87 protein-coding genes, 2 pseudogenes and 1 riboswitch (1 of these 90 running past the window's edge) are annotated in these 115343 nt (G+C 73.2%); of the genes and pseudogenes, 44 read left to right on the top strand and 45 right to left on the bottom strand.

The genetic code is table 11. The features are described from left to right. Positions 1-249: pseudogene (locus SM450_RS23120) on the bottom strand (alpha-galactosidase); the annotation flags it as partial. A gap of 680 nt (positions 250-929) precedes the next feature. On the opposite strand from SM450_RS23120, the gene araB reads away from it, so the two are divergent. The 9 genes from araB (at position 930) to SM450_RS23165 (ending at position 13115) form a co-directional block, all read left to right on the top strand. Further along, positions 930-2609, top strand: coding sequence for a ribulokinase (gene araB, locus SM450_RS23125; protein WP_474621857.1), 1680 nt, complete (start codon positions 930-932; stop codon positions 2607-2609). After that, positions 2606-3277 carry an L-ribulose-5-phosphate 4-epimerase gene (locus SM450_RS23130; protein ID WP_474621858.1) on the top strand — a complete coding sequence of 224 codons (672 nt, stop codon included), beginning with the start codon at positions 2606-2608 and terminating at the stop codon, positions 3275-3277. Before araB ends, SM450_RS23130 begins: the two co-directional genes overlap by 4 nt. A 94-nt stretch (positions 3278-3371) precedes the next feature. Further along, positions 3372-4370 carry an ABC transporter substrate-binding protein gene (locus SM450_RS23135; RefSeq protein WP_474621859.1) on the top strand — a complete coding sequence of 333 codons (999 nt, stop codon included), beginning with the start codon at positions 3372-3374 and terminating at the stop codon, positions 4368-4370. Between the two features lie 73 nt (positions 4371-4443). After that, entirely contained in the window at positions 4444-5985 is a 1542-nt protein-coding gene (locus tag SM450_RS23140) for a sugar ABC transporter ATP-binding protein (protein ID WP_474621860.1), read from the top strand. After that, positions 5982-7055, top strand: a complete 1074-nt coding sequence (locus SM450_RS23145; protein ID WP_474621861.1) for an ABC transporter permease — start codon at positions 5982-5984, stop codon at positions 7053-7055. Before SM450_RS23140 ends, SM450_RS23145 begins: the two co-directional genes overlap by 4 nt. Further along, positions 7052-8044, top strand: a complete 993-nt coding sequence (yjfF, locus tag SM450_RS23150; protein ID WP_474621862.1) for a galactofuranose ABC transporter, permease protein YjfF — start codon at positions 7052-7054, stop codon at positions 8042-8044. Before SM450_RS23145 ends, yjfF begins: the two co-directional genes overlap by 4 nt. 26 nt (positions 8045-8070) lie before the next feature. Continuing rightward, positions 8071-9573 (top strand): L-arabinose isomerase, encoded by a 1503-nt coding sequence (gene araA / locus SM450_RS23155; protein WP_474621863.1) that lies wholly within the window; start codon positions 8071-8073, stop codon positions 9571-9573. Between the two features lie 232 nt (positions 9574-9805). Next, positions 9806-11866, top strand: coding sequence for an RICIN domain-containing protein (locus SM450_RS23160; RefSeq protein ID WP_474621864.1), 2061 nt, complete (start codon positions 9806-9808; stop codon positions 11864-11866). Between the two features lie 259 nt (positions 11867-12125). Beyond that, entirely contained in the window at positions 12126-13115 is a 990-nt protein-coding gene (locus tag SM450_RS23165) for a LacI family DNA-binding transcriptional regulator (protein WP_474621865.1), read from the top strand. Positions 13116-13856: 741 nt separating this feature from the next. Here the strand turns inward: SM450_RS23165 and SM450_RS23170 are convergent. After that, positions 13857-16613 carry a beta-L-arabinofuranosidase domain-containing protein gene (locus tag SM450_RS23170; protein WP_474621866.1) on the bottom strand — a complete coding sequence of 919 codons (2757 nt, stop codon included), beginning with the start codon at positions 16611-16613 and terminating at the stop codon, positions 13857-13859. 85 nt (positions 16614-16698) lie between these two features. Continuing rightward, positions 16699-18174, bottom strand: a complete 1476-nt coding sequence (locus SM450_RS23175; protein ID WP_474621867.1) for an arabinofuranosidase catalytic domain-containing protein — start codon at positions 18172-18174, stop codon at positions 16699-16701. 246 nt (positions 18175-18420) lie between these two features. Here SM450_RS23175 and SM450_RS23180 point away from each other — a divergent pair, with 246 nt between their 5' ends. Then, entirely contained in the window at positions 18421-19647 is a 1227-nt protein-coding gene (locus tag SM450_RS23180) for a sensor histidine kinase (protein ID WP_474621868.1), read from the top strand. Continuing rightward, complete coding sequence (locus SM450_RS23185) at positions 19635-20297, top strand: response regulator (RefSeq protein WP_474621869.1); 663 nt, start codon at positions 19635-19637, stop codon at positions 20295-20297. The genes SM450_RS23180 and SM450_RS23185 overlap by 13 nt, the downstream gene beginning before the upstream one ends. A gap of 69 nt (positions 20298-20366) precedes the next feature. Here SM450_RS23185 and SM450_RS23190 read toward each other — a convergent pair whose 3' ends face one another. Further along, the gene (locus tag SM450_RS23190) at positions 20367-21209 is read right to left on the bottom strand and encodes a hypothetical protein (RefSeq protein WP_474621870.1); all 843 of its coding nucleotides are present in this window, start codon (positions 21207-21209) and stop codon (positions 20367-20369) included. Positions 21210-21556: 347 nt separating this feature from the next. Between SM450_RS23190 and SM450_RS23195 the strand changes: the two genes are divergently transcribed. The 5 genes from SM450_RS23195 (at position 21557) to SM450_RS23215 (ending at position 29044) form a co-directional block, all read left to right on the top strand. Continuing rightward, a complete protein-coding gene (locus tag SM450_RS23195) occupies positions 21557-23194 on the top strand; it encodes a cellulose-binding domain-containing protein (protein ID WP_474621871.1) in 1638 nt (545 codons plus the stop codon). Positions 23195-24159: 965 nt separating this feature from the next. After that, entirely contained in the window at positions 24160-24960 is an 801-nt protein-coding gene (locus tag SM450_RS23200) for an ABC transporter ATP-binding protein (RefSeq protein WP_474621957.1), read from the top strand. A gap of 17 nt (positions 24961-24977) precedes the next feature. After that, positions 24978-25964 (top strand): ABC transporter substrate-binding protein, encoded by a 987-nt coding sequence (locus SM450_RS23205; protein ID WP_474621872.1) that lies wholly within the window; start codon positions 24978-24980, stop codon positions 25962-25964. Between the two features lie 5 nt (positions 25965-25969). Next, positions 25970-28069, top strand: a complete 2100-nt coding sequence (locus SM450_RS23210) for an iron ABC transporter permease (RefSeq protein WP_474621873.1) — start codon at positions 25970-25972, stop codon at positions 28067-28069. Between the two features lie 18 nt (positions 28070-28087). After that, positions 28088-29044 (top strand): siderophore-interacting protein, encoded by a 957-nt coding sequence (locus SM450_RS23215; RefSeq protein ID WP_474621874.1) that lies wholly within the window; start codon positions 28088-28090, stop codon positions 29042-29044. 96 nt (positions 29045-29140) lie between these two features. Here SM450_RS23215 and SM450_RS23220 read toward each other — a convergent pair whose 3' ends face one another. The 10 genes from SM450_RS23220 to SM450_RS23265 all read right to left on the bottom strand — a co-directional run bounded on the left by SM450_RS23220 (position 29141) and on the right by SM450_RS23265 (position 41859). Next, positions 29141-30286, bottom strand: a complete 1146-nt coding sequence (locus SM450_RS23220; RefSeq protein WP_474621875.1) for an alanine racemase — start codon at positions 30284-30286, stop codon at positions 29141-29143. Beyond that, entirely contained in the window at positions 30283-31878 is a 1596-nt protein-coding gene (locus SM450_RS23225) for an IucA/IucC family protein (protein ID WP_474621876.1), read from the bottom strand. The genes SM450_RS23220 and SM450_RS23225 overlap by 4 nt, the downstream gene beginning before the upstream one ends. Then, the gene (locus SM450_RS23230) at positions 31875-33494 is read right to left on the bottom strand and encodes an IucA/IucC family protein (RefSeq protein WP_474621877.1); all 1620 of its coding nucleotides are present in this window, start codon (positions 33492-33494) and stop codon (positions 31875-31877) included. Before SM450_RS23230 ends, SM450_RS23225 begins: the two co-directional genes overlap by 4 nt. Continuing rightward, positions 33494-34666 (bottom strand): ATP-grasp domain-containing protein, encoded by a 1173-nt coding sequence (locus SM450_RS23235; RefSeq protein ID WP_474621878.1) that lies wholly within the window; start codon positions 34664-34666, stop codon positions 33494-33496. Before SM450_RS23235 ends, SM450_RS23230 begins: the two co-directional genes overlap by 1 nt. Before the next feature lie 78 nt (positions 34667-34744). Then, positions 34745-36514: an IucA/IucC family protein gene (locus tag SM450_RS23240; RefSeq protein ID WP_474621879.1), complete on the bottom strand. Its 1770-nt coding sequence runs from the start codon at positions 36512-36514 to the stop codon at positions 34745-34747. After that, a complete protein-coding gene (locus SM450_RS23245; protein WP_474621880.1) occupies positions 36511-37080 on the bottom strand; it encodes a GNAT family N-acetyltransferase in 570 nt (189 codons plus the stop codon). The genes SM450_RS23240 and SM450_RS23245 overlap by 4 nt, the downstream gene beginning before the upstream one ends. Further along, positions 37077-38339: a lysine N(6)-hydroxylase/L-ornithine N(5)-oxygenase family protein gene (locus SM450_RS23250; RefSeq protein ID WP_474621881.1), complete on the bottom strand. Its 1263-nt coding sequence runs from the start codon at positions 38337-38339 to the stop codon at positions 37077-37079. The genes SM450_RS23245 and SM450_RS23250 overlap by 4 nt, the downstream gene beginning before the upstream one ends. Before the next feature lie 8 nt (positions 38340-38347). Then, positions 38348-39853: a pyridoxal phosphate-dependent decarboxylase family protein gene (locus SM450_RS23255; RefSeq protein ID WP_474621882.1), complete on the bottom strand. Its 1506-nt coding sequence runs from the start codon at positions 39851-39853 to the stop codon at positions 38348-38350. Positions 39854-39904: 51 nt separating this feature from the next. Beyond that, positions 39905-41149, bottom strand: coding sequence for an MFS transporter (locus SM450_RS23260; protein WP_474621883.1), 1245 nt, complete (start codon positions 41147-41149; stop codon positions 39905-39907). Next, positions 41149-41859 carry a siderophore-interacting protein gene (locus SM450_RS23265; protein ID WP_474621884.1) on the bottom strand — a complete coding sequence of 237 codons (711 nt, stop codon included), beginning with the start codon at positions 41857-41859 and terminating at the stop codon, positions 41149-41151. Before SM450_RS23265 ends, SM450_RS23260 begins: the two co-directional genes overlap by 1 nt. 88 nt (positions 41860-41947) lie before the next feature. Between SM450_RS23265 and SM450_RS23270 the strand changes: the two are divergent. The 3 genes and pseudogenes from SM450_RS23270 to SM450_RS23280 all read left to right on the top strand — a co-directional run. After that, a pseudogene (locus SM450_RS23270) lies at positions 41948-44194 on the top strand (penicillin acylase family protein); the annotation flags it as partial. A gap of 3 nt (positions 44195-44197) precedes the next feature. Further along, the gene (locus SM450_RS23275) at positions 44198-44740 is read left to right on the top strand and encodes a GNAT family N-acetyltransferase (RefSeq protein WP_474621958.1); all 543 of its coding nucleotides are present in this window, start codon (positions 44198-44200) and stop codon (positions 44738-44740) included. Positions 44741-45498: 758 nt separating this feature from the next. Beyond that, positions 45499-46728, top strand: a complete 1230-nt coding sequence (locus SM450_RS23280; protein WP_474621885.1) for an epoxide hydrolase family protein — start codon at positions 45499-45501, stop codon at positions 46726-46728. A gap of 57 nt (positions 46729-46785) precedes the next feature. Here the strand turns inward: SM450_RS23280 and SM450_RS23285 are convergent, their stop codons facing one another. The 4 genes from SM450_RS23285 to SM450_RS23300 all read right to left on the bottom strand — a co-directional run bounded on the left by SM450_RS23285 (position 46786) and on the right by SM450_RS23300 (position 51497). Further along, on the bottom strand, positions 46786-47676 hold the full coding sequence (locus SM450_RS23285; protein WP_474621886.1) for an SGNH/GDSL hydrolase family protein: 891 nt from the start codon (positions 47674-47676) through the stop codon (positions 46786-46788). A 113-nt stretch (positions 47677-47789) separates the two neighbouring features. Next, a complete protein-coding gene (locus SM450_RS23290; RefSeq protein ID WP_474621887.1) occupies positions 47790-50027 on the bottom strand; it encodes a ricin-type beta-trefoil lectin domain protein in 2238 nt (745 codons plus the stop codon). 178 nt (positions 50028-50205) lie between these two features. After that, complete coding sequence (locus tag SM450_RS23295) at positions 50206-51351, bottom strand: helix-turn-helix domain-containing protein (protein WP_474621888.1); 1146 nt, start codon at positions 51349-51351, stop codon at positions 50206-50208. Beyond that, positions 51348-51497 carry a hypothetical protein gene (locus tag SM450_RS23300; protein ID WP_281588632.1) on the bottom strand — a complete coding sequence of 50 codons (150 nt, stop codon included), beginning with the start codon at positions 51495-51497 and terminating at the stop codon, positions 51348-51350. The genes SM450_RS23295 and SM450_RS23300 overlap by 4 nt, the downstream gene beginning before the upstream one ends. A 158-nt stretch (positions 51498-51655) precedes the next feature. Between SM450_RS23300 and SM450_RS23305 the strand changes: the two genes are divergently transcribed. The 11 genes from SM450_RS23305 (at position 51656) to SM450_RS23355 (ending at position 64251) form a co-directional block, all read left to right on the top strand. Next, positions 51656-52504 (top strand): helix-turn-helix domain-containing protein, encoded by an 849-nt coding sequence (locus SM450_RS23305; protein WP_474621889.1) that lies wholly within the window; start codon positions 51656-51658, stop codon positions 52502-52504. Continuing rightward, a complete protein-coding gene (locus SM450_RS23310; protein ID WP_474621890.1) occupies positions 52494-52682 on the top strand; it encodes a DUF397 domain-containing protein in 189 nt (62 codons plus the stop codon). Before SM450_RS23305 ends, SM450_RS23310 begins: the two co-directional genes overlap by 11 nt. Before the next feature lie 842 nt (positions 52683-53524). Next, positions 53525-54688, top strand: a complete 1164-nt coding sequence (locus SM450_RS23315) for an ROK family protein (protein WP_474621891.1) — start codon at positions 53525-53527, stop codon at positions 54686-54688. 34 nt (positions 54689-54722) lie between these two features. Further along, entirely contained in the window at positions 54723-55772 is a 1050-nt protein-coding gene (locus SM450_RS23320; RefSeq protein WP_474621892.1) for an extracellular solute-binding protein, read from the top strand. A gap of 110 nt (positions 55773-55882) precedes the next feature. Then, positions 55883-56956 carry an ABC transporter ATP-binding protein gene (locus SM450_RS23325; RefSeq protein WP_474621893.1) on the top strand — a complete coding sequence of 358 codons (1074 nt, stop codon included), beginning with the start codon at positions 55883-55885 and terminating at the stop codon, positions 56954-56956. Further along, entirely contained in the window at positions 56953-58737 is a 1785-nt protein-coding gene (locus tag SM450_RS23330; protein ID WP_474621894.1) for an ABC transporter permease, read from the top strand. Before SM450_RS23325 ends, SM450_RS23330 begins: the two co-directional genes overlap by 4 nt. Beyond that, entirely contained in the window at positions 58725-59564 is an 840-nt protein-coding gene (locus SM450_RS23335) for a creatininase family protein (protein WP_474621895.1), read from the top strand. Before SM450_RS23330 ends, SM450_RS23335 begins: the two co-directional genes overlap by 13 nt. Continuing rightward, positions 59561-60532, top strand: a complete 972-nt coding sequence (locus SM450_RS23340; protein WP_474621896.1) for an amidohydrolase family protein — start codon at positions 59561-59563, stop codon at positions 60530-60532. Before SM450_RS23335 ends, SM450_RS23340 begins: the two co-directional genes overlap by 4 nt. Beyond that, positions 60529-61980 (top strand): lyase family protein, encoded by a 1452-nt coding sequence (locus SM450_RS23345; RefSeq protein WP_474621897.1) that lies wholly within the window; start codon positions 60529-60531, stop codon positions 61978-61980. Before SM450_RS23340 ends, SM450_RS23345 begins: the two co-directional genes overlap by 4 nt. Positions 61981-62035: 55 nt before the next feature. After that, positions 62036-62956: an ROK family protein gene (locus SM450_RS23350; protein WP_474621898.1), complete on the top strand. Its 921-nt coding sequence runs from the start codon at positions 62036-62038 to the stop codon at positions 62954-62956. 260 nt (positions 62957-63216) lie between these two features. Beyond that, positions 63217-64251, top strand: a complete 1035-nt coding sequence (locus SM450_RS23355) for a hypothetical protein (RefSeq protein ID WP_474621899.1) — start codon at positions 63217-63219, stop codon at positions 64249-64251. Positions 64252-64307: 56 nt separating this feature from the next. On the opposite strand, the gene SM450_RS23360 is transcribed toward SM450_RS23355, so the two are convergent. The 13 genes from SM450_RS23360 to SM450_RS23420 all read right to left on the bottom strand — a co-directional run bounded on the left by SM450_RS23360 (position 64308) and on the right by SM450_RS23420 (position 79225). Next, entirely contained in the window at positions 64308-66134 is a 1827-nt protein-coding gene (locus SM450_RS23360) for an AfsR/SARP family transcriptional regulator (RefSeq protein ID WP_474621900.1), read from the bottom strand. 99 nt (positions 66135-66233) lie between these two features. Continuing rightward, complete coding sequence (locus SM450_RS23365; protein WP_474621901.1) at positions 66234-67190, bottom strand: Gfo/Idh/MocA family protein; 957 nt, start codon at positions 67188-67190, stop codon at positions 66234-66236. Further along, entirely contained in the window at positions 67187-68023 is an 837-nt protein-coding gene (locus SM450_RS23370; protein ID WP_474621902.1) for an inositol monophosphatase family protein, read from the bottom strand. Before SM450_RS23370 ends, SM450_RS23365 begins: the two co-directional genes overlap by 4 nt. Then, complete coding sequence (locus SM450_RS23375; protein WP_474621903.1) at positions 68020-68553, bottom strand: flavin reductase family protein; 534 nt, start codon at positions 68551-68553, stop codon at positions 68020-68022. Before SM450_RS23375 ends, SM450_RS23370 begins: the two co-directional genes overlap by 4 nt. Further along, entirely contained in the window at positions 68550-70052 is a 1503-nt protein-coding gene (locus SM450_RS23380; RefSeq protein ID WP_474621904.1) for an amino acid adenylation domain-containing protein, read from the bottom strand. The genes SM450_RS23375 and SM450_RS23380 overlap by 4 nt, the downstream gene beginning before the upstream one ends. Before the next feature lie 55 nt (positions 70053-70107). Then, the gene (locus tag SM450_RS23385; protein WP_474621905.1) at positions 70108-71250 is read right to left on the bottom strand and encodes an acyl-CoA dehydrogenase family protein; all 1143 of its coding nucleotides are present in this window, start codon (positions 71248-71250) and stop codon (positions 70108-70110) included. Beyond that, positions 71243-72400: an acyl-CoA dehydrogenase family protein gene (locus tag SM450_RS23390; RefSeq protein ID WP_474621906.1), complete on the bottom strand. Its 1158-nt coding sequence runs from the start codon at positions 72398-72400 to the stop codon at positions 71243-71245. The genes SM450_RS23385 and SM450_RS23390 overlap by 8 nt, the downstream gene beginning before the upstream one ends. Further along, positions 72397-72651 (bottom strand): phosphopantetheine-binding protein, encoded by a 255-nt coding sequence (locus tag SM450_RS23395; protein WP_281588676.1) that lies wholly within the window; start codon positions 72649-72651, stop codon positions 72397-72399. The genes SM450_RS23390 and SM450_RS23395 overlap by 4 nt, the downstream gene beginning before the upstream one ends. Positions 72652-72655: 4 nt before the next feature. Next, positions 72656-73891, bottom strand: coding sequence for a type III PLP-dependent enzyme domain-containing protein (locus SM450_RS23400; RefSeq protein WP_474621907.1), 1236 nt, complete (start codon positions 73889-73891; stop codon positions 72656-72658). Then, positions 73884-75380: a class I adenylate-forming enzyme family protein gene (locus SM450_RS23405; protein WP_474621908.1), complete on the bottom strand. Its 1497-nt coding sequence runs from the start codon at positions 75378-75380 to the stop codon at positions 73884-73886. The genes SM450_RS23400 and SM450_RS23405 overlap by 8 nt, the downstream gene beginning before the upstream one ends. Further along, positions 75377-76618 carry an acyl carrier protein gene (locus tag SM450_RS23410; protein WP_474621909.1) on the bottom strand — a complete coding sequence of 414 codons (1242 nt, stop codon included), beginning with the start codon at positions 76616-76618 and terminating at the stop codon, positions 75377-75379. The genes SM450_RS23405 and SM450_RS23410 overlap by 4 nt, the downstream gene beginning before the upstream one ends. A 76-nt stretch (positions 76619-76694) precedes the next feature. Continuing rightward, positions 76695-77909, bottom strand: coding sequence for an inositol-3-phosphate synthase (locus SM450_RS23415; RefSeq protein ID WP_474621910.1), 1215 nt, complete (start codon positions 77907-77909; stop codon positions 76695-76697). A 41-nt stretch (positions 77910-77950) separates the two neighbouring features. Continuing rightward, on the bottom strand, positions 77951-79225 hold the full coding sequence (locus SM450_RS23420) for a DegT/DnrJ/EryC1/StrS family aminotransferase (protein ID WP_474621911.1): 1275 nt from the start codon (positions 79223-79225) through the stop codon (positions 77951-77953). 105 nt (positions 79226-79330) lie between these two features. Here SM450_RS23420 and SM450_RS23425 point away from each other — a divergent pair, with 105 nt between their 5' ends. From SM450_RS23425 to SM450_RS23440, 4 genes are all read left to right on the top strand, one after another. Continuing rightward, positions 79331-80446 (top strand): glycosyltransferase, encoded by a 1116-nt coding sequence (locus tag SM450_RS23425; RefSeq protein WP_474621912.1) that lies wholly within the window; start codon positions 79331-79333, stop codon positions 80444-80446. A 10-nt stretch (positions 80447-80456) separates the two neighbouring features. After that, positions 80457-81896 (top strand): condensation domain-containing protein, encoded by a 1440-nt coding sequence (locus SM450_RS23430; protein WP_474621913.1) that lies wholly within the window; start codon positions 80457-80459, stop codon positions 81894-81896. Between the two features lie 39 nt (positions 81897-81935). Continuing rightward, entirely contained in the window at positions 81936-83162 is a 1227-nt protein-coding gene (locus tag SM450_RS23435) for an MFS transporter (protein WP_474621914.1), read from the top strand. A 91-nt stretch (positions 83163-83253) separates the two neighbouring features. Further along, positions 83254-84015 (top strand): helix-turn-helix transcriptional regulator, encoded by a 762-nt coding sequence (locus tag SM450_RS23440; RefSeq protein WP_474621915.1) that lies wholly within the window; start codon positions 83254-83256, stop codon positions 84013-84015. Here the strand turns inward: SM450_RS23440 and SM450_RS23445 are convergent. The 4 genes from SM450_RS23445 to SM450_RS23460 all read right to left on the bottom strand — a co-directional run bounded on the left by SM450_RS23445 (position 84012) and on the right by SM450_RS23460 (position 90310). Continuing rightward, positions 84012-84539 (bottom strand): hypothetical protein, encoded by a 528-nt coding sequence (locus SM450_RS23445; protein WP_474621916.1) that lies wholly within the window; start codon positions 84537-84539, stop codon positions 84012-84014. The two genes, SM450_RS23440 and SM450_RS23445, sit on opposite strands and share 4 nt — an antisense overlap. Beyond that, the gene (locus tag SM450_RS23450; RefSeq protein WP_474621917.1) at positions 84533-86767 is read right to left on the bottom strand and encodes a hypothetical protein; all 2235 of its coding nucleotides are present in this window, start codon (positions 86765-86767) and stop codon (positions 84533-84535) included. The genes SM450_RS23445 and SM450_RS23450 overlap by 7 nt, the downstream gene beginning before the upstream one ends. A gap of 181 nt (positions 86768-86948) precedes the next feature. Beyond that, positions 86949-87926, bottom strand: coding sequence for a ribonucleotide-diphosphate reductase subunit beta (locus SM450_RS23455; RefSeq protein WP_474621959.1), 978 nt, complete (start codon positions 87924-87926; stop codon positions 86949-86951). Between the two features lie 38 nt (positions 87927-87964). Beyond that, the gene (locus SM450_RS23460; RefSeq protein ID WP_474621918.1) at positions 87965-90310 is read right to left on the bottom strand and encodes a ribonucleoside-diphosphate reductase subunit alpha; all 2346 of its coding nucleotides are present in this window, start codon (positions 90308-90310) and stop codon (positions 87965-87967) included. A 122-nt stretch (positions 90311-90432) separates the two neighbouring features. Beyond that, a riboswitch (cobalamin riboswitch) is annotated at positions 90433-90644 on the bottom strand. 217 nt (positions 90645-90861) lie between these two features. Here SM450_RS23460 and SM450_RS23465 point away from each other — a divergent pair. Beyond that, positions 90862-91668, top strand: a complete 807-nt coding sequence (locus SM450_RS23465) for a PrsW family intramembrane metalloprotease (protein WP_474621919.1) — start codon at positions 90862-90864, stop codon at positions 91666-91668. 14 nt (positions 91669-91682) lie between these two features. Here SM450_RS23465 and SM450_RS23470 read toward each other — a convergent pair whose 3' ends face one another. The 6 genes from SM450_RS23470 to SM450_RS23495 all read right to left on the bottom strand — a co-directional run bounded on the left by SM450_RS23470 (position 91683) and on the right by SM450_RS23495 (position 103597). After that, positions 91683-93146, bottom strand: coding sequence for a PepSY-associated TM helix domain-containing protein (locus SM450_RS23470; protein ID WP_474621920.1), 1464 nt, complete (start codon positions 93144-93146; stop codon positions 91683-91685). Between the two features lie 139 nt (positions 93147-93285). Beyond that, a complete protein-coding gene (locus SM450_RS23475; RefSeq protein WP_474621921.1) occupies positions 93286-95232 on the bottom strand; it encodes a bifunctional copper resistance protein CopD/cytochrome c oxidase assembly protein in 1947 nt (648 codons plus the stop codon). A gap of 266 nt (positions 95233-95498) precedes the next feature. Continuing rightward, complete coding sequence (locus SM450_RS23480; protein WP_474621960.1) at positions 95499-96140, bottom strand: copper resistance CopC family protein; 642 nt, start codon at positions 96138-96140, stop codon at positions 95499-95501. Between the two features lie 26 nt (positions 96141-96166). Then, on the bottom strand, positions 96167-97396 hold the full coding sequence (locus SM450_RS23485; protein ID WP_474621922.1) for a Dyp-type peroxidase: 1230 nt from the start codon (positions 97394-97396) through the stop codon (positions 96167-96169). After that, on the bottom strand, positions 97393-97980 hold the full coding sequence (locus SM450_RS23490) for a copper chaperone PCu(A)C (protein WP_474621923.1): 588 nt from the start codon (positions 97978-97980) through the stop codon (positions 97393-97395). Before SM450_RS23490 ends, SM450_RS23485 begins: the two co-directional genes overlap by 4 nt. An 82-nt stretch (positions 97981-98062) precedes the next feature. Next, positions 98063-103597, bottom strand: coding sequence for an ATP-binding protein (locus tag SM450_RS23495; protein WP_474621924.1), 5535 nt, complete (start codon positions 103595-103597; stop codon positions 98063-98065). Positions 103598-103983: 386 nt separating this feature from the next. Between SM450_RS23495 and SM450_RS23500 the strand changes: the two genes are divergently transcribed. The 3 genes from SM450_RS23500 to SM450_RS23510 all read left to right on the top strand — a co-directional run bounded on the left by SM450_RS23500 (position 103984) and on the right by SM450_RS23510 (position 105603). Then, on the top strand, positions 103984-104637 hold the full coding sequence (locus SM450_RS23500) for an SAM-dependent methyltransferase (RefSeq protein ID WP_474621925.1): 654 nt from the start codon (positions 103984-103986) through the stop codon (positions 104635-104637). Positions 104638-104717: 80 nt separating this feature from the next. After that, entirely contained in the window at positions 104718-105332 is a 615-nt protein-coding gene (locus SM450_RS23505) for a superoxide dismutase (RefSeq protein ID WP_474621926.1), read from the top strand. A gap of 4 nt (positions 105333-105336) precedes the next feature. Next, the gene (locus SM450_RS23510; protein WP_474621927.1) at positions 105337-105603 is read left to right on the top strand and encodes a superoxide dismutase; all 267 of its coding nucleotides are present in this window, start codon (positions 105337-105339) and stop codon (positions 105601-105603) included. A gap of 36 nt (positions 105604-105639) precedes the next feature. Here the strand turns inward: SM450_RS23510 and SM450_RS23515 are convergent, their stop codons facing one another. Together SM450_RS23515 and SM450_RS23520 are read right to left on the bottom strand one after the other, a co-directional pair. Beyond that, positions 105640-106845 carry a sugar efflux transporter gene (locus tag SM450_RS23515; protein ID WP_474621928.1) on the bottom strand — a complete coding sequence of 402 codons (1206 nt, stop codon included), beginning with the start codon at positions 106843-106845 and terminating at the stop codon, positions 105640-105642. A 114-nt stretch (positions 106846-106959) separates the two neighbouring features. Beyond that, positions 106960-108534 (bottom strand): FMN-binding glutamate synthase family protein, encoded by a 1575-nt coding sequence (locus tag SM450_RS23520; RefSeq protein WP_474621929.1) that lies wholly within the window; start codon positions 108532-108534, stop codon positions 106960-106962. Positions 108535-108596: 62 nt separating this feature from the next. Here SM450_RS23520 and SM450_RS23525 point away from each other — a divergent pair, with 62 nt between their 5' ends. The 4 genes from SM450_RS23525 to SM450_RS23540 all read left to right on the top strand — a co-directional run bounded on the left by SM450_RS23525 (position 108597) and on the right by SM450_RS23540 (position 111124). Continuing rightward, positions 108597-109178, top strand: coding sequence for an RNA polymerase sigma factor (locus SM450_RS23525; protein ID WP_474621930.1), 582 nt, complete (start codon positions 108597-108599; stop codon positions 109176-109178). Further along, positions 109171-109896: a hypothetical protein gene (locus tag SM450_RS23530; RefSeq protein ID WP_474621931.1), complete on the top strand. Its 726-nt coding sequence runs from the start codon at positions 109171-109173 to the stop codon at positions 109894-109896. The genes SM450_RS23525 and SM450_RS23530 overlap by 8 nt, the downstream gene beginning before the upstream one ends. Before the next feature lie 69 nt (positions 109897-109965). Further along, the gene (locus tag SM450_RS23535; protein ID WP_474621932.1) at positions 109966-110523 is read left to right on the top strand and encodes a hypothetical protein; all 558 of its coding nucleotides are present in this window, start codon (positions 109966-109968) and stop codon (positions 110521-110523) included. Between the two features lie 40 nt (positions 110524-110563). Beyond that, positions 110564-111124 (top strand): hypothetical protein, encoded by a 561-nt coding sequence (locus SM450_RS23540; RefSeq protein WP_474621933.1) that lies wholly within the window; start codon positions 110564-110566, stop codon positions 111122-111124. Between the two features lie 7 nt (positions 111125-111131). On the opposite strand, the gene SM450_RS23545 is transcribed toward SM450_RS23540, so the two are convergent. Then, entirely contained in the window at positions 111132-112325 is a 1194-nt protein-coding gene (locus SM450_RS23545) for an endo-1,4-beta-xylanase (RefSeq protein WP_474621934.1), read from the bottom strand. A 172-nt stretch (positions 112326-112497) separates the two neighbouring features. Here SM450_RS23545 and SM450_RS23550 point away from each other — a divergent pair, with 172 nt between their 5' ends. Next, the gene (locus SM450_RS23550; protein WP_474621935.1) at positions 112498-113991 is read left to right on the top strand and encodes an RICIN domain-containing protein; all 1494 of its coding nucleotides are present in this window, start codon (positions 112498-112500) and stop codon (positions 113989-113991) included. Between the two features lie 22 nt (positions 113992-114013). Here SM450_RS23550 and SM450_RS23555 read toward each other — a convergent pair whose 3' ends face one another. Then, positions 114014-115018: a LacI family DNA-binding transcriptional regulator gene (locus SM450_RS23555; protein ID WP_474621936.1), complete on the bottom strand. Its 1005-nt coding sequence runs from the start codon at positions 115016-115018 to the stop codon at positions 114014-114016. 176 nt (positions 115019-115194) lie between these two features. Between SM450_RS23555 and SM450_RS23560 the strand changes: the two genes are divergently transcribed. Continuing rightward, positions 115195-115343: the 5' end (the start) of an extracellular solute-binding protein gene (locus tag SM450_RS23560; RefSeq protein WP_474621937.1), read on the top strand. It continues 1120 nt past the right edge of the window; only the first 149 of its 1269 coding nucleotides appear in the window; the start codon lies at positions 115195-115197; its stop codon lies beyond the right edge, outside the window.

Here is a 115343-nt window from a genome sequence, read left to right on the forward strand (position 1 = left end):
CATCCAACAGTCATCCACCACCACATACTGATAACCAGCATCCCGCATCCCCGAACTGACCATCGCATCCGCCATCTGCCGGATCAACGTCTCATTGATGTTGCAACCAAACGTGTTCCAACTGTTCCACCCCATCGGCGGCGTACGCGCCGCACCGTTGGCGAGCGCCCGCGCCGGGTGCGGGGCGACCACCCCGTCGGTGACGGTGGCGGTGAGGGCGACCGCCGCCACCCCCAGGGCGGCAAGCATCCATCGTGTCCTTCTGCGCACAGGTCCTCCTCGGTTGACGGGCGCCGACGAGGCCGGCGTCCCTCAGGGAGCGACCGCCTGCCGCGGTCCGTGCCACGGGTCGTCGGTGGGTGGACACCGGGGAGGCCGTGGCCTCAAGGGGACCGGTGGACCGCCGGCAGCCGCTCTGCGGTGGTGGATTTCGGCGGTGGCCGGGACGCCGCCGGCCGCCGCCTCGCTGCATGCCGGTCGCGCCCACCCGGTGGTTGTCACGCCGGTGCAGTGATGCCGCGGATGTTATCGCTGACATCAAACTGTGTAAATAGTTGAGCGCGTCTCCGAGGGGTCACCGCCGCCGCCGCCGGACGCCCGGCCGGAAGGAAAAAGAGCCGTTGAGAGCCCCTCTGCCGGCTTGTCGAGCGCGAGCCGGGGCTCCGTGCCGGGGTGGGGGGCGGATGATCGACGAGCGGTGGTGGAAGGCATCGATTGTTCTCGTTAACACCGGGTCGCGCGGGCCCGGATCCGCCGACCGGCGGTCGCTCTCGTGGATCTCGCGCGAGGGCTGGGCGGGCCGGTACCCGCGCCGTCCGCGGTAGGTGTCGCACGACGACCGTTCCCGTTACGCAGCCGTTGCGTTCGGGTGTCTTGACGGATGTATATGTGAGCGCTAACACTAACTCCGTGACACGGGAGAGGTGCAAATGAGCGAGGTGGACGCGGCCGACCGGTACGTGATCGGGGTCGATTTCGGCACGCTGTCCGGGCGGGCGCTCGTGGTGCGGGTCCGCGACGGCGCCGAGCTCGGCACGGCGGTGCACGAATACCGGCGCGGGGTGATCGAGACGGCTCTGCCCGACGGCGGCCCGCCGCTGCCCCCGGACTGGGCCTTGCAGGATCCCGACGACTACCGTGACGTGCTGCGCGAGGCGGTGCCGGCCGCGTTGGCCGCCGCCGGCGTGGACCCGGCCCGGGTGATCGGGATCGGCACCGACTTCACCGCCTGCACCGTGCTGCCCACACTCGCCGACGGCACCCCGCTGTGCGAGGTGCCGGAGCTGCGCCACCGGCCGCACGCCTGGGTCAAGCTCTGGAAGCACCACGCCGCGCAGCCGCAGGCCGACCGGATCAACGCCCTGGCGCACGAGCGGGGCGAACCGTGGATCGGCCGCTACGGCGGCAAGATCTCCGCCGAGTGGCAGTTCGCCAAGGGGTTGCAGATCCTGGCCGAGGACCCCGAGGTCTACCGGCGGACCGAGCGCTTCATCGAGGCCGCCGACTGGATCGTGTGGGAGCTGTGCGGCGCGGAGACCCGCAACGCCTGCACCGCCGGCTACAAGGGCATCCGGCAGGACGGACAGTACCCGTCGCCGGACTACCTGGCCGCGCTCGACCCGGGTTTCACCGACTTCGTGACCAAGCTGGACGGCCCGCTGCTGCCGCTCGGCGACCGGGCCGGCACGCTCAGCGCCCGCGCCGCCGCCTGGACCGGGCTGCCCGAGGGCATCGCGGTCGCGGTCGGCAACGTCGACGCGCACGTCACCTCCGCCTCCGCCCAGGCGCTGCGCCCGGGCCGGCTGGTGGCGATCATGGGCACCTCCACCTGCCACGTGCTCAACGGCACCCACCCCGCCGAGGTCCCCGGGATGTGCGGCGTGGTCGACGGCGGCATCAGTCCCGGCGCCTGGGGCTACGAGGCCGGGCAGAGCGGCGTGGGCGACATCTTCGGCTGGTTCGTGCGGCACGCCGCCCCGGCCGGCCTGGACTCGCACGAGCGGCTCACCGAGCTGGCCGCCGCCCAGCCGGTCGGCGCGCACGGCCTGGTGGCGCTCGACTGGTGGAACGGCAACCGGTCGCTGCTCGTCAACCACGACCTCAGCGGGCTCGTCGTCGGGCTGACGCTCGCCACCCGGCCGGCGGACGTCTACCGCGCGCTGCTGGAGGCCACCGCCTACGGCACCCGGATGATCATCGAGGCGTTCGCCGAGGCGGGCGTGCCGGTCGACGACCTGGTGGTGGCCGGCGGGCTGACCTCCAACCGGCTGCTGATGCAGATCTACGCCGACGTCACGAACCGGCCGCTTGGCATCATCGGCTCGGCCCAGGGGCCGGCGCTCGGGTCCGCCATCCACGCCGCGGTCGCCGCCGGGGCGTATCCGACGGTGCACGAGGCGTCGGCGGTCATGGGCCGGGTGGACGAGGGCGTCTACCGGCCGATCCCGGACAACGTCCGGGCCTACGACGCGCTCTACGCCGAATACCGGGCGCTCCACGACCACTTCGGTCGCGGCGCGAACGACGTCATGCTGCGCCTGCGCGCGATCCGGAACGCGGCGGTCGACGCCGCGGCGCCGGCCGACCCGGCTCTGGAGGTTGTCGGATGAACCCCGAGATCGACGCGCTGCGCGATGCCGTCGCCCGCCTGCACCGCGAGCTGACCCGCTACAACCTGGTGGCCTGGACCGCCGGCAACGTCTCCGCACGGGTTCCCGGGCAGGACCTGATGGTGATCAAGCCCAGCGGGGTGGACTACGACGACCTGACCGCCGACACCATGGTGCTCTGCGACCTGAACGGCGTCGTGGTCGACGGCGGTGGCTCGCCGTCGAGCGACACCGCCGCGCACGCCTACGTCTACCGCGCGATGCCTGAGGTCGGCGGCGTCGTGCACACGCACAGCGGCTACGCCACCGCCTGGGCGGCCCGGGGCGAGGCGATCCCGTGCTGGCTGACCGCCCAGGCCGACGAGTTCGGCGGCGAGATCCCGGTCGGGCCGTTCGCGCTCATCGGCGGCGACGACATCGGCAAGGGCATCGTCAGCACGCTGTCCGGACACCGGTCGCCCGCGGTGCTCATGCGCAACCACGGCGTCTTCACCATCGGCAAGGACGCGCGCGCGGCGGTCAAGGCCGCGGTGATGTGCGAGGACGTCGCCCGCACCGCACACCTGGCCCGCGCGCTCGGGCAGCCGCTGCCGATCGCGCCGGCCGACATCGACTCGCTCCACGACCGCTACCAGAACGTGTACGGCCAACGCCCGCCCACCGGGTGACCCAGACCAGCACCACCCCTCATCCCACCACCACAACCGGTCGCCCCGGCCACGCCGGTCGCGCGCCCGGATCACCCCACCCACGAGGAGAACGATGCGAACCAGGAGTACGGCCCGTACGGTCGTCGCGGCCCTGACTGGCGTGCTGCTCGCCGCCAGCATGGTCGCCTGCGGCAACAGCGACACCGGCGGCGATTCCGACGGCGGCGGCAACGACAAGCTCGTCCTGGGCTTCTCCCAGGTCGGCGCGGAGAGCGGCTGGCGTACCGCCAACACCACCTCGATCAAGGAGTCTGCGGCCGAGGCCGGCATCGAGCTGAAGTTCGATGACGCGCAGGGGAAGCAGGAGAACCAGATCAAGGCGATCCGGAACTTCATCCAGCAGAAGGTCGACGTGATCGCCTTCTCGCCGAAGGTGGAGTCCGGCTGGGACACGGTGCTCAAGGAGGCCAAGGACGCGAAGATCCCGGTCATCCTGACCGACCGCGCCGTCGACTCGGCCGACAAGTCGCTCTACAAGACGTTCCTCGGCTCCGACTTCGTCAAGGAGGGCCGACTCGCCGGCGAGTGGCTGGTGGAGGAGAAGAAGTCCGCCACCGGCCCGGTCAACATCGTCGAGCTTCAGGGCACCACCGGCTCGGCGCCGGCCAACGACCGGAAGAAGGGCTTCGGCGAGGCCATCGCGGCCAACCCCAACCTCAAGATCATCGCTTCGCAGGACGGTGACTTCAGCCGGGCCGGCGGCAAGCAGGTGATGGAGCAGTTCCTCAAGGCCAACCCGAAGATCGATGTGCTCTTCGCGCACAACGACGACATGGGCCTGGGCGCGCTCGAGGCGATCACCGCGGCCGGCAAGGTGCCGGGCAAGGACATCACCATCATCACCGTCGACGCGGTGAAGGACGGCATGCAGGCCCTGGCGGACGGCAAGTTCAACTTCATCGCCGAGTGCAGCCCGCTGCTCGGCCCGCAGCTGATGGACCTCGCGAAGAAGGTCAAGGCCGGCGAGGAGGTGCCGGCCCGGATCGAGACGGAGGAGACCACCTTCACCCAGACGACGGCCAAGGAGGCCCTCCCCAACCGCAAGTACTGAGCCCACACCGGGGGTCGCCGTCACACCGACGGCGGCCCCCGTGCCACCACCGTTTCAGAAGAGGTCCGATGGCATGACGGGTGACCGTCCGGTCCTGACCATGACCGGAATCAGCAAGACCTTCCCCGGCGTCCGTGCACTGCACGACGTCGACTTCCGGCTGTTCCCGGGCGAGGTCCACGCCCTCATGGGCGAGAACGGCGCCGGCAAGTCCACCCTGATCAAGGTGTTGACAGGCGTCTACGACACCGACGCCGGCACCGTCACGCTCGCCGGCGACCAGGTGTCGTTCAGCGGGCCGATGCAGGCCGCCGCGGCCGGCGTGAGCACCGTCTACCAGGAGATCAACCTCTGCACGAACCTGTCGGTGGCGGAGAACATCTTCATCGGCCGGGAGCCCCGCCGGCTGGGCGCCGTGCACTGGAGCGAGATGCGTCGCCGGGCGAGGGCGCTCCTGGCCCGGCTCGACCTCGACCTCGACGTCGGCGCGCCGCTCGGGACATACTCCCTCGCCGTGCAGCAGATGGTCGCCATCGCCCGGGCGATCGACGTCCAGGCCCGGGTGCTCATCCTCGACGAACCGACCTCCAGCCTGGACGCCGGCGAGGTCGCCCAGTTGTTCCGGATCATGCGCCAGCTCCGGGACGAGGGGATCGCGATCCTGTTCGTCACCCACTTCCTCGACCAGGTCTACGGCATCGCCGACCGCATCACGGTGCTGCGCAACGGCACCCTGGTGGGGGAGTACCGCACCGAGGAGCTGCCACAGTTCAGCCTGGTGGAGAAGATGATCGGCCAGGAGCTGGACGTGCTGGAACGGCTTGAGGAGCAGCAGAAGCGCGCCACCGTCGAGGCGGACGGCAAGGCCCCGCTCGTGGACGCCGTCGAGCTGGGCCGCCGTGGCGCGGTCGCCCCGTTCAGCCTGCGCATCCACGCCGGTGAGGTGGTCGGCCTGGCCGGCCTGCTCGGCTCCGGCCGGACCGAGGTGGCCCGGCTGTTCTTCGGCGCCGACCGCCCCGACCACGGTCAGGTCCTCGTCGACGGCGGCCGGGCGCCCCTGCGTACCCCGATCCAGGCCATCGGCCAGGGGATCGGCTTCTGCTCGGAGAACCGCCGCGCGGAGGGCATCGTCCCGGAGCTGTCGGTCCGGGAGAACATGATCCTGGCCATGCAGGCCGCGCGTGGCTGGCTGCGGCCCATCCCCCGCCGGAGGCAGGACGAGCTGGTCCAGAAGTACGTCCAGGCGCTCAGCATCCGGCCGGCCAACCCGGAGCTGCCGGTGCGCAACCTCTCCGGCGGCAACCAGCAGAAGGTGTTGCTGGCGCGCTGGCTCATCACCGAGCCGCGCCTGCTCATCCTCGACGAACCCACCCGCGGCATCGACATCGGCGCCAAGGCCGAGATCCAGAAGCTGGTGGTGCAGCTCTCCGACGGCGGCATGGCGGTGTTGTTCATCTCCGCCGAACTGGAGGAGGTGCTGCGCCTGAGCCACCGGGTCGCGGTCATGCGCGACCGCGAGATGGTCGCCCAACTCGACAACGACAACTCGCTTGATGCCGACCGCGTCATGCGCACCATCGCCAGCGGAACCCCCCGGGAGGAGGTGAACCGATGAACACCGTCGCCGACCGCCTTCGACCGCTCACCGCGCACCGCCTGTTCTGGCCGGTCCTGGTGCTCGTGGTGATGATCGCCGCGAACACCGTCTACCGGCCCGGCTTCCTCGCCGTGGAGGTCAAGAGCGGCCACCTGTACGGCACGCCGATCGACATCCTCCGGTTGAGCGCGCCGCTGATCCTCGTCGCGCTCGGCATGACCCTGGTCATCGCCACCGGCGGCATCGACCTGTCCGTCGGCTCGCTCTGCGCCATCAGCGGCGCGATCGCCTGCCAGCAGATCAGCGAAGCGGCCGACCAGAACAGCATGTCCACCGTGTTCACCGCGCTGGCCCTGGCCTTCGGGGCCGCGCTCGTGCTCGGCGCGTGGAACGGCGTGCTTGTCTCCGCCATCGGCATCCAGCCCATCATCGCCACGCTGATCCTGATGGTGGCCGGCCGGGGCATCGCCCAGCTCATCACCGAGGGGCAGATCCTCACCATCAACTCCGAGCCCTACCGGGCCATCGGGGTCGGGCACGTCCTGACGCTGCCGCTGGCCATCCTGATCGCGCTCGCCGCGGCGCTGCTGGTGGCCGCGTTCACCAGGCGTACCGCGTTCGGGCTGATCGTCGAGTCGGTCGGCGGCAACGCCGAGGCCAGCCGGCTGGCCGGCATCCGGTCGCGCCGCGTGGTCTTCCTCGTCTACGTGGTGAGCGCCGCCTGCGCCGCGCTTGCCGGCTTCATGGTCACCGCGAACGTGTCGAGCGCCGACGGCAACGCCGCCGGGCTCTGGATCGAGCTGGACGCCATCCTCGCGGTGGTGATCGGCGGCACCTCGCTTGCCGGCGGCCGGTTCTCCCTCGGCGGCACCGTCCTCGGCGCGTTGATCATCCAGACCCTGACCACCACCGTGTACGCCATGAACATCTCGCCGCAGACGTCGCTGCTGTTCAAGGCCGTCGTCGTCATCGCCGTCTGCCTGATCCAGGCCCCGGCCTTCCGGGCCCGGTTCCGGCGCCGGCGTCGGCGCGGCGTCGAGCCCGGTCCGGCCACGCCGCAGCGGGAGAAGGAGCAGGTCCCGGCATGAGCAGCACGTCGTTGTCCACCGTCCGGTCCTGGCGGCCCAGCCTGCCCCGGCGGCACGTCCCGGTGCTGGCCACGCTCGCGTTGCTGCTGGTCATGTACGGCATCGGTGTGTCCCAATATCGTGCCTTCTCCAACGTCCAGGTGATTTTTAACGTCTTCATCGATAACGGTTTCGTTCTCGTGGTCGCCGTCGGGATGACGTTCGTGATCCTCACCGGCGGCATCGACCTGTCCGTCGGCTCGGTGGTCGCGATGACCACGATGGTGTCGGCCGCGCTGCTCCGCGACGGCATGCCGGCGGCCCTGGTGCTCGTCATCGCGCTGCTCATCGGCCCCACGCTGGGGTTCCTGATGGGCTGCGCGATCCACTTCTTCGAGATCCAGCCGTTCATCGTCACACTCGCCGGGATGTTCTTCGCCCGGGGCATGTGCACGTTCATCAGCGGCGCCTCGATCTCCATCACCGACGGCTTCTGGACCGGCATGTCCCAGGAGCGCATCGGCAATCCGGCCGGAAACTTCGTGTCGATAAGCGTGCTCATCGCGTTCGCGGTGGTGCTTGTCGCCGCGTACGTGCTTGCGTACACCCGGTTCGGCCGCAACGTGTACGCGGTCGGCGGCAACGCGCAGTCGGCGCTGCTGATGGGCCTGCCGGTCGGGCGGACCCGGATCGCCGTCTACACCATCAGCGGGCTCTGCTCGGCTATCGGCGGCCTCCTGCTGTCGTTCTACACCCTGTCCGGCGCGCCGCTGATCGGCATCGGCATGGAGCTGGACGTGATCGCCGCGGTGGTGATCGGCGGGACCGTGCTCACCGGCGGGTCCGGATACGTCTTCGGCACCGTCCTCGGGGTGCTGGTGCTTGGTGTCATCCAGACCCTGATCACGTTCGACGGCAGCCTCAACTCCTGGTGGACCAAGATCGTGATCGGCGGGCTGCTCTTCGCGTTCATCCTCCTCCAGCGCCTCATCGGCATCCGGTTCAAGTGACGGCAACTAGCGCGGAAGGCGACAACATGGCAACTCACCCCCAGCCCGAGGTCTGGTTCCTCACCGGAAGCCAGGGCCTCTACGGCGAGGACACGCTCCGGCAGGTCGCCGACCAGTCCCGGCAGATCGCCGCCCGGTTGGACGAGTCGCCGGACATCCCCGTCCGCGTGGTCTGGAAGCCGGTCCTGACCACCAGCACGGACATCCTGGCGGCCTGCCGGGACGCCGCCGTGCAGGGCGCGGTCGGGGTGATCGCCTGGATGCACACGTTCTCGCCGGCCAAGATGTGGATCTCCGGGCTGGACGCGTTGCAGACGCCGCTGCTGCACCTGCACACCCAGGCGAACGTGGCGCTGCCGTGGGACACCATCGACATGGACTTCATGAACCTGAACCAGGCCGCGCACGGCGACCGGGAGTTCGGGTACATCCAGACCCGCCTGGGGGTGGCCCGCAAGACCGTCGCCGGGCACGTCACCGACCCGCGGGTGGTGGGTCGGATCGGGGCCTGGGCCCGCGCGGCCATCGGCTGGTCGTCGGTGCGGACGCTGCGGCTGGCCCGCTTCGGCGACAACATGCGCGACGTCGCGGTGACCGAGGGGGACAAGGTCGAGGCGGAACTGCGGTTCGGCGTCTCGGTCAACACCTACGGCGTGAACGACCTGGTGGCGGCCGTCGACCAGGTCGCCGACGCGCAGGTGGACGACCTGGTCAAGGAGTACGACGACGCCTACCGGCTGGACGCCGCGCTGCGGCCCGGCGGCGACCGGCACGACTCGCTGCGGTACGCCGCGCGCCAGGAGATCGGCCTGCGCGCGTTCCTGGACGCCGGCGGCTTCCGGGCGTTCACCACGAACTTCGAGGATCTCGGCGGCCTGCGCCAGCTCCCCGGCATCGCGGTGCAGCGGCTGATGGCCGACGGGTACGGCTTCGGCGGCGAGGGGGACTGGAAGACCTCGGTCCTGGTGCGGACGCTGAAGGCGATGGCGGTCGGCGTCGAGGGCGGCACGTCCTTCATGGAGGACTACACCTACGACCTGACGTTCGGGCACGAGGTGGTCCTCGGCGCGCACATGCTCGAGGTGTGCCCGAGCATCGCCGCCGACGTGCCGACCGCGGAGATCCACCCGCTGAGCATCGGCGGGCGGGAGGACCCGGTCCGGCTCGTCTTCGACGCGGCGTCCGGCCCGGCCGTCGTGCTCGGCATGGCCGACATGGGGGAGCGGTTCCGGCTCGTGGCCAACGTGGTCGACGTGGTGCCGCCGCCGCAGCCGCTGCGCCGGCTGCCGGTGGCCCGGGCGGTATGGCGACCCCGCCCCGACCTGGCCGGCTCGGCGGAGGCGTGGATCACCGCGGGCGCGCCGCACCACACCGTGCTCTCCCAGGCGGTGGGCGTGGAGGAGCTGCGGGACCTGGCTGAGATGGCGCGTACCGAGTTGGCGGTCATCGACGGCGACACCGAGCCGCACCGGTTCGCCGACGAGTTGCGCTGGAACCAGGCGTACTACCGGCTCGCCCGCGGGTTCTAACCCCGGACCACCCGCCACGGGTGGCGTGCGCCGACGTTTCGCGTCGGCGCGCGCCACCCGTTCGTGTCGGGGACGTTACGGCTTGACGAACAGCATGTTATCGCTCACAGTCGATGTATCGGGATCGCCCGCACGTTCCCGGCGCCGTTCCGCGTGCAGCATGTGCCGCAGGTGCCGTGCATCAGGTTCCCCCCGGGCAGGGACCGCTGTTAACGATCACACAAGGAGGACCATGGTGGCGACAGGTCGGCTGTCCCGGCTCCTGGCGGGGTTGGTGGCGACGGTGGTCGGCGGGGTGCTGGTGGGGGCGGCCCCCGGGCCGGCCTCGGCGGCGACCGTGGACACCACCGCGAACTACGTGCTGGTGAACCGCAACAGCGGCAAGGCGTTGGACCTGTACAACCAGGCCACGAACGACGGGGCGCGGATCACCCAGTGGTCGCGCAACGACGGGGCCTGGCAGCAGTGGCAGTTCGTCGACTCCGGGGGCGGCTTCTACCGGCTGCGGTCGCGGCACTCCGGCAAGGTGCTGGACGTCACCGGCGCGTCCACGGCCAACGGCGCGGCCGTGGTGCAGTGGTCCGACCACAACGGGACCAACCAGCAGTTCCGGCTGGCCGACTCGGACGGCGGCTACGTGCGGCTGATCAACCGCAACTCGAACAAGACGGTGGAGGTGCAGAACGCCTCGACCGCCGACGGCGGCAACATCGTCCAGTACGACGACTGGAACGGCAGCAACCAACAGTGGCAACTGGTCCGCGTCGGTGACGGCGGCAACCCGGGCAACCCCGGCGGCAACTTCACCAATCCGGCGGTATGGCAGGACTTCGCCGACGTCGACATCATCCGGGTCGGCGACGTCTACTACATGTCCGCCTCGACCATGCACTACTCGCCCGGCGCTCCGATCCTGCGCTCGTGGGACCTGGTGAACTGGGAGTTCGCCGGGCACTCGGTGCCCCGGCTGGACTTCGGCACGAAGTACGACCTGCCTCCCGGCAGCCAGGCGTACGTGGACGGCATCTGGGCCTCGACGTTGAACTACCGGCCCAGCAACCACACCTACTACTGGGCCGGGTGCGTCGACTTCGCCCAGACCCACATCTACACCGCCGGCGCGGTCGACGGCGCGTGGAGCAAGCTCACCACCATCCCGAACTGCTACTACGACGCCGGCATGCTTGTCGACGACAACGACACCATGTACGTCGCGTACGGCAACGGCACGATCAGCGTCGCGCAGCTCTCCGCCGACGGTCGCACCCAGGTGCGGGCCCAGCAGGTCTACCAGACCCCGTCGAGCATCGGCACGCTGGAGGGGGCACGCTTCTACAAGCGCAACGGCGCCTACTACATCTGGCTGACCCGGCCGGCGAACGGCCAGTACGTGCTCAAGTCCACAAACGGCCCGTTCGGCCCGTACGAGCAGCGGCAGGTGCTGCTCAACCTGCCCGGCCCGATCTCCGGCGGCGGCGTGCCGCACCAGGGCGGGCTGGTGCAGACGCAGAACGGCTCCTGGTACTACATGGCCTTCACCGACGCGTACCCGGGTGGCCGGATGCCGACGCTGGCGCCGATCACCTGGACCGCCGACGGCTGGCCGCAGGTGCAGACCGTGAACGGGGCGTGGGGGGCCAGCTACCCCAACCCGCTGCCGCTGCGTCCGGTCAAGCCGCTCACCGGCACCGACACGTTCTCCGGCACCACGCTCGGCGTGCAGTACGAGTGGAACCACAACCCGGACAACAGCCGCTGGTCGGTCAACAACGGCCTCCGCCTCCAGACCGCAAGCGTGACCAACGACCTCTACCAGGCCCGCAACACGTTGACCCACCGGATCCAGGGTCCGACCTCGACCGCGACCGTGGAGCTGGACTACTCGGCCATGCGGGACGGCGACCGGTCCGGACTCGCCATGCTGCGCGACAGCTCGGCGTGGATCGGCGTCCGGCGGGACAACGGCGCCACCCGGGTGGTGATGACCAACGGCCTGACCATGGCCAGCGGCGCCTGGAACACCACTTCCACCGGGTCGGAGATCGCCGGCGCTCCGGTCTCCGGCGGGCGGATATGGCTGCGGAGCAAGGCCGACATCAGACCCGGCTCCGGCCGGCAGGCGACGTTCTCCTACAGCACCGACGGGGTCACGTTCGTGCCGCTGGGGAACGCGCTGACGCTCAACAGCGCATGGCAGTTCTTCATGGGATACCGGTTCGGCATGTTCAACTACGCGACGCAGGCGTTGGGCGGCGCGGTGACGGTACGGCAGTTCTCGCTCACGACGCCGTGACACGGGTCACCGTTATCCGCCGTTGAGTCGTCCGGGAATTGCCCGGGGTGGGGGTTCCGAAGTTATCGGAATTTCCCCACCCCGGGTTCGGTCGTCAATTCCCCGACATTCCGATGCCACCACTCGAATGGTGATCGACCGCACCGTGACCGGCGCGACCTCTGGCGTAGACTGTCGCCACCCGGGCCAACCCGGTCGACGACGACCCGACGGCCACGCGGGCATGTGCGAAAGTGAGGTGGCCGTGCGCGGTCCTGCGATGACTGATGTGGCTCGCCTCGCCGGTGTCTCGCACCAGACGGTCTCCCGGGTTCTCAACGGGCACCCGAACGTGCGTGAGCAGACCCGGTTGCGGGTGCAGGCGGCCATCACCGAACTCGGCTACCGGCCCAACCGCGCGGCCCGCACGCTTGTGACCGGGCGGTCCCAGGTGATCGGTGTGGTCGCGCAGAACACCACGCTCTACGGCCCGGCGTCACTGCTGGCCGCGCTGGAACAGGCCGCCGCCGAAGCCGGCTTCGCGGTCAGCATCGGCAGCGTCAGCGACCTCGACCACAGGTCCATCTCCGAGGCGGTGGAACGCCACCTTGCGCACCGGGTGGCCGGCATCGTGGTGATCGCGCCTGTCGAGTCGGCCGGCGAGGCGCTCGAACGGCTGCCCCACGACGTGCCGCTGGTGACCGTCGACGGTGATCCGCGCCGGCCGATCCCCCTCGTGACGGTCGACCAGGTCGCCGGCGCGCGGGCCGCCACCCAGCATCTCCTCGACGCCGGGCACCGCACGGTATGGCACGTGTCCGGCCCGTCGGACTGGTTCGACAGCGCCGGCCGGATCGAGGGCTGGCGCGAGGCGTTGCGGCTCGCCGGCGCCGAGGTGCCCCCGCTGGTGCCGGCGGACTGGTCGGCGGCGGCGGGCTACCGCTGCGGGCAGATGCTGGCCCGGATGCCCGAGGTCACCGCCGTCTTCACCGCCAACGACCACCTGGCGCTCGGGGTGCTGCGCGCGTTGCACGAGCACGGCCGGCGGGTGCCCGACGACCTCAGCGTGGTCGGGTTCGACGACGTGCCCGAGGCGGCCTACTTCATCCCGCCGCTGACCACCGTGCGGCCCGACTTCGCGGCCGTGGCCCGGGCGAGTCTCGGCCTGCTGCTGGCGCAGATCGAGTCGGCAAGCGTGGGGCCGCTGCGACGGACCGTCGCGCCGACGCTTGTGCCCCGGCGCAGCGTCGGCCCGCCACCCCAGCGCTGACCCGTTGCCGGGTGCCGGCCCCCAGCGCTGATCCTTCGTCCGGCGGCCCACATCGTCAGCTCCCATCCTCGTTGGTCGGCTGCACACTGCTCCCGGCGGTACTCCGTCCGGCGGCCGACGTCCACCCGGAGGTCGTCGAGATCGTTTTGACCTCGCTACGGCGATCTGACTCGCCGCTGTGCCGGTCGGATGGTGCTGGCCCGCTCGGTGCCTTGAGAGCTGATGGCAGAAACAACTCACGCCGTCGATGCCGGCCCACGGTCGGTCACCGGCGTCCAGCAGTTGATCAACTCCACTTCGCCGAAGTGGCGTGATCCCAGATGCCTCCACCCGCCCACTTCGGCGAAGTGGAGTTGATCAGTGCTGAGTTTCCCGCCCTTCGGAACCGTGTTCCACTCAATAGGACGGCGGTAGATCTTGGTACGAAATGGCCCCCCTGGGGGCCGTTTCGTACCAAGATCTCTCCGGAGCCGGAGCCGGAGCCGGAGCCGGAGCCGGAGCCGGAGCCGGAGCCGGGGGCGGGGGCGGGGGCGGAGCCGTGGGGGGCGGGGGGGCCCGCCCCGCGCCGCACCCCGCCCCCGCGGGGGGGGTGGTCGGCGGGGGGGCGGGCGCCCGCGCCCCCGGCGCGGGGGCGGGGGGGGGGGGGGGCCCGGCGGGCCCGGGGCCCCCCGCCCCGGCCCCGACGGCGTCCCCGGGGGTACGTGGGCCGGCCGTGACGGTCGGGCCCGCGTACCCGAGATTTCAGACGAACCGCCAGCGCTGGTGCGCGGCGCCGGTGTCGTCGCCGAGCACCGCCTGCGCCCCCTGGCTGCCGGAGCCGCCGCTGAGGCCGAGGACCCGGCCGCCGTTGGCGCACTGGACCCGGAAGTAGCCGTTGCCGCCGTGACGCAGCCGCCACCGGTGGTCGGCGGTGCCGTTGTCGGCCCACTGCACGATCCGGGCGCCGGCGGCGGAGGAGCCGCCCTCGACGCCGAGCACCTTGCCGCTGTGCGAGGCGCGCAGCCGCAGGTAACCGCCCGTGTCCACGAGCGCGGTCCAGAGGTGGTCGGCGGTGCCGGTGTCGCCCCACTGGATGACGAGGCCGCCGTCGGCGGTGGACATGTCCTGCACGCCGAGCACGAGCCCACTGCCGAGGTTCTGCAACCGGCGCGCGCCGTTCGGCAGGAACCGCCACTGGTTGTCCGGGCTGCCGTTGTCCGGGTCCTGCACGGCCTGCGCGCCCTGCGCGGTCGAGCCGCCGGAGATGCCGAGCAGTTTGCCGGTGTGCGAGTTGCGCAGCTTGTGGGTGCCGTCGCCGACGTCGACCACGGTCCAGAGGTGGTCGGCGGTGCCATTGTCGGCCCACTGGAGGATCCGGGCGTTGTCGGCGGTGGACATGTTCTCCACGCCGAGCACCTTGCCGCTGTTGACGTTGCGCAGCTTCAGCGCCGACCCGTCGACGACGAGCTGCCAGTCGTGGTCGGCGGTGCCGGTGTCGCCCCACTGGAGGGCGAGCCCGCCGTCGGCGGTGGACATGTTCTGGACGCCGAGCACGAGACCGCTCGCGGCGTTCGCCAGCCGGAAGCTCGCCTCGCCGCCACCGCCGCTGCTAGTGCCGGCCCGCCAGTAGACCGTGTAGTTGAACCCGTGCGCGTCGTAGAAGGGCCCGAGGTTGACGGTGGCGCCGTTGGCCCGGGCGGTGAACGCCAGCGAGTCGCCGCCGGTCCGCGTGACCGAGCCGGTCTCCAGCGTCGGCAGCGCGCTCAACGTGGTGTTGCCGTAGTTGCCGGAGAGCACCACCGGCCCGTACATGACCGCCTGGACGGCCGCGTCGTCGTTGGCGGCGACAGTGGTCACGCGCATCGGCAGCCGCACGGTGACCACGTCGCCTGAGGTCCAGTCGCGGGTCAGCACGGCGTAGCTGCCGGGTGTGGTGGCGATGCCCTGCGCCGTGCCGTTGACGCTCACCGTCGCCCCGGTGGTCCACGACGGGATCCGGATCCGCATCGTCCAGGAACCGCTCGCCGAGCCGGTGACGGTGAGCGTCGTGGTGTCCGAGACCGGGTACGAGGTGCTCTGCGTGACGGTGATGCCGCGCTCGCTCCAGGTGAGCACCGAGGGCATGAACAGGTTCACGGTGAGCGTGGTGCCGTTGTGGTAGTAGACGGCGTCCGCGAGCGTGGTGTTGGTTTCCAGCCCGGTGCCCTGGCAGCACCAGAAGGAGTTGTAGTCGGTGCTCCAGGTGCCGCCGCCCCACGCCGGGCCGACGCCGCGCCGGCCGCCCGGGTTGAGCGGGGTGAAGTAGGTGACGTGGCCGCGGGAGTCGGCCGGGTTCTGCTGGCCGATCATGTGGTTGAGCAGTGCCCGCTCGTAGAAGTCGACGTACGCGACCCGGTCGGGGTCGAGCTGCCACAGCTCCCGGGTCAGCTTGAGCATGTTGTAGGTGTTGCACGCCTCGCAGGTGTCGTTGCGCAGGTAGCCGGCGATGGCGTTGGGGGCGCGGAAGTGCTCGGCCTGGCTGTTGCCGCCGATGGCGTACGTGTGCGCGCCGACGGTGATGTTCCAGGCGTTTGTGGCGATGTCGCGGTAGCGGGTGGTGCCGGTGGCCTTGTACTCCCGGGCCGCGCCGATCCACTTGGGCACCTGGGTGTTGGCGTGCAGGCCGTTGAGCTGGTCGGAGTTCGAGGCGAGCGGGTTGAACACGGCCGCGTGGTCGAAACGCTGGGCGGTGGTCAGCCAGCGGGCGTCGCCGGTCTGCTGGTAGATGTCGGTGAGCACCGCGTTCATGCCGCCGAACTCGGTGCCGAGCATGGCCTGCATCTGGGCCGAGGTGAGCCGGCCGGTACGCCAGTCGACCCAGCCGGCGAGCGCCAGCAGCACGTCGCGGGCCTGCGTGCTGCCGATCAGGCGCCACACGTCGAGCAGGCCGGCGAGCGTCTTGTGGATGCAGTAGTAGGGCACGTTGCCGTTACTGAGCGTCCGGGCCTCAAGCGCGCTGAAGTCGGACTCGGGGAAGCCGGACAGGTAACCCGTGTTGAATCCGGCGGCGCCGTTGTTGGCCTGGCACTTCGCCAGCTCGGCGACCATGGTGACCGCCTTGTCCCGGCAGGTGGTGTCGCCGGCCACCGCCCACGCCTGCGCCCAGGCGGTCAGGAAGTGGCCCTGCATGTGGGTGCGGAACGGGAAGTTCGGCGCGTCCCAACCGCCGTTGGCGGCGGCCCCGGCGGTGGAGAGCCGGTGGTTGGCGCGGAAGTTGTAGAGCAGCCGGTTGACGTCGACGAACCGGAGGTAGGACACGGTGCGGTTCTGGTTGTCCATCCAGCGGCTGGCGGTCAGCCGTACCTGGCCGGGGTCGAACGTGTAGGCGGAGACGCCGACGTCCGGCCGGGCCGGGGCCAGGGCGGCGCCGGCCGGGCCACCGCCGGCGAGGGAACCGGCGGCGGCGCCGGCCGCGGTCGCGACGGCGGTCGCTCCGGTAGCGCGCAGGAGCGTCCGGCGGTTCATCGGAGGAACGGGCATGAGGGGCCTTTCGTGGCGGGACGGGTGGGTGGCGGGGGTGGCGCGGGTACGGGCCGGGCGGATCGGGCTCCGCCCGGCCCGTGGCTCAGTTGCGCAGGCTCCACTGCTGGTTGGCGCCGCCGTTGCACGCCCAGAGGATCAGCTTGGTGCCGTTCGCGGTGCCGGCGCTGGTGGCGTCGAGGCAGAGACGGGACTGCTGGCCGGTGATGGTGCCGTTGCCGTTGAGGTTCCACTGCTGGTTGGCCTGCCCGTTGCAGTCCCAGATGATCACGGTGGTGCCGTTGCTGGTGCCCTGCCCGTTGGCGTCGAGGCACTTGTTGCCGAACACCTGGAGTTGCCGCGCCGACGTGTAGGTCCAGCGCTGCATGGTGCCGCCGTGGCAGTCGTAGAGCTGCACCTGGGTGCCGTTGGTGGTGGTGCCGTTGGGCACGTCGACGCAGCGCCCGGACTGGCCGCCCACGATCTCGACGTTCTGCCGGGTGCCACCGGTGCTCGCCGCGTAGCCGGCGGCGGTGATGTTTGCCTGGACGGCGTCCTCGGTGGCGTTCGACGGGTAGCCGGAGGTCATGACGCCCTCGTAGAAGGTGCCGGCTGCGCCGATGCTGTTGTCGCCGCCGATGCCGAGGATGATGGCGCCTTCTTTTTTCATCGGGTTGTAGCCGGAGGCGTTCGGCCGCTTGCCGTCGTAGAAGGTGGACAGCCCGCCGGTCTGGGCGTTGCCGCCCCGGATGGCCCAGTGGTTCGGTTCGCCCTTGACGATCGCGGTCAGGAACCGGTGGCTGATCGACGGGTCGTTGGCGTTGTAGCCGGGGTTGACGCCGGAGAAGAGGCCGTTCTCCAGGTCGGCCATGATCCAGGGGCCGTTGCCGGTGCCGTACCCCCAGACCTTGATGTTGCCGAAGTAGATGGCCTCCATGGTGCCGTTGCCGTTGTCGCGGCTGTTGGTCTCCGCGTTGCCGTAGTCGAAGCAGCAGCCGCCGTTGTAGTGGGTGCCGTCGAAGATGGCGTACATGCCTTCGGGTTGGTCGCCCTTGGCGATGCCGTTCGTGGTGTTGTCGCGGTAGCCGGTGCCGGGGGCGACGAACACCCCGTACGCCTTGCGCCCGCCGAGCGTGACCGGGGCGAGCGTGGCGTCGGCGAGGTTGTCGTAGCCACCGGCGGCCGGGCCGGAGAAGCCGCCGGGCGGGGCCTGGGTCAGGTGGTTGCCGCGGCCGGACTGGTCGTAGATGACGCTGATCAGGCAACTGGTGCCGGCGCAGAACGCGTCCTGGGTGGCGGCGTTGGCGACGTCGCCGGCAGCGAGCGGCGCGACGTCGCGGGTGGTGTTGTCGGACGCGCGTCGCAGCTGGTATAGCGGCCCGGCATAGGCGCCGTAGAGCGCGCGGGTGGTGCTGTGGGCGGCGACGCAGGGGGTGCCGCCGGAGGCGTAGATGTCGCAGGGGCCGGTCCCGGCGGCCTGCGCCGCGGCGGTGGGGCCGACAACCGCCGCGGTGACCGCGACGAACAGGGCCAGGGGTGCGAGGGCGACGGCCAGGCGATGGCGACGGGTGGTGGGGCCCATCGATCCTCCTCCACGGGGATGACGACCAGGTTAACGCTAACAATTGCCCTTAGCGTGGCGTTCATATAGGCCACTGTCAACACGTTGGTCGTCCGATCGGTGGGCTTCCGGGCGCGACGGAAGATCCACGGCGGGCGATGTTAGCGCTCTCACCAGCCGCCGCTGGTACAGCAGGCTGTACTTTCCGCCGCCGACGCTGCCGGCGACGGCCGCCGTGACCTATCGTGACGCCGGGGGTGGGCCGAGTTGGGATACGTGCGGAGGCGGGTCCGCGCCGCGGTGGACGCGCTTGAGCATCTCGTCGGCGGGTTGGGCACCGCGATCCTGGCGTGGGGCGCGCTGCTCTGGGCGATCACGGTGGCCGCCGCCTGCCTGGCCGGCGTCGGGCTGCTGCTGGCGCCCGGCGCGTTGCGCGTGGTGCGCTCGGTGGCCGACCGGGAACGCGCCCGGCTGTCCCGCTGGGGCGGGACGCTCCCCACGCCGGGGCCGGCGCCGACCGACCTGCGCACGGCGCTGCGCGACCCGGTCGTCCGGCGGGAACTCGGCTGGACCGCGCTGCACGCCCTCCTCGGCTTCGGCGCCGGGATCGTCGGTCTCGCGCTTCCGCTCACCGCCGTGCAGGACGTCACGTTCCCGCTGTGGTTCCGGCTGCTGCGACCCGAGGACGGCGCGCCGGGGATCGTCTGGTGGCGGATCGACGGACTGCCCGACGCCCTGACGGTCGGGCTGATCGGCCTGGCCCTGCTCGTCGTCGGCATCGCGGTCGGCCCGGCGCTGGCGCGCGCCCAGGCCTGGCCGGGCCGGTGGCTGCTCGCCCCGCCACCCGGCGTCGACCTGTCGATGCGGGTCGCCCAACTCACCGCCACCCGGGCCGCGGCCCTGGACGCGCACGCGGTGGAGCTGCGCCGCATCGAACGGTCGCTGCACGACGGCACCCAGAACCGCCTGGTCGCGGTGAACGTGCTGCTCGGCGCCGCGCGGCGGGCGCTGAAGCGGGATCCGACCCGGGCCGACGAGATCCTCGAACGGGCGCAGCACGCCGCCGAGCAGGCGCTCGGCGAACTGCGTACGGTGGTGCGCGGCATCCTGCCGCCGGTGCTCGACGACCGGGGGCTCGCCGGCGCGCTGGCCGGCCTGGCCGGCGGATCGACGGTGCCGTGCCGGCTCACCGTGGACGTCTCCGTGCGCTGCGCCGCCGCGGTCGAGGCCACCGCCTACTTCGTGGTGGCCGAGGCGCTGACGAACGTGGTCCGGCACAGCGGCGCGAGCGCCGTCGACGTCACGGTGCGCCGCGAGCGGGACCGGCTGCTGGTGGCCGTCTCCGACAACGGCCACGGCGACGCGGACGAGACCCGCGGCTCCGGCCTGACCGGCATCCGGCGGCGGGTCGAGGCGTACGACGGACGGATGACACTTACCAGCCCCACCGGAGGGCCGACGAGGATGCACGTGGAGCTGCCATGCGGATCGTGATCGCCGAGGACGACGCGCTGCTGCGCGAAGGGCTGGCGCTGCTGCTGCGGGCCGAGGACCTGGACGTGGTGGCCACCGCCGGTGACCCGGACGAGTTCCTGGCCGCGGTGGACGCCCACGGGCCCGACGTGGCGATCGTCGACGTGCGGATGCCGCCCACCCACACCGACGAGGGCATCGTCGCCGCGGTCGAGGCCCGCCGGCGCCGGCCCGGCCTCGCCGTGCTGGTCCTGTCCGCGTACGTGGAGCAGGCGTTCGCCACCGAGCTGTTCTCGGTCGGCGCCACCGGGCTCGGCTACCTGCTCAAGGAACGGGTCGGGCGGGTCGAGGAGTTCCTCGGCGCGCTGCACCGGGTGGCGGCCGGCGGCAGCGTGATCGACCCCGAGGTGGTCGGGCAACTGCTCGCCCGCAACCGCCGGGACGACGGCGCGCTGGCCCAGCTGTCGCCGCGCGAGCAGGAGGTGCTGGCGCTGATGGCGGAGGGGCTCGGCAACACCGCGATCGCCGAACGGCTGTTCGTCACCGACGGCGCGGTGCACAAGCACATCCGCAACATCTTCGCCAAGCTCCACCTGCCGCCGGACGACCGCGCCGACCGTCGCGTCACCGCCGTGCTGCGCTACCTGAACGACGGCCGGCGCGGCGCCTGAGTGCGGCGACGCGCCGGCCGTGGCGCCCGCCGGCCTCGAACTCCGGCGTGCATAAGGAGGCCTTACACCTCAGTTGAGGCCGCAGGCGGCGAGCGCGTCCAGGTTCGGACGCTGCGCGCCGACCCGGTTGAACGCGATCTCGATCCGGTCGAGCGCGGCGCCGCGCTTGTCCTTCAACGGCCCGAGGATGGCGTTGTCGATGAAGGCCGGCCCACCCTCCGGCCGGACCGCGAGCTGGGCCAGGCGGGCGTTCGCCTCGGCGATCTGCTTGTCCAGGGCGGCCAGTTCGGCCTGCACCTGACCGGCCGCCGCGGCGGGGACAGCGGGGAGCTGCACGCCTGGGCAGTTCACGGTCCGGGCCGGCCCGGACGCCGCGCCGTTCTGCGCGCCACCGTTCTGCGCGCCGCCGTTCTGGCCGGCGGTGCCGTTCTGCGCGCCGCCGTTCTGGCCCGCGCCGCCGTTGACGGCGCTCGGCACGCCTGCGGCGTTGACGCCGCAGGTGGCAAGCGCGTCCAGGTTCGGACGCTGGGCGCCGATCCGGTTGAACGCGATCTCGATCCGGTCGAGCGCGGCGGTGCGCTTGCTCTTCAGCGGGCCGAGGATGGCGTTGTTGACGAAATTCGGTCCACCCTCCGGCTTCACGGCGAGTCGGGCCAGCCGCTCGTTCTGCCGGGCGATCTCCTGGTCCAGGTTGGCCAGTTCCCGTTCCACCTCGGCGTTCGCCGCCGCGGGCACCGCGGGCAGCTTGTCGCGTACCGTCGGGCAGTTCACGGTCTGCGCGGCGGCCGGCGCGGTCGACCCGCCGTTCTCGTCGGCGGACGCCAACTGGAGCCCGCCGGCGAGCAGGAGCGCCGCGAGGGCGCCCACCCCACCGAGTTTCAGGACCGCGTTGTTGCGCGTACCCCTGGCCATGCACCTCTCCTTTGGTTGACCTGGAGGGTCGGTACGGCATGCGTGCCGCTCCGCCACTCCGCGGTGCGAAGTGAGACGCAGGAATCGCCTCTCGTGCCCGCTCCGGCATCGCGGTTCCGGACGATGTCCCTGTCGGGCATGGGTACGGGCGCGGCGGCCGGATCGTTCACCGTCCGGTGATCCGATTGACCGCATCGACGTACGTTAGTAGTCTGCGCTGAAAGCGCTTTCTGCGCGGGGGGCGCGAGGGGACTGGCGTCCGGGCTGGAAGGCCAGCCGGCGACACCGACAGGGCATCGGTGTCGGCGTCGGCATGGCACCGCACCACCACCCGCAGGAGAAAGATCATGATCAACCGACGGCGCCGTACGGCGTTGTGGACCTCAGCCGCCGCGGCGGCGACGCTCGTCGCCTCCGGCCTGGCCCTCGGTGCGACCGCCGCCCAGGCGGCGCCCGGCTGCCGGATCGACTACGAGGTGGCCGCGCAGTGGTCCGGCGGCTTCACCGCCAACGTCAACCTCACCAACCTCGGCGACCCGCTGAACGGCTGGACCGTCACCTGGTCCTTCGGCGCCGGACAGACCGTCAGCCAGGCATGGAGCGCCGACATCACCCAGACCGGATCGTCGGTCCGGGCCGCCAACGTCAGCTACAACGGCAGCCTCGGCACCAACGCCAGCGCGTCGTTCGGCTTCAACGGGACCTGGAACAACGCCAGCAACCCGAAGCCGACGTCGTTCGCGGTCAACGGCGTCACCTGCGGCGGGGCGATCCCCACCGACCCCGGGGGGACCAACACCCCGCCGCCGGGGCCGACGACCCCGCCCCCGTCGCCCACCACCGCGCCGCCGACCACCCCGCCGCCGACGACCCCGCCGCCGACCACTCCGCCGCCGACGAGCGGCGCGGTGTACGCCGCGCCGAACGGCAGCGCGAGCGCGCCCGGCACCCAGGCCAGCCCCACCACGATCGCCGCGGCGATCACCCGGGTCGCCGCGGGCGGCACCATCTACCTGCGCGGCGGCACCTACAGCCTGGCCCAGACCGTCACCATCGCCGCCGGCAACAACGGCACCGCGAGCGCCCGGAAGAACTTGTACGCCTACCCGGGCGAGACGCCGATCCTCAACTTCTCCGCGATGGGCGAGGACCCGGCCAACCGCGGCCTCGCGCTGAACGCGTCGTACTGGCACGTGCGGGGGATCGTGGTGGAGCGCGCCGGTGACAACGGCATCGCCGTCGGCGGCAGCAACAACATCATCGAGCGTACGGTGACCCGGTTCAACCGCGACTCCGGCCTGCAACTGTCCCGGATCTCCTCCAGCACCCCGCGCGACCAGTGGCCCGCCAACAACCTTATGGTCAGCGTCGAGTCGCACGACAACGCCGACTCCGACGGCGAGGACGCCGACGGGTTCGCCGCCAAGCTCACCGTCGGCAGCGGCAACACCTTCCGGTACGCGGTCTCGCACAACAACATCGACGACGGCTGGGACCTCTACACCAAGACCGACACCGGCGCGATCGGGCCGGTGACGATCGAGGACTCGCTGTCCTACAACAACGGCACGCTCAGCAACGGCACCCAGAACACCAACGGTGACCGCAACGGCTTCAAGCTCGGCGGCGAGGACATCGCGGTCAACCACACCGTGCGGCGCACCATCGCGTACCGCAACGGCAAGCACGGCTTCACCTACAACCGGAACCCGGGCTCGATGACGATCTCCAACAACCTGAGCATCGACAACACCGAGCGCAACTTCTCGTTCGACGCCGGCACCTCGGTCTTCCGGAACAACACGTCCTGCCGCAGCGGCAGCGGCTCGAACGACAAGACGGTCGGCAACGTGGACAGCTCGAACCAGTTCTGGTCCGGCTCGAACGGCTCCCGCTGCGCCGGCTGGTCGGGCGCGCTCGGCTGGTCGTTCGCCTCGGACGGACGCCTGGTCGTGACGCTTGGCGGCCGGGTGGTCTCCCTCTAGCCCCTCCGCCCCCGTCCCACCGTCGTCCCGTCGGTCCCATCGACGGGCGACGCCCGCGGATCGCCATCTTGGACAGTTTCCGTTCCCGCTGACGGAAACTGTCCAAGATCGTCCAGGGGCCTGAATCTTGGTACGGAATCGCCCCTCCAGGGCCCCGTCCCTACCAAGATCTATGGCGCTCTCGCGCGGCGGCGCAGCGGGGCGGCGGCGTGGCGGCGCAGGGCGGCGGGGGAGGGCCGAGCACGGCGTCGTGCCGTGTGTTTCCAAGCGGCTCGCGGCACCGGCCCCCGCATCACGGTGGTCGGCGCCGGCCACGTTCCGACCGAGCAGGTGAATGGGCCGGGCGGGTCACGGGTGCGGCAGTCCTCCGGCGACTGTGACTATGCGTAACTTTTCCCGCCGGTAGATGACTCCTCCTCCGTCGCCTTTGCTCTGCAGCCAAAGACGCATCGACACCCTCCGTTAGTGATGCGTCTATGGGTGCAGAGCAAAGGCGACGGAGGGGAGGGGTGCTCGAGCTGACACCGAGGGTTTTTGTCCTTTTTGGTATCTTCGTCTCCACTGAATCCGGGAGGCGCTCCGACGGGTCGCTACCCTAGGTAAGAATCACTTTCCGTGACCATGTGCGGGTCTAGGTGCGGGTCGGAGCGGGCGGGCGGCAGCCCGTGGGGGTGCGACCGGTCACCGGCCGCCGGCAGCGCCACCCGGCTGGCCCGGGGGGCAAGGGAGTGGGTCGGTGCGGGTCGTGCCGGCGAGAGGGCGGAGGCCGGGCTGGCAAGGGCCGGGCTAGGGTGTGTTGGGTTCCGCTGTCGGCCTGGCGGGACGAGTGCCCGCGCGCTTCCGGGGAGGAGAGGGCAACGTCGATCAGCCGGGCGATCCGGGTGAGCGGAACGAGGGAAGGTCGAGGGCGGCTTGACAGCGTGATCGGTGCTTAGGTTAGCCTTACCTTCGTGATGAGCGGAACGGTGCGGGCCGACGGCCTGCGGGGCAGTGAGCTGCGGCTGGGCTACCACGGAACCACTGTGGTGCACGACGCCGCGATCACGCTGCGTCCGGCGGCCGTCACCGCGCTCGTCGGCCCGAACGGCAGCGGCAAGTCGACGCTGCTGCGCGGGCTGGCCCGGCTGCACCCGCTGGAGCACGGCGAGATCGTGCTCGCCGACGGCACCCCGGCGCGGGCGCTGTCCGCCCGGGACTTCGCCCGCCGGGTCACGCTGCTGGCGCAGAGCCGCCCCACCCCGAGCGGGGTCACCGTGCGGGACGTGGTCGGCTACGGCCGGCACCCGTACCGGCAGCGGTGGCGGGCCGGTGACCCGGACGGGCCGGCCGCGATCGAGCGCGCCATGGCCGTCACCGGCGTCGACAGCATGGCCGGGCGTCCGGTGGACGAGTTGTCCGGCGGGGAGCTTCAGCGGGTCTGGTTGGCCACCTGCCTGGCCCAGGACACCGCGGTGCTGCTGCTCGACGAGCCGACCACGTTCCTCGACCTGCGCTATCAGGTGGAGATCCTCGACCTGGTGCGGGACCTCGCCGACACCGCTGGCGTCGCCGTCGGCGTGGTGCTGCACGACCTCAACCAGGCCGCCGCCGTCGCCGACCAGGTCGTGCTCATGCACTCCGGTCGGGTGCGGGGCACCGGCGTCCCGCGCGAGGTGTTCACCGAGGCGGCGCTCACCGAGGCGTACGGCATCCGGGTCGAGGTGACCGTCGACCCGGTCACCGGCCTGCTCTCCACCCGCCCCGTGGGCAAACACACCAAGTCCTGACTACAGAAGAGAAACCGATGTCGCGTACCCGTTTGACCCTGCTGGCCGCCGCCGCGACCGCGCTGCTGATCGCCGGCTGCGGCACCACCGAGGCGCCCGCCGCCGCCCCCACCGCCTCGGACACGCCGGCCACCGGCCCGGTCACCGTCACCGACAGCCGCGGCAAGGCGATCACCCTGAAGAACCCGGCGACCAAGGTCGTCGGCCTGGAGTGGGGTGAGGTCGAGATGCTTGTCGGCCTCGGCGTGATGCCGGTCGGCGTGGCCGACCCCAAGGGATACGCCACCTGGGTCACCGCCGCCCCGCTGGACCCGGGCGTGAAGGACGTGGGTACGCGCGGCGAGCCGAGCGTCGACTCCATCGTGGCGCTCCAGCCGGACCTGGTGGTGATGGAGGCCGAGCGCGGCGCGGCGATCGTCACCCAGTTGGAGAAGTACGTCCCGGTGCTTGTCACCAAGGGCAGTGACGCCACCGACAACCTCGGCCGGATGCGGTCCGACCTCACCATGATCGCCACCGCCACCGGCCGTACCGCGCAGGCGGAGAAGCTGCTCTCCGACTTCGACGCGGCGCTCGCCGACGGGCGGAAGAAGATCGCCGACGCGGGCGCGGCCGGCCGGCAGTTCGCCGTCGCCGACGGCTGGAAGGAGGGCAGCACGGTGTCGATCCGCATGTTCGGCCAGGGCGCGCTCGTCTCCCAGCTCGGCATCCAGCTCGGCCTGAAGAACGCGTGGACCGGCAAGACCGACCCGATGTGGGGGCTGGGACAGACCGACGTCGAGGGGCTGACCGTCCTCAAGGGTCAGGACCTGCACTTCTTCTACAACGCCTCGGACGGCGAGGACGTCTTCGCCGACGGTCTCGCCGGCAACGCGATCTGGCGCTCGCTGCCGTTCGTGCAGCAGAACAAGCTGCACAAGATGCCGAACGGCATCTGGACCTTCGGCGGCACGCTCTCCGCGAAGCAGTACGTCGACCAGCTCGTCGCCGTCTACACGGCCTGAGCCCGATGATCGCCACCGCCCCGCCGGAGCCGGCCACCCGGCCGGCCCCGGTCGGGCCGCCGCCCGCCCGCCGCCGGGTCGCCGGCGCGTTCGCCCTCGCCGCCGCGCTGCTGGTGGCGATCACCGCGGTGCACCTCACCCAGGGCACCTCCTCGGTGGGGGCGCTGGACCTGCTCCGGCTGCTCACCGGCGCCGACGACGAGACCGCCCGGGTGCTCGTCGCCTCCCGCCTGCCGCGGCTGCTCACCGGGCTGGCCGTCGGCGTCGCGCTGGGATTCGCCGGCGGGGCGCTCCAGTCGACCACCCGCAATCCGCTCGCCTCGCCGGACACCCTCGCGGTGAACGCCGGGGCGCACCTGGCGATCGTGGCCACCGCCGCGTTCGGCATCGCGCTGCCGGCGCTGCCCGCCGGTGGGCTCGCGTTCTGCGGCGGGCTCGCCGCGGCGTCCCTGGTGATGCTGCTGTCGGCCGGCGGTCAGGCCGCGACGACCCGGCTGATCCTCGCCGGTTCGGCCACCGCGATGGCGCTCGCCTCGCTGACCATGCTGCTCCTGCTGCTCTTCGAGCAGGCCACCATCGGGCTGTTCGCCTGGGGCAACGGTTCGCTCGTGCAGGGCGACCTGGTGGCGTTCACCCAGCTCGCCCCCGTGATCGCGGTCGCCGCGCTGCTGCTCGTCGCGCTCGGGCACAAGCTGGACCTGCTCGCCCTCGGCGACGACACGGCCACCGTGCTCGGGCTTGACGTGCGCCGGACCCGGCTCGGCGTGGTGCTGCTCGCGGTCCTGCTCTCCGCCGCCGCGGTCACCCTGGCCGGCCCGATCGGATTCGTCGGGCTCGGCGCGCCGGTGATCGTCCGGCTGCTCGGCCGCTGGGTGCCCGAGGTGCACCGGCACCGGGTGCTGCTGCCGCTGGCCGGCATGGTCGGCGTGATCGTCGTGCTCGGCTCCGACGTGCTGCTGCGGGCCGTGCTCGGCGGGCAGGCCGGGGTGGAGGTGCCGACCGGCGTGGTCACCACGCTCTTCGGCGCGGCGCTGCTTGTCTGGTTGGCCCGCCGGCACCGCGACGCCGGGCCCACCCGGCAACCGCCGGGCGGCCACGCCGCCGTACGCTCGCGTGCCTTCCACACCGCCGTCGTGGTGGCCGTCGCGGTGGCGGCCGTCGCGGCGCTGGCGCTCGGCATGCTCGCCGGGGACACCTGGGTGCTGCTCGGCGACATCGTCAACTGGGTGCAGGGGCGCACCGGTCCGGCGTACACCTTCGTGCTTGACGCGCGCTGGCCGCGCGTCGCGGCGGCGCTGCTCGCCGGCGCGGCGCTCGCCCTGGCCGGCACCACCGTGCAGGCGGTCTGCCGCAACCCGCTCGCCGAACCGGGCATCCTCGGCATCACCGGCGGCGCCGGGATCGGCGCGGTGTCGCTGCTGACGTTCGCCCCGATGGCCGGGGTGCTCGCGCTCTCCGGCGCGGCCGGGCTCGGTGCGGTCGCCGCGTTCGCGCTGGTCTACGGGCTGGCCCGGCGGCGCGGGTTGAACTCCGACCGGCTCGTGCTGATCGGCTTCGCGGTGTGGCAGGGCGGCGCCGCGGTGATCACGTTCATCGTGGTGTCCTCCGACCCGTGGAACACCGGCAAGGCGCTGACCTGGTTGTCCGGTTCCACCTACGGGCGCACCGCGCCGCAGGTGCTGCCGGTGGCGCTCGCGTTGCTGCTCGCCGTCCCGGTGGTGGCCGCGGTACGCCGGGAGCTGGACCTGCTCGCCCTGGACGACGACACGCCCCGGGTGCTCGGGGTCCGGCTGGAGCGCGCCCGGTTGGTCGCGCTCGGCCTGGCGGCGCTGCTCACCGCCACCGCCGTGTCCGCGGTCGGCGTGATCGGCTTCGTCGGGCTGGTCGCGCCACACGCCGCGCGGGCGCTGGTCGGCGGCCGGCACACCCGCGTGCTGCCGGTGGCGGTGCTGCTCGGCGCCACGCTCGTCAGCCTCGCCGACACGCTCGGCCGTTCCGTCATCGCGCCGGCGCAGATCCCCGCCGGGCTGGTCACCGCGTTGATCGGCACCCCCTACTTCGTCTGGTTGCTGTGGCGTTCCCGCACCGCGACCGGTGTCCACTGAGACCGAGAGGACGTCACCATGACAAGCACGCTTGCGGTCGCGCCGTGGCGCGTGTTCACCGTCGAGGTCCGCGCGTTGCGCCGGCTCGGCCCGTCGTTCCTGCGGGTCACGTTCACCGGGCCGGACCTGGACCGGTTCGCCGACAACGGGTACGACCAGCGGATCAAGCTGGCCCTGCCGGTGGTCGACGGGGCGGCCGGGGAGCTGCCCGACGGGCCGGACTGGTACTCGCGGTGGCGGGACCTGCCGGCGGAGCAGCGCAGCCCGATCCGCACCTACACGGTCCGGGCGGTCCGCCCGGAGGCGTACGAGGTGGATGTGGACATGGCGTTGCACGGCGACGGCGGGCCGGCGACGCGGTGGGCGCGGCGGGCCCGGATCGGTGACCGGCTCGCGCTTGTCGGCCCGGACTCCGGTTACGGCGGCGAGCACGGCGGGGTCGAGTTCCGGCCGCCGGCCGGCGCGACGCTGCTGCTGGCCGGTGACGAGACCGCCGCGCCGGCGATCTGCGCGATCCTGGACCGGCTGCCGGCCGGGGCGCGCGGTCACGCGGTGGTGGAGGTGCCGGAGGCGGGGGACGAGTTGCCGTGCCGCGTGCCGGCCGGCGTCACAGTGACCTGGCTGCCGCGCGACGGGGCCCCGCACGGCAGCCGGCTCACCCCGGCGGTGACCGCGCTCGCCCGCCGGCTGCTGCCCGCGCCGACCGACCCGGGCGCCGGAGCCGCCGCGAGCGCGGACCGGCAGACGGGCCCGGGCGGCGGGCCGTCGGCGGACGGGAGCGCGGACGTGGACGTGGATCGGGAGATCCTCTGGGAGGTGCCGGACCGGGCCGACGGCGCGGCGCTCTACGCCTGGCTGGCGGGTGAGGCGGCGGTGATCCGTGGCCTGCGCCGGCACCTGGTCGGCGAGCATGGGCTGGACCGGCGGGCGGTGGCGTTCATGGGCTACTGGCGGGCCGGCCGGGCCGAGTGCTGACCCGTCACTCGCGCAGCGTCTCGCTCGGCTGCCGGCCGTAGGCGTCGCGGCAGGCGGCGGCGCGGGCGCTGCTCCGGGCGCCCGTGGGGGACACGGTCAGCCACCGACCGGCCGGGCGGCCCACTCCGCCGCGATCCGGTCCGGGTCGCCGACCCGGAACTCCGGCGGCTCGTGCAGCAGGAAGTCCCGGTGGCTGATGTTCCACGCGTAGGCGCCCGCCATGGCGAACACCAGCACGTCGCCCACGCCCACCGGGCCGGCGTCCGCCGACCGGGACAACACGTCCTTCGGCGTGCACAGTTGCCCGACCACGGTCACCGGCCCGCCGTCGGTGCGCGGGCCACCGCCGTCGCGTCGCCGGTGCACGGTGAACGGCTGCGCGTGCCCCTTCGCCGCCGGCGTCCGCAGGTGGTGCGTGCCGCCGGCCACCACCGCGAACCACTCGCCGTACGAGCGCTTCACGTCGATCACCTCGGTCAGGTACGCCCCGCAGTGGACGGTGACCGAACGGCCCGGCTCGATCCGCAGCCGCACCCCCGGGTACGCGTCGAGCACGTCGCCGAGCGCCCGGCCGTAACCGGCCCAGTCGAACCGGGCCGCCGGGTCGCCGTAGTCGACGGCCATGCCGCCGCCCACGTCGACCTCCCGCGCCCCGATCTCGGCGACCGCCCACCTGACCACTGCCTCGGCCACCGTGCCGGCGAGCGGGGCGTCCAACCCGCTGGCCAGGTGGGCGTGCACGCCGTGCACCTCGACCCCGGCCGGCGGGCGGCGGGCGCACGCCACCGCGTCCGCCGGGTCCATCCCGAACGGGCTGGGCCGTCCCCCCATCACCAGGCTCGCCCCGGGCACGTCCAGGGGCAGGTTCACCCGCAGCAGCACCCGCGCCGTCCGGCCGGTGGCCGCCGCAAGCGCGCCGAGACGACGCAGCTCGGCCGGGGACTCCACGTGGATCCGGGCCACCCCCGCGGCGAGCGCGGCGCGCAGATCCGCGTCGGTCTTGCCCGGCCCGGCGTACCCGGCGGCCGGCCGGCCGGGCAGCACCTCGGCGAGGCGGCGCAGCTCGCCACGGCTGGCGGTCTCGAAGCCGTCGACGACCGGCGCGAGCGTGCGCAGCACGTCCGGCTCCGGGTTGGCCTTGACCGCGTAGAGCAGGTCGACCGGCCGGGGCAGCGCCGCGCGGATCGCCCGCGCGTGCCCGGCGAGCGCGTCGAGGTCGTGGACGTACACCGGCCGGGTCACCGGCGACCGCCGAACGGGTTCGGCACCGGCACGAACGGCGCCTGCCGGTCCGCGTCCCGCCGCCACCGCACCAGCAGGTTCGCCTTGGCCACTAGCGGGTCACCGGCGAGCAGCGCGCGCAGCTCCGGCGGATCGCCCAGCTCGGCGGCCACCGCCGTGACCACCGCGCGCACCTCCCGCCACAGGGCCGGCTCGATCCCCGGCCGGGCGTCGGCCAGGGCGCCGCAGACGCCGGCCAGGTGGTTGACGAACAGGCAGTAGACGACGCGTCGGCGGGCGTCGTCCGGGCCGTACCCGGCCTGCCGCGGCACTCCGTCGGGCCAGGCGGTCCAGCGGCTGGTGTCGAGCTTCACCCCCTCCAGGTCGCGCAGCAGCATCCGGGCCGGGTGACCGTCGGCGTCGCACACCACGACCACGTTCTGCAGGTGCGGCTCGTGCACCACGCCGTGCCGCAGCCAGGCGCACAGCACGGCCGGCACCAGCAGCCCGACGTAGCGCCGCCACCAGCCCACCGGGTCGGCGACCGGCAGCGGCGCGGCGGCGAGCGCCGCCGCCAGCACCGGGGTCTGCCCGGGCCGCAGGTGGGCGCGCAGCCCGGTGCGCAGGATCATCCCGTACGCCTCGTCCGCGCCGGGGGAGTCGACGGTCCGGTAGGCGGGTTCGGCGAGCAACGCCACGCCGTCGGGCAGCGGAACCCCGGCAAGCAGCCCGGTGAGCGCGACCGCGCCGGTCAACTCGTACCTGGCGTTCTTGCGCAGGCAGTTGGTGATCCGCACGTGCAGGCTCGTCTTGACGAACAGGTCCGCGTCGGGGGAGTAGAGCGTGCGGACGCTCGCGGTCGGCCGCACCGGCGCGCCGGCCGGGCCGAGCCGGCGTACCCGGGGATCCGCCGGCGGCACCAGGGTCAGTTGCCAGGGGTGCACCGGCAGCGCCAGATGCCCGGCCGGTGGACGCGGCGGGTCCAGGGCGGCAAGCAGCTCCTCGACCGGCCCGGCCTCGGCCACCAGGTCGTCCGGCACGGCGAGCCAGTGCAGCCGGAACGCGGTGCGCAGCTCCGGCGCGTACGCCCGCCAGCCGTCCGGGTGGCCGCTGCGCCACTTCGGCGTCGGGTGGTGCGGGTGGCCCAGGACGAGCGACTGCTCGGACGCCACGTACGCGTCGAGGGCCGGGTCGCCGGTCGGCGTCGGATCGGCGGCCGGCCGCTCGGCCAGCAACCGGGCCACGGCGTCCCGGCTGGCCCGCACCTGCCCGAGGAACTCGGGATTGTCGCGGCCGGTGCGCGCGGTCAGCTCCGCCGCCACCAGCCCGGCCAGTCGCTCGGCGTCCAGCCCGGCCCACCGGCCGCCGTCGAGCCGGCGTCGCACCGGCCCGTGGTAGCGGTGCGCGCCGACCGCCGACACCCGGGTCACCGCGCACCGCAGCACCGCTCCGGTGGCGGCGAGCCGCACCCGTACCTCGTCGGCGGTCACGGTGACCGCGCCGGCCGGCGCGGCGACCTCGCGGACCAGGCAGCCGAAGACCGCGTGCGCGGTGGCCAGGTCCGCCGGGCGGGTGTGCCGCGCCGCCCGGGGGCGCAGGCCCGTGTTCGTCATCGCGTCTCCCGCAGGTAGTTCGGGCCGGTGCGCCGGTAGTACTTGTTCACGTCGGCGCAGCCGAGGCGCTGCTTCGGCAGCAGGGTGCCGGCGGTGACCATCGCCTTGACCGGCAACCGGTCGGCCCGCAGCACCCGCTCGGTGAGGGCCCGCGCCGCCGGCCCGTCGCCCCACCGGTCCCGCGCCGCGACGAGCCGGGGGGTCAGCGCGGCGGCCGGCGACGGCACGGGTACGCCCCGGGCGGCGAGCGCCAGCAGCGGCGCGGCGGCGGCCAGGTGCAGCGTGATGGTGACGAACACGTCGGCCAGCTCGCCCGGGTCGGCCGCCCACATCCGCGCGTCCCGCAGGGTGAGCCCGCCCCGGTGCCGCCGGTCGAGCCGCGCGCCGTCGTCGTCCTTGTAGAGCAGGCCGACCGCGCCGTCCGGTCGCAGCAGCAGGTGGATGTTCTGCGGATGGGCCTCCAGCGCCACGCCGTACCGCAGCCACAGGCAGACGTGCCAGTCGAGCAGCAGGTCCAGGTAGGACTCCAGCACCGCCACGGGACGGTCGCCACCGATCCGCTCCAGCACGGTGCCGCCCCCCGGGTCCGGCGCGGCGAGCGCCGCCACCGGCACCACCCGGGTGCCGGACAGGTCGCGGGGGAACCGGCGGAGCAGGAACGCCCGCCTGTCGTCGTCGCCGAGGTGACCGTAGGTGTGCTCGTCGGCGTGCCGGATCCGGCCGGCGAAGGCGGGTTCGGCGGCGGCGATCCGGTCGAGCAGCCCGGCCACCGCCGCGCCGTCGGCGAGGGTGTCCGGTCGCAGGCCGCGCCGGTTGCGGGCGCCGAGCGTGGCGGTGGGCAGCGGCAGCTTGAGATGGGTGTACGGGTCGTCGGCGAGCGCCACCGTCCGCATCGAGAGGGTGGGCCGCACGGTCACCGCCGGCCGGTCCGTCACCGGCAGCGCGTGCCGGGCCGCGGTGAGCGGGTGCGTCGGGAGCAGCAGGTCGCCGGCCCGCTCCGCCGCCGGCCACCAGGCGGGCAACGGGCCGGTGAGCCGCACCGCCGCCCGGGGCGCGGCGTGCCAGCGCAGCGTGAAGCGGGGCGCGTGCTCCGGGGCGTACCGGATCAGGTCGTCGTCGTGGAGCCCGTGCCGGCAGCGGTCGGTCGGGTAGACCGGGTGGCCGGCGTGCGCGGCGAGCACGTCGTCGAGCAGCGCCGCCGCCATGCCGGCCGGCGCGGTCGCCCGCTCGGCGGCCACGGCGGCGAACACCGCAGGTCGGGCCCGGGCGGCGAGCCGGCGGGCCCGCAGGTCGGCGTGGCACTCGGCGGCGAATGTACGCCACCCGGCCTCGGCCTCGGCGTCGCCGTTCGGGGCGAGCAGCACGAGCAGGCCGTCGAGGGTGTCCACCCGGCGGTCGCCGCCGCCCGCGCCACGGACGTCCACGGCGGCGGTCGCGCAGCGCCACGCCGCCTGGAAACCGTCGACCCGGACCGGTACGCGCAGCAGACCGGCTGGGCACGGCGTCTCCCACCGGTCGCCGACGAGCCGGCCGTGGCGCAGGAGACCGAGGTGGTCCTCGCGGAGCAGGGCGTCGAGCACCCGGGCGAACACCTGCCGCTCGCTGTCGTCGATCATCAGGTGATCGTCCAGCTCAGCTCGCGGCGGAACGCGGCAAGCGTGGCCCGCACCCGGTCCGGGTCGGGGCCGATGCCGTGCAGCGCCGCCAGGTAGTCGCGGTTGGTGCCGGTGTGCTCCGCGACCCGGCCCACCTGGCGCATCGGTCGGCAGGAGAGCCGGACGCCGTCGCGGACGGTGTCCCGCCGTCCGGGCGCGGCGGTGAGCCGCCCGGACCGGTCGGCGCAGACGTACTCGACCCGGGCGTGCCGGTCGGGGGCGGCCGGGTCGGGCAGGTCCAGCGCGGCGAGCGGCTCGCCCAGGTGCAGCCGGATGACGTGGGCGAACAGCGGCACCCCGAGCAGGTCGGTGAGGATCAGGTCCATCCGGTCGCCGATCAGCCGGTCGTTCACCTCGATCAGCCGGATCCGGTCGCCCCGCACGACGTATTCCGTGTGGCAGGCCCCGAAGCCGACGCCGAGCGCGTCGAGCAGCGTGCCGAGCCGGGCCTGGTGGTCGGGGGGCGGGGGTGACCAGTCGAGGCTGACCTCGGTGAAGGTGGGTGGCGGGCCGAGGCCGGTGTGCCAGCCGCCGAGCGTCGCGAGCGAGCGTCCGTCGCCGAGCGTGTCGTAGGTGTGCAGCTCCCCGGTCAGGTACTCCTCGACGACGAGGGCCACCTCCGGTCGCCGCCGGCGGATCGCGGCGACCCGGGCCGCCAGGTCGCCCCGGTCGGTGACCAGGTAAGCGTCCTCGCTCGCCACCCCGTCGCGGGGCTTGACCACCGCCGGGAGGAGGTGGTCCGGCACGTCGGGCGGCGCGCCCGGGTCGACGGTGACCACGCGGACCGGGTCCAGGCCGGCGCGGGCGAGCGCGCCACGCATGGCCGCCTTGTCCTTGCAGCGCCGGGCCGCGTCCGGGTCCTTGCCGGGCAGGCCGAGCTTGCCGGCGGCGACGGCGGTCGCCTCCTGGAGGTGGTCGCTGTTGGACAGCAACGCGGCGGGCGGCTCGGCCGCCGTGGCCGCCACGACGGCCGCCGCGTCGCGGACCGCGCAGCGCCGCACCGGCGCGCCTGTGGGCCACTCGCCCGGCTGGTCGGTAAGCACGGTGACCGGCAGGTCGAGCGCGTCGGCCGCCGGGAGGAAGCCCTCCAGGACGGCGTCGGTGGGGTTCAACGCGGTCAGGTACAGCCGCATCCCGCCTCCTCGCGCTCACGTTTAGGCGAGCCTATCCTAAATGTGTGGTTCTGCGAGGTTCCCCGTCGGGGCGTCCGGTCATCGGGGCGGTGCGAACCGGGCCAGCGGGTTGGCGAGCGTGCCGGCGAACTGCAACGCGGCGGACGGGTCGGCCAGGTCCACCATCTGCCTGTTGTTCCTCAGTTGCAGCCGGTTGAGGCAGGACAGCGGGAACTCCGCCGCGAACAGGTCGTGCCGGCGCATCCGGTCGGCCAGGTGCGGCACCGTCGCGGCGTAGCCGGTGGAGCACTCGGCGACGGCGCGCCAGAAGTCGTCCTGGTCGAGCCGGCCCTCGGTGTGCAGGGCGGCGCTCAGGTGCCGCAGGAAACAGTCGAACACGTCGGTGAAGATGGCGAGGATCTTCTCGTCCTCCGGGATCGCCGCCCGGACCCGGCGGACCTGCTCCGGCAGGTCGGCGTCCGGGTTCATCACCACGATCTCCTCGGCGATGTCCTTGAAGATCACCCGTTCCACCACGCCGCCGTCGAGCACCAGGATGACGTTCTCGCCGTGCGGCATGAACGCCAGGTCGTAGGCGTACAGGCTGTGCAGCAGCGGCACCAGGTAGGCGTCCAGGTAGCGGCGCAACCAGGCCGCCGGCGCCAGCCCGGAGGCGTCGATCAGCGCGCCGGCAAGCGGGCGACCCTCGCGGTCGAGGTGCAGCAGCGACGCCATGGTGGCCAGCCGCCGGCCCGGCTCCAGACCCGGCACCGGGCTCTCCCGCCAGAGCGCCGCGAGCATCTTCCGGTACGGGGAGTACCTGTCGGTCGCCGCCTCGTACTGCCGGTGCCGGTAACCGATCGCGGCCCGCTCCCGCAGGATGGTCAGGCCGGCGCGGCGGAACACCGGGTCGCCGTCGATCAGCGCGGCCAACCAGTCGTTGATCGCCGGCGTGGCCTCCATGTACGCGGCGGACAGGCCCCGCATGAAGCCCATGTTCAGCACCGACAGCGCGGTCTTGACGTAGTGCCTGGTCGGGTCGGTGACGTTGAAGAAGGTCCGGATGGACTGCTGGGCCAGGTGGTCGTCCGGCCCCTCGCCGAGGCAGACCAGCCGCCGCGTGGCGACCTCACCGGCGAACGTGACGGCGAGCTTGTTCCACCACTGCCACGGGTGCACCGGGATGAGCAGGTAGTCGGCCGGGTCGAGGCCGAGCCCGGCGAGCGTGGCGGCGAACCGGTCCAGCGTCTCGTCGCCCAACTCGGCGCGGACGAGCGAGTCGTGGTCGAGGTCGGCGGAGGCGGTGAACGTGGCGTGGTCGCGGTGCGCGGCCAGCCAGAGCAGCCGGACCGGGGCGGCGGCCTCCGGGGCGTACCGATGGTAGTCGTGGACGCCGAAGCCGAGCCGGCCGTTGTTCGCCACGAAGCACGGGTGGCCCTCGGTCATCTGCGTCTCGACCGCCTGGAAGTCGGCGGCGGCCAGCTCGGTGGCGGTGACAGGCGGCTTGCCAAGCTTGTACGCGGTGCCGGCGAGGGTGGAGGTGATCTCCTCCAGGTAGACCGGCAGGACCGCGTCGGTGAGGCCGAGCGCGCCGCGCAGCTCCAGGCACAGGTCGACGGCGTCGGGCGGCAGCTCCCCGCCGTCGCGGTGCCGGGTGATGCTCGCGGCGTCGATCTGCCAGTGGTCCAACGCCAGCCGACGCGCGGCGAACCGGTACTCCACCGTGCCGTCGTCGCCGCGCACCACCCACCGCCCGAGCCCGGCCGGCTCGGGGACGATCAGGCGCTCGTGGGCGAACTCGGCGAGCGCCTTGCGGACCAGCAGTCGGTTGGCCGTCGCCCACGCCTCGGGGGTCAGGTGGTCGATCATGCCCGCTGGTCTCCTTCGGTGACGGTCCGGAACCGCTCGCGGGTGCAGACGCTGAGGAGCGCGTCCTTCTCCGGTTTGCGGATCTCGCCGACGACTGTGAAGCCGACGGCGGCGTTGAGCGCGTGCACGGCGGTGTTGCGCACGTCCGGCTCCACCACCACCCGCCGGGTCGCCGGGTCGGCGAACAACCAGGCCATGATCGTGGTGAGGACCGCGCGGGTGAAGCCGTGCGCCGGGGTGTCGGTGGGCGCGCAGAGGAAGTGCATGCCGACGTCGCCGGGGGCCGGGTCGTACAACCCGACCAGCTCGACCCGGGCCGGGTCGTACCGTTCGGCCAGGAACGCCGGCCGGCCGCGCCACGAGCCGAGGTACGCGTCGTGGTGCGGGTGCGCGGCGATCGCCCGGTACTCCCGCGCGACGCCCGCCACGTCGGCGTCGGCCATCAGCCAGAACGCCGCCTTCGGGTGGGTGACCCAGCGGTGCAGCAGCGGCGCGTCGGCGTCGGCGTCAAGCGGGCGCAGCGTGAACTCGCCGAGCCGGTCGTCCAGCCGGGAGAACACGTTCACGAGACCACCCCGAACTCCTGGAACGCGATCGTCTTCTCGATCGGGTAGTGCTCCCGCCCGGTCAGCTCCCGGATGATCCACGAGTTGCGGTACGGGCCCATGCCCAGGTCGGGGGAGGTGATGCTGTGCGTGTGCGTGCCGCCGTTCTGCAGGAACACGCCCCGGCCGGTGTGGTCGACGCTGTAGTTGCGGGCCACGTCGAAGCGGCCGTGGGCGTCGAAGCGGAGCCGGTCGCGCACCGGCGCGAGGAACTCCGGCACCCGGTAGTGGTAGCCGGTGGCAAGCACCAGGCCCTCGGTGTCCAGGGTGAACGCCCGGTCCTGCTCGGTGTGGCGCAGCCCGAGCCGGTAGCGGCCGTCGACGTGCTCGGCGTCGACAAGTTCGGTGTTCGTCAGCAGCCGGGTCGGCGCCGGCCCGTGCAGGCTCTTGGCGTACAGCGTGTCGTAGATGTCGTTGATGAGGTCGGCGTTGATGCCCTTGAACAGCGGCTTCTGTGCCGCCTCCAGCCGGTAGCGGGTCGGCTCGGGCAGGGCGTGGAAGTAGTCCACGTAGTCAGGTGAGGTCATCTCCAGCGTCAGCTTGGTGTATTCCAGCGGGAAGAATCGGGGCGAGCGGGTGACCCACGTGAGCTGGTAGCCGCAACTGTCGATGTCGGCGAGCAGGTCGGCGTAGATCTCGGCGGCGCTCTGGCCGCTGCCGACGACGGTGATGCTGCCCTTGGCGCGCAGCGCCTCCCGGTGTTCCCGGTAGCGGGAGTTGTGGATCAGGTCGCCGCCGAGGCCGGCGCAGGCCGGCGGCAGGTACGGCGGGGTGCCGGTGCCGAGCACCAGGTGCCGGGCCCGGTGGGTGACCGGCCCGTCCGGGGTGTCCGCGTGCACCACGTAGTGGTCGCCGTCGTGTTCGACGCGGGTGACGGCGTGCCGGAAGCGCAGGTTCGGCAGCTTGGCGGCGGCCCAGCGGCAGTAGTCGCTGTATTCGGCGCGCAGCGGGAAGAAGCTCTCCCGGATGTAGAACGGGTAGAGCCGGCCGGTCTCCTTCAGATAGCTGAGGAACGAGTACGGCGAGGTGGGGTCCGCGAGCGTGACCAGGTCGGCGATGAACGGCGTCTGCAACCGGGTCGAGTCGAGCATCATCCCGGGGTGCCAGTCGACGCCGTCGCGGGCCTCCAGGAACAGCCCGTCGAGGTCGTCGAGCGGCGCGGTGAGGCAGGCCAGGCCGAGGTTGTACGGGCCGAGGCCGATCGCGATGAAGTCCGGCATGTCTCTCCTCACCCGACCGGGGACAGCGTGGGGGCGGTCCCGGCGTACCAGGCGGCGTGCTCGGCGATCAGGTCGAGCACGTGGGCGATGTCGTCGAGTGTGGTTTCGGGGTTGAGCAGGGTGAGTTTCAGCCAGTGCGCGCCGTCGACCTTCGTGCCGGCGACGAGCGCCGCGCCGGAGGCGGCGAGGGCCTCGCGGGCGTACAGGTTCGCCTCGTCGACCAGGTTCGGGGCCGCGCCGGGCGGCGCGTACCGGAAGACCACGGTGCTGAGCGCGGACCGGGCCGCCACCTCGAAGCGGCTGTCGGCGTCGAGGTGCCGCCAGGCGTCGGCGGCGAGGTCGACCACCTGGTCGAAGAGCGCGCCGACCGCGTCCGGGCCCATGATCCGCAGGGTCAGCCAGAGTTTGCACGCGTCGAACCGGCGGGTGGTCTGGATGCTCTTGTCGACCTGGTTCGGGATGCCCTGCTCGACCGCGCGGGCCGGGTTGAGGTAGTCGGCGTGCCAGGTGGCGTGCCGCAGCGTGCGGCCGTCGCGCACCAGCAGCGCGCTGGAGCTGACCGGCTGGAAGAACGACTTGTGGTAGTCGACGGTCACCGACGCGGCCCGCTCGATGCCGTCGAGCAGGTGCCGGCGGGTGGGGGAGACCAGCAGCCCGCAGCCGTACGCGGCGTCGACGTGCAGCCAGATCCCGGCGGCGGTGCAGATGTCGGCGATCTCCGGCAGCGGGTCGATGGTGCCGAAGTCGGTGGTGCCGGCGGTGGCGACCACGGCCATCACCACCTGCCCGTCGCGCCGGCAGCGGTCGATGGCGCGGGCCAGCTCGTCGGTGCGCATCCGGCGGCCGGCGTCGGTGGGCACGGTGAGCACCGCGTCGGCGGCCAGGCCGAGCAGCTTGGCGGCCTTCTGCACGCTGAAGTGACCGGCGGCGGAGGTGATGATCCGCAGCCGGGCCAGCACCTCGGGCCGGGCCGGGCGGGTGGCCGCGGCGCCGACCTCCAGGCGGTACGCCTCCTCCCGGGCCAGCAGCATCGCCTGGAGGTTGGACTGGGTGCCGCCGCTTGTAAAGACGCCGTCGGCGGCGGCGCCGAGCCCGATCCGTCCGGCCGTCCACTCGATCAGGCGTCGCTCCATCAGGGTGGCGCCGGCGCTCTGGTCCCAGGTGTCCAGGGAGGAGTTGACGGCGCTGAGCACCACCTCGCCGAGCAGCGCCGGGATGACCACCGGGCAGTTCAGGTGGGCCAGGTAGCGGGGGTGGTGGAAGTACACCGCGTCGCGCAACCAGACGTCGTGCAGCTCGTCGAGGGCGGCGTCGGTGTCGCCGAGCGGCAGGTCCAGGTCGATGCCGCCGATCAGCGGGGCGAGCGCCTCCGGGGTGATGCCGGTGAACGGGCGGTCCGCCTCGCCCGCCCGGCGGGCGACCCGGTCGACGCCGCGCGCCAGCACGTCCCGGTAGCGTCCGAGCGTGTCGGCGTTGAACAGGTGGGCGCGCGCTGCGGTGCCGATCGAACTCATGCGACTTCCCAGTAGTCGTGCGGACAGGGCGGAGATCAGGTTAGGGTAGCCTTACCTAACAATCAAGCCCGGCTCCACCACAGAACCCGGCCGCGGCGCCGGCCCGGACGGCGGGAACCGCCGCTGGTGCGTGACGCCCACCACGACTCCCGCGGCGACAAGCACGAGGGACGCCAGCGCCACCGCCGGATAGCCGAACCGCTCGGCGGCGGCGAGCCCGAGCGAGGCGGCCACGAACGAGCAGACCAGCCCGAACGACGACAACACGGTGAAGTCGGTGCCACCGCTGGCGGGCCGGGAGTAGTCCATGTTGACCGTGTAGAGCACCACGTTGGCGATCGTGTAGGCGACCAGGAAGAAGGACAGCGCGGCGACCGTGCCGCCAAGTGGCGCGCGACCGTTCATCAGCGGCAACAGCGCCACCGTGGACAGTGCCAGGGTGACACCACCGGCGACCAGCACGCCGGCCCGGCCGAACCGGCCGACGCCGATCCCCGCGACCAGCCCGGCCACGATCGCCGGCACGCTCGTCACCACGCCTGTCACCACCCCGATCCGCCCCAGCGACCAGCCGGCGTCGACGAGCGCGGGCGTCACGAGCGCGTACGCCATGCCGGCGCCGACGTAGACGAGCGGCACCACGCCGAACGTCCACCACCGGCAGCCGGGCTGACCGAACACCGACACCAGCGCCCGGTACGCCGCGCCGATCCGGACCGCCCGGTCGGTGCGCTCCGGCTCCCGGAACCGCCACACCACGAGCAGCCCGACCGCGGTCAGCGCGGCCAGCAGGCCGATCGCCGGCGCCCAGCCGAACATGTCGTACACAAGCACGCAGGCCCCGCCGCCGAGCAGGTTGCCCAGATAGCTGGCCGCCACCTGGATGCCGTTGCCGGCGCCCCGGTCGGCGGCGGTCAGCAGCCGCACCGCGACCGCGTCGGCGGCGATGTCCTGGGTGGCGGAGAAGAACACGAACGCGGCGCAGACCGCCACGACCGGGCCGAGCTGGTCGGCCGGGCGGGAGAACGGCAGCAGCGCCAGCAGTGTCAGCACCAGCGCGGTCTGCAACACCAGCAGCCAGGACCGGTAGTGGCCGCGGTGCCGGGAGCCGTACCGGTCCAGGATCGGCGCCCAGAGGAACTTGATCGGCCAGATCAGGCCGACGACCTGCACCAGCGCGAGCGTGTCGAGCGAGGTGCCGCCGTCACGCAGGATGGCGGTCAGCCCGACGGTGATGAAGCCGACCCCGAGATACTGCGTGACGTAGAGCGCGGTGAGCGTGCCGAGCCGCCCCATCAGGTGGCCCGCCAGTAGCCGAGCGAGGTGAGCTGGTGCTTGCCGACGCCGAGCGTGCGCCGCAGGTGCCGGGTGAGGTCGCGGGTGCTTGCGGCCTCGCAGGCCACCCAGTAGTGCGCGGACCCGGCGGCGGGCAGCGCCGCTTGGACCGTGTCGACCAGGTGCCGCCCGCCGTCGCGCCGCGGCACCCAGGTCACGTCGTGGTGGGCGCGGGCGCGCGGGGTCAGCGCCTTCTCGCCCTCGTGCGCGTACTCCAACCAGACCGTCGCCGGGATGTCGGCGCCCGCGTCGAGGAGGCTGTTGACCGCCGGCAGCGACGCGGCGTCGCCGACCAGGTAGAGATGTTCCGGGGCCGGGTCGGGGAGCTGGAACGCGCTGCCCTGCATGGTCGCGTCGATGGTGTCGCCGACCTGGGCGGCGGTGGCCCAGTTGGCGGCGCAGCCGTCGTGCAGCGCGAACTCCAGCGTGAACCGTCCGGTCGCCGGATCCGGGTCGACGAGCGTGTACGCGCGCTGGTGCGCCCGCCCGCCGTTGTCGAACCAGAGCCGGATCCACATGGTGGGGTGCGTGTCGCACGCCGTCAGCAGGCCGCCGTCGTCGAGGAGTAGTCGCTGGTAGTGCCCGTCGACCGACTCGGTGCCCAGCACGGTGAGCCGGAAGTCCCGGCCCCCCATGGCCTTCAGCACCAGGCCCTCCCAGTTCCGTTTCACGAACCCCTCCAGGTAAGGTCGACCTCAGTTAGGGGAGGGTAACCTAAGTGTCTAGTCGAGGGAACGGCCGTCCGGTCGGGCCGGGCCGGTGACGCGCGTCGATCGCGACCGGTGGGGCGTGCCCCAACTCTGGGCCGACGACGCCGACGCGCTCGCCCGCCTCCAGGGCCGCGTCGCCGCCCTGGACCGGGCGTGGCAGATCTGCGTGGAACGGTGGCGTGCCGAAGGCCGGCTGGCCGCCCGGATCGGCCCCGCCGAGCTGGCGTGGGACCGCTTCGCCAGGCGGGCCCGACTTGACGACACCGCCCGGCGCTGCCACGAACGACTCGATCCAGACACCCGCAGGTGGGTCGAGGCGTACGTCGACGGCGTCAACTCCGGCCTCGCCGAGGGCGCCGCCGCCGCACCCGAGTTCGCCGCCACCGGCAGCGCCCCCGAACCCTGGCAGCCGTGGACCCCGCTGGGCGTCTTCCTCGTCCAGCACGTGCTCTTCTCCACCTTCCCGAACAAGCTCTGGCACGCGCACGTCGCCCGCACGCTCGGCCCCGAGGCGGTCGGCCTGTTCGCCGTGGAGGGGCCGGCGTCGTCGGGCAGCAACGCCTGGGCGCTGCCCGCCGACCCGGCCACCGGACGCGGCCCGGTGCTCGCCGGCGACCCGCACCGGCTGCTCGAACTACCCGGCATCTACCAGCAGATCCGGCTGGCCTGCCCGGAGTTCGACGTGGTCGGGCTCGCCTTCCCCGGCGTGCCCGGCCTGCCGCACTTCGGCCACACCGGGCACGTGGCGTGGGCCGTCACCAACGCGATGGCCGACTACCAGGACCTCTACCGCGAGCAGCTCCGCCGCGACGGCGAGCGGGTGCTGGTGCGGGACCCGGACGGGTGGACACCAGTCGCCCGCCACGTCGAGACGATCGAGGTGCGCGGCGGCGCACCGGAAACCGTCGAGATCATCGAGACGCCGCGCGGCCCGGTGATCGACCACGACCGGGTCACCGGCGAGGCGATCAGCCTGCGGACGCCGAGCCGGGTCGAGGCCCGCCTCGGCTTCGAGGCATTGTTGCCGCTGCTGCGCGCCCGCCGGGCCGGCGACGTCGCCGACGCCCTGCGCGGCTGGGTCGAGCCCGTCAACAGCGTGCTCGCCGCCGACACCGGGGGCGCGGTCCGCCGCCTGGTCGCCGGCCTGGTCCCGGTACGCGACGAGCGGTGCCGCCGGGAGCCGGTGCCCGGTTGGGAGCCGCGACACCACTGGCGTGGCGACCACCTGCCGATGGTGGACGAGACCGTGTCGGGCGGTGACGGTCGCGCGGGGCGGGCGTTCGGCGGCTCCGCCGATGGCGGCGCGGGCCCGGCGTTCGGCGGCGCTGCCGATGGTCGCGCGGGGCGGGCGCTCGGCGGCGTCGCGGTCTGCGCCAACGACAGGCGCGCGGATGTCGCCGCACACGGGGGCGACTTCGCGCCGCCGCACCGCGCCCGGCGGATCCGCGCCCTGCTCGCCGACGGCGTCGAGTCGTCAGGCGTGCACACCGACGCCCGACTCCCGGCGACACCGACGTACCTGCTGCTGCGCCGGCTCGACCCGGCCCGGCTCGACGCGCCGGCCCGCGCGCTGCGCGACCGGCTGCTGGCCTGGGACCGGGAGATGGCGGCCGACTCGGCCGAGGCCGGCGCGTACGCGGCCTGGCGGGCCGCGCTCGCCCGCCGGCTGGCCGCCCACCCGTCGCTGCGGGCGCTGCACCAACCGTCCGGGTACGACGAGCTGTTCACCCCCTGGACCGACCCGGCGACCCGGATCGGCCTGGCCCTGGACCATCTCGTCGACGGGCCGCCCGCCCTCGGCGGCGGCCACGTGTCGCCCGGGGACGCCGCGTCCGGCGTCGGTCCTGCGTCGTCCCGGGTTGACGCGTCCGTCGGCGCGTCGCCCAGGGCCCTTGGCGTCGACGTCGTGCCGCTCGCCGCCGGGGCGTTGACCGAGGTGGCCGCCGGGCCGACGCCCGAGCCATGGGGCCGGCGGCACGTGCTGCATCCGGTGCACCTGGGCGTGGTCGCCTCGACCGCTGATGCGGTGCACGCGATGCGGGAGCGGGTGGCGCTCACCGGTGACACCGACTGCGTTCTCGCCACCGCCAGCGTGCCGGGTGTCTCCGACGCCTGTTGGCGCGGCCCGGTCGCCCGCTATGTGTGGGACCTGGCCGACCGGGCGGCCAGCCGCTGGATCGTCCCGTTCGGCGCGTCCGGGCGGCCCGGCGACGCGCACTTCACCGACCAGTTCACCCACTGGGCCGCCGGGACGCTGATCCTGGTGCCCACCGGCCCTCTCGCAAAGGACGACACCATCGTGATCCCCCTGGAACGGACTCCCCTCGGCGAGCTGGCGTTGGCGCCGGTCCGCCCCGACCGGCACGCCGAGCTGCTGCACAGTTGGGTCACGCTGCCCCGCAACACGTTCTGGGGGATGGGGTCGCACACCCTCGACGAGGTACGCGAGGTCTATACGTTCCTGGACGGGCTGGACACCCATCACGCGTACCTGATCCTGCTCGACGGCGAACCGATCGGGCTGTTCCAGACCTACCGCCCGGAGGCGGACCCGGTGGGGGAGCGGTACCCGGTCCAGCCCGGCGACGTGGGGATGCACCTGCTGTTGAATCCACCCCGGCGGTACGCGCGCGGCCTGACCGCCGCCGTCGCTCCGGCGCTGGCCCGCTTCCTGCTGCGGGACCCGGCGGCGCGGCGCATCGTGGTCGAGCCGGACGTCCGCAACGAGGCGGCGCTGCGTCGACTGCGGACGGAGGGTTTCACGTTCGCCGACGAGATCGACATGCCGGAGAAGCGCGCCCAGTTGGCGTTCCTCACCCGCGAGCGCTTCGAGGCCCCCTGACCGACGCCGATCCGGCGAGCGCGTCGCCTCGATCCACTCCACTCCGGCGAGGTGGTGCCATCCCGGCCGGTCCGACCCCGCCACCTCACCGAGCTGGTGTTGATCAGCGGTGGTCAGCCCTGTTCGTCGCCGTCGGTCGGGCGGGGCGGGCGGTGGTGCCGGGCCCACTCGTCCACCTCGTCCGCGTCCCAGACGTTCATGCCGATCAGCCGGGCGAGCGGCTCGGGAAACCCGGGACGGCGGGTGATCTGGAGGACGGGTTGGGGTGGAGTGGTTCGCGGGCCCCGTGCCGCTGGAGGCGACGCCCGGCGGGATGGGGCGCCGTCCGCGAACCCGACCCGTCCCGGGAGGTCAGACGTGCAGCGTCATGCCCCGCTCAAGCCCCTCTGGATCTGCACCGCGTGCGCCCACCCCTGGCCGTGCGGCGAGGCCCGGGCCGAGTTGGCCGCCGACTACACCGGCGGGGTGAGGTGGCTGGCCGTGGACATGGCCGGGCTGCTGGCCGAGGCAACCGCCGACCTGACCCGGCTGTGCCCGAACCCGCCGGACCCGGCGGCGCTCCACGACCGGTTCCTCGGCTGCGTCCGGCGTCTCGCGGTAACGCGACGACACCCGCCGTCTGAAGATCTTGGAGGCGGATGGCCCCTCCAGGGGCACTTTGCTTCCAAGATCTCCGCCGGAGGCCGGCGGCAGGGGCGGTTCAGGTGGTGCTGGGCGGGAAAGCGGCAGCCTACGCGCGAACCGAGGAGGGGAGTTCCGTGGCCGTCAAGACCATGACGCGGACCCACACCACCACCGACATCCGCCCGTTCCGGGTCGAGGTGCCCGAAGCGGACCTCGCCGACCTGCGGGCGCGGATCGCGGCGACCCGCTGGCCCGAGCGGGAGACCGTGGACGACCAGTCGCAGGGCGTGCCGCTGGAGACCAGCCAGGCGCTCGCCCGCTACTGGGAGAAGGAGTACGACTGGCGCACGGTCGAGGCGCGGTTGAACGATCTGCCGAACTTCGTCACCGAGATCGACGGTTTGGACATCCACTTCATCCATGTCCGGTCCCGGCACGACGACGCCCTGCCGTTGATCGTCACGCACGGCTGGCCGGGCTCGGTGATCGAGCAACTGAAGATCATCAGGCCGCTCACCGACCCGACGGCGCACGGCGGGAGCGAGTCGGACGCGTTCCACCTGGTGATCCCGTCGATGCCCGGCTACGGCTTCTCCGCCAAGCCGGACGCGCCCGGTTGGGACCCGGAGCACATCGCGCGCGCCTGGACCGAGTTGATGCGGCGGCTCGGCTACGACCGGTTCGTGGCGCAGGGCGGTGACTGGGGCGCGCTCATCACCGACATGCTCGGCGTGCAGGCGCCGCCGGAGCTGGCCGGCATCCACACGAACATGCCCTGCGTGGTGCCGCCCGACATCGACGCGCTGTTGCAGAGCGGCATCACCGGGGTGAACAACCCGTTGGTCGAGCTGCCGGCCGGGCTCTCCGACGAGGAACGGGCGGCGTGCGAGCGGATCGACTTCTTCTGGAAGCACTCCGCGTACGCGCTCGTCATGACCACCCGCCCGGAGACGCTCACCGCGCTCGCCGACTCGCCGGTCGGGTTGGCGTCGTTCATGCTCGACCACGACGCGGCAAGCCTGGACCTGATCCGCGCCGCGTTCGCCGGCCGGCCCGGCGGCCTGAGCCGCAACGACATCCTGGACAACGTGACGCTCTACTGGCTCACCAACACGGGCGTGTCGTCGGCCCGCCTCTACGCGCAGAACAAGCTGTCCTTCTTCGCCGCGAAGGGGGTGCGGGTGCCGGCCGCGGTCAGCCAGTTCCCGGACGAGATCCTGCTGGCGCCGCGGAGTTGGGCCGAGCGGGCGTACCCGAATCTGATCCACTACCGCAAGGTGGAGCGGGGCGGGCACTTCGCCGCCTGGGAGCAGCCGCAGTTGTTCGCGCAGGAGATGCGGGACGCCTTCCGGTCGCTGCGCTGAGCCGGCCGTGAGCCCGGCCCCGCCACGCGACGGGACCGGGCTCAGGACCGGATGCGCTCAGTTCAGGTGCGCCAGCAGGGCGGTGGCCATGCCCTGCTCACCCCGGGCGTTGGGGTGGAACGGGGCGGCCGAGTTCTGCGGCACCAACCCCTCGACCCAGCGGGTGCCGCTGCTCTTGCACGGGTCCCGCCCGATCGACGGCGTGTAGACGTCGGCGTAGCTCGCGCCGTTCGCCGCCGCGGTGTCGGACAGCATCGTGTTCAGCGCCTTGGCGACGCCGCGCAGGTAGGGCACGTCCTGGTAGGCGATCGGCACCACCGGCCAGCAGCCGTACCCGCTGTCCGGCACGATCGCCGGGTAGCCGAGCACCACGACCCGCGCGTTCGGCGCGGCCTGCCGCACCGACCGCAGCACCGTGGTCACCTTCGGCGCGGCGGCGGCGATCCGGGCCCGGAGCTGGTCGGTGCCGCCGGCGGTGTACCGGTCCTTGCAGGGCGAGCCGAGCGGGCTGCTGACGCTGTCCTCGGCGCAGTTGCTGATGATTCCGGAGAACCCGATGTCGTTGCCGCCGATCTGCACCGTGACCAGCGCCGTGGTCGAGGTGACTGCGTTGAGCTGCGGTGGCAGTTTGATGCCGAGTTGCCCGCTCCCGCCGTACAGGATGTCGTCGGTGGTGGCGCCGGAGCAGCTCACGTCCGCCAACGACGACGAGCCGGCGGACGCGGCGACCAGGGACGGATAGTTGCGGTTGGACCGCAGGCAGTTCAGGTCGACCTGGGTGGGGATGAGCGGGCCGGCGGTGTACGAGTCGCCGAGCGCCACGTACCGCCCGGAGGGCACGGCGGCGTGCGCGGGTGCGGTGACGGCGAGCAGCACGCCGGCGGTGGCCGCGGCGAGCGCGGCCAGTCGTGCGGCCGTACGCGCGAACGGCAGGCGGGGACGGTTCATGGCGCCCTCCCGGAGCGGGATCATGGGGGTGGTGGTGCCGAGAGTCTGTCCCCACCTGCGACGTTCGTCAATATAGATGCGCCTCACTAAATGGGGGTGCGGTGTGTGGGTGGTCAGGGCCCGCTGACGAGGCTCGTCACCTGGTGACCGCTGTCGACCTGCGCGCCGGTGTCGTTGATGACGTGACTGATCGTGCCGACCCCACCGAGCGAGACCGTCACCATGTCGCGGAACCGCACACCGGACTTCACCGGCACCTCGAACGCCCGCGCGTTCACCACCTGCGGGTTGACGTTGAAGAAGCAGTAGCTGCCCAACCCCCACGCCTGGTGGTTGGTCACCGAGTCCGCCACCTTGTACGCCGCCCAGCCCCGGGTCGAGCCGTTCATGTACGCGGCCTGGTTCGGCGGGTCGTAGGGCATCTCGTTCTGATAGAAGTAGGTCCGCCCGTTCTCGCCGTTCCAGATGGTCTGGTACTGCTGGTAGTGCTCGACGAAGAGGCCGTAGAACGTGACGTCGTCGCCCTCCACGACCAGCCCGTTGCGGGCGGGGTTGACGGCCCAGCCGTACGTGCCGTCCCGGCCGTGATCGGCCCGCCAGATCCAGGCGTGGTCACCGATCACGTCGTCGCTGTTGATCTGCACGCTCACGGTTGCCCGGCCGGCGATCGCGCCACCGATGCGGACGAACACGTCCGACAGCACGGTCGGGTCGGCGGCGTGGTCGGCGTTCGACCCGGGCGGCCCGACCTGGAGCAGCACGTTCGAGTTCGTGGTGCCGGCGTCGAAGAGCACGCCGGCGAGCCGTACCCCGTCCACGTCCGCGACGGTCATCGCGGTGACGCCGCCCCGCGGCACGAACGTGGCCAGGCCCAGCCCGAGCACGACGGTGCCGGGCCGGGTCACGTTGAGCGTCTGGTCGAGCTGGTAGACGCCGGGGGTGACGAGCAGGTGCCGGCCGGTGGCAAGCGCCGCGTTCATGCTCGCCGCGGTGTCGCCGGGGCGCACGATCTGGAACTGGCTCAGCGAGATCGACCGGCCGGCCGGGTTGCCGGCGGCCCAACTGGTGCCGGCCGTGTCGGTGCGCTTCGCCGGGACGAACACCCGGTACCCGCCGGCCGCGTCCACGTACAGGTAGGGCTTCTCGGCCACCACCGGCGCGGCGCCGACAGTGGTGTACGGCGGGTTCGGGAAGCTGTTGCCCGGCGCGCCCTGCACGCCCACGAAGACCTGGTTCCAGTTGGAGCCGGTCCAACTGCCGATCTGCGAGCTGCGGGTGATCCACTGCTGCTGCGACCCGGACTGGATCTGCCCGTCCACCTTCGTGTCGGAGATCCAACCCCCGGAGGACCAGCCGCCGTCGGAGAGCGCCAGGTTGCCGCGCACGTGCATCCGGCGGTACGGCGCGGCCTGCGACACCGACCACCGTTCCAGCCCGCCGGTCGGGTTGACGGTCAACCCCTCCGCCGAGCGCCAGAAGTTCTGGGTGGCGTTCTGCGAGCCGTCCGGCCACCAGTCGGCCTCCACGTGCACCCGGCCGTTGACGGTGGTCTGACCCGGCGTGAGGCCCAGGCCGGCGACCTGGGTGAAGAAGCCGACGTTGGCGTCCACCGCGTAGGTGCCGGGCTTGAACAGCAGCGCGTACCTGGCGTCGCCGAACTGGTTGGTCTCCTGCTGGGCGAAGACCGCGTTCAGCCGGTTCTGGATGGTCGAGGCCGGCATCGACGGGTCGAAGACGCTGACGTTGGGGCCGAGGTCCGGGTTGGTCACGGGCGTGTCCGAGGGTGGGGGCGTGGTGGGGGTCGTCGTCGGCGGCGGGGTGGTCGGGGTGGCGCCGCCGCTGAGGGTCCACTTCTGGTTGGCCGCGCCGGTGCACGACCAGATCTGTGTGGTCGCGCCGTCGGCCTGGTTGTTGTCGCGGATGTCCAGGCACTTTCCGGACGCGGTGTTCACCAGGTCGCCGGCGGCGGTGAGCGTCCACTTCTGCGTGGCCACCGTGGCGTAGCAGGTCCAGATGTGCACGGCGGCGCCGTTGGCGGTGGCGTTGTTCGCCACGTCGAGGCACTTGCCCTGGGACCTGACGGAGCCGTCGTCGCCGAGCGTCCACTTCTGACTGGCGACGGTGGCATAGCAGGTCCACATGTGCACGGTCGCGCCGTCGGCGGTGGAGTTGTTCGCCACGTCCAGGCACTTGCCGTTCGCGGCGCTCACCAGCGAGCCGGTGCTTGCCGCGTACGCCTCGGTCGGGGCGAGGGCGGCGACCGCGCCGACCGCGCCGAGCACGGCGGCGGTCGCGCCGCACGCCGCGAGCCGCACGGGCCATCGTCGGTACGCCGCTCCGAATCGCATCATTTCGGGCACCTTTCGTCGCCGGCACGCAGCGGGCGGCAGGCGTGCCGGAGGAGGGGGAGGTGGGGGGAGTCCCTACCCTCAGGTAACCGTGTGCGAGTGACCGCAGTCAATGAATTCGCACGGTTCCGGAACTCGGTACACGTTCGGTCACCAACGCGCGACGGTGTGGTCCGGGGGGTCAGCGGGCCAGGCCGACCAGGGCCGCGAGCCGGGCCACGTCGGCCGCCGCCGGGTCGCGCGGGGCGATCCCGGCGAGCAGGGTACGCGCGACCGGCCGGCACCTGACCTCGGCCGGCGCGATCCGGTCGGCGTCGACGAGCGCCTGCCCGGCGGCGGTGAGGTCGCCGGCCTGGAGATGCGCGCGGGCGGCGTCGATCAGGTGGGCGGCCCGGTGCTCGGCGGGAAGTCGACGCCACCCGTCGGTGCGGACGGCATGCTCGTGCCGGCGCACCGCCTCGGCGTGCTCGCCGAGCGCGAGCGCGGCGAGGAAGCGGGCCAGCAGCACGACTGTGGGGCCGAACGCGGTGTGGTGCGGGTCGTCGCCGGCCGTACCCCGATCGGCAAGCGCGGCGGCCCGGCCGAGCAGGTCGTCGGCGTCGCGGTGGTCGCCACCACCGGCAGCGGCTACGGCGGCCTGGACGAGCAGCGTTCCGCGTACCCCTGGGTCGGTGGCGGTGTCGACGGCCGCGAGGGCGGCGGTGCGGGCGAGGTGGTCGCGGCCCAGGGCGCGCAGCGCCTCGGCGACGACGATGGTCGCGGCGGCCGTGCGAGCCGGATCCCCGGCGGCGGCGACGGCCCGGTCGGCGGCCAGCCAGGCGAGGTCGGCCTCGCCGAGCTTGACGAGCACCGAGGCGGTGATCCGGTACGCCGGTGGCAGCAGGTCCGGGGTGCCGTGGGCGGCGTCCAGCAGGCCGGGCAACGCGCGCAGAAGCTGGGCGTAGTGGGCATGCTGGTAGGTCAGCCAGGCGTGCGCGACGTGCCGTTGGACCGTGTCCGGCGGCGCCGTCGGCCCGGCCGGGCGGTGGTAGCGGGCGAGCGCGGCGCGGACCGCCTCCACGCCGTCCAACCCGGACGCCGCAGTCGGCGCGGGCCGGCGCGGATCGAGCAGGACCGCCGGGTCCACGCGGAGCACCTCGGCGATCTCCTGGATCACCGAGTAGCGGTCGAGGGCACGCACGCCGCGTTCGACCTTGTCGACCCAGCTCTTCGACTTGCCGAGCCGGTCGGCGAGCATCTGCTGGGTCATCCGCCGGCGCGCACGCCAGCGGGCCACCCGCCGCCCGATCGGCGCCTCGTCGGTGTCCCGCAGCCGCTGGGCGGTCACCGCTGCCGCTCCACGGGTGGGCGCATGGCCTCGGTGGACTGTCCACAGCGCGGACACCAGCGGGACTTCACCCGGAACGCGAGCAGCCCGAGCAGGAAACCCGGCACCAGCCCACCGAACACCACCGACACGGCGTGGGAGACCACGAGCGCTCACCTCCGGAGATCGTGATGACGTTCTGTAGTGTGCGCTTCACAGCCTCTCGCATCACATGATGCAATACAAGCTTCCGTGCATGATCGACACAGAAACGCACGTGCGGCGTGCTATGTGAGCGGAGGCTCAGGGGTGCAGAATCGATGACATGCCTCGATTCACGCCCGCGACACCGCGCTCCCGCAGACTCGGCCGGGAACTCCGCAAGCTCCGCGAAGCCAGCGGTCTGACCGGTGAGGCGACGGCCGACATCGTTCGCTGCTCACCTTCTCGGATCAGTCGGATCGAGTCCGGCGAGATCAGGCCCCGCGTCGGTGACGTGATGGAGCTGCTTGTCGCGTATGGCATCAAGATTGACCAGGAGCCCGGCATCGCCCTGCTGGAGCAGGCGCGGGGGCTGCGCGAGGACGGCTGGTGGCAGCGCCTGGGCGGCAAGTACGCGACCTACATCGCCTACGAGACGGAGGCCGCCGAACTCAAGAACTTCGAGCCGATGCTGGTGCCCGGTCTACTCCAGACCGAGCGCTACGCCCGCGAGGTCAACGTCATCGGCCGGGAGGCCGACCCGGAGACGGTCGAGGAGCGGGTTGCCGCCCGGATGACCCGTCAGGAGGTGCTGCGCCGGAAGCCGAGGCCGCTGCGGATGCACGCGATCCTTTCCGAGGCGTCCCTGCGGACCGAGGTCGGCGGCCCGGACGTGCTGCGGGAACAGCTCGACCACCTGGTCAAGGTGAGCCGCCTGCCGAACGTCACGATCCAGGTGCTGCGCTTCGAGGCCGGCGCGCACCTGGCGGATAGCAGCGGCTTCGCGCTGCTCACCTTCGAGCAGGACGATCCGCCGTTGGGCTACATCGAGACGTTGGCGGGGGAGTTGTTCCTTGAGGCGAGCCGCGACCTGGCGCGGCTGTCGGCGGCGTACGACAATCTGAGGACGCTGGCGCGGTCGCCGGCTGAGTCGGTGACGTTCATCAAGGAGTTGAGCAAGCATGGAACGTGACGCCTGGCGCAAGTCGAGCCGCTCCGGGAGCAACGGCCAGTGCGTCGAGGTGCGGGGCCGGGGCGTCGTGGTCGACGTGCGCGACTCCAAGGCCCCCACGACAGGGATGTTGAGCTTCGACACCGCGGCCTGGGGTGCGTTCGTCGACAACCTGAAGCTGCGAGACGAACGTCCCTAGCCTGACCACTACCTGCCGTCCTGTCGATCAACTACTTGACGCCGGTGCCGTGATCGCCGAGCCATGACCCGCTCAGCGGCTGCTCGTGCTAGTCCAGCACGCACGGAAGGTGCGCTCGCCGATGCCGCGCATCAGCGGGTTGTCCGCCGAAGTCGATCAGGACCAGGAGTTTCTCACCAAGCCGGCACACGAGGTTGTCCCAGCCGTTGGCCAGGACCTCGATCGACAGGTCCGCCAGGTCGGGGTGCTGCCCGCGGGCGAGAGCATTCGAGATCTTGGTACGAAAAGGCCCCTCCAGGGGCCTTTTCGTACCAAGATCTACCGCTGTCCTATTGGGTGGAACGCAAGTCCCGAGGGGCGGGAGAGCCGGCCCTGATCGACTCCACTTCGCCGAGGTGGCGAGGTGAAGCCATGGGGGGATAACGCCACTTCGGGGGAGTGGAGTCGATCAACCTGCTTGCCGGTGACCGTGGGCCGGGGTCGACGGCGTGAGTCGTTCAGCTCTGAATGCGGCTGGAGCCAGGGGTGTCGCCGCTGCGGGCAGGCACCCTCCCGCCCGACTCCGCCTCCGCCTCCGCCCAGACTCCGCCTCCGGTCGAACTCGCCGACCCTCCACAATGGCAAGCTGATCCGGGTGCCGGGGCTGATGCGCCGGGCTGCATTCTTTCGCTAACCGAACTAAAGGCGGGTCAAGCGCGATGCCGAAGCAGTGGCACCGGCGGACCCGACCGCTCCCGGGTGCCCGAAAGAGCGCCGTATGACCAGCTCAAGCGCGCCCGTGCCGGTCTTGCGAGACCAGATCGTGACTTGACGCAATAGTTCGTTCGCCGTAGGAAGGAAGTGTGACAGAAGTGGTGACCCCACCGACGAGCCCGGTGAGCCGAGAGCGGTCGAAGGAGATCAAGCGCAGCAGCGTGATCTCCGCCGCCCGCTCGGCCCGGGTGCTGTCCCGTGCCGAGCTGACCGAGCTGACCGGGCTGAGCCCCGCCACGCTCACCCCGCTGGTGCGGGACCTGATCGCCGAGGGCTACCTGATCGAGCGCGGACCCGGCGCCTCCCGCGCCGGCCGCCCCCGCGCCATCCTGGAGTTCAACCCCCGTGCCGAGCTGGTCGCCGCCGTCGCGCTGGAGCCGGCCCGGATAAGCTGCGAGATCGCCGACAGCGACGGCGCCGTGATCGGCCACCGCACGGTGCGGCGTACCGGCGACATCGTCGACCTGATCTGCACCGCCGTGCCGGAACTTGCCGGCGCGGGGCTGCCCGCGCTGCGCGGCGTGGCCATCGCCGCGCCGGGCGTCTCCACCGGCGGCGCGGTCCGGCTCGCCCCCTCCGTCGGGCTGGTCGAGGCGCGTCCGGTGGGGGAGTCGGTCCAGCGGCGGCTCGGCGTGCCTGTGGTGATCGACAACGACGTGAACCTGATGGCCGCCGGTGAGCACTCCGCAGGCGCCGGGACCGACGTGGCCGACCTGCTCCTGCTGCACGTCGCCGACGGCATCGGCGCCGGCCTGGTGCTCGACGGGCAGGTCCGCCGGGGCTCCGGCGGCGCGGCCGGCGAGGTGGGCTTCCTGCCGCTCGACCCGGCCGACCGGGCGCACGACGGCATCGGGCCGTTCGAGGCCCGCTGGTCGGCCGGCGCGATCGCCGAGCGGGTGGTGGCCCTCGCGCCGGGACGCCGGCCGTCCGCGCCGGTGCGGGCGCTCGTGGAACTGGCCGCCACCGACGAGCGCGCCGCCGCCTACCTGGCCGAGGTGCTCGCCGCCTGGGCCCGGCTCATCGTCTCCTGCGCCTGCGTGGTCGACCCCGGGCGGGTGCTGCTCAGCGGCGCCGCGGCCGACCTCGACGACGACGCCGTGGAGCGGCTCCAGGCGCTCGTGTCCCTCGGCGCGCCCAGCCCGACCGAGGTCCGTCGCGCGGTCCTCGGTGACCAGGCGGTGCTGCACGGTGCGATCAGTTACGCGCTCTCCGCCGCCGCGTCCGGTTTGTCCACTCTGCTACCCGCCCCCTGACCGCTCGACCCCTCAACACCCTCGGAGGTACCCCATGAGACGTCGACTTTTGCTCGCCGGTGCGCTCGCCACCGTCCTCGCCGCCGGCACCGCCTGCGGCGGCGGCTCCGGTGACTCCGGTTCCGGCTCCGGCGAGGCCGAGAAGCTGACGATCTACACGGCCCGCGACAAGAAGGTGACCACCTTCGTCGTCGACAAGTTCACCGCCAAGTACCCCGAGTACAAGGGCAAGGTCGAGGTGCTCAACCTCGGCGCCCAGGAGATCCTGGAGCGGGTCCGGGCGGAGAAGGCCAACCCGCAGGCCGACGTCTGGTGGGGCGGCACCCAGCAGGGCCTCGCGTCGGGCGCGTCCGAGGACCTGCTCACCGGCTGGCAGCCGTCGTTCGCCGGCAAGATGGACGAGGCGTACAAGGACCCGCAGGGCCGGTGGTTCGGCGAGATCCTGCTGCCCGAGGTCATCATGTACAACAACAAGGCGCTCACCCCGGAGCAGGCCCCGAAGGACTGGGACGACCTGCTGAAGCCGGAGTTCAAGGACAAGATCATCATCCGGGACGTGGCCGCGTCCGGCACCATGCGGTCGATCTACGCCTCGATGATCCAGCGGAAGTCGCCCGACGGCAGCAACCCGCAGCCCGGCTACGACTGGCTGAAGCAGCTCGACGCCAACACCGGCGCGTACGCGGCCAACCCGACCGACCTCTACCTCAAGCTCTCCCGCCAGCAGGGCACGCTGAGCGCCTGGAACCTCCAGGACATCCTGCTCCAGGCCAACCAGGCGAACATGCCGTTCGGCTACGTGATGCCGGCCTCCGGCGCCCCGGTCCTGGTCGACGGCCTGGCCCAGGTCAAGGGCGGCAACAGCGAGGGCGCGCAGAAGTTCCTGGAGTTCCTCTTCGACGACTCGCTCCGCGCCGAGCTGGCCAAGGACTACTTCCAGATCCCGGCCATCGACATCGCCGAGAAGCCGGAGTGGCTGGCCCAGCTCGACCTCAAGCCGATGGACGTCGACTGGGACGTGGTCGGCAAGAACGAGACCGAGTGGATCAACCACTGGAACAGCGAGATCAAGAACAAGGGCTGACCGGACGGTACGCCGGGCGCACCACGCGCCCGGCGTACCGCCGTCGCCTCCCCGAACCGCCCCCACCCGTCACCGGTCGGACCCGGTTACCGGACGCAAGGAGAGACATCATGATCGATGTCACGCTGGAGTCGGTGAGCAAGCGCTTCCCACGCGCCGGCGACACCGCGGCGGTCGACGACGTCGACCTGCGCATCGGCGCGGGGGAGTTCTTCACCCTGCTCGGGCCGAGCGGCTGCGGCAAGACCACCACCCTGCGCATGGTGGCCGGCTTCTACTTCCCCAGCTCGGGCCGGATCCGCTTCGGCGCCGAGGACGTCACCAACCGGCCGCCGAACAAGCGCGACACCGGCATGGTGTTCCAGAACTACGCGCTCTTCCCGCACCTGAGCGTCGCCCAGAACGTGGCGTACGGCCTGAAGATCCGCAAGGTCGGGCGGGCCGACGCCCGGCGGCGGGTCGACGAGGTGCTCGGCGAGGTCCACCTGGACGGGTACGGCGACCGGCGGATCGACCAGCTCTCCGGCGGCCAGCAGCAGCGCGTCGCGCTGGCCCGGGCGCTCGTGATCCGGCCCCGCACGCTGCTGCTCGACGAACCCCTGTCCAACCTCGACGCGAAGCTGCGCGAGGAGACCCGGGTCGAGATCCGCCGGATCCAGAAGGACTCCGGCACCACCGCGCTCTACGTCACGCACGACCAGTCCGAGGCGATGGCCATGTCCGACCGGATCGCGGTGATGGAGTCCGGCCGGGTCCGGCAGGTCGGCACGCCGCAGGAGATCTACCACCGGCCGGCCACCTCGTTCGTGGCCCGGTTCATCGGCCGCAGCAACGTGCTCAGCCTGCCGGTGGTGACCGCCGGACCCGACACGGTGACCGTGGCGCTGCCCGGCGGCTGGCAGGTCCCGGTGGCCGCGCCCGCCGAGCACGGGCTCCGCGAGGGCGCCACCGCCCTGGTGTCGGTACGCCCCGAGCACATCACGCTCGGCCCGCCCACCGACGACGGCATCCTCACCGGCCGGGTGACCGAGTTGGAGTTCACCGGCATGGCCACCAACCTGCTCGTCGACGTGGGCGGCGAGGCGGTCCAGGTGGCCGCGATCGACGTGCCGGCCGGGCTGGCCGTGGGCGACCAGGTCGGGCTGCGGCTGCCGCCGGAGCGGATGTGGGTGGTGGGTGCATGAGCACCATCCCCGCGACCCCGAGCGCGGCCACCGTTCCGCCGATCACCGACGACCCCACGCCCCCGGGCGGCAGGCGCTTCCGCCGCCCGACGATCGGCGCCAACTCGCGCTGGTTCCCGTACATCCTGGTGTTCCCGCTGGTGCTGATCCTCTTCGGCTACGTGGTGCAGCCGATGCTCGCCACCTTCGGCGAGAGCGTCGGCGTGGACGGGCCGGACAACTGGGCAAGCTTCCTCACCGGCGACGGCGTGGCCCGCTCGGCGCTGCTCACCTCGCTGATGATCTCCGCCGCCAGCGTGCTGCTCTGCGGCATCGTCGGCGTGGCCATGGCGTTCCTGCTCAAGCGGTTCTCCTTCCCCGGCCGCCGGCTGATCGAGGCGATCATCCTGGTGCCGGCGGCGCTGCCGCCGCTGATCGGGGCGATCTCGTTCCAGCTCCTCTACAGCGAGACCGGCATCCTGCCGCGCGCGCTGCAACAGCTCCTCGGCACGGAGAACCCGGTGCTGCCGTTCAGCGGCATCGCCGGCGTGCTCGTGGTGCACACGTTCACCATGTACCCGTTCTTCTACCTGGCCACGTCCGCCGCGCTCACCGGCATGGACCCGTCGGTGGAGGAGGCCGCCTACAACCTCGGCGCCGGCCGGGTGCGGGTGTGGCGGACCGTGCTGCTGCCGATGCTCACCCCGGCGCTGGTCTCCGCGTCGCTGCTGGTCTTCATGACGTCGCTGGCGTCGTACACCGCTCCGCTGCTGTTCGGGGTGGACCGGACCATGACCATGCAGATCTACATCAATCGCACCAACGGCGACCTGCCGATGGCCTCGACCTACGCGTCGGTGCTGGCCGTGGTGTCGGTGCTGTTCCTGCTCGGCATGCGCTGGTACGAGGGGCGGCGCAGCTACCGTTCCCAGTCCAAGGGCGTCGCCAGCCACCGCCGCGAGCTGACCAACCCGTTCGCCCGTTGGCTGGCGCTCGCCGCCTCGCTGCTCGCCGTCGTGGTGCTGCTCGCCCCGGTGGCGACAATCGCGCTCGTGGCGTTCTCGCAGGACGGCTCGTGGACGACCGAGGTCATCCCGTCCGGCTACACCACGCAGAACTTCACCACCATCTTCTCCGACCCGGGGGCCTATAGGCCGATCGTCAACTCGCTCCAGATGAGCCTGCTCGCCACCGTCGGCTGCGTCGTGGTCGGCGTGCTCATCGCGTACGCGGTGCGCCGGCTGGACTTCCGCGGGCGCGGCCTGCTCGACGTGGCGGTCATGCTGGCGTGGGCGCTGCCCGGCACGGTGGTCGCGATCAACCTGATCTCGGCGTTCAGCACCGGCAACGCGTTCAGCTTCGGCCAGGTGCTGATCGGCACCTTCTGGATCATGCCGCTCGCCTACTTCGTGCGGTTCCTGCCGCTCGTGTTCCGGTCCAGCTCGGCCACGCTGGCCCAGCTCGACCCGTCGCTTGAGGAGGCCGCCCGCAACCTCGGGGCGTCCTGGTGGCGGGCGTTCGGCACGGTCACGCTGCGGCTGATGCTGCCGGGTGTGCTGGCCGGCGCGTTGCTCGCGTTCGTCAACGGCGTCGGGGAGTTCGTCGCCTCGGTGCTGATCTACACCTCGGAGACCGCGCCGATCTCGGTGGAGATCAACAACCGGATGTACTCGTTCGAGGTAGGCACCGCCGCCGCGTACGGAATGCTCCAGGTGGTGTTGATCTTCGTGGTGATGGTGGTCTCCGGCCGGCTCCAGAACGGCGGCCGGGCGGCGAAGGAGGCGGTCAAGTGGACGGCGTGACAGAACTGTGGCCGGCCGGTGGTGGGCTGCTGCCCGCCGCCGGGATCCCCGGCGGCGAGCTGGCCGAGGTCGTCGCGGCGGCCGACTTCGCGGTGCTGCCGGTCGGCGCGGTCGAGTGGCACGGACCGCACCTGCCGCTCGGCGCCGACCTCATCCTCGCCGAGGGCTTCGCCTCCGAGAGCGCCGCGTCCGGTCCCGGCCCGCGCGGCGTGCTGTTCCCGCCGGTGGCCTACGCGGCCTGCCCCGGGCAGACCCGGCCCTGGCCGGGGACGGTGGCGATCCGACCGGAGATCGCGGTCGGGTACCTCGCCGACGTGATCGAGGGCATCGTGGCCGCCGGCTTCCCCCGACTGCTCGTGGTCAACGGCCACGACGCCAACATGTCCACCGTCCGGGCCGCGATGGAGTGGGTCTCCGGGCGGCGCACCGCGAGCCTGCTGCTCGTCAACTGGTTCCAGTTGGTCACCCCGGCGGAGACCGGCGACCTGTACGGCGACGTGATCGCCCGCGGACACGGCGGCGCGTACGAGACGTCCGGGGTGCTCGGCTTCGCGCCGGAGACGGTACGCCTGGACGCCGCCACCGACCTGCCCCCGCGCCCGAAGCTGCCGGTGACCCACCCGTACGTGCTCGTCGAGTCCCGGCCCGACCCGTGGCAGGGCTGGTCCGGGCACATCTCACGGGCCACCGAGGAGGCCGGCCGGACCGTGCGCGCCACGGCCGGAGAGCGGCTGCGCGAGATCGTCGCCGCCTGGGTGGCCGCGCCGATGCCGGCCCCGCCCACCGCCGACCCGTTGCCCGACTCATCGGGTGAGGAGCGCGCATGACCGTCGACCGGGGACTCGACGTCGTCGACTTCCACATGCACTTCCGGATCGGCGCCGACGAGACGATCCACGCCTGCGAGGAGGCCGCCGGGATGCACCCCGGCGGCGCACACGAGCGCGAGGTGCGGGCCGCCGGGTCCGCGCCGTACTCCCGGCAGTGGCGCCGGACCTGGAGCTTCCCCGACCCGGAGCCGCCCGCCGGGCGCTGGGAGGACGAGGCGGACCGGTGGGCCGAGGAGTTGCGCGCGGCGCGGGTGCGCCGGGCGGTGTTCGTCACCGGCGGCGGCAACGACGCGCTCGCCGACGTGGTCGACCGGCACCCGGACCTGCTGCTCGGCTTCGCCCACCACGACCCGTACGGCCCGCACGCCGCCACCGAGCTGGAACGCGCGGTCACCGAACGCGGGCTGCGCGGGTTGAAGCTGTTCGCGCCGCTGCTGCGCGGTCCGCTCGACCACACCGACCTCGACCCGCTCTGGGCCACCGCCCAGCGCCTCGGCGTGCCGGTGCTGATCCACATCGGTCACTACGGCAGTGCCGGCGGCCTCAGCGTGGGCCGGTACGGCGGGCCGGACGAGCTGGTCCGGATGGCCCGCCGCTTCCCCGAGCTGGCCGTGGTGGTGCCGCACTTCGGCGTCCAGCACGTGCAGGAGCTGTCCTTCGCCGCCTGGGGCTGCCCGAACATCCACATCGACACGTCCGGCTCGAACCAGTGGGTGCGCTGGATGCCGTACAAGCTCACGCTTGAGGACCTGTTCCGCCGCTGCTACGAGACGATCGGGCCGCGGCGCATCGTCTACGGCAGCGACTCGTCCTGGTTCCCGCGCGGCTACGTCACCCGCTACCTCGACGACCAGCTCCGCGTCTGCCACGAGCTGGGCCTGCCCGAGGACCACCTGCGCGCGATCTTCGCCGGGAACGCCGAGCGGCTGCTCGGCCTGACCGCGGACCGGAAGGAAACCCGATGAGCACGCTTACCGCCTACCAGCGCAACCACCTGGCGCCGACGTACGACCACCACGTCGGGCACCTCTACCCGGCGATGGTGCGCGCCAGCCAGGCGCACGTGGTGATGCTTACCGAACAGCGGCTGATCCCGGCCGAGCGCGGCGCCCGCCTGCTGCGCGGGCTGGCCGAGCTGCGCGCCGACACCAGCGCGCCGCCGGCGTACGACGGCAGCTTCGAGGACACGTACTACCTGCTGGAGAAGCGGCTCGCGGCGGCGTGCGGCATCCCCACGTCCGAGCTGGACGTGCAGCTCGCCCGCAGCCGCAACGACCTGGACGCCGGCGTGTTCCGGATGCTGCTGCGCGACCAGCTCGTCGAGGTGCTCCAGCGGGTGCTCGACACCGGCCGCACCGCGCTGGACCAGGCCGACAGGTACGCCGACGTGGTCATCACCGGCTACACCCACCGCCGGCCGGCCCAGCCCACCACCATCGGGCACGCGCTCGCCGGCTACGCCGAGGCGCTCGCCGGCCAGGCCGCCACCTACGCCGACGTGATCGACCAACTGAACGTCTCGCCGCTCGGCTCGTGCGCGTTCGCCGGCACCGACCTGGACATCGACCCGGCCCGGCTGGCCGAGCTGCTCGGCTTCGCCGGCCTGGTCACCAACTCGTACGAGGCGGTGGCCGGCGCCGACCACCTGGTCCGGGTCGGCACGGTCAACGCGCGGGCGCTCGCCACCGGCGCGCGGCTGGCCCGCACGCTCATGGACTGGCTGAGCTGGCAGTGGGTCACTACCCCGGGCGACTTCACCCAGGGCAGCAGCATCATGCCGCAGAAGCGCAACCCGGTGGTGCTGGAACACCTGGTCTCCTACGCCGGGCAGGCCGCGGCGGACGCCGCCTCGGTGCTCAACAACGTGGGCGCCGCCTGGTGGGAGGACTCCAACAACGCCACCACCGACGTGCAGGTGCGGCTCTGGGAGAGCAACGACCGGGCGGAACGCTTCTTCACGCTCGTCGGTGGCTTCCTCGCCGAGATCGCGCCGCTGAACCCGCCCAGCCGGGAGGAGATCGTCGCCTCCGGCGCCACCACCACGGCCGCCGCGGACGCGCTGACCCGCCACGGCGTACCCTTCCGGGCCGCGCACTCGCTCGTCGGCCGGCTGGTCCGGGCCGGCGGGCCGGACACCTGGACCGCCGAGGGCGTACGCGCCGCCGCCGCCGACACCGCCGGTGAGCTGGACGACGCGGCGGTGGCCGACCTGATCGCCGCCGCCGTCCGCCCGGAGCTGGTGCTCCACCGGGCCCAGGCCGACGGGCCGGGCGCCGCCGCGGTCCGCGCCCAGGTGGGCGTGCTGCGGGCCGCGCTGGACCCGGTCGCGGACCGGCTGGCCGGGGTGCGCGACCTGCTGCGCCGGGCGGACGAGGAGCTGGACGCCGTAGCCGCCGAGATGGCGGCCAAGTGAGCGCGAGGAGTGAGCCGGGTTTGCGAGCCCCGCAGTCGCGAACAGAGGAGGCACCGTGAGCGTGCGGCTGTCCGGCCCGCCGGCCGCCGGCACACGCGACGCGGGACTCCTGCTCGGCATCGACTTCGGCGGCACGAAGATGGCGGTCGGGGTGTCCGACGCGGACGGCCGGCTGCTGGCCCACCGCCGGGTGCCCACCCACGCCGAGCAGGGCGCGCCGCAGGCGCTGGCCCGGGCGCTGTCGCTCGCCGGTGACCTGGTCGGCGAGGTCGGTGGCCCGCTCGCCGCCGCCGGGGTGGCCTCGCCGGGCGTGGTCCGCCCGGACGGCATCGACCTGGCGCCGAACGTGCCCGGCTGGGAGCGGCTGCGCCTGGCCGACGCGGTCCGCGACGCGCTCGACGTGCCCCGGGTCGCGGTGGACAACGACCTGAACGCCGCCGCCCTGGCCGAGCTGCGGTTGGGCGATCTGCGCGGCGTCGACCCCGGCCTGGTGGTGGGGATCGGCACCGGCATCGCGGCGGCCGTCACGGTCGGCGGCGCGGTGCTGCCCGGCCACCGGGGCGCGGCCGGCGAGATCGGGTACGCGGTGGCCGGCGCGGCCTGGCCGGGGACGATGCTGGAGCTGGACTTCTCCGGCCGGGCGCTGGACCGGCTCGCCGCCGACCTCGGCGTGCCGGACGGGACGGCCGGGCTCACCGCCGCCGCCGAGCGGCCCGGCCCGGCCCGTGACGCGCTCGCCGCCCGGGTCGACGAGGCGGCCCGCGCGCTTGTGACCTGCTGCCTGCTGCTCGATCCGCAGCGGATCGTGCTTGTCGGCGGCGTGACGCGCAGCGTGCTGATCCGGCGGATGCTCGTCGACCGGCTGACCGAGGCCCTGCCGCACCCGCCCGACGTGGTGCGGTCCCGCTTCGCCGACGACGCCGCGTTGTACGGCGCGCTGGCCCTGGCGCGGGACGCGGTGCCGGTGCCGCGCTGACCCTCTCGGTGTCAAGTGCGTCACATTTCTGACACACAAAGTGCCAGCCGTCGGACCCGGGATCCGTTGCGTGACAAGGGATCCCACCAGGTGACACCCGGGTGTGGGGCCGGCGTGGAGGCCGGCCGGGCACGCACCGGAACGGCTCCGGCACCCCCGGTGAAGATTGATCGAACTTCGGCGAGCGAGGGTTTGCAGCCGTCATTACGCTGCGGGTGGTTGATCGCCGGAACCACGGACGACAGGTGGAAGAACCTCAGATGAGTGACAATCACCCTCCCTACGGAGGTTATCCGGACCCGAACGCCGGAGCGTGGGGCAACCAGCCCGACCCCAACGCCCCGTACGGCCAGCAGCCCGCCTCCGGCGCGCCCTACGGCACGCCGCCCGCTTCGGGCGCGCCGTACGGTCAGCAGCCGGCGTCGGGTGCGCCCTACGGCACGCCGCCGGCGTCCGGTGCCCCGTACGGTCAGCAGCCGGCGTCCGGTGCGCCGTTCGGCGCGCAGGCCGGCTCGCCGTACCCGGGCCAGCCCGGCTACCCGGGGCAGCCGGCGCCGTTCGCGCCGGCCCCGCCGCCCGGCCGGTCGAAGAAGGGGCTGATCGTCGGCCTCGCCGCCGGCGCGGTGACGTTGACGCTGCTCTGCTGCGGCGGTGGGCTCGCCTACGTCGCGTTCGGCGGGGACGACAAGGACGACCCGACGCCTGTCGCGTCCGGCAGCACCACCCCGGGGCCGGACACGTCGACGCCGGCCCCCACCGAGTCGGCGCCGGAGTCGACCGGGCCGGAGGAGCCGTCGAGCAACGACGCGCTCACCGCCCGCTACTCGAGCGAGATGTCCGCGGTCTGCGACGGCGGCTCGATTCTCAACGCCGCCCCGTACACCGGGCCGTCGAGCGCCAAGGCGTACGTCTTCTCCAACGCCCCGGACCGGCCGACGTTCTGGTCGCAGAAGTCGTTCAGCTCGGACAAGCGCTACTACGTCAAGTCGGCGGACTTCGCCAGCGCGTCGGTGATCGGCTGCCTCAAGGTGGTCGACGGCAGCGAGGGCACGCCGAAGAAGTGCCAGTACAAGGCCACCGACGGCAAGATCGTCACGGTCGACTACATCTCCTCCCGCTACACGCTGACGTTCCACGCCGCCAAGACCGGCGAGAAGATCGGCGACGGCGGCACGGTCACCGCGCCCACCGCCCGCTGCCCGAGCTTCATCTCCTACAACAAGACGACGATGAAGTCGTACGCGGCGCCGGACAGCGGCACCATCGAGGCGGCGCTGGACCGCTTCCTGAAGTAGACGAGTGTTAACCGGGGGCCCCGCCTATACGCCAAGCGTTAAGCGGGGCCCCCTCCTTACACGCACTCGTTGGCGAAGATGCGCAGCAGCTCCGGCAGGTGGAAGCGTTGGCCGGACCCGGAGCCGACAGGTAGCAGCATGTTGTGGTGGACCAGGTGCTCGACCAGCCGGTTGGCCTGCTGCCGGGGCAGGCGCAGGATCTCCACCGCGCTTGTCGCGGTGATCAGCGCGTCGGCGGCGGCCAGCTCGCGCAGCGCCCGGCGCGCGTCCACGTCCAGCCCCTGGTAGCTGACCGAGAGACTGTCCCGCACCGAGATGTCGCCGACGACAAGCTCCGCGAGCCGGTGCTCCTCGTCCTCCAGGTGCTCGGCGAAGCCGGGCAGCGCCCCGTCCGGCTGGGTGACAAGCCGGCTGCCGACGATCCGCAGCGCCAACGGCAACTGGTCGCAGGCGTCGGCGATCCGGCCGAACACCTCCGGCTGCTCCCGGACCCGGCGCTCGCCGGCGATCGTCGCCAGCAGCTCCACCGCCTCGGCCCGGTCCAGCGCGCCGAGCGTCAGCCGCCAGCCGACGTCCAGGTCCAGCAGGCGCTGCCGGCTGTTGACGAGCACCAGGCTGCGGCCCGCGCCGGGCAGCAGCGGGCGTACCTGCTGCGCGCAGTCGACGTCGTCGATGATGAGCAGCAGGCGGCGGCCGGCGAGCGCGCACCGCAGCACGGCGGCCCGCTCCCGGATGTCGTCGGAGATGTCGGTGAGCGGCACGCCCAGCTCGACAAGCAGCTCCCGGATCAGCTCGCCGCTGCGACGGGCCGGCTCCTCGCCGCTGTCGAAACTGACGAAGAGCTGCCCGTCGGGGAAGAGGTCGGCCAGGTCGTAGCCGCTGGTCACGGAGAAGGAGGACTTGCCGACGCCCGGCGCGCCGGAGACGAGCACCACGCCGGCGTGGTCGTCGGCGCCGGTCGGATCCGCGATCCCCTCGGCGATGGCCCGGAGCTGGCTGGTCGTGGTGTCCCGGCCGACCAGGGACGGCGGCTTCATCGGCAGCGCCTGCCGGCCACCCGGCGGGGCGGGCGGCGGCGCGGCCGGACCGGGGCCGGCCACCGCGGCCGGCCAGCCCGACGGCGGCCGGACCTCGGCCGAGTCGGCGTCGAGCGCGGCGCGCAGGGCGCCCTGGAGCGCGGGACCGGGGTCGACGCCGAGTTCGTCGACGATGCCGCGCCGGGCCTGCTGGTAGGCGGCAAGCGCCTCGGCGACGCGCCCCTCGAGCGTCAACGCGACGACGAGCTGGGCCTGCCGTTGCTCGTCAAGCGGATCCTCGGTCACCATCCGGCGTAGCGCCGGGATGACCCGGGCCGGCTGGCCCAGTCGCAGCCGCAGGTCGGTCAGCTCGGTGGTCATCTCCCGGTACTGCTCCCGCAGGGCGGTGACGGTGCCGTCCAGCTCGGTGCCGAGGTCCGTCAGGTCCTCAAGCGGATGCCCGCGCCACAGCTCGATCGCCCGGTCGAACAGGTCGGCGGCGTCCGCCGGCCGGTCTTCCCGCGCGGCCCGGCGCGCGTCCTCGGCGAGGCGGGTGAACCGGAGCAGGTCCAGCTCGTGCTCGTCGACCCGCAGGTGGTAGCCGGGGCCGTCGTGGACCAGCCGGTCGGCCGAGTCGCCGCCGCGGTCAAGCGACTGCCGCAACCGGTGCACGTACGTGCGGAGGTTGCGCACCGCCGACGCGGGCGGCGCGTCCGGCCAGAGGCCGTCGACAAGGCGGGAGGTGGAGACGGTGCGGCCCGGGCTGAGCAGCAGCACGGCGAGCAGGAGGCGTGGTTTCGTGCCGGTCAGGGTGATCGCGCGGTCGTCCGCAGACAGGGTCAGCGGACCGAGAACACTGAACTGCATGGGTTTGGTCCCTCGCTCCGCGGTACCGTCCACAGTGCTGTGGCGGCTTATTTCCCACCTTCGGCTAGGGAATAACCTGTCCCCAGATGATGAAAGGACTCACCGAACGGGGCCTACTTCGTGACCCGCGGTGAGCTGGCTGGTCGCCAGGCGCGCCGCGTCGAGCACGGCGACCGCGTCGGCCACCCCGGCCCCCGCGGACCGGCCGGTGCGGACCAGCTCGGCGAAGTCCTCCGCCTGGCGGGCCAGCGCCGCGTACATGGTGACGTCGCCGTCGGCCGGGTCGAGGAACACCAGCCGTTCGTGGCCCCGGGTGCCGAAGACCTCCACCGTGGCCATGTCCCCGCCCGGGAAGTGCCGGCCGAGCGAGACGAGCGCGGTGCCACCGGCGGAGAGGCCGAGCAACGCCTGCGCGCTGTCCACGTCGAGTCCGCGTACCGCCGGGTCGGTGACCGGCCCGGCCGGCTGCGCCGCGACGCGGACGATGTCCTGCCCGGTCAGCCAGCGGATCTGGTCGAACTCGTGCACGCCCATGTCCACGAAGATCCCGCCGCTGCCGGTGCGGAACGCCGCCGCGGGGGGCTCGCCGTCCCACTGCGACGCCGCCACGAACAGCACGTCGCCGAGGTCGCCGCCGGCGATCCGCTCGCGCAGCCGGCGCAGCTCGGGCACGTACCGCCGCCAGTAGGCGATCTGGAACCCGATGCCGGCGTCGGTGGCCACCCGCCCGGCCTCGGCGGCCTCGGCCGCGCCGAGCCCCGCCGGCTTCTCGCACAGCACCGGCACCCCCGCCTTCGCGGCGGCGGCGACCAGCTCGCCGTGCCGGCCGGTGGGCGCGGTCACCAGCAGCCCGTCCGGCACGGTCTCGGCGAGCAGATCCGCCACACTCGGGTACGCCCGCAGCCCGGCGGCGGTGACCGCCGCCCGCGCCGACGGCACCGGGTCGACCACGTGGCCGATCCGGACCGTCCGGTTGCCCGCCAGCGCCCGCAGGTGGTGGCGGCCCATCCGGCCCGCTCCCACGAGCGCCAGCCGGAACTCGTCACTCCTGGTCATCGTCGTTCCCCTTCCTCGTCGGTGCCCTCCGGGCCGGTACGGTCCGGTCCCAACCAGTCGGCAAGCGCCTCCACCACGGCCGGCGCGCCGGTGGCGAAGACGGTCATCCCGTCGCGGCGCCACCGTCGGCTCACCCCGCCGCCTGCCTCGACCAGGGCGGTGCCCGCGGCGATGTCCCACGGGGCCGGGTCGAAGCTGACGAACGCGTCCAGCTCACCGGTGGCCACCGAGGCGAGGTCGCACACGGTGGAGCCGGAGTTGCGCAGGTCGGCGACGCGCGGCGCGAGGCCGACCAGCGCCTGGTAGGCCCGCCGCCGGGGGTCGGGCGCGTTGGGCACCGCGAACGCCACGAGCGCGTGCCCCGGCGCCGCCTCCCGGTTGACCGCCACCGGGGCGTCGCCGTCGTGCGGGCCGTCGCCGTCGAGCACCAGGCAGGCGCCGGTGGCCGGTTGCAGGATGGTGGCCGCGACCACCCGGCCGTCGCCCACGTCGCAGCCGGCCGCCACGGCGACGCTCACCGCGTACCGGCTCGCGCCGTGGCTGAAGTTCAACGTGCCGTCCAGCGGGTCGACGATCCAGCGCAGGCCGGAGCAGCCGGCGCTGAGCCCGGACTCCTCGGCCAGCACGGCGTCCTGCGGGCGGTCCCGGGCGAGCAGGTCGAGGATGGCGCGTTCGCTCGCGTGGTCCGCGGTGGTCACCGGGTCCTGGGCCGCGCCACCCTTGTGGACGGTCCGGAAACCGTGGTGGCGCGCCTGGCGGATCGCGTCCGCGCCGGCCCGGGCCGCGCGCAGGCTGAGGTGGCGCAGGTCGCCCGGGGCGCCGCCGATGCTCATCGCGCCACCTGCGCTTCCCGCAGGTCGGCGACCTGCGCGTAGTGGCCGTCCACGAAGAGCAGCGGCGGCGAGGACCGGAGCAGGCCGGCGGCGCGGACGGTCCCGATCAGCACGGCGTGGTCACCGACCGGCTCGGCCGACACCGCCTCGCACCCGAAGTACGCCACCCCGTCGGTCAGCCGGGGGCAACCGGTCGCCCGTTCCGCGTCGTACGCGACACCCGCGAAGCCCTCGGCGCCGGTCGGCCGGCCCTGGCTGGCGAACCAGGCCGCGTCCTCGCGCTGGTCGTCGGCGAGCACGGTGACCGCGAACCGGCCGGTCCGCTGGACCGCGCCGAGCAACCGGCAGTCCTGCCGCAGGCAGACAAGCAGCATCCGGGGGGACAGGGACACGGTGGTGAACGAGTTGACTGTCATCCCGAGCGGCCCGTCGGGCCCGACCGCGGTCGTCACCGCCACTCCGGTGGCGAACCGCCCGGCGACGGACCGGAACGCCCGTTCCCGCTCGTCCGCTTCGCTGATCCCGGTCATCGCCGTTCTCCTCTCGTCCCGTCGGTCCCGTCGCCGACCAGGGCGGCGGTCCGGCGTCTGTCGGTCTTGCCGTTGCCGTTCGTGGGCAACGCGGCCACGTGGTGGATCCGGGCCGGCGCCATGTAGCCGGGCAACCGGTCGGCGCAGCGGCCGGCCAGCTCGGCGGCGATTCCGGCGGCGCCTGTGTAGACCGCCTGGAGGGTGACGCCGTCGCCCTCGCCGAGCGCCAGCACCACCGCCTCCCGCACGCCGGGGTGGCCGCGCAGCACCATCTCGATCTCGCCCAGTTCGATCCGGTAGCCGCGCAGTTTCACCTGGTCGTCGAGGCGTCCGTGGTGCACGAGCGTGCCGTGTTCGCGGCGGACCCGGTCGCCGGTGCGGTAGTACCGCTGCCCGGCGTGCGTGACGAACCGGCCCTCGTCGTCCGCCGGGTCGAGGTAGCCGGCGAAGCGCTGCGGACCCCGCACGCACAGCTCGCCGTCGTCGCCGCCGGTGGCGCCGTCCTCGTCGCGCAGGATCGCGTCGAGGGTGTCGTACACGTCGCCGATCGGCACGGTGCCGTTCGAGGTCGCCGGCCAGTCCGCCGGGTCGGCCGGCAGCCGGTGGGCGGTGCAGGTCACGGTCAGCTCGGTGGGGCCGTAGAGGTTCTCCACCACGCTGTTCGGCGCCGCCGCCGCCCAGGCCCGCGCCGCCTCGTGGGTGAGCTGCTCACCGGCGAAGAGGCTGTGCCGCAGGCCGGGCATCGCGCCGGGGGAGAGCATCCGCATCCGGCGGGCCAGCGACACCACCGAGGGCACCGAGAACCAGTGGGTGATGCGCCGCTCGTTGACGAACCGCACCGGCGTCAGCACCTCGTCCGGCTGCGGCACCACGAGCGTCGCGCCGCCGCCCCAGGCGACGAACATGTCGAACACAGACGGGTCGAAGGTCAGGTCGAAGGTCTGCGACAGCCTGTCGCCCGGGCCGACCGGATAGCGGTCGAGGCAGTGGGCGAGATAGGCGTCGACGTTGCGGTGCCGGATCGGCACGCCCTTGGGCCGCCCGGTCGACCCGGACGTGAACAGCAGGTACGCCACGTCGTCCGGGCCGGTCGCGGGCTCCGCCGCCGGTCCGGCCGGCGCGTCGTCGAGCCGTACCGTGGCGGCGCCGCCCGCGACCTCGGCCGCGACCTCCGCGCCGGCGGCGTCCACCACCACGGCGTCCACCCCGGCGTCGCGGCACAACCCGGCGTTGCGGGCGGTCGGGAACGCCGGGTTGAGCGGCACCACGACGGCGCCGGCCCGCAGCGCGGCCAGATAACCGGCGTACGCGGGCAGGCTGCGGGCGGCCAGCAGGCCGACCGCCCGGGGGCGCCGGCCCACCTCGGCGTGGATCCGCCCGGCGAGGCCGCCGGCCAGGTCGTGCAGCCGGCGGTACGTCACCGACTGGCCGTCGACCTCGAGCGCGACCGCCTCGGGCACGCGCTCCACACTCCGCTGGAACCACTTGTAGAGACTCACGGCGTTGCTCCCTTCCTCGTGCTGTCGGTGCTGTCGGCACCGTCGGCGCTGTCGGTCAGCGCCCGGCGTCGACCAGGTCGTCGGCGTGGTCGGCGATGCCGGCGAGCATCGCGCCGGTGGCGCCGCCGGCGATGCCGAACATGGCCGCCTCGCCGCGCAGGTGCGCCTCGCCGCCGTCGCGGAACGCGTCCGCGCCGCGCAGGTGCACGGCCTCGGCGGCGACCCGCTCGACCGTCTCGGCGGCGGTGATCTTGAGCAGCATGCCGGTGACCGGGGACGGGACGGCGTCCGGCGAGGCGAGCGGCGCCGCGCACATCGCGTCGAGCTGCCGGACCGCCACCAGGCAGCGGGCGTACCGTTCCCGGATCGCCGGGCGGTCCCACAGCGTGCCCTCGGCGGCCGGCCGGCCGCGCAGCCAGTCGCGCAGGCCGGCAAGCATCCGGTGGCACATCGCCCGCGCCCACAGCGCGCTCGCCAGCCGCTCCACGCCGGCCTGCCGGGCGAAGCCGGCAAGCGCCCGGCCGGGGCGGCCCACCACGGCGTCAGGGTCGAGCGCGACGGCGGCGAAGCGCAGGTGCCCGGTGCCGGCGCCGGCGAACGCCCGGCCGGCGGAGGAGATCGTCACGCCCGGCGCGGCGGCCGGCGTGAGCAGCCAGCAGAAGCTGGTGAAGTGGCGCGCCTCGCGGTGCCGGGCAAGCACAAGCGCCGCGTCGCACGTCGTCGCGTTGGTGATCCAGGTCTTCCCGCCGTCCAGGGTGGCCGTGCCCTCGCTCAGCTTCGCCCGGGTGGTCGCGTCGAGCAGGTCCGAGCCGGACCCGGCCGCGTCGGTGACGGCGAGCGCCACCACTGTCTCGCCGCGCAGCATGCCCTGACGGGCGCGTTCCGCCGGCCCGGCGGCGCCGGCGAGCAGCGGCAGCACGGTGGCGACCTGGACGCAGACCGACAGCGTCACGCCGAGCGGGCAGTGGGCGTCCAGTTCGGTGAGCAGCGCCGACAGCCGGCTCGGGTCCGGCTGCTCGCCGTCCGGGTAGAGGGCCGCGGTGACGTCGCCGGCGCCGAGCGCCCGCCACACGGCGCGCGGGTCGGCGGCGTCCACGCCGGCCAGGGCCGCGCGTACCCGCGCCGCGTGGTCCCCGGCCGGCGTCACGGTCGCGGCCCTCGGCGTCGCGGCCGTCGGCGTCGGCGTCGGCTCAGGCAAGACGCACCGCCTGGTCGCGCAGCGCCAGCGCCCCGTTCGCCAGCCGCAGCCGGTCGTTGGCGTAGTTCAGCGACGCCGAACGCAGGTCCCGGAACGTGCGCTCCAGGGCCAGCGGCGAGTCGGTCAGGTAGCCGTGGCGCAGCCCCGACAGCTCGACCAGCTCGTCGGCGGCGCCGAACGACTCCTCCGCCGCGCGGACCTTCAGCGTGTTGAGCAGCAGTTGCACAGGCGCCGCGGACATGTCCGGCGCGTCGGCGACCACCGAGACGGTGTGCCGCAGCAGCGCGTGCGCCGCGTCCAGCCGGATGCGGATCCCGGCCAGCCGCAGCAGCACCAGCTCCGAGGAGGGGTTGAACTGTCGCCGTCCCGCCTCGCCGCGCGCGTGCCGCAGCAGCCGCTCGTACGCCCCGGCCGCCGTGCCGATCCAGGCGGCGGCCCAGCCGACGTGCGCCAGCGGCGCGAAGACCGTGGTGGCGATCTCCCGGAACCCGCCGTGCTCGCCGACGACCTGCCACTGCGGCACCGCGCCGCGCAGCCGCATCGGCACGCTGTGGGTGGCCCGCATGCCGAGCGGACGCCACCCGCCGGTCACCTCGACCTCAAGCTGGTCGCGGGCGGCGTAGACCAGGTCCACCTGGGACGCCGACTCGGCGCCCGGCGCCCGGGTGGTGATGAGGAACGCGTCCGCGTACGGGCCGCCGGTCACGATCGGCGCCTGGCGGTCGACGCGCAGCATCTCGCCGTCGTGCGCCAGGGCCGACTCGGCGGTCAGCAGGTGGCCGCCCTTGCCGGCCTCGGTGGTGACCGAGCCGAGATACCGCTCGCCCCGGGCCACCGCCGGCAGCACCTCGGCCCGCAGCTTCTCCCCGCCGTAGGCGGTGATCGCGGCGACCTGCTGGCAGTGCATGGCGAAGACCATCGCCACCGACATGTCCACCCGGCCCAGCGCCAGCGTGACGTCGACCAGGTCGGACAGGTCGCCGCCGACGCCGCCCTCGGCGGTCGGGACGAGCAGCCCCAACAGCCCGGTACGCCGCATGGCGGCGAGCGCCTCGGTGGGGAACGTGGCGGTCTCGTCCGACTGGCGGGCGTGCGCCGCCGCCACCTCGGACACGGTCTCGACGGCCGGGGCCCACCCGGCGGCGGTCATCGGGTACCACCGCCCACGGGGGTTCGCAGCTCCTCGATCACGCCCCACAGCCCGCCCGCGGTGGCGAACGTGGAGTCGACGAGCTTGTCGTCCGGCACGGCCACCCCGAACGTCTCCTCGATGGCGAAGAGCAGCTCGATCTCGCGCATCGAGTCCAGGCCCAGGTCGCGCAGCCGCGCCTCCTCGGTGATCTCGTCCGGGCCGGCGAACTTGAGGAACGGCCGGAGCAACTCGGTGAATTCGGCGTTCATGACGTCACCTCTCATCTCGTGGGTCTTCGTGGCCGGCGGGTTGCCGGGTAAGCGTCAGCCGGGACGTCTCGACGACCCGCCCGCCGTCGCAGATCACCTCGACCGGGGCCGGATGGCCGAGGAAGGCCAGCAGGCTCGCCGAGAGCCCGTACGCGCCGACGTTCGGCACGGCGAGCACGTCGCCCGGCCGTACGTCGGGCAGGCTCGCGGCGCGGGCCCAGGTGTCGAGCGGCGTGCACAGCGGGCCGGCCACGATCGCGGCGTCGAGTGGCTCGCCGTCGCGGTCGTCGGCGGCGTGCAGCGCGGGCACGAGCGGCGGCAGCCGGCGCAGGCCGGACATCCCGCCCAGGTGGTTGATGCCGGACTCCAGCACCACCACGGGCGTGCCCTGCGACCGCTTGACGTCGAGCACCCGGGTCAGCAGCGTGCCGGCGGTGGCGGTGAGGAACCGCCCCGACTCGAACGCCACGGTTGGCGCCCCGTCACGCCAGCCCGGGAAGAGCCCGTCAAGCGCCGCGCCGACCCGGTCGGCGAGCCCGGACAGGTCCGCGTTGCGGCCGGGCCGGGCGAACGGCGCGCCGAAGCCGCCGCCCAGGTCGAGCACGGTCAGGTCGACGTCGAGCAGGTCGCGCAGCCGGCGGGCGGTGGTCGCCGCGGTGGTGAACTGCGCGACGAGCGCGTCCACCGAGTCGACGTTGCTGCCGGTGTAGAGGTGGAACCCGCGTACCGGGGCCGACGGGCGGGAGCGGAACTTCTCCGGTTCCCGCTCGATCCAGTCGACGTCGGCGCCGAACTGCGAGGCGACGCCGGTCATGGTCAGCCCCTGGCCGGGATTCGGCACCCGGTCGTTGATCCGCAGCAGGCAGCGCAGATCCACGCCGTGCGCGGCGGCGATCCGGTCGGCCTGGTCCAGCCCGACCGGCGAGTCGACGGAGAACCAGCGGACGCCGGCCCGGACCGCCCCGGCCACCTCGGCGTCGCGCTTGCCGGGGCCGGTGTAGAGCATCCGGTCGCCGGGCACGCCGGCGCGCAGCGCCGCGGCCAGCTCACCGGGGGAGCAGATCTCGGCGTAGCAGCCGGCCTGATGCAGCGCCGCCACCACGGCCGGGTGCGGGTTGGCCTTCAGCGAGTAGTAGAGCCGGTTCGGCACGGGCAGCGCCGCGCGCAGCGTGGCGTGGTTGGCGCGTACCTCGGCCAGGTCGTAGCGGTAGGCGGGGGTGTCGAAGGGCAGGTCAGCCACGGCGCTCACCGGCCAGCCGGGCCAGCGCCCGTCGGTCGACCTTGCCGTTGCCGGTAAGTGGCAGGTCCGGCAGCACGACGCAGCGCGCCGGCACCTTCATCTCCTCCAACTGGTCCCGCAGCCGGCGCAGGACGTCGCCCGGCGTCAGCTCGGCCACCACGAACAGCGTCGCGCCGTCGCGGCCGTCGGACGGTGGCAGCACACCCGCGGCGTCCACGCCGTCGACCCGGTGGGCGGCGGCCTCCACCTCGGTGGCGCTGACCCGGGTGCCCTTCTCCTTGTAGACGTCGTCGCGCCGGCCGGCGAAGTGGACGTACCCGTCGGCGTCGACGTGTCCGTGGTCGCCGGTGTGCAGTTGCGGGAAGAGCCCGTGTGCGCGCCGGAAACGCGCGGCGGTCAGCTCGGGCCGCCGCCAGTAGCCGGCCATCACGTGCGGACCGCGGACGACAAGCTCACCGGTGCTCCCGGCCGGCTGGCGCCGCCCGTCGGCGTCGACCGTGAAGATCTCGGTGCCGGGCAGCGCCCGGCCGCAGGCGCCGGGCCGGCGCAGGTCCTCGTCCGGCGGCATGATCGCCGCGCGTTTGCACTCGGTGAGGCCGAACATCAGTTGGACGGTCAGGCCGGGCAGCAGCTCGCGCAGGCCGGCCAGCACCTCCGGCGGCATGGCCGCCCCGGTGTTGGTCAGCAGGCGCAGCCGTGGGCGCGGCGCGGTGGGCCGGCCGAGCAGCCGCAGCAGGTTGATGGCGAGCGACGGCACGCAGGGCAGCACTGTCGCGCCGGACCCGACCAGGCTCGCCAGCAGCCGGCCGCCGGTCTCGGCCGGGTCGCCCAGGCGCAGCCGCGCGCCGGCCACGGTGCTCAGGAAGATCTGGTAGAGGCCGTAGTCGAACGAGGTGGGCAGCACGTCGTGCACCACGTCGTCGGGCCGGTAGCGCAGCTCCGACTGGATCGCCCGGACCGCGAAGGTGACCTGGGCGTGCGTGGAGACCACCGCCTTCGGCATGCCGGTGCTGCCGGAGGTGTAGATCAGGCAGACCGGGTCGACGGAGAGCGGGCCCACGCCGGCCGGCGCGTCCCCGTCGCCTGTCGCCGCCGCGTGCGCCACGTCGGCGACGCCGCGCACCGGGACGTGCCGGGCGCGGGACAGGTCGCCGAGGGTGGCGTCGTCGGTGAGGACCAGGGCCGGTTCCGCGTCGTCGAGCACGTGCGCCAGGGCGACCTCGGGGGCCGGGGTCCGGACCACCACGAAGGCCGCGCCGGCCCGGGCCACCGCGTACAGCAGCGCCGGCAGCGTCGCGTCGCTCGGCAGCGCGACGAGCACCCGGTCGCCGCGCCGGACACCCGCCGCGCACAGCCAGCCGGCCAGGCGCAGGCTCGCGGTCCGGACCTCGCGGTACGTGTGGCAGGCGGTCCCGTCGTCGACGGCGGGCGCGTCGGGACACGCGGCGGCCGTGGCGTCCAGCAGGTCGGGCAGCAGGTCGGTGGTCATCGGGCACCTCCGGCGGCGGCGCCGAACATGGCGCACAGCGAGCCGACGTCCCGCAGGTCGGCGGCGGAGAGCGCGGTCGCCGGCACCTCGACGCCGAGCCGCTGCTCGACCTGGTCGATGACGTCCACAAGCCGGAACGAGTCGAACCCGGGCAGTTCCCGCAGCACGTCGGTGCTGTGCAGCTCGGACCCGTCCAGGTGCAGGGTGTCGCCGAGCGCCCCGAGCACGGCCGCGCGTACGCCGTCCCCGCCCGCCGGACCCGCGCCGGCCGGCGCGGCGTCGTCGGTGGCCGGCGTGGCGTCGGCGCCGATCGACTCCAGCGCGGTCAGGTGGTTCCCGATCAGGGTGCCGAGCGCGTCCGCCAGCTCCGGCGCGGCGGGCCGACCCGCCTGGGCGCGGCGCAGCGCGACGTAGCTGCGGGTGGCGAGCTGTTGCCAGCCCGTTGCCTGGCCGGCCAGCGCGGCGGCGGCGTCCGGCGCCGACGCGGCGAGCCAGTGTTCGTGCAGGTCGCGACCGCGTGCCAGCAACCAGACGTCGAGCACGAAGCGGTGCAGGCCCGCCACGGTGCCCAGGGCGGCGGCGGTCCGCTCCACGTAGGCGGCGATCTCCGGGCGGGCCCGGCGGGCCCGGTCGGCGTTGCCGGCGAGCATGGCCGGCACGTCGATCGCGGGCGCCGGGTGGGCCGCCACGGCGGGCGTGTGCGCGCCGCCGGCCAGCGCCGCGTCGAACCCGGCGGTGGGCAGCCGCCACACGCCCGGCCGGGCGGCGCCCCAGGCGGTGTCGTTGTGGTAGGCGTCGACCACCGTGACCTCGTCCGTGGTGGCGGCCGTGACCAGGAAGCTGTGCCGCATGTGCTCGTGCCCGTGATAGGGGCACCAGGGCAGGTCGTAGGCGTCGGCGATGACGTAGAGCGGCTGGCCGGGGGCGCACAGTTGACGCACCTGCGGGCCGTCGAGCTGCATCCACCGGCCCTCCACCCACAGGCCCAGCAGGTCGGCCGCCTCGGCGGCCCGGTCGTCCGAGGTGGCCTCGACGGTGACCAGGCCGTCCCGCTCCCGGGTGGCGAACCCGAAGCGGGCGCCGAGGGCGAGGTGACTGCCGGATCCGTTCGCGTGGTCGGCAAGCAGGGCGAAGCTCGTCTGGAGGCAGTCCAGCGCGGTCGCGCGCAGACCGGTCAGGATCGGTGTCCACACCGGATCCGTGGTCGGCGGGTCGGGCGCGTTCGGGACGTGTGACATGGGGGCTCCTCGAAGCGGATACACGGGGGCGGGGCCGCCGGCGCGGAACGGGCCGCGCCGGCGGCCGGGACTCAGGTCAGCTGCCGGAGCGGTCGTCCAGCCCGCTGGCCCAGGCGGAGAGCGCCGTCGCCTGCTCGGCGAGCGCGTGCTCGTCGGAGCCGATCGGGTCCTTGAAGAAGAACCCCAGCTCCTCGATCGCGCCCACGTGCCCGGCGCGGTGTGCCGCGGCGGTCAGCCGGGCCAGGTCGAGCACGAGCGGGGCGGCCAGGGTGGAGTCGACCCCGCTCCAGGTGAGCTGCATGGACATCCGGACGCCGAGGAACCCCTCGAACGAGACGTGGTCCCAGGCGGTCTTGTGGTCGCCGAGGTCCGGCACGTTGTCGATGTGCAGCGGGGCGGTGACGTCCTCGCCGAGCAGCGCCGGCAGCACGCCCGACTTGGAGCTGAGCTTGCTCCGGGCGTTGCGCGGGTCCTCCAGGGTGGCGCCGTCGCCGCCGCCGAGCAGGTTGACGCCGGCCCAGGAGAGCACGTGCAGGGCGCGGCAGGTGAACATCGGCGCCAGCGCGGTCCGCAGCAGCGTCTCGCCGGTCTTGCCGTCCGAGCCGGCGAACGGCACCCGCTCGCGCTGCGCCATCATCTCCAGCGCGGGCAGCCGGGCACCTGTCGACGGGGTGAAGTCGACGAAGCCGCACCCGGCTTTGAACGCCGCGTACGCGACGACCGAGCTTGCCGGCAGCGCCCGGTCCTCCGGGTCGGCCAGGCTGCGGGTGAGCGCGTCCAGGTCGTCGTGCTCGGGCCGGTGCTCGACCGGCGGCTCGGTGGACGACACGTTGATCACGACGACGTGCGACAGCCCGTGGCGGGTGCGGAACTCCTCGATGTCGCCGGCCAACCGGTCGATCACCTCGGCCAGCGGGGCGGTCTCGGTCCGCGCGTCGTAGCCGGTGCGCAGGTCACGCTCGACCTGGGGCAGGCTTCCCCGCACGGCGGCCAGCACCGGCGCCGGGATGACGCCGGAGTCGACGAGGGACTCGGCCTTCTTCTCCAGCGGCGTGTCGACGATGTCGTGCCCGCCGACGACCATGTCGGCCCAGTCGGCGAGCGGCGCGTCGCGCAGCATGCCGGTGTCGGTGACGCAGCCGGTCGAGTCGGTCATGCCGGCCCGCAGCGCCAGCAGCCCGGCGATGGCGGTGGTGGCGACCGAGCCGCGGGCGCCGTTGAGCCACACCCCGATGGGGGCGTCGGTGTCGGGAGACGGGTGGTGCGAGGTCTGACGGTCGGTGACGGTCACGGGAAGGTCCCTTCTGGTGGGTGCGCCGGCGGTGGCGCGGATCAACGGGCCAGCACCTTGATGACGGCGGTGGCCACGTCGTGCATGTCCTGCTCGGTGCCGAGGAAGGTGCTGTGGTGCGTCTGGACGGTGTGCGCGGCCAGCCACTCGGTCTTCGGGTAGGTGCGGTCGGCGTGGATCGCGGCGAAGCGCTCGGCGAGCGGCGCGAGCAGCGGCTTGGTCCACGGCTGGAGCAGCTTGCTGCGGTGCAGCGGCTCGTCGGTGCAGTAGAACCGCTTGCCCAGCTCGGCGGTGAGCGCGGCGGCCACGGCGGCGTTGTCCATGCCGGTGGGCAACTCGTCGAGGACGAGCGTCCCCTCGTAGATCGAGATGCGGGTCTGCGCCGGGGCCGGTTGCAGCAGCCGGACGCCGTCGACGTCGGCGAGCAGCTCGGTGAGCAGCCGGTAGTTGCCGTTGCGCACCTTGTGCTGGGCGTCCAGGACGGCCAGTTGGGCGCACGCCACCGCGGCGGAGAACTCACTGAGGCAGAAGTTGGCGCCCTGCACCCCGGCGCTCTCCTCCAGGTCCAGCTCACCCGGGGGCGTGCGGTCGCCGCGGTAACGGCGCGAGTCGGCCCGCAGCTCCTCCAGCACCGGTGCGAGGCGGTCGTCGGCGGTGACCACGGCCCCGCCCTCACCGCAGGTGAGGACCTTGCCGTGCTGGAAGCTGAAGCAGCCCAGCCGGCCGAACGAGCCGGCCTGGCGGCCCTGCCAGGTGGCGCCGTGGGCCTGCGCGCAGTCCTCCACGATGGAGATGTCGCGCGGCCCGGTGACCGCGTCGAGCGCCGGCATGTCGGCCATGTTGGAGGCCCAGTGCACGGCCACCACGGCCCGCGGGTCCACCGACAGGTCGAGGTCGTCCGGCCCGACGCAGCCGGTGTCGCGGTCCACGTCGACGAGCACCGGCACCAGGCCGGCACGCAGCGCCGCGGTGGCGGAGGCGGTCCAGGTGAGCGCCGGGACCAGCACGGTCTCGCCGTAGCCGAGGCCGAGCGACTCCAACGCCACCACGAGCGCGCTGGAACCGTGGTCGACCGGCACGCAGTGCCGGGTGCCGACGTAACGGGCGAAGTCGGCGGCGAAGCGGCGTTCGAACAGCACGCCGTCGCCGACGGTCGGGCTGCTGATCGCCCACCGCCCGCCGTGCAGGACGGCGGCGAGGTTGGGGGCGGCGTCCGGTGCGGGGATCGGCCAGCGCGGCCACGGTCGGTCCGGCGGACGGACCGGCCGGCCGCCGTCGACGGCGAGCCGCCGGTCGAGCGGAATGGAGGTCGTCATGCCTTCGACCTTGATGCCCGTCGATACATCGGCGATACACGCCGGATACCCGCGCAAGGGTTTTCCGTGTATCAATCCTGTATCGATGTGGCCGACGCTTCAGGCATGAGCCGATCCCCATCGCCCGTGGGCGAACCGACCGAACCCCGCGCCGTCACGCGCGGCGTCTCCGTCGTCATCCCGGTCAAGGACCGGGTGGCGGAGATGCGCCGCCAGCTCCGCAGCCTCCGCGACGCCGCCCCGAACTGCCCGGAGCCGGTGGAGGTGGTGGTGGTCGACGACTCGGCGCCCGCCGCCGCCGCCGCGCACCGCGCCGCCTGCGCCGAGTACGGCGCCCGCTACGTGCGCGGGCCGCGGCACGTCGGCGCCAAGCGGAACCTGGGCGTCCGGCACGCCCGCCACGACCTGTTGCTCTTCACCGACTCCGACTGCCGGGTGCCGAGCGACCTGATCACCAGGTACGCGGCCCGGCTGCGCGCCAGCGGCGAGGAGGTCGCCGGCGTCGCCGGCCCGGTGCTCGTGGACCCCGGCGACAGCGCGTTCTTCCGCGTGATGAGCCGCTCCTACCTGCTGCTCGGCGACCTGACCCGACCGCTTCACCACGAGCGGGTCTCCTGGGGCGCGGGGGCGAACATGGCGCTCAAGCGCGCCGCGTTCGAGGCGGTCGGCGGGTTCCCGGAGGACTCCCCGATGCCGATCGGCGGGGAGGACCTGCACCTCGGGCTGCTCCTGACCGACGCCGGCTACGTGCTGCTCGCCGAGCCGGACGGGGTGGTCACCCACGACACCGGCGTCGCCGACTCGTTCCGCGCGGTGGCCTACCGGTTCACCACGTACGGCCGTTCCGAGCAGTGGCTCTGCCTGGCCCACCCGCGTCGGCGCCGGTTCGTGTTCAACACCGCGAGCATGCTCGCCGTCACCGCGTTGGCCGGCCTGCTGACCGCCCGGCGCAGCTCCGGGCGCAGCCTGCTCGCGGTGCCGGCCGTGGCGGCGGCCGTGGTCGCCGCGAAGACACCCGGCCGGCTCGGCGGCGACCGGGGGCCGCGGGCGGTCGCCGAGTCGGCGGCCTGCGCGGCGATCGAGACGCTCTTCGACGGCGCCGCGTTCGTCACCGCGCTCCGGCTGGGCCGGCCCGACCTGCTCTTCACCGGCTTCCGCGCGCCGGACGAGGCCGACTACCAGCCGGTCACGCCCGCGCCGGCGCAGCCGGTGGCGGCCTGAGGGGGGCGCCATGCCGACGACGCTGCCGCTGGCGCCCAGCCAGCAGATGATGTGGGAGTTCATGACCGCGCTCGACCCGGCCCACCCGGGTGACGCCCGGCTGGTGGTGGTGGAGTTCCGCCGGCTGCGCGGCACGCTGCGGGTCGACACCCTGCGGCAGGCCATGCGGGACGTGGTGGAGCGGCACGACGCGCTGCGGATGCGGTTCGACCGCATCGGCCCCGAACCGGCCCTGACGATCCTGCCGCACGTCGACCCGCCGCTCGACGAGATCGACCTGTCCGGCCTCCCGCCGGACGAGCAGCAGGCCCGCGTCGAGCAGATCGCGTACGCGCACCGCAACGTCGCGTTCGACCCGGGCCGGGCGCCCCTGTGGCGGGCCGCGCTGGTCCGGCTCTCCGCGACCGAACACGTGCTCGCGCTCTGCTTCTTCCACATGGTCTCCGACGGCTGGTCCTGCCGGGTGTTCGTGGAGGACCTGTTCCACGCGTACGCGGCCCGGCTCGGCGCGGCCGACCCGCAGCCGCCGCTCGGCGTGGACTTCGCCGGGCTCGCCGCGTTGCAGGAGGCGGAGCTGGCCGGCGGCGGGATCGACGCCGCCGCCCGAGCCGGCTACTGGGCCGACCGGCTGCGCCAGGTGGAGCCGTACCAGCTCTTCCCGGCGCCGCCGCCCGGCCCCGACGTCGAACTCAGCGCCGAGGTGGCCACCCGCTTCGCGTTCCCGCCCGAGGTCACCGCGCGGCTGCGCCCGGCCGCCCGGCGGGCCCGGACCAGCCCGTACGTGCTGCTGCTCGCCGCCTACCTGGTGGTGCTGTCGACGCGGGCCGGGCGACGGCGGGTGGTGCTCGGCACCACCACGCTGGGCCGGGAGAGCCCGCTGTCGCGGCAGCTCATCGGGCAGTTCACCAACAACGTCTACCTGCCGGCCACCATCGACCCGGACGCGCCGATGCGCGCCGTGGTCGCAGACGCGCACACCGCCCTGGCCGGGGCGATCGACCACGCGGCCCCGTTCCACCGGGTGGCCCGCGCGGTCCGGCCCGACTTCCCGCACCTGCGCCCGTGGCCGGACAACCACCTGTTCGACGCCTGGTTCCAGTCCGCCGCGTCCGCCTCGCCGGTGCTGCGCTGCCCGGAGCTGCGGGTCGAGCCGGTCGACATCACCGCCCGGCCCGCGCCCGGCACCCCGCCCCCGGTGCTCGCCGCCGACGTGCCGCCCGACTGCCTGCCGGTCTGGGTGAAGCGGGGCTCGCCCATCGTGGTGGTGGACGACGACCGCGCCGGCGGCGTGGTCATCCGCAACCGGGGCGTCTTCGGCGACGACCTCGTGGCCGGGCTGATCGACGACTACGTGGCGGTGGTGTCGGCGCTCGTCACCGACCCCGACCTGCCCCCGGCGCGGCTGCGCCTGCCTGACGGTGCGTGCTTCTTCGACCACGCCACGGGGTAGGACACTGACCGGGACCGATCCGAGAGAGGTACGACGACCATGACGGACACCTCGACGCACCCGCACCCGACGGAGTCGCCCACGCCGCCGGTGCCCCGGACCGCCGTCCGGGCCCGCTGGTCGGTGGTGCTGCTCTTCGTCATCATGGGCCTGGCCATCGGCGGTTGGTCCGCGCGGGTGCCCGAGGTGCGCGACGCGGTGGGCGTCGGCAACACCGGCTGGGGCCTGGCCAACATCGCCACCAACGCCGGGGAGTTGGTCTCGCTGGTCGTGGTCGCGGTGCTGATCAGCCGGATCAACACCCGCCGGCTGGCGCTGGCCGGGGCCGCGTTGATCCTGGTCAACGCGCCGCTGCTGGCCGCGTCCACCACGGTGGTGGCGCTGGTGGCCGGGCTCGCGGTCTGGGGCTTCGCGGCGAACCTGCTGGCCACCCCAATGAACGCCCAGTCGGTCGAGGTGCAGAAGCGCTACGGGCGGCCGATCCTGTCCACCTTCCACGCCGGTTTCAGCATCGGCATGCTCGTCGGCGGGCTCTGCGGCACCGGCGCCGCCGCGATCGGCCTGTCCCCGTCGGCGCAGATGGCCGTCACGAGCGTGCTGCTGGGCGCGCTGCTCATCGGCACCCAGCGCTGGCTGCCGGACACGCCCCGCCAGGAGACGAAGGACGGCGAGGCTCGGCGCGGGCTGCGCGAGCGGTTCACCCCGCAGCTCGTCCTGCTCGCGGCGATCGCGTTCCTCGCCTCGTTCGTCGAGATGGCCGGCGCGCAGTGGAGCGCGCTCTACGCCACCGAGGTGGCCGGCGCGGCGGCGGTGCTGGCCGCCGCCACGTACACCTGCCTGTCGCTTGCCGCCACCGTGGCCCGGCTCTTCGGCGACCGGCTGGCCGGCCGGATCGGGCGGGTCCGCTTCGTCCGGGCGTCCGCGCTCGTCGCCACCGTCGGGGTGGCGCTGCCGGTGGCGTACCCGCATCCCGCGGCGGTGATGGCCGGCTTCGGGCTGCTCGGGTTCGGGCTGGCCTGCGTGACCCCGACGGTGCTCGGCTTCGCCGGCGACCAGCCCGGCCTGACCTCGGGTGAGGGCGTCTCGGTGGTGGCGATGGGGCAGTGGCCGGGGGCGCTGCTCGCGGCGCCGGTGATCGGCCTGCTCGCCGGCGCGCTTGACCTGCGTACCGCGTTCCTGGTGGTGGCCGTGCTGGCGCTTGCCATCGTGGCGTTGATGGGCCGGGTCCAGGCCCGGGCGTTGCCGGGTGAGAGCCCGGCGGCCTGACCGGCGCGGCCCCGGCCCGCGCGGTGGGGAAAAGGCGACCGGTGTCCACTTGCTGACGTGGGAATCCCGCGTGGGCTTCTATGGTTCGCTCGTGACGCTTTCCACCACCACTGCGGACCAGGCGTGGGTGCGCGAGACGGCGACCGGGATCGGGGCGCTGCGCGGCCGGGCGCTCGTCGACACGGTCCTGGCCGCCGTCGCCCGCCGTCTCGACAGCGAACTGTCCACCTACGCCGAACTCGACCTGGCCACGCTGCGGCTGCCCGACCTCGCCGCCGACCGGCCGGTCGACCGGGCGCTCGTGCGCCGGATGCACCACCAGGTGACCGACCATCCGTTGTTCGCGCCGACCGTGCGCCTGTCGCATCCGTACCCGGGGCCGCCGACGCAGGTGACCGACGTGGTGTCGGAGCGGCGGTGGCGGCAGCACGCGCTCTACCGGGAGGTGCTCGCGCCGCGCGGCATCGGGGCGCACACGGTCGCGCTCGTGGTCGGTCCGACCCCGGTGTTGCGCTGGTACCAGTTCAACCGCGACCGTGCCTTCGACCCGCGCGAGATGGACCTGCTCACCCGCCTGCAACCGGCGCTCATCGCGGTGCACGGGCGCGCCCGCCTGCCCGGCGCGGCTCTTCCCGGCGGCGCGGCGCTGACCGGGCGGGAGGTGGAGGTGCTGCGCGGCATCGCCGACGGGCTGACCGTGCCGGCCACCGCGCGCCGGCTCGGCCTGGCCGCCGGCACGGCCCGCAAGCACCTGGAGAACGTGCACCGCAAGCTGGGCACCTCCGGGCCGGTCGCCACCGTGATGAGGGCGGTCGAACTCGGCATCCTGGAGGTGCCCGGCCCGCGGTCCTAGATGGTGGCGCAGGGCAGCGGCGCGCCCCGGCAGGCCCGGATCAGCGCGTCGACCTCGACCCGGCCGATCCGCCTGTCGGACAGGACCACGTCCACCACGGCCGCGGTGTCGCCGACCGGCAGGTCCACCACCACGTCCGCCTCCTTCACCCGGGGGGTGTCGTGCGCGTTCTCCTTGCTGCCGTACACCCGGACCGCAAGCGGGTCGTCGAGCGCGAGCGTGTCCAGCACGCCGCCGGCGGTGTCGCGCACGACCAGTTGGAGCGGCCCGCCGGAGCCGCGCAGCGACGACGGGAAGCCACTGTCGATCTCCAACAGGTTCGCGGTGGCGCTCCGCGTCGACACCCGCAGCCCGAGCCGCAGGTGGGTGCCGCTGGTCGGGTTCGCCGGGTCGACTGTCGGCGCGGGCACGACAGGCGCCGCGCCGGCAGGCGTCGGGGCGGCCGGCGAGGCGACCGCGACGGCGCCGACCAACGGCAGCGCGAGCGCCGCCACCACCAGGGTACGGATCCGTCGGTTCAGCATTGTCCACTCCCGCATCGTGCGAAGGTCGCCTCGGCGGCCCGGATGTCGTCGGCCCGCTCGACCGTGTTGTTGATCATGACGTCGGCCATCGGCCCGTCGCTGCGCCACCAGCCGGTCGGGCTCACCCCGTCGGTGATCTCGTTGCAGGCGCTCGGGTCCGACCCGCCCCGCTGGCAGTCCCGCAGCGAGTGGTAGGTGTTCTTCCCCTCGCCGTACCAGTAGCCGCCGTCGCAGCAGTACTCGTCACCCTCGTGGTAGGCGCTGTGGTGCAGCTCGTGCCAACCCACGATCGGCGAGTCGGCGCTGAACGAATTGCCGGAGGCGTTGTCCCGGCAGTTCACGGTGTGCAGCACGCCGTTGGTCTCGGCGAAGCTGACCGGGCTGAACCCGCCGCGCCGGCACAGCGCGTCGCCGTCCGGGCTGACCGTCACCTCGACCGGCACGTTCTGCACCCAGATCCCCACCTGCGACCAGTGCGTGCCGATCGAGCTGGGGAAAACCCGGGAGCGGATGCCGAGCAACTGCCACGCGTTGTCGTCCACGGCGTTGCCGAACTGCCGCGCGCCGTTCAGCGTGGACGTGTCGTAACCGGTGCCCGGCGCGTACGCCACGTCGATGGTCTGGTTCAGCGGCCGGGTGTTCACCCGCCCGCCCGCGTCCACCACCGCCGGCACGCTGGCCCGCCACAGCGGCACCAGGGTGACCTCCGGCGTCTGCGACGGTTCCGGCGGGTTCAGGTCGGTGATCCGCCAGTCCGCCACCGCCGTGCGCGCCTCCGGCACCCCGTCGGCCTCGCTCGCGGTCACCCGGTAGGCCACCGCCGCGCCGGCGAGGATGTCCGCCGGGATCACCGCCTGACACTCGCTCACCTGCTCACAGGTCCGCACCACGCGGGGCGCGAGCGCCACCGGACGGCCGATCCAGCCGGCCGGGCTCATCTCCACCGTGATCCGGGCCGCCGGCCGGGCGGTGTGGTCGGTCGCGACCACCCTGGCCCGGATCGACGTGCCGGGCACGGCCTGCGGGTTGACCGCCGGGACACCGGGCTCGGCCAGCGCGTACACCTCCAGGCCCGGCGGCGGGTCGGACACCGGCACGGTACGCGAGGCGGCCGGGAACGCCCGCCCGTCGTCGGCGGCGCCCTCAAGCGTGAACACGTAGCTGCCGGGCGTGGCCCAGGAGCCGTCGGCGTGCCGGCCGGTCCAGGAGAACGACAGCGGGCCGGCGGCACGGCGCACGTCCGGGCTGCGGAACACCTCGACGCCGCCGCGCAGCACCCGCATCCGGAACGTGCCGGCCGCCGACACCACCGCGCTCACCACGATCGGGCCGCTGCGGTACTGCCAGATCGTGGCCGGCTGGCTCGACATGTCGGTGAAGGACAGCCCGACCCGCTGGATCACCCGGGCCTGGGTACGCTTCGCCGAACCCCCGTCGACCGGGTCGGCGACCGTGATGTCGTACCCGCCGACCGCCGCGTACGACCCGTCGGACCAGCGGCCGTCCCAGTCCACGTTGAACGCGCCGCCGTAGAACGGCGCCTCGTAGAGCGTGAACGACGCGCCTGTCGCCTGCGAGGTGACGGTGAACCGCAGCGCCGACGGCACCGACAGCGAGCCGCTCATCGTCAGCCGCTCGCCCAGCCTCGGGTCGAACTCGCGGGGCGTGCCGCCCGGCGGCGGCGACGTGACGGTGACGGTGGTCGGCCGGGGCGCGACGGTCACCGTGAAGACCGCCCGCGACGGCCCGCCGCTGGTGGTCCACCGGGACACCCCGGACCGGCCGCCGAGCAGGCTCGTCGTGGTCCAGTCCTTCGCCGCGCCCGGGTGGAGATCGGCCTGCTCGCGGCTGCCGCCCTCGGTGGAGTCGTCCTCCCACAGCTCGAAGGTGACCCGGAAGTCGCCGGTGACCGAACGCCCGGCGCAGACCGTGCTCGGCGTGACGATGTCCGTCCCCGACGCGGCCGGCAGTGCCATCTCGCAGCGCTGCTGCTGGCCGTTGTCCTGGGTGATGACGGCGACGCCGAACAGTTCCGGCGGGTCGCAGATGACCAACCAGACCCGGTCGAGGCACTCGGTGGTGTGCATCTCGTCGACCGTGACGGTGACCGTGGAGCCGTAGCTGGCCACGGCCGGCGCGGCCGGCAGCGCGGCGGCGAACGCCACCCCGACCACCGTGGCCAGCGCCGCCGCCAGGAACGGCCGCAGCCGTTGACGTATCCGTTTCACGCGCGTTCCCCCCCTCGTCCGCCGACGCCCGCCGGCGCAGACAACTGTGCGGATCGGCGTGGACGCGGGCGATACGCGCATGCGCGTACCGGGGATGTCGCCGGCCGGACTGCGGACCCGGCGGCGGTGTGCGGTCGGTCGCCCCGGCCGCGCTCGCGGCGGCCGGGACGACCGACGACTGTCAGAAGTCGTCGTCGAAGGTGACGCTGCCGGTCACCCCGACCTGGTACGCCGACACCCGCCGCTCGAAGAAGTTCGACAGCTCCTGCACGTCCTGCAACTCCATGAACGCGAACGGGTTGCCGCTGCCGTACATCGGCGCGATGCCGAGCGCGGCCAGCCGCCGGTCGGCGACGTGTTGCAGATAGGCGCGCATGTCCGCCGGCGACATCCCCGGCACACCCTGGCCGAGGAGGTCCTCGGCGAACTGCGCCTCGCACTCCACCGCCTCGGCGAGCATGTCCCGGACCTGCCGCTCCATCTCGTCGTCGAACAGGTCCGGCTCCTCGGCGCGCACCGTGTCCACCACGTCGAAGGCGAACGCCATGTGCATCGACTCGTCGCGGAACACCCAGTTGGTGCCGGAGGCCAGCCCGTTGAGCAGCCCCCGGGAGCGCAGGAAGTAGACGTAGGCGAACGCGCCGTAGAAGAACAGCCCCTCGATGCACGCGGCGAAGCAGATGAGGTTGAGCAGGAACGCCCGCCGGTCGTCGCGGGTCCTGAGCTCCCGCAGTTCGAAGATGGAGTCGATCCACTTGAAGCAGAACTCGGCCTTGCGGGCGATCGACGGGATGTTCTCCACCGCCGCGAACGCGGCGAACCGTTCGGTCTCGTCCGGTACGTAGGTGTCCAGCAGGTTCAGGTAGAACTGGACGTGCACCGCCTCCTCGAACAACTGCCGGGACAGGTAGAGCCGGCCCTCCGGGGAGTTGACGTGCTGATAGAGGTTGAGCACCAGGTTGTTGGCGACGATGGTGTCGCCGGTGGCGAAGAACGCCACCAGCCGGGACACCAGGTGCCGCTCGGCCGGCGAGAGCCGGTCCAGGTCGGCCAGGTCGGCGTGCAGGTCCACCTCCTCGACGGTCCAGGTGTTGCGGATGGCGTCCCGGTAGCGGTCGAAGAAGTGCGGGTAGCGCATCGGTCGCAGGGTCAGGTTCATGCCCGGGTCGAGCAGCAGGGGCCGGGTCTCGGTGTGCGTCACTGGCAGGCCTCGCAGCTCTCGGGGTTCTCCAGGGAACAGGCCGCCGCCGCATCCACGACCGGGGCCAGCACCGTGGCCTGCTGGATCCGGGTGGCCGGACGCGACCGCAGGTAGTAGGTGGTCTTCAGCCCGGCCTTCCAGGCATAGCGGTACATCGAGGAGAGCTTGCCGATCGTCGGCGCGCCGAGGAACAGGTTCAGCGACTGGGACTGGTCGACGAACGGCGCCCGCGCGGCGGCCAGGTCGACAAGCGCCCGCTGCGGCAGCTCCCACGCGGTGCGGAACAGCTCCCGCACCTCGGCGGGCAGCTCGTCGATGCCCTGCACCGAGCCCTCCGCGCGCTTGATCCGGTCCCGGATCTCCGGGGTCCACAGCCCGCGTGCCTTCAACTCCCGCACCAGATACGTGTTGACCTGGAGGAACTCGCCCGACATGGTCTCGCGCTTGAACAGGTTGGACACCTGCGGCTCGATGCACTCGTAGCAGCCGGCGATCGAGGCGATGGTGGCGGTCGGCGCGATCGCCACCAGCAGCGAGTTGCGCAGCCCGTGCGCGGCGATCCGCTCGCGCAGCGCCGTCCAGCGGGCGGTCTGCGCCGGCTCCGCGCCCCACAGGTCCGGGTGCAGGTCGCCCTTCGCGGCCCGGGTCCGGTCGTACGCGGGGTGCGGGCCGAACCGCTCGGCCAGCCCGGCGGACGTCTCCAACGCGGTCAGGAAGATCTCCTCCTGCACCCGGGTGGACAGCTCCCGCGCCCGCGCCGAGTCGAACGGCAGGCGCAGCGTGAAGAACGCGTCCTGAAGGCCCATCAGCCCCAGCCCGACCGGCCGCCATCGCGGGTTCGACGCCGCCGCCTGCGCGGCCGGGTAGTAGTTGATGTCGATCACCCGGTCGAGGAAGACCACCGCCGTGCGTACCGTGGCCCGCAGCCGCTCCCAGTCGACGCCCTCGGCGGTGACGTGCGCGCCGAGGTTTACCGAGCCGAGGTTGCACACCGCCGTCTCGGCGTCGTCGTTGACCTCCAGGATCTCGGTGCACAGGTTGGACAGGTGGATCACGTTCCCCGGCTCGCCGGTCTGGTTGGACATCCGGTTCGCGGCGTCCTTGAACGTCATCCAGCCGTTGCCGGTCTGCGCGAGCGTGCGCATCATCCGCCCGTACAGGTCCCGGGCCTTCACCGTGCGAACCGCCTTCTTCTCCGCCGCCCGGTACGCGGCGTCGAACGCCTCCCCGTACAGGTCGGGCAGCTCCGGCGCGTCGGACGGGTCGATGAGCGACCAGTCGCCGTCGGCCTCGACCCGGCGCATGAACTCGTCCGGGATCCAGTTGGCCAGGTTGAGGTTGTGCGTACGCCGGGACTCCTCGCCGGTGTTGTCCCGCAGTTCCAGGAACTCCTCCACGTCCGGGTGCCACGGTTCCAGGTAGACGCAGGCCGCGCCCTTGCGCCGGCCGCCCTGGTTGACCGCCGCGACCCCGGCGTCGAGCGTCTTGAGGAACGGCACGATGCCGTTCGACCGTCCGTTCGTGCCCCGGATCAGGGCGCCCCGGCCGCGTACCCGGGACCAGGCGATGCCGATGCCGCCGGAGAACTTCGACAGCTTCGCGACCTGGTGGTAGCGCTCGTAGATCGAGTCCAGCTCGTCGCGCGGCGAGTCCACCAGGAAGCACGACGACATCTGGGTGTGCCGGGTGCCGGAGTTGAACAGCGTGGGGGAGCTGGGCAGGTACGCCAGGCTGGACATCAGCCGGTAGAGGCCGACCGCCTCGGCGGGCGTGTGGGACAGGCCACAGGCCACCCGCAGCAGCCAGTACTGCGGCGTCTCCACCACCAGCCGCGACTCCGGGTGCCGCAGCAGGTAGCGGTCCGCCACCGTACGCAGTCCGAAGTATTCGAAGCGCAGGTCACCGGAGGGGTCCACGGCGTCGTCAAGTTCGCCGGCGTGGCGGGCCACGAACGCGGCGGTGTCGTCGCCGACCAGCCCGAGGCCGTGCCCGTACCTGATCGACTGGCTGAAGCTCGCCACCTGCTGCCCGCGGACCTCCTCGTGCACGTACGCGGCCAGCAGCCGGGCGGCGAGCTTCGAGTACTGCGGCTCCTCGCCGATCAGCTCCGCCGCGGTCTGGATCGACAACCGGTCCAGCTCGGCGGTGCTCGCCCCGTCGTAGAGCCCGCTTATCGTCCTGGTGGCCACCCGCAACGGGTCCACCTCGTCCAGGTCGGCGACCCAGCGTTCGACCGCCCGCACGATCCGGTTGACATCGACCGGCTCGGTGTCGCCGTCCCGCTTGCGGACCCGCATCGCCAGCCGGCGCTGCTCCGGGGGGCTCTCCCGCACGACCGTCATGACCTCTCCTCGCTGTCACTCCGATGGCCTCGGACGGCGGGAGAACGCCAACGGGCGCGGCGCGACGGCCGGCCCGGCTGCTGGCGTCGGTCGTCCCACGCGACCTTCGACCGCCGCGCGCGGCAGCGCACGGCGTGCTGGCAGGTCTTCGGACTCGCGGGCCGGACCGGGGTTCGGTCGCCTACTGGCCGTCGCTTCCCAGGCCGGTGGCCCAGTGCTGATGACGGCGGTCGTTCCCACTCACCGCTGCGGGGCAGTCCCGGACTCGCACCGGGTTCCCTCTTGCCTCGACCACACCCGAAGGCGCGGCCGAACCAGCTACGCGACCACCATATATGGCGGTAGCCGTCTTCACGCAACACCACATGTCGCCCCCGGCGTGTCGGCTGCCTCTCACCCCCCGCATTGGGCGATCATGAAGTTGTCGGCGACAATCCGGACACAGGCCGCCGTCAACCTCATGATCGATGGAGCCGGCGTCGGGCGCGTGTCGGACGTGGATCGGCATCGGCGGATGGCGTTCGGGGGACGCACCGGCGATACTCGGCCGCATGGCGAATCTGGGGCGTCGCTGGGCTTGGGTCGCGGTCCTGCTTGTCGGTGTGGGGCTGTTCCTGCTGGTGCTGGAAACTCTGATCGGCACCCGGAACATCAATTTCGTGCCCGCGCTGATCGTGCTCGGCGCCGCCATCGCGCCGGCCACGTTCCTGACCTTCGCCGAGGGCCGCTCGGGGCGCTGGCGGGTTCCCGGCTCGGTCGTCGGCGTCGCCGCGTTCCTCGGTGGAGTGATCGGCGTGGTCGCCGCCGGCTGGCTGGAGTACGACACCCTGCACCGGCTCGGCGTGCTGCCGATGGTGTTCGTCGGCCTGATCGAGGAGACGGCGAAGCTGATCGTGCCGGCCGGCATCCTGCTGCTGTGGCGGCGGCACCGGACGCCGGCCGACGGGCTGGTGATCGGGGTGGCCTCCGGCGCCGGCTTCGCCGCCCTGGAGACGATGGGATACGCGTTCACCGCGCTCGTCGGGTCGCAGGGCAACCTCGGCGCCGTCGAGCAGACGCTGCTGGTCCGCGGCCTCACCGCGCCGGCCGCGCACCTGTCCTGGACCGGCCTGACCGCGGGCGCGCTGTTCGCCCTCGCCGCCGCGCCAGGTGGTCGCCGGCTGGCCGCGTTCCTGCTGACCTTCGCCGCCGCGGTCGCGCTGCACACCTGCTGGGACACGGTCGGCACGCAGGCCGCCTACCTGTTCATCGGCGGCGTGTCGCTGGGCTGGCTGCTGCTGCGCCTGCACCTCGACCGCGAAGGCCCGAAGGAAGGGGCCCCGCTTAACGCCTCCGGTATAGGCGGGGCCCCCGCTTAACACCCCGGCGCGGGTCAACCGCCGGCCGGTGCGGGCGAGACCGGGACGGCCGGGCGGCGGCGACGCCGGCGCCACCCGACCACCGCGTCGACCACGAGGAAGCCGAGCAGCGTGCCACCGAACCAGGGCAGCGCCCAGCCGAGCGCCAGCACGACCGGCACGCCGGCCAGCAGCGCCCACCACGGCAGCCCGCGTACCGCCCCGCGGGCCGGCGGCGCGCCGAGCGGCGCCCGACGGTCGGCGCGGGTGGGGCGGCGCTGCCACCACATCCGGTAACCCCAGACGACGACGCAGAGCAGGCCGAGCGCGAGCGCGGCGAGCAGGATCTGGTTCACCGGCCCGAACAGCCGGCCCATGTGCGCCTGGATGCCGAGCTTGCTGAGCTTCGCCAGCGCCGGCCAGTCGGCGAAGTCGCTGCGCGCGGTCACCGTCCCGGTGGCCGGATCGACCGCGACCCGGTCGTACCCGACCGGCCACCTGTCGTCGGTCTGGGCGACCGTCCACGCGGCGCCGGCCTCGCCGGGCGGGGTGATCGCGACCGGGCCGGACAGGCCGGCGGCGCGGGCGCCGCCGAGCACCAGGTCGTAGGTCGCCGGGTCCGTCGCCGTGGCGGTGGCCGACCCGCCGTGCTGGTGCTCGCCGCCGCCGCTGGCCGGCGGCGCGCCGGCCAGCGCGGTGGAGATCTCCGGGGTGCCGGCCCGCAGCGCGTCCAGCCCGGCGCCGAAGTTCGCCCCGGCGTAGCGGGACCAGGTCAGGCCGGTGGCGGAGAGGAAGAGCAGGCCGACGGCGAGCCACACGCCTGTGGTGGCGTGCCAGCCCCGGGTGCGGCGCACGCCCCGAGCGGCGGACAGGTCGGGCACGAGCAGGTGCCGGGCCCGGGTCCGGCCCGCCGCGCGCCGGCGCCACCACAGCACCACGCCGCCGAGCGCCAGCACCCACAGCCAGCTCGCCGCGATCTCCGAGTAGTGCCGCCCGACCGCGCCCAGGTGCAGGTTGCGGTGCAGGTCGTCGAGCCACGTCGTGGCCGGCGTCGAGCCGAACCAGGTGGTCAACCGGCCGGACACCCGAGCGGTGTACGGGTCGACGTAGACGGTGTGCTGCCGGTCGCCGAGGTCGTCCCGGGCGAAGACCACGCGTGTGGTCCGGTCGCCGTCGCCGGGCTGCACTTCGGTGAGCGTGCCGTCGGGGTGCGCGGCGCGGGCGGCGGCGATCTGCTCGGCGAGCGGCCGGGGCTGCCCGCCGACGGTCGAGACGGTGAGCTTGTCGCCGTAGAGCGCGTCGTCGAGCTGCGGGGTGAGCGTGTAGGCCAGCCCGGTGAGCGCGGCGACCAGCAGGAACGGCGCGACCAGGACGCCGGCGTAGAAGTGCAGGCGGGTCAGCAGCGCCACCGCCGCGGATCGGCGCGCCGGCCGGACGGGACCGGCCGGGCTGGTGGGGGAGTCCGGCGGGCGGTCGCCGGGCAGTTCGGTCACGGACATCAGGGCAACTCCGATCGGGAAAAGGGAATTGGGGTACGGGCCGGCCCGCTGCCCGTCGAGCCGTGCCGTGGTGCGCGCCTGCGGTCTCCCGAGTGGATGGTCGGCCCGCGCCGGGCGGAAGTTCCCGCAGATGTCCCGATCAGTTCCGGTCACCGCCACGGGCGGTGGCGGCCAGGAACGCGTTGTACCGGGCCAGGTCGTCGTCCTCGCCTGTCGCCTCGGCCCGGTCCGCGGCCCGGTCGACCCGGCGCTGCTCGCGCTTGTCGGCCCGGATCCACTGCCGGACCAGCAGGACCATCACGACGGCGGCGGGGATCTCACCGAACGCCCAGGCGATGCCCGCGCCCAGCTTCTGGTCCGTCAGCGGCGACGACGCCCAGTCCGGGTGGACGCCGAGATACCAGTCCGGGGCGATGACCGTGGTGGTCTGCATGAGCGCCAGGCCGAAGAAGCCGTGCGCCATCATCGCGGCCAGGTGCAGGAGCACCAGGATCGGGTGGGGGAGCCGGGGCCGTCCCGGGTCGATGCCGATGAGCACCCAGAACAGCAGGTAACCGGAGAGCACGAAGTGCCCCAGCATGGCCAGGTGACCGAGGTGGGAACGCATGAGCGTGCCGAGCAGGTCGCTGAAGTAGAGGCCGAACAGGCCGGCCACGTAGACACCGGGCGCCACAAGCGGATGGGTGAGCAGCCGGGTCACCCGGCTGTGCAGGACGCGCAGCAGCCACTCCCGGGCCCCGCGTACCCCCGGCTCGGTCGGGCGGCGCAGCGCCCGCAGGGCGAGGGTGACCGGTGCGCCGCCGACCAGCAGGACCGGCACCACCATGGACAGCACCATGTGCTGGGCCATGTGCGCGCTGAACAGCACGTAGGCGTAGCGGGCGAAGCCGAGGCCGGTGGCGGCGGCCAGCACCAGCAGGCCGCCGATCCAACTCGCGGTGCGGGCCACCGGCCAGTGGTGCCCGCCCCGGCGCAGCCGGCGCACCCCGGCCAGGTAGCCACCCACGCCGACCACGGTCACGGTCAGGAAGAACAGGTCGGGCAGCGGCTGCCCGAGCAGGTGCGCCGCGGTGGGCGCGGCCGGCATGCCGAACCCGAGCACCTCGGTCACCGGGTCGGCGTCGGCCGGCTCGGCCACCGGCGTCGGGCTGCGGGACAGCGCCACCGCGAGGCCGATCGTGGCGGCGAAGAGGACCAGTTCCCCGGCGGCCAGGCGGGTGAACGCGCCGCGCCGCCCGGCGGCCAGGTCCGGCAGGGTACGCCGCCGGTGCGCGGCGCCGAGCAGGCCGAGCAGCACGAGCGCGGCGAGCTTGCCGAGCACAAGCGCGCCGTAGCCGGACCGCCAGAGCTGGTCCACGGCGCCGAGGCGCACCGCGGCGTTCGCCAGCCCGCTGACCGTGACGGTCCCGAAGCAGGCGAGCGCGAGCCGGCTGTAGCGCGCGGCGGCCCCGGGCAGGTGCCGGCTACGCCTGATGGTCAGCAGCGCGGCCAGGCCGCCGGCCCACAGCGCGGCGGCGAGCACGTGCAGGGCCAGGCTGGACACCGCGATCTGGTGGTTGCCCGCCCCGGCGGCGTGCCCGGTCAACGCCGGCGGCAGCAGCCCGACCAGCGCGAGCGCCGACACCAGCGCGGCCGTCCGGCGGGACACGCCGACCCGGGCCGCCACCGCCACCACCGCCGCCAGGCCCGCCTGCGCCAGCAACGACTGCCCCTGCGAGATGTCCGTGCCGAAACTGACCACGCTCGCCGTGCCGAGCCGGTCCAGGGGTACGCCGAGCAGGTCGGAAACGGTCAGCAGCAGCAGCGCCAGCGCCGCCACCGCCCAGCCGGCCGCCGCCAGCCCGGCGCGGCGCAGCAGCAGCCAGCCGTGCGCGGACACGCTCGCCCCGTCGCCGGGCAGCAGGAACGCGGCGGTCACCGCGAACCCGACGGTGAGCGTGGCCAGCCCGTCGGCGAGCAGCCGGACCGGCGGCAGCGCCCAGGTGGTGACCGGGCCGGGGTCGGGCAGGCCGGGGATCGCGGCGGCGAGCGCGCCGCCGGCCCGCAGCGCGAGCAGCAGTACGGCCACCGCCGAGCCGACCGCCACCAGCCCGACGAGCCAGCCGCCGACCGGCCCCGTCCGGCCACCGGCTCCTGGGCGGGCGGTTGTCCTTCCGACCGTTTCCGGTCCGGTCGTTTCCGGTCCGACCGTTTCCGGTCCGGCGGCTCCGGGCTCGGCGGTCACCGGCTCGGCGGGGACCGCTCCGGACTGGTCGGGCCGCTTGTGGGACTGCGGGGACGATGGCGTGGGCTGGTGCACGGTGCGGAACCTGGTTTCGGATCGGTCGGCCGGGGGCGGCCCGGCCTCGGCGTTCAGGAGGCGCGTCGACGCCGGAGCAGCAGCACGACCGCACCGGCCAGGGCCAGGGCGACGACGATCCCACCGGCCAGCAGGACCACCGGCGGACCGTCCCCGGCGTCACCGCCGGACATCGGGCTCCGCGCCGCGTCGGCGCCGCCCGCGGGCGCACCGGACGTGCTCGGCACCCCGCCGGTCCCGGACGCGCCCGTTCCGCCAGGCCCGGACGCGGCCGGCGCTCCGGAAGCCCCGGACCCGGCGTGCGCCGCCGGCGACGTGGGCGCGGCCGGGTCGGCGACCGTGAAGCGGTACGACCCCTGCACCGGGTGGCCGTCGGCGGAGACCACCCGGTAGGCCACCGTGTAGGCGCCGTTGGGCAGGGGCCCGTCGATGGTGACGCGGCCCGCCGTACCGTCCACGGTGGGCGCGCCGGTGGGCACCTTCCGCCGGTCGGCGTCGCTGACCACGATGGTGGTGAACTCCGGGTTCAGCCGCTGCGCGAACCGCAGCGTGACAGTGGTCGGCGCGGCGGTCAGTCGGGCGTCCTGGGCCGGCGTGGCCGCCTGCAACGAGTTGTGCGCCGCGGCCGGCGCGGCGGGCGCCAGCAGCAGCGCGGTGAGCACCACCGCGAGGGTGGCGACGGTACGGGTACGCATGTCGGACCGGGCCTTCCGGGTCGTCGTCATCCGAGCACCTGCTGGCCGATCCAGCCGCCCTCCGGGCAGCCGGGCGGTACGGCGAACACGGCCGAGCCGATCGGGGTGGTCCACTCGTTGAGCAGGTCCCGTTCGGCCAGCCGGCGCTGGATGGGCAGATACTGGCGGGCGATGTCGGCCTGGTACGCGGCGAAGACGAGTCCGCTGTCCGCGTGCCCGTCGGCGGTGGGCACGCCGTCGTAGTTGTAGGGCCGGCGCAGGATCTTCTGCCGGTCGTCGGTGACATGCGCCCGGGTCAGGTGGGAGAAGTCCGGGATGACGGTGAGCCCGTCCGGGCCGAGCGCGGCGAAGTCCGGTTCGTCGTGCTCGGCGGTGCCGGTCAGCGGCGCGCCGGTGTCCAGCCGCCGCCCGACGGCGACCTCCCGGTCGGCGCGGCCGAGCAGGTCCCAGGTCTCCAGGTTCATGCTGATCCGCCGCACCACGAGGGTGGTGGAGTCGCGTGCCCAGTCCGGTCCGTCGGTCACCCAGACGGCGGTGTCGGCCGGGGTGCCGGGTTTCGGGTTGGCGGTGCCGTCGAGCTGGCCGAACAGGTTGCGCTGGGTCCGTCCCGGTTCGGCCCCGGCGGCCCGCCGGAAACCCTGCTGCACCCAGCGGACGCCGGCGAACGGGCGGCTGTCCTTGACCAGGACGCGCTGGGCGTGGGCGACGGTGAGCGGGTCGTCGGCGCAGATCTGGAGCAGCAGGTCCCCACCCGACCAGCGCGGTTGCAGCCGGTCCACGCGGAACGCCGGCAGCTCGGCCACGGACGCGGGTCGGCGGCCGGCGCGTCCGGCGGCGGCGTAGAGGCCGGGGCCGAACCCGAACGTGACGGTGAGCCGGGCGGGCAGCAGGCCGAGTTCCGGTTCGGTGTCGGCGAGCGCCGGCCGGCCCTGGGTGAGCCGGGCGGCGTCGTCGGAGAGCAGCCGCAGCATCCGCCCGAGCGCCGCCCGGTCGACGCCGGGCTTCAGGGTGAACGCGACGAACGCGGCGTGCGCCTGCGGCTCGGTGGTCACCCCGGACTGCCGGGCGCCGTGGAACGGCTCGACCGCGTCACCGACCCGGGCGACCGGAACCGGCTCTGGGCGTACCCCCGGGTCGTCGGGGCGGGCGGCGGCGACCGCGCCGGCGCCGGCCAGCGCGCCCCCGACGGTGAGCGCCCCGCCGGTGAGCAGGCCGCGCCGGCTCACCGCACGGCCCGTGGGGGAACCCCCGGTCATGAGGCGGGGCTCATGCTCATCTCCGGCATCGGGGAGTCGCCGTGGCCGGGGGCGTAGGACTCCCGGGCGCCGGTGAACGGCTTGGCCACGGCGGTGAACGTCTGGGTGCGGCCGTCGGCGAAGGTGAGCGTGAAGCTCAGTTCGTCGCCCGCCTGCACCGGCTTGGCGATGTTCATCAGCATCAGGTGGTCGCCGCCGGGCTCCAGCGTGGCCCGGGAGTGGGCCTTGACCACGATGCCGCCCTCCTTGGGCTGCATGACCATCTTCCCGTCCTTCATGGTCATCTCGTGCAGCTCCATCGGGGAGACCTCGGTGGCCGCCTTGGTGATCGTCACGTCGGCGTCGCCGTCGTTGACCAGGGTGCCGAACGCGGCGGTCATGCCCTTGTCGGCGGCCTTCACCCACGGGTCGCTGATGCCGAGCACCCCGGCCGCCGCGTTCGCCGAAGCCGACGCCGTCGCCGACGGCGCGGGGGTGGTCGAGCCGTCGGCGGAGCCGCAGGCGGCGACGGACGCGGCCAGCAGGGCGGCGCCGATCAGGGCCGCCGGGCGTCGGAGCCGGCCGCTGGTGGTGGTGCTGGGCATGACGTTTCCCCTCGACGATGAGTGTTCGTTCCGTTGGTCGAGGTCGAGGGGCGGTTAGTTCCGCCCGGTGCGGTCGGTCACGTCACGCGTCGGCTTCCCCGGTCAGCGGGCGGGCCGCCCGGCCCCGCCGCCCCCCCCGTGTCAGCGGGGCGCACCCCCGGTGCGCCGCGCTAGCCGCCCGGACCCGGGGACGCAGCTCGGCGGCGCGGATCACCGCGTCCACCGAGCCGACCTCGACCGCGCGCTGGATGCTGTGCACCCGGTCGAACTCGGTGGCCACCTCGCCCAGCTTCTCGGCCCGCACCGACGAGCGGAGTTCGTCGAGCTCCGCGGTGAGCGTCGCGCGTTCGGTGCCGGCGGCGGTCGCGACCCGGCCCTCCAGCTCGCGCACCCGGGGATCGGCCGCGGTGCGCGCGGCGACCTCGCCGGCGAACACCACGGCGGCGGCCGGCGCCCCGCCGAGCACCGAGGCGTACGAACCCTCGATCGCCAACACCGTCATGGCCGGGTTGAGCGCCTTGGAGAACACCACGAACGCGCCGCCGTGATATCGGGAGATGACGCAGAAGACGATCGGGCCGCGGAAGTTCACGATCGCCCGGCCGATCTCGGCGCCGTACTCCAGTTGCAGCTTGCGCATCGACTCCGGCGAGCCGTCGAAGCCGGACAGGTTGGCCAGCACCACGAGCGGCCGGTTGCCGCTTGCCGCGTTGATCGCCCGCGCCGCCTTCTTCGACGACCTGGGGAACAGCGTGCCCGCGGTGTAGGTGTCCGGGCCGTCGGTGGGCGGGAAACCGTGCCGGGGCACCGACCGGGACTCGATGCCGAGCAGGCACACCGGGATGCCGCCGAGGTGCACGTCCTGCACCACAGCGGTCTCCGCGTCGGCCATGCCGGCCCACCGCTCCAGCACCGGGTGGTCCTGGTCGGCCAGGGCCCGCATCACCGTACGGATGTCGAACGGCTTCTTCCGGTCCGGGTTCGCGGTGGCGGAGAAGATCTCGCCGACCGTGGCGAAGTCGCTGCCGGCCACCGTGTGCGGGAAGGTGGAGACGTCCCGGTCCACCGGGTCGACGGTGGTGGCCCGGCGCGGCGCGGTCTCGCCCGGCGCCACGTACGTGTGGTCGTAGTGCGCCATCAGCACGTCACGCGCGGCCGGCAGGTCCGGCGCCCAGTACTGGGCCTGCCCGTTCGGGCCCATCACCCGGTCGTACCCGCCGATGCCGAAGTTGTCCTCGGCGGACACGCCGCCGGAGAAGTCGAGCGACTGCTTGCCGGTGAGCACCATGGCCGAGTCCGGCGTCATGACCAGCACGCCCTTGGTGTGCATGAGCATCGTCGCCTCGGCGTTCCAGTAGGGCTGCGCGCCCACGGTGATGCCCGCCACCACGATGTTGATCTCACCGCCGGCCTGGGTGAACTCGACGATCCGCTTGAGCGCGGCGGCCACCCAGTCCATGTTCTCGGTGCCCGAGGTCATCGAGATGCGGGCGCCGGCGGAGAGCGCGTACCACTCCAGCGGCACACCCAACCGCTCCGCCAGGTCCAGCGCGGCGATGACCCGCCGGCACTCCGGCTCGGAGAGCGCGCCGAGCGACTTCGTCGGGTCGCCGAGCAGCACCACCCGGGTCACGCCCTGCGGGTGCCGGGGCGTCGGCGTGGTGACCACGCCGGCGACGATCGCCGCGCCGTTGCGACCCTTCGGGCGGTCCACCGGCACCAGCACGTGGTCGGCGTCCAGGTCGTGCTCGGTGAAGTCGCCGAGCAGGCCGGTCAGCTCGTACGGGTAGACCGTGTTGCGGCTGGCCGCCCGCAGCACCTTGAGCCGGTAGTCGTCGAGCGGCTCGACCGGCTCGGTCGGCGGCTCGCCGATGGTGAGTTCGGCGCGTCCGGTGACGTCGAAGGTGATCCGCACGCCGACCTTGGTCAGCTCGCCGGTGCGCCGGTCGCGCTGCCGCGCGATGAACAGGACCTCCTCCAGGTCGGCGCCGACAGTCGTGGGGCGCATCCGCCCGGCGATCAGCTCCATCTCCTCGCGGGTCAGCTCGCTCGGCGGCCACACGTAGATGACGATCCGGTTGGTGGGGAACCGGACCTTCGACGGCCGCCGGGACTGCGCGCGGCGGATCGAGTCGATGCACGCGGCGACCGTGTCCTCGGCGGTCGGCAGCGCGACCAGTCGCCCGTCCTGCTCCCGCAGCCCGGTCAGGTCCCGCACCTGCGCGAACGCCACCAGCCGCTGGTCGGACGGGTTCTCCCGGGCGACCGCCTGGAAGAGGTAGACCTCCTCGTCGAGCGACGGCAGCCGGGTCAGGTCGAACCCGTGCAGCCGCTCCATCTGCATGCGCTGCGCGATGTACGGGTGCAGGCCGCGGATCAGCCGCTCCTCGACCATCCGGGTCCCGGTCCCGTCCGGGCGGAACGTGAAGTGGTGGTGCATCACCGCGCCGCTGCGGCCGGCGACGGTGGTGGTGAGCCGGCGCACCCGGTCCGGCAGCGGATGCGCGTTGATCACGTCGAGCAGCGCGGCGGCGGTGGCGTCCAGGTCCTCCGGCTGGCTCTCCCAGGCCAGGTAGACGTCGGCGTCTACCGCCTCGGAGTCCCGGGCCACCTCGGCCAGGCCGCGCAGCGCGTCGCCGAGCGCGTCGAACCGTACCGCCGTGGAGACCACTGTCGACTCGGCCCGGCCGGCGACCACGAACACGCAGTCCCCGGCGGTGTGGGTGCGGACGCCGGTGAGTGCCCGGTTGCCGTAGTAGCGGCGGGTCAGCACCTCAAGCATGGGCACGTTGTCCAGGTTGTCCCGCACCAGCCGTTGGCCGAGCAGCCGGACCAGTGGCTCGGTGCTGCGGACCATCTCGGCGATCCGCTCGGCGCGGTCCGGCGTGTCGGGCCGCGCGTCGAGGTGCCGCAGGTGTGCGCGTACCCGCGCGTAGACCTTGGCCCGGTTGCGCCGCAGCAGCGGCTGGGCGAACCAGGCGAACACCACGCCCCGGGCCAGGTCGGCGACGACCGGGAAGCGGACCTGGGTGGCCGAGACCAGCCGTTCCAGCGCGAGGCCGGCGGGCTCGCGCAGCGCCTCGTCCGGCGGCGGCTCCCGCAGCCATGACCGCAGCAGCGCGGCGATCGCGGTGGCGTCGACGGCGGCCCGCTGCTGGGCCAGGAAGATCCGGAACACCGCGGCCTCGAGCGCGGGGGAGCGGTCCAGCTCGGTGACGCCGTAGTGGCCCAGGGCCTTGGCCAGGCGGGCCCGGAACGACTCCGGCGACCCGGCCCGCTCCACGTCGAGGCTCTGCAGGTAGGTGTGGAAGTGCTCGCGGGCGCTGTGCAGGTGGCCGCTCGGGGCGTCCTCGCCGCCGGGCCGGTTGCGGCTCAGCTCGGCCAGGTCGGCGAAGACCTCGACCAGTTCCAGCTCGTCGGCCAGCGGGCGGTGCCCGGCGTCGGTGGCCGCCCGCCGCGCGTCGAGGTAGTCGTCGAGCACCCGGCGCTCGTCGTGCGGGTCGACGTCGAAGCCCAGCAGTAGGGCGCGCAGGTCCTCCCGGCCGCGTTCGGCCCGGCTCCGCGCCGGCACGTCCCCGGCGGCGGCGGGCAGGTCCAGCTCGGCCGCCGGCTCGACCGCGGCGACGGCCCCGGCCTCCTCCTCGGCGATCGGCTCCAGGCGCAGCAGCGGCGCGCCGGCCTCCACCTGGGTGCCCACCGCGACGGCGCACTCCTTGAGGCGGGCCCGGAACGGCGCGCGCAGCACCGTCTCCATCTTCATCGCCTCCAGCACCAGCACCGGCGCGCCGGCCTCCACCTCGGCGCCGATCGCCAGCGGGGTGGCGACGACGAGCGCCGGCATCGGGGACCGCAGCACGCCGCCCTCGTCGCGGCTGATCCGGTGGGTGACGCCGTCCACCTCGACCAGGTGGACCGGGCCGTGGGTGCCGGTGAGCAGGCGGTAGCGGATGCCGTTGACGACGATCTGCCCGGTGTGCCTGTCGAAGCGGTCCAGCTCGACGTCGGCGGTGTGGGTGTCGCCGCCGGCCTCGACGCCGACCCGGAACCGGTGCGCGCCGACCCGGGCGACCCGCATCCGGTAGGTCGCGCCGCGCAGCTTGAGGTCGAGCGGCCGGCCGCTGCGGTGCTGCACCTGGGGGCGACCGCCGGCCGCGGTGGAGAGCAGCCGCTGCCGCTCGGCGGCCTCGTCCTCCTCGTACGCCTCGATCGCGGCGGCGGCAAGCGCCACCGCGGAGTGCCGGTGCGCGACGAGCCGGCCCTCGCCGCGGACCCGGTCGATCCAGCCGGTGTCCGCGCTGGCGTCGATCACCTCGGGCTGGTCGAGCAGGTCGAGCACGAAGCTCTTGTTCGTCGCGCCGCCGGCGATCACCACGGTGGTGTTCGCCATCGCGCGGCGCAGCCGGCCGAGCGCCTCGTCCCGGTCCCGGCCGTACGCGATGATCTTGGCGATCATGGAGTCGAAGTCGGCCGGGATGGTGTCGCCCTCGCTGACCCCGGTGTCCACCCGGATGCCGGGGCCGGCGGGCAGGTCCAGCCGGGTGATCCGGCCGGGGGACGGGGCGAAGTCCCGGTCCGGGTCCTCGGCGTTGAGCCGCGCCTCGATGGCGTGCCCGCGCTCGGCCGGCGGCCCGCCGGTGAGCCGCCCGCCGCCGGCCACGTGCAGTTGCGCCTTGACCAGGTCGAAGCCGGTGGTCGCCTCGGTGATCGGGTGCTCGACCTGGAGCCGGGTGTTGACCTCCAGGAAGGCGAAGAGCCGGTCGCCCGGGTGGTAGAGGAACTCCACAGTCGCCGCGCCGCGGTAGCCGACCGCCACCGCCAGCCGCTCCGCCGACGCCTTCAGCTCGGCGACCTGCTCCGGGGCGAGCACCGGCGACGCCGACTCCTCGATCACCTTCTGGTTGCGCCGCTGCACCGAGCAGTCCCGGACGCCGAGCGCCCACGCGGTGCCCTGCCCGTCCGCGATCACCTGCACCTCGACGTGCCGGGCGCCGCTGACCAGGCGTTCCAGGAACACCACGCCGCTGCCGAACGCCCGCGCCGCCTCCTGGCTGGTGCGCTCGTACGCGTCGGCCAGCTCGGCGTCGCTGCGGATCACCCGGATGCCGCGCCCGCCGCCGCCCGCGGTCGCCTTGAGCATCAGCGGGTAGCCGATCTCCGCCGCCGCGGCCAGCGCCGCCTCCAGGCTCTCCACCGCGCCGCGGCTCCACGGCGCGACAGGCACGCCGACCTCCTCGGCGATCAGCTTGGAGCCGATCTTGTCGCCGAGCTTGCGCATCGCCTCCGGGCTCGGCCCGACGAACGTGACGCCTACCTTCTCGCACAACTCGGCGAAGGCCGGGTCCTCGGCCACGAAACCCCAACCGACCCACGCGGCGTCCGCGCCGGTCTCCACCAACGCGCGCTCCAGCACCTTGAGGTCGAGGTACGGGCGGGCGGACGCGGGCCCCAGGTCGTAGGCGACGTCCGCCTCGCGGACGAAGGTGGCGCTGCGGTCGACGTCGGTGTACAGCGCGACGGTCTCGATCCGGCTGCCGGTCTCCGCGGCCAGCTCACGGACCGCGTGGATGAGCCGCATGGCGGCCTCACCACGGTTGACGATGGCGACACGGGTGAACACGTGACCGTCCCCTTCGGTAGACCCACGGTGGAACGCCGGGTGGCGGCGATGCTCCGGCCTGCCTCACCTTTCCGTCTGCGAGCGGGCAGCGCCATGTCGTAACCGCCGAACCCGGAGCGGGGACCGTTGTAGGAACCGCACAAAACTTTTTAGCCGAAACGCGGACGACGCCGGGCCCGAGCAGGCACGGCGTGGGAAATGTCTGCCCCCGCGCGCAGTGCGCTGATTCTGCCTAGGCTCGTAACCCCTCCTCACCCCTTCCGTGAATCCGCGCGCCTGTGGCGTGGGGGCTTGCTGGAATGGCAAGGATTCTTGCTGGGGGGTTGGGTCGGGTGGACGATGGCGGGGTCGGGCCGCTGGAGCGCCCGGGGCGAAGGAGGCAGGGCATGACCGGGCACCACCAGCAGCAGCAGAACCCGCCGGCGGACGCCGATCCCACCCGGTTCTGGGACGAGCGCTACGGGCAGTCGGACCGGATCTGGAGCGGCCAGGTGAACCCGGTGCTGGCCGAGGTGGCCGCCGACCTGCCGTCCGGCACCGTGCTCGACCTGGGCTGCGGTGAGGGCGGCGACGCGATCTGGCTTGCCACCCGCGGCTGGCGGGTGACCGCCGTGGACATCTCGACGGTCGCGCTGGAGCGGCTCGCGGTCGAGGCCGCGCGGGCCGGCGTGGCGGACCGGATCACCACCGCCCGGCACGACGTGATGCACGACTTCCCGGCCGGCCGCTTCGACCTGGTGTCGGCGCAGTTCTTCCAGTCCCCGCTACTCCTGCCCCGGGAGACGGTGCTGCCGCTGGCGGCCGGGGCGGTCGCGTCCGGCGGTCGGCTGCTCGTCGTCGAGCACGGCGCGCCGCCGCCGTGGTCCGGGCTCGACCCCGACGACCCGCGGTTCGCCAGCCCGGAGGAGATCCTGGCCGCGATGGCCCTCGACCCGGAGGGCTGGGAGACCGAGCGGCTGGGCGGGTTCCGCCGCATCGCCACCCACGACGGCCACACCGGGGAACTTGTCGATCACGTGGTGCTGGTCCGCCGCCGCTGACCGCCCGCCGAAGCGCGGTGCCGCCCCTTGTTGCACAATGTTGGCAACAACAATGATGTGGCAATAATGCGGAGGTCCGGATGGCCGTCTACACCCTGCCCGACATGCCCTACGACTACGGGGCGCTGGAGCCCGCCATGTCCGGCGAGATTCTGGAGCTGCACCACAGCAAGCACCACGCCGCGTACGTGAAGGGGGCCAACGACGGTCTCGCCCAGCTCGCCGAGGCGCGCGAGAAGGGCGACTTCGCGACGCTGGTCGGGCTGGAGAAGACGTTCGCGTTCAACCTGTCCGGGCACGTACTGCACTCGATCTTCTGGGGCAACCTGTCGCCGGACGGCGGCGACCGTCCGGACGGGGAGCTGGCGGCGGCGATCGACGAGCACTTCGGCTCGTTCGAGGCGTTCGCCGGTCAGCTCTCGGCGGCGACGAAGGGCGTGCAGGGCTCCGGCTGGGGCGTGTTGGCGTGGGAGCCGTTGGGCCGGCGGCTGATCGTCGAGCAGGTCTACGACCACCACGGCAACGTCGGCCAGGGCGCCACGCCGCTGCTGGTCTTCGACGCCTGGGAGCACGCCTACTACCTCCAGTACCGCAACGTGCGGCCGGACTATGTGGACCGCCTGTGGAACCTGGTCAACTGGTCCGACGTGATCGCCCGTTTCGACGCCGCCCGCGCCGCGACGCCGAAGACCTGATCCGGTGAGCGCGTCCACCCCGGCCGCCGCCGACCTGCTCCAACGCGCCGCCGGAGTGATCGCGGCCAAGCACCGTGGTGACCTGGTCGGCGCCGAGGAACTGCTCGCCGCCTTCCCGGGCGAGCAGGCCCGCACCCTCGGGTTCTACCTGCTGGCCGACCTGGCCCTCGGGCTGGTGCGGACAACCAGCGGGCAGAGCATGGACGACCTGGTCCGGGAGCTGTCCCTGCTGGTCGCGGCCACCGCAGGTGATCCGCCGGGAGCGGGCTGACGACGGTTCCCCGCGGGCGCCGCCCGCGGGGAACCGTCAGGCCGGCACGGGCGGCCGGGGCCGGGGCCGGGTCAATGCCAGGGCCAGCAGGCCGCCCGCGCACAACGCCGCGCTCATGCCGTACGCCCACCGGAAGCCGATCTGCGCGGAGAGCCCGAGCAGCGGACCGGCGAGCATGGCGCCGATCGGGAACGAGTTGGTGAACAGCGTGGTGGCCCGGCCGGGCTGGCCCGGCAGCAGGTTCTGCACGTAGGCGATGGCGACGCCGGAGACGGCGGCGATGAACAGCGCGTTGACCGGCTGCGCGAGCAGCAGGACCCCGACGCTCGAAGCCCCGGCGGCGATCAGGTAGTAGACGACGCCGCAACCCGCGCCGACCAGGATCAGCGCGCGCAGCCGGAACCGCGCGGTGAGCGCGCCCAGCCCCAGCATCAGCGGGATCTCCAGCGCCGCGCAGAGGCCCAGCACCAGACCCGCGTCCGCCGGGTCGCCGCGCAGGTCCCGGCCGATGAACAGCGGCAGCATCTGCACGCCGAGCGTCATCGGGCACTGCAACATGGTGAAGGTGACCACGGTCAGCGCCAGCCGCCACCGGGAGACGCCCGGCGGGAGACCGCCCCGATCGTCGGCGGCCGGCCGCGGCGGCAGGGGTAGCTCCTTCAGCCGGGCCACGACCACGAGCGCGGCCAGCGCGAACATCGCCGCGGCGGTGCCGTAGAGCAGCCGGAAGCCGCCGGTCGAGAGCAGCGCCGCGGCCAGCGGCGGCCCGGCGACCCAGGCCAGCGAGAAGACGGTACGCATCGCGCTGATGCCCATCGCGGCCCGCTCGGGACTGTCCCGGTCGAGGAGCTGGCGGGCGTAGGCGAACGACTGCGGGAACACCGAGTTGGCGAGCGCCATGACGGTCGCGGTCAGCGCCAGCAGGATCCAGTAGTCGCGGACGAACGCGATCAGGCCGGTGCCCACCAGCCCGGCCAGCGCCCCTCCGATGAGCAGTCTGCGGCGGATCGGCCACCGGTCCGACAGGCGGCCAACGAGCGAGGCGACCACCACACCGGACAGCGGCGCGACGACCAGGATCACGGTGACCCGCACCGGATCGGCCCGGACCTCGGTGTTGAGGAACAGCGACAGGAACGGCATGACCACGGCGAAGGACAAGCCGACGGTGAGGAAGAGCAGGGCCAACGGCAGCAGCCGGAAGCGGCCGGCGCGCACCGCCGGCTGGGTGTCGACAGCCATGCGGCGCACGCTACGCCGTCCACCCGCACACACCGAACCGGTTTCCCAGCCCCGCCGGACGTTAAGAGGGGCCCCCGCCTATACCGGAGGCGTTAAGCGGGGCCCCCTCCTTACTCAGCCGACGGCGGTGGGGGAGGGGGGCGCGCTGCTGCCGCGCGGTGCGGCGGGCGTCATCAGCGCGGCGATCTCCGCCTGATCGGCGGGGGAGGGCAGGCCCCACTCCGGGCGGTAGCCGTACACCTGGTCCAGCGGGGTGGAGGCGGTCCGGCCGTCGACGATCTCGACGGAGTCGGTGCCGATCAGGCCGGGATGCTCGACGCCGCACGCCTCGGCCACCTTGACCAGGTCGCGGCGCAGCGTACGGATGTAGTTGGCGGCCCGCACCGACTTGCGGGCCGGGTCGAGGCCCCGGGCCAGCCAGGTGTTCTGGGTCGCGACGCCGGTCGGGCAGGTGTCGGTGTGGCACTTCTGCGCCTGGATGCAGCCGATCGCCAGCATCGCCTCCCGGCCGACGTTGACCATGTCGGCGCCGAGCGCGAACGCGACCACCGCGTTGTCCGGCAGGCCGAGCTTGCCGGCGCCGACGAACACCACCTGCTCGTGCAGGCCGCGCTCGGCGAACGTCCGGTAGACGCGGGAGAAGCCCTGCTGGAACGGCAGCGACACCGAGTCGCTGAAGATCAGCGGGGCGGCGCCGGTGCCGCCCTCGCCGCCGTCCACGGTCACGAAGTCCACCCCGCGGCCGGTGTCCCGCATCAGCGTGGTCAGCTCCTCCCAGAAGCCCAGGTCGCCGACGGCGGACTTGATGCCGACCGGCAGGCCGGTCTCGGCGGCGAGCAGCTCCACCCAGTCCAGCAGGCTGTCGCAGTCGGAGAACTCGGCGTGCCGCGACGGGCTGACGCAGTCCTGACCCGCCGGGATGCCCCGGGTGGCGGCGATCTCGGCGGACACCTTGGCCGCCGGCAGCAGGCCGCCGAGGCTGGGCTTGGCGCCCTGACTGAGCTTGATCTCCAGTGCCCGCACCGGCGCGCCCGCGACCAGCTCCTTGAGCCGGTCCAGGCTGAACCGGCCGTGCTCGTCCCGGCAGCCGAAGTAGGCGGTGCCGAGCTGGAAGACCAGCTCACCGCCGTTGCGGTGATACGGCGACAGCCCGCCCTCGCCGGTGTTGTGCAGGCAGCCGGCGAGCGCGGCGCCCCGGTTCAACGCCTCGATCGCGTTGCCGGAGAGCGAACCGAAGCTCATCCCGGAGATGTTGACCACCGACTCCGGCCGGAACGCCCGCGCCCGCCCACGGGCCGCGCCCAGCACCTTGGCGCAGGGCAGCGCCACGTCGTGCCCGGCGGCCGGCGTCGACGGCGGCACGGCCCGCCCGAACGTGCGGTGCTTGACGATCGGGTAGCCGCGGGTGTGCTCGATGTCGTTGTCGGTGCCGAACCCGAAGTAGTTGTTCTCCTGCTTCGCCGAGGCGTACACCCAGCGCCGTTGGTCGCGGGTGAACGGCCGTTCCTCGTCGTTGCCGGCGACGATGTACTGGCGCAGCTCGGGCCCGATCGACTCGAGCAGGTAGCGGGCGCGGCCCAGGACGGGGAAGTTGCGCCGCAGCGCGTGGTCGCGTTGCAGCAGGTCCCGTGCGGCGAGCGCGGCGACGGCGGCGACGGCGGTGGGTACGGCTCTTCTGGCCCAGCTCATCCCGCCTCTCTTTCCGTCCCGGCCGCCGGTCAAACTCGGCGGGAACCCGGCCGGCGCGAGCGGTGTCAGGGAAGTGGACCGAGGCGGAGGTTGCCCTGGACGACGAGGAGATCGTCACCCGCGTACGCGCCGGTGACCGGGAGGCGTACGACCTCCTGGTCGCCCGGCACACCGCGCCCGCCTACCGGACGGCGGTGCTGCTCGGCGCCGGGCCGGACGCGGAGGACGTCACCCAGGAGGCGTTCGTCAAGGCGTACCGGAAGTTGTCCCGGTACCGGGGCGACGCGTCGTTCCGGTCCTGGCTGCTCGCGATCGTGGCCAACGAGACCCGGAACCTGCACCGGTCGCGCGGCCGGCGGGACGGGTTGGCCCTGCGGGCCGCGACCGCGGTCCCGGAGGCCGCCGGGGACGACGGCCTCGACGCGGTCCTGGCCGCCGAACGTCGGGCCGCGCTCGTGGCGGCGTTGCGCCGGCTGCCGGCGCGGGACCGCGAGGTGATCGCCTGCCGCTACCTGCTCGACCTCACCGAGGAGGAGACCGTGACCGTGCTGGGGTTGCCCCGGGGCACGGTGAAGTCGCGGACCCACCGCGCGCTGGCGAAGTTGCGCGTCCTGCTCGACCGCGAGGGGGCCCACCGTGGATGAGCTGGAACGGGAGTTGCGCGACCTGCCCGCCTGGTTGGAGCCGGCCGCGCCGCCGGACGTGACCGCCGCGGTCCGCGCCCGCCTCGCCGCGCCGCCGCCGCGCCGGTGGTGGCGGCGGTGGCGGTACTGGCTGGCCGCCGCGCTCGCCGCGCTGCTGGTGGCGGCGCTGCCGCCGGGCCGCGCCGCCCTCGCCGACGCGGTGGCCGGCCTGCTGCGGTTCTCCGGGGTCGTCATCGACACCTCGGCCACCCCGCCGCCGCCCGCCGGATCCCCGTCGCCGCTGCCGGGGCAGCGCCCGGTCGCCCTGGTCGAGGCGCAGCGGCAGGTCCGGTTCCCGATCCGGGTGCCGGTCCGCCTCGGCGCCCCCGAGCGGGCGCTTGTCGCCGATCCGGACGGCGCCGGCGCGCACCGGGTCGCCAGCCTGCTCTGGCGGGGCGGCGCGGTGCGCCTGGATGCCTTCGACGGCACGCTCGACATCACGTTCCACAAGGAGGCGGCCGGCGCGGACGTGACGTTCACGTCCGTGCGCGGCGACTTCGCGATCTGGGTCGGCGGCCCGCACGCGCTCGCGTACGTCGATCGCGGCGGCACGGTGCGGGTGGCCACCGCGCGGCTGTCCGCCGCGACGCTGATCTGGCAGGACGGTGGGGTGAGCTACCGGTTGGAGGGCGACCTCACCCGGGACGAGGCGTTGGACGTCGCGGGCTCGCTGGGGTGAGGTGGGAACCTGCCGGGCCCGGCAGGTGTCCCAGGTGACGGAGGTTCGTCGTCGATCCGGGGGTGCGCGATGTCGCGTTCGGTCAGGTTCCTACTGGTGTCGGTGCTCGTGCTGGCGGGCTGTGGGAGTGGCGGCCGGTCGGCGTCGCCGCCGGCCGGCGCCACCCGGGCCGCGCCCGCCCCGTCGACGCCCGCCCCGTCGACGCCCGCCCCGTCGACGCCCGCCCCGTCGACGGGATGCCACTCGGCGGTGGCGACCGGCCGGCTGCCGGACTGGGCGGACACCGGGTTCAGCGGTGACACCCGGATGCCGCACGTCCTCGGCGACCGGGGCGGGATCGTCGCGATCCTGTTCGGGCACCCGCTGACCGTCGGTCGGGGCGAGGGGCCCACCAACAAGATCCTCTGGGTGGGTCGTCCGGTGTCCGCCTCGCCCGACCCGGACACGCCGACCACGCTGGTGATCACCGCGACGCGGGACGGCGCCGGCACCCGGGTGGTCCGGGAGGTCGCCGGCGGCCCGGGGCCGTCCACCGTCGACCTGCCGGCGGCCGGCTGCTGGCACCTGCGGCTGGACTGGTCCGGCCGGTCCGACACGATGGACCTGACCTATCGGGCGGCGGGCTGAGGCGGGGCATGGCCGCGCCCGGTCCGGGTAACGCTCCGCCATGGCGAAGTACACCAGGCCCGAGCTGCGGGAGCGGCTCAAGGAGGAGATCCGGGCCTCCGACAAGGGCGGGCGGCCCGGGCAGTGGTCGGCCCGCAAGTCGCAACTGCTGACGAACGAGTACAAGAAGCAGGGCGGGGGCTTCGAGGGGCCGAAGGACGCACGGCAGCGCTCGTTGCAGCGTTGGGGCGGCGAGCGGTGGCAGACCCGCTCCGGTGACACGCGTGCGCGGCACGACGGCGAAACCGAGCGTTACCTGCCGAAACAGGCATGGGAGGAGATGTCGGAGTCCGAGCGGCGGGCCACCGACACCCGCAAGCGTCGCGCCTCGCGCTCCGGCCGGCAGTACGTGTCGAACACCGGCCCGGCGAAGCGGGCGCGCCGGGACGCGACCGCCGCTGAGCGGGTGAACGAGCTGCCGGTGGCCGAGGGGGTCAAGCTGGTGCGGGGGCTCGACAAGCGCCAGCTCGACGCGGCGCTGCGCCGGGAACGCGGCGGCAAGGCCCGCCGCACGCTGATCCGGCGGCTGGAGTCGGAACTCGGTCGCCGCCGGTCAGCGTGAGCACGGACTACCGGCGCGGCTGCTGCGGTACGCGGGGCAGCACGAACGGCGGCCCGGAGTAGATCAGGTCGGCCTTCAACTCCTGGTACGACCGCTTCGGCTGGTAGTTCTCGTCGTACACGGTGGCCAGCCCCTCCGGCGGGTCGGAGAACGCGCCAGGCACCCAGGAGTGCTTGTCGGTGAAGCCCCAGAGCGTGAACGACAGGCAGTGCCGTTCGGCCAGGCAGGCCCGCAGCAGCGTGCTGAAGTTGGCCGCGGACGCCTGGAGGCGCGGGTTGATCTCGGCGGAGTCACCGGCCTGGACCGCGTCGGTCATCTGGCTGCGCACGTCGACCTCGGTGAACGCGGTCGCCAGTCCCAGGCCGGCGAACTTCCGCAGCGCGGCGACGACCTGGAGGGTGTCGTAGTTGCCGTACTGGGTGCCCAGGTGGCCCTGGCTGCCGACGCCGTCGATCGGGACGCCCCGGGCCCGCAGGTCCCGCGCCATCTCGTAGACGAACTGCGTCTTGTCGTCGGCCGGGTTGCCGGAGCCGAAGGCCTCGATGTTGTAGTCGTTGTAGAACAGCAGCGCCTTCGGGTCGGCGGCGCGGGCCCAGCGGAACGCGTCCGCGACGTAACCGGGGCCGAGGTGCTCGGCCCAGAAACCCTTGTAGTGCAGGGTGGACGGGGTGTCCCAGGGGTCGCTCACCGCCTCGTTCACCACGTCCCACTGCCAGATCTGGCCCTTGAAGTGGCGGACCACGGCGGTGATGTGGTCGCGCAGGATCCGGCGCAGCTCGGCGGTGTCGATCGAGCCGTCCGCGACGCCGCTGGTCAGCCACGTGGGCAGTTGGTTGTGCCATACCAGCACGTGGCCGCGGACCCGCTGGTGGTGCTGGCGGGCGAAGGCGACAAGTTCGTCGGCCGGACCCCAGTTGTAGGTGCCCCGGGTGGGTTCGAGGCTCTCCCACTTCATCACGTTCTCGGCGGTGACGGTGGAGAACTCGGACCCGGCGATCTCGCGGTAGCGCGGCTCGGCGGCGTTGTCGAGGGTGGTCATGTCGACCGCGGTGCCCACGTACAGGCCGTGTCGTTTGGCGAGGTCGCGCAGGCTCTGCGCGGTCGGGTCGGACGGCTTGCCGGCGGTGGCGGGGGCGACGTTCAGGGCGGCGGCGGTCGCGACGGCGACGACGCCGGCGGCGATCCAGCGGCTCGGCTTCATGGGTTCCTTCCGGTAAGCATGGCGAAACTTCCGGGAACATTTCCGAAACTCGACCGGAACGCTACGACGATCGATGCAGCTCCGTCAATCATCCGGGTGCCCCACGCTGCCTTGACATGCGGAGTTGTTAACGCAAACATAGATAACTGTCTGTCTAGGGGAGGTCTTTCACGTGGATGAGTCGGGGCGCGTCCGGTCGGCATGCCGGTTGCTGATCGCGCTTGTGGCCGCGGTGACCGCGCTTGTGGGCGTCGTCGTGGTCGAGTCGTCGCCGGCTGCCGCCGCCACCGACGGGTTCCGGGGCATGAACTGGGCCGTGCTCGGTGACAACTTCAGCACCGGCCCCCTCGTGGTGCAGGGCCTCAGCTCGTCCGACAGCAACGCGACGGTGCGGGCGAAGGCCAACGCCCTCTACGACGACATGGCCGCCACCATGGGGGTCAACACCGTCCGGCTACCCATCAACACGCACACGGTGGGGACGGCGTGGTGGGAGGCGTACCGGGGCGCCATCGACGCCGCCACCGCCCGCGGGTTCAAGGTGATCCTGGCCTACTGGGAGGACGGCGCCGCCTCCGGCGGCCGGATCACGAACCTCGCCGCGTGGAACGCGATGTGGTCCACGGTGACCAACACGTACGGCGCGAACCCCAACGTCTACTTCGAGCCGATGAACGAGCCGCACGGCTACAGCTCGGCGGAGTGGCGCAACGTCGCGGCCGACTGGCTCAGCTACCACTACTCGGCGGTGCCCGGCCGGGTGCTCATCGGCGGCACCGGGTTCAGCCAGGACCTGCGGGACATCTGCAACGACACCCGCTTCAACGCGACGTTGCTCTCGTTCCACTACTACGCCTTCTTCTACGGCGAGATGACCTACGACGCCTTCCGGAGCCACATCCAGACCCGCCTCGGCAACTGCGCCTCCCGCGCGGTCGCCACCGAGTTCGGCGCGCCGATGAACGACGGCCGCAACTACGCCGACGCGGGCAGCGCCGACAACTTCGTGCGGTACATCCGCGCCATGGCCCAGGTCATGCGCGACAACCGGATGGGCGGCACCTACTGGCCCGCGCTCGGCGGCAAGCCCGGCACCATCGGCTACGACTGGTACTCGATGTACGCGCTCAGCGGCGGCGGCACCGACCTGAACCTGACCGTCCGCAACGCCTCCGGCGCCGACCGGATCCGCTACGGGTGGGGTGACACCGTCGGCGGTGGCCCCACGACGCCGCCGCCGACGACCGGAACGTTCTACCGGGTCACCGTGCGTCACAGCGGCAAGGCGATGGACGTCCAGTCGCCGAACACCGACAACGGCGCCCGGGTCGGCCAGTACACGTACAACGGCAACACGTGGCAGCAGTGGCAGTTCCAGGACGCCGGCAGCGGCTGGTGGCGCCTCGTCAGCCGCAACAGCGGGAAGTGCCTCGACGTGGTGGGCGCGTCCACCGCCGACGGCGCCGAACTCATCCAGTACACCTGCGGCAGTGGCGCCAACCAGCAGTTCCAGATGGTCGCCAACGGCACCTGGTTCCAGCTCCGGGCGCGCCACAGCGGCAAGTGCGTGGACGTGCCGGCCGCGTCGACCGCGGACGGCGTGGTGCTCAAGCAGTATGCGTGCAACACCGGCGCCAACCAGCAGTGGTCGCGCGCCGCCGTCTGACGCCGGTTGCGTCTGACGCCGGCTAGTCGAGCGGCCGGCAGGAGGCCCGCACCACCAGCTCGGTGGGCAGCCGGATGTGCGCGTCGCGGTCGACGCCGGCGACCAGGTCGATCAGCAGGCGCAGCGCCTCGGCGCCCATGCGTTGCAGTGGTTGCCGGATCGTGGTCAGCGGTGGGTTGACGAGCGCCGACTCCGGGACGTTGTCGAAGCCGATCACCGACAGCTCGTCCGGCACCGGGATGCCCATGGTGCGGGCGACGTCGAGCGTGGAGATCGCCGACAGGTCGTTTCCGGCGAAGATGGCGGTCGGCCGGTCGGGGAGCGCGAGCAGTTCCGCCGCCGTGTCGGCGGCGCCCTCGATGCGGAAGCCGCCGACGCGCACGAGTCGTTCGTCGACCGCGATGCCCGCGTCGGCCATGGCCTGCCGGAAGCCCGCCTCCCGCAGGCGGGCCGACTCCAGGTCGGGTCGACCGCTGATGTGCCCGATCCGGCGGTGGCCGAGGGAGAGCAGGTAGTTGGTCGCGAGCACGGCGCCGGCGAAGTTGTCCGAGTCGACTGTCGGCAGGCCGGACGGACCGGTGTGCGGGTCGACGGCCACCACGTGGAAGCCGTGCTTGGTCTCGACCACGGTCGGCGTCACGATCACGGCGCCGTCGATGAGCGTCCCGGACAGCCGGGCCAGGGACCGCCGTTCCCAGCCGACGGCGGCGCCCTGGCCGTCGCCGCTGGAGTAGGCAAGCAGTTGGTAGCCGCTGCCGGCGACCTGCTTGGAGGCGCCCTTCAGCAACTCGGTCGAGAACGGCTCGAACTCCGCGACCAGGATCCCCAGGACGTTCGTGCGATGGCTGCGGAGGCTCTGCGCCCCCAGGTCGGCTTCGTATCCGAGTTCGTGGATGACCTGTTGCACCCGCTCGACGGTGGCCTGGGCGACGCCGTAACGGCCATTGACAACCTTCGACACCGTCGCCACCGAGACGCCGGCGGTACGTGCCACGTCGGACATCTTGACGCGCTGCGGGTAGGCCACGCCGACGATGATAGAGGGCGTCAGGGCGCGTGTGCGGACGGTGTCGAAAACGTTATCGATACCGATTGACTTCGAGTTACGCGGCTGTAACACTCCCCGACAGATAACCCGACTGTGGTCGAGGAGACATCTCTATGGTGATGAAACGCCGTGCCGGTGCTGTCCTGGCATTGTTGATGACCACCGCTCTCGTCGCCGCCGGATGCGGCGGCGGTGGCGATGACGAGGCGGACAAGGGTGGCGAGCTCTACAAGGACCCGGTGACGCTCACCTGGTGGCACAACGCCTCCCAGGACGGCCCGGGCAAGACCTACTGGGAGAAGGT

The organism is Micromonospora marincola (assembly GCF_056150385.1).

Bases quoted from the DNA above. Each gene is read 5' to 3' on its own strand.
- araB (WP_474621857.1), top strand. From the start codon at position 930: ATGAGCGAGGTGGACGCGGCCGACCGGTACGTGATCGGGGTCGATTTC.
- SM450_RS23130 (WP_474621858.1), top strand. From the start codon at position 2,606: ATGAACCCCGAGATCGACGCGCTGCGCGATGCCGTCGCCCGCCTGCAC.
- SM450_RS23135 (WP_474621859.1), top strand. From the start codon at position 3,372: ATGCGAACCAGGAGTACGGCCCGTACGGTCGTCGCGGCCCTGACTGGC.
- SM450_RS23140 (WP_474621860.1), top strand. From the start codon at position 4,444: ATGACGGGTGACCGTCCGGTCCTGACCATGACCGGAATCAGCAAGACC.
- SM450_RS23145 (WP_474621861.1), top strand. From the start codon at position 5,982: ATGAACACCGTCGCCGACCGCCTTCGACCGCTCACCGCGCACCGCCTG.
- yjfF (WP_474621862.1), top strand. From the start codon at position 7,052: ATGAGCAGCACGTCGTTGTCCACCGTCCGGTCCTGGCGGCCCAGCCTG.
- araA (WP_474621863.1), top strand. From the start codon at position 8,071: ATGGCAACTCACCCCCAGCCCGAGGTCTGGTTCCTCACCGGAAGCCAG.
- SM450_RS23160 (WP_474621864.1), top strand. From the start codon at position 9,806: ATGGTGGCGACAGGTCGGCTGTCCCGGCTCCTGGCGGGGTTGGTGGCG.
- SM450_RS23165 (WP_474621865.1), top strand. From the start codon at position 12,126: ATGACTGATGTGGCTCGCCTCGCCGGTGTCTCGCACCAGACGGTCTCC.
- SM450_RS23170 (WP_474621866.1), bottom strand. From the start codon at position 16,613: ATGCCCGTTCCTCCGATGAACCGCCGGACGCTCCTGCGCGCTACCGGA.
- SM450_RS23175 (WP_474621867.1), bottom strand. From the start codon at position 18,174: ATGGGCCCCACCACCCGTCGCCATCGCCTGGCCGTCGCCCTCGCACCC.
- SM450_RS23185 (WP_474621869.1), top strand. From the start codon at position 19,635: ATGCGGATCGTGATCGCCGAGGACGACGCGCTGCTGCGCGAAGGGCTG.
- SM450_RS23190 (WP_474621870.1), bottom strand. From the start codon at position 21,209: ATGGCCAGGGGTACGCGCAACAACGCGGTCCTGAAACTCGGTGGGGTG.
- SM450_RS23195 (WP_474621871.1), top strand. From the start codon at position 21,557: ATGATCAACCGACGGCGCCGTACGGCGTTGTGGACCTCAGCCGCCGCG.
- SM450_RS23205 (WP_474621872.1), top strand. From the start codon at position 24,978: ATGTCGCGTACCCGTTTGACCCTGCTGGCCGCCGCCGCGACCGCGCTG.
- SM450_RS23210 (WP_474621873.1), top strand. From the start codon at position 25,970: ATGATCGCCACCGCCCCGCCGGAGCCGGCCACCCGGCCGGCCCCGGTC.
- SM450_RS23215 (WP_474621874.1), top strand. From the start codon at position 28,088: ATGACAAGCACGCTTGCGGTCGCGCCGTGGCGCGTGTTCACCGTCGAG.
- SM450_RS23225 (WP_474621876.1), bottom strand. From the start codon at position 31,878: ATGACGAACACGGGCCTGCGCCCCCGGGCGGCGCGGCACACCCGCCCG.
- SM450_RS23230 (WP_474621877.1), bottom strand. From the start codon at position 33,494: ATGATCGACGACAGCGAGCGGCAGGTGTTCGCCCGGGTGCTCGACGCC.
- SM450_RS23235 (WP_474621878.1), bottom strand. From the start codon at position 34,666: ATGCGGCTGTACCTGACCGCGTTGAACCCCACCGACGCCGTCCTGGAG.
- SM450_RS23240 (WP_474621879.1), bottom strand. From the start codon at position 36,514: ATGATCGACCACCTGACCCCCGAGGCGTGGGCGACGGCCAACCGACTG.
- SM450_RS23250 (WP_474621881.1), bottom strand. From the start codon at position 38,339: ATGCCGGACTTCATCGCGATCGGCCTCGGCCCGTACAACCTCGGCCTG.
- SM450_RS23255 (WP_474621882.1), bottom strand. From the start codon at position 39,853: ATGAGTTCGATCGGCACCGCAGCGCGCGCCCACCTGTTCAACGCCGAC.
- SM450_RS23260 (WP_474621883.1), bottom strand. From the start codon at position 41,149: ATGGGGCGGCTCGGCACGCTCACCGCGCTCTACGTCACGCAGTATCTC.
- SM450_RS23285 (WP_474621886.1), bottom strand. From the start codon at position 47,676: ATGAACCGTCCCCGCCTGCCGTTCGCGCGTACGGCCGCACGACTGGCC.
- SM450_RS23290 (WP_474621887.1), bottom strand. From the start codon at position 50,027: ATGATGCGATTCGGAGCGGCGTACCGACGATGGCCCGTGCGGCTCGCG.
- SM450_RS23305 (WP_474621889.1), top strand. From the start codon at position 51,656: ATGCCTCGATTCACGCCCGCGACACCGCGCTCCCGCAGACTCGGCCGG.
- SM450_RS23310 (WP_474621890.1), top strand. From the start codon at position 52,494: ATGGAACGTGACGCCTGGCGCAAGTCGAGCCGCTCCGGGAGCAACGGC.
- SM450_RS23320 (WP_474621892.1), top strand. From the start codon at position 54,723: ATGAGACGTCGACTTTTGCTCGCCGGTGCGCTCGCCACCGTCCTCGCC.
- SM450_RS23325 (WP_474621893.1), top strand. From the start codon at position 55,883: ATGATCGATGTCACGCTGGAGTCGGTGAGCAAGCGCTTCCCACGCGCC.
- SM450_RS23330 (WP_474621894.1), top strand. From the start codon at position 56,953: ATGAGCACCATCCCCGCGACCCCGAGCGCGGCCACCGTTCCGCCGATC.
- SM450_RS23340 (WP_474621896.1), top strand. From the start codon at position 59,561: ATGACCGTCGACCGGGGACTCGACGTCGTCGACTTCCACATGCACTTC.
- SM450_RS23345 (WP_474621897.1), top strand. From the start codon at position 60,529: ATGAGCACGCTTACCGCCTACCAGCGCAACCACCTGGCGCCGACGTAC.
- SM450_RS23355 (WP_474621899.1), top strand. From the start codon at position 63,217: ATGAGTGACAATCACCCTCCCTACGGAGGTTATCCGGACCCGAACGCC.
- SM450_RS23360 (WP_474621900.1), bottom strand. From the start codon at position 66,134: ATGCAGTTCAGTGTTCTCGGTCCGCTGACCCTGTCTGCGGACGACCGC.
- SM450_RS23365 (WP_474621901.1), bottom strand. From the start codon at position 67,190: ATGACCAGGAGTGACGAGTTCCGGCTGGCGCTCGTGGGAGCGGGCCGG.
- SM450_RS23370 (WP_474621902.1), bottom strand. From the start codon at position 68,023: ATGAGCATCGGCGGCGCCCCGGGCGACCTGCGCCACCTCAGCCTGCGC.
- SM450_RS23375 (WP_474621903.1), bottom strand. From the start codon at position 68,553: ATGACCGGGATCAGCGAAGCGGACGAGCGGGAACGGGCGTTCCGGTCC.
- SM450_RS23390 (WP_474621906.1), bottom strand. From the start codon at position 72,400: ATGACCGCCGCCGGGTGGGCCCCGGCCGTCGAGACCGTGTCCGAGGTG.
- SM450_RS23395 (WP_281588676.1), bottom strand. From the start codon at position 72,651: ATGAACGCCGAATTCACCGAGTTGCTCCGGCCGTTCCTCAAGTTCGCC.
- SM450_RS23405 (WP_474621908.1), bottom strand. From the start codon at position 75,380: ATGACCACCGACCTGCTGCCCGACCTGCTGGACGCCACGGCCGCCGCG.
- SM450_RS23410 (WP_474621909.1), bottom strand. From the start codon at position 76,618: ATGTCACACGTCCCGAACGCGCCCGACCCGCCGACCACGGATCCGGTG.
- SM450_RS23420 (WP_474621911.1), bottom strand. From the start codon at position 79,225: ATGACGACCTCCATTCCGCTCGACCGGCGGCTCGCCGTCGACGGCGGC.
- SM450_RS23425 (WP_474621912.1), top strand. From the start codon at position 79,331: ATGAGCCGATCCCCATCGCCCGTGGGCGAACCGACCGAACCCCGCGCC.
- SM450_RS23430 (WP_474621913.1), top strand. From the start codon at position 80,457: ATGCCGACGACGCTGCCGCTGGCGCCCAGCCAGCAGATGATGTGGGAG.
- SM450_RS23435 (WP_474621914.1), top strand. From the start codon at position 81,936: ATGACGGACACCTCGACGCACCCGCACCCGACGGAGTCGCCCACGCCG.
- SM450_RS23445 (WP_474621916.1), bottom strand. From the start codon at position 84,539: ATGCTGAACCGACGGATCCGTACCCTGGTGGTGGCGGCGCTCGCGCTG.
- SM450_RS23455 (WP_474621959.1), bottom strand. From the start codon at position 87,926: ATGAACCTGACCCTGCGACCGATGCGCTACCCGCACTTCTTCGACCGC.
- SM450_RS23460 (WP_474621918.1), bottom strand. From the start codon at position 90,310: ATGACGGTCGTGCGGGAGAGCCCCCCGGAGCAGCGCCGGCTGGCGATG.
- SM450_RS23465 (WP_474621919.1), top strand. From the start codon at position 90,862: ATGGCGAATCTGGGGCGTCGCTGGGCTTGGGTCGCGGTCCTGCTTGTC.
- SM450_RS23470 (WP_474621920.1), bottom strand. From the start codon at position 93,146: ATGTCCGTGACCGAACTGCCCGGCGACCGCCCGCCGGACTCCCCCACC.
- SM450_RS23480 (WP_474621960.1), bottom strand. From the start codon at position 96,140: ATGCGTACCCGTACCGTCGCCACCCTCGCGGTGGTGCTCACCGCGCTG.
- SM450_RS23485 (WP_474621922.1), bottom strand. From the start codon at position 97,396: ATGACCGGGGGTTCCCCCACGGGCCGTGCGGTGAGCCGGCGCGGCCTG.
- SM450_RS23490 (WP_474621923.1), bottom strand. From the start codon at position 97,980: ATGCCCAGCACCACCACCAGCGGCCGGCTCCGACGCCCGGCGGCCCTG.
- SM450_RS23500 (WP_474621925.1), top strand. From the start codon at position 103,984: ATGACCGGGCACCACCAGCAGCAGCAGAACCCGCCGGCGGACGCCGAT.
- SM450_RS23505 (WP_474621926.1), top strand. From the start codon at position 104,718: ATGGCCGTCTACACCCTGCCCGACATGCCCTACGACTACGGGGCGCTG.
- SM450_RS23515 (WP_474621928.1), bottom strand. From the start codon at position 106,845: ATGGCTGTCGACACCCAGCCGGCGGTGCGCGCCGGCCGCTTCCGGCTG.
- SM450_RS23520 (WP_474621929.1), bottom strand. From the start codon at position 108,534: ATGAGCTGGGCCAGAAGAGCCGTACCCACCGCCGTCGCCGCCGTCGCC.
- SM450_RS23535 (WP_474621932.1), top strand. From the start codon at position 109,966: ATGTCGCGTTCGGTCAGGTTCCTACTGGTGTCGGTGCTCGTGCTGGCG.
- SM450_RS23540 (WP_474621933.1), top strand. From the start codon at position 110,564: ATGGCGAAGTACACCAGGCCCGAGCTGCGGGAGCGGCTCAAGGAGGAG.
- SM450_RS23545 (WP_474621934.1), bottom strand. From the start codon at position 112,325: ATGAAGCCGAGCCGCTGGATCGCCGCCGGCGTCGTCGCCGTCGCGACC.